Here is a 112,709-nt window from a genome sequence, read left to right on the forward strand (position 1 = left end):
GCCCTCTGCCTCCATGCGCGCTGCCTCTGCGGGGATCGGCCCGCGGATCTCGTAGCAGACGTCGCGCAGCTTGGAGGACTGGGTGAGGATCATCGTTCGGCTCCTAGGGCTCAGGGCCCGGTTCGCGGCCGGCAGCGCGGCCGCAGCCCCGCGGGCGCGAGGCTGCGGCCAGGGTATCGCCGGCGGCCGGGCCCGCAGCACGCGCGTCTCACGAGGTGCGCTGCGGGACCCCTCTCCTTTCACTCCGCTCGCAGCGGCCACGCCGCTCACGACCCTCGAGTGGTACGAAATCGTTGCCATGGCGCGCGATGGCAACGATTTCGTACCACTCGCGGTCCGCCCGCAGTCGCGTCCGCGCTCGTCCCCGCACTCGCGTCCGAGCTCGCGTCCGCGCTCCTGTCCGAGCTGGGCCCACGGCACCCCGCGGACGCGACTGGTGGTCGCCTCTTGACGCGGGCGCTCCCGCCATTTAGTTTCGTCGCGTAAGTAATCGGGTGTCGAGGTCGACTCCCCGGAACCGCCGATGCCGTCGCAGAACGCTCGCGCATCGGACGTCACCACCAGCCGCACGACGGTCCGAGCCGTCCGCACCCGCACAGCCCGCATTCGCACAGCCCACCCCCGCACAGCCCGACCCGCACAGCCCGCCCCGAACAACCCATCCGGGCCTCCCGCCCGGGCATCCCGCCTCCGCACCACCGTCGGGATCGCGGGTCCGGGCGTCGGCCGAGGGCCCCGCCCGTCGCCGCCCACGAGAGGACAACGATGTCTGCCGCATCCACAGCCGGGCCTCCGCCCGCACGACGCAAGCACCGGGACGACACCCGCCTGGCGCTGCTGTTCATCCTGCCGGCGAGCGTCGGCCTGCTGGTGTTCCTCGTGTGGCCGCTACTGACGGGCCTGTACTACTCGCTCACCGAGTACTCGATCCTCACGCCCCCGAAATGGGTGGGCCTCGAGAACTACACGAACATGCTCAGCGACCCCGTGTTCTGGAAGTCGCTGCGGGTCACCGTGCTGTACGTCGTCATCAACATCGCCGTGCAGACGGTCCTCGCGCTCCTCATCGCCGTGCTCATGCAGCGCCTCACGCAGAACACGTGGCTGCGCTCGCTCGTGCTCACCCCGTACCTGGTCTCCAACGTGGTGGCCGCGATCGTGTTCCTCTGGCTGCTGGACTCGCAGCTGGGCATCGTGAACCTGATCCTGCAGGGCATCGGCTTCGACCCGGTCTCCTTCTGGGCCAACGAGAAGTGGGTGATCCCCACGATCGCGCTGGTCAACGTGTGGCGGCACATGGGATACACGGCCCTGCTGCTGTTCGCGGGCCTGCAGTCGATCCCCGAGCAGCTCTACGAGGCGGCGCGCACCGAGGGCGCCGGCGAGTGGCAGCTGTTCCGCCGCATCACCCTGCCGCTGCTGCGGCCCATCCTCGCGCTCGTGCTGATCATGTCGATCATCGGCAGCTTCCAGGTCTTCGACACCGTCTCGGTGACCACGCAGGGCGGTCCGTCGGACGCCTCGAAGGTGCTGCAGATGTACATCTACGAGAACGCCTTCGGGCAGTACCAGTTCGGGTACGCCTCCGCGCTCTCGGTGGCGCTGCTGGTGATCCTCATGGTCATCACCTTCGCCCAGTACTTCCTGACCCGTGCCGGCCAGTCGGACCTGGACTGAGAGGACGCCCAGATGAGCACCGCCACTCCCGCCGTCGGCCCGTCGGCCGGCTCCCCCGCCGGCACCGCCGGCACCGCCGGCACCGCGCCGACCGGCGCCCCCGAGGGCCCGTCGGCACCGTCCGCCTCCGAGTCCGCGCGCCGCCGCCGGCCCCTGTCGCCCGGGCGGATCCTCGCCTGGATCGTCATGATCGTGATCCTCCTGGTGACGCTGTTCCCCTTCTACTGGATGCTGCGCACGGCGCTGTCCTCGAACACGGCGCTGGCGACCGACCCGACCAGCCTGCTGCCGGTGGACTTCTCGCTCGGCGGCTTCGAGCGCGTGTTCGGGCTGCAGGACGTGGAGACCGCGGTCTCCCAGGGCGGCTCGGGCGCGTCGATCAACTTCTGGCGCTACCTGCTGAACTCGGTGATCGTCGCGACCGTGATCACCGTGGTGCAGACCTTCAGCTGCGCGATGGCCGCCTACGCCTTCTCACGCCTGCGCTGGAGGGGCCGCGAGACCGTGTTCCTCATCTTCCTGGGCGCGATGATGATCCCGCAGATCTTCACGCTGCTGCCCAACTTCATCCTCATCAAGAACCTGCATCTGGTGGACACGCTCCTGGGCATCATGCTGCCCACCCTGTTCATCTCGCCGTTCGCGATCTTCTTCCTGCGCCAGTTCTTCAACAACATCTCGCGGGAGGTCGAGGAGGCGGCGCTCATCGACGGCGCCTCGAAGCCGCGCGTGTTCTTCACGCTGATCCTGCCGATCAGCTCCGCGCCGCTGGCGACGCTCGCGCTGCTGACGTACATGACGGCGTGGAACGAGTACTTCTGGTCGCTGATGGTCTCCTACACGGACTCCTCGCGCGTGCTCACCGTCGCGCTCGGCGTCTTCCGCGCACAGTCGCCCCAGACGGGCACGGACTGGGCGGGGCTGATGGCCGCGACGCTGGTCGCGGCGGCGCCCATGCTGATCCTCTTCGTGCTGTTCGCGAAGCGGATCGTGAACTCCATCGGCTTCAGCGGGATCAAGTGAGGGACGCACCCATGACACGCACGACACCTCGTTCCCCCGGCCGCGCGCTCAGCCGTCGGTCCCTGCTCGGCGGCACCGCCGCCCTCGGCGCCGCGGCCGCGACCGGCGCCCTCGCCGGCTGCTCGGGCGACGCCGCCGCGAGCGGCACGACGCGGCTGGACTACTGGCTGTGGGACGCCAACCAGCTGCCCGGCTACTCCCAGGCGATCGACCTCTTCATGGAGCGCAACCCCGACCTCGACGTGCGCATCACGCAGATGGGCTGGGACGACTACTGGACCAAGCTCACCGCGAGCTTCGTCGCCGGGGCCGGGCCCGACGTCTTCACCGACCATCTGGGCCGGTATCCGGAGTTCCTCACGCTCGACGTGATCGTGCCCCTGGACGACTTCGATCCGATCGCCGCGATCCCCGACGACCAGTACCAGCCGGGCCTGCAGGAGCTGTGGACCGGGCAGGACGGCAAGCGCTACGGCCTGCCCAAGGACTACGACACGATCGCGCTGATGTACGACGCGAAGACGCTGGAGGAGGCGGGCCTCTCCGCCGACGACCTCGAGGGCCTGGACTGGAACCCGCAGGACGGCGGGAGCTTCGAGAAGGTCCTCGCGCGTCTGGCGAAGGACACCAGCGGCAAGCGCGGGGACGAGAAGGGCTTCGACCCGAAGAGCGTCGCCCGCTACGCGCTCGCGGCCGACCCGGCCACCGACTACGTCGGCCAGACCACCTGGTCGCCCTTCGCCTTCTCCACCGGGTGGACGTTCACCGACGAGAAGACCTGGGGCACCCGCTTCAACTACGACGACGAGGACTTCCAGGCGACCCTGGACTGGTTCTTCGGTCTCGTGGACAAGGGCCTGCTCGCGCCCTTCGGCCTGTTCGGCGACTCCAGCCCCGCCGAGACCCAGATCCAGGGCGGCAAGGCGGCCGTCGCCCTCGCCGGCTCGTGGATGATCGGCACCTATGCGGGCCTCGAGGGCGTGGACCTGGGCATCGCTTCCCTGCCGTCCGGGCCGATCGGGCACCCGATGTCGATGTTCAACGGCCTGGGCGACTCGATCTCCTCGCAGTCGGAGCACAAGGAGGACGCCGCGCGCCTGGTGGCGTTCCTGGGCTCGGACGACGCCCAGGAGATCATCGGTTCGCGCGCCATCGTCTTCCCCGCCTCCGACGCCGGCACCGCCGCCGCCGTGAAGGCCTACGAGGACAAGGGCCTGGACGTCTCCCCGTACACGGATCGCGTGAAGAAGGGCGAGACGGGGCTCTACCCGCTGGTCGAGAACGCCGCCCAGATCATGTCGATCATGCAGCCGGCCTTCGACGACCTCTGGATGCGCAAGACCAAGGCCGACTCCTTCACCGCCTACAACGACAAGGTCAACGCCCTGTTCGAGTGAAGGGCGGGGCGCGGCGCGACTCCACGGCCCCTCGGTTCCGCGCTGGACGCACGGACTGGACGCACCGAGAGGTGAGAAGTCGTCGTCATAAGGGCGGTTTGACGACGTCTTCTCACCTCTCGCGGGCGCCTCATGCATTCCTTCGACGCCGCATCTCGCGCCGGCGACCTGTCGTCATGGCTCCATCAGGAGCCGATGGTGTGCCGCCCGAGCTCGCCGCGGCGCCGCTCTGACCTCACCGCCCGCGCTGGGCCCGAACCCGCAGCCGCCGTCGTGCGGCGGCGCGCCGCCTCTCAGGCGTCGTCGCGCCCGCCGATGAACCGGCGCAGGGCGATCACGGCGGCGCCGCGGGTCCAGTCGTCGAAGTCGGCGGGGAGGAAGCGCACGAGCACGTCGCGCTGGACGCGGGCGAGGTGGGCGCGCAGGGCGACGTCGAACTCGTCGCCCACGCGCAGGAGGTCCACGGCCTCGCCGCCCAGGATCAGGGCGTCCGGGTCGAGCACGCCGACGAGGCCGGCGCCCGCGACGGCGACCGCGTGGGCGACATCGGCGGCGACCTCGAGGGCGGCCGGATCACCGGCACGGGCCGCGCGCACGAGGGCATCGAGCCCGTGCGCCTCCGATGCCCCGGGGGCCCCGCCGGCGCCGACCCCACTGTCCGGCTCCGACACCCCGGTGACACCGCGCTCCCGCGCCGCGTCGAGGATGTGCGCGGTGCTCGCGACCTGGCGCAGCAGCACGCCGCGGCCGTCGCGGGTGATGGTGGGCAGGGTGCCGGTGAGGCCGGCGAGATGGGTGCGGCCGCGGTGGACCTCGGCGTCCTCGACGCTGCCGACGCCCACGCCCGCGCCGATGGTGATGACGGCGAAGGACCGGTGGCGTCGGCCGATGCCGAACCAGGCGTGGCCCTCGAGCAGGGCATGGAAGTCGTTGCTGACCGTCACCGGCAGGCCCAGGCGCCCCTCGAGGTCGGCGCGCAGGTGGACAGGTTCGCTCCAGCTGAGCATGGCGGAGGAGGCGACGGTGCCGTGGTCATCGACCTGCGCGCCGATGCCCACGCCGATCCCGGCCACCCGCGGATGGGCGGCGAGCAGCGGTTCGCACAGCTCGAGGGCAGTCGCGATGATCGTGGCCGGCTCGACGTCGTCGAGCTCCCTGCTGACCTCCTCGAGCGCCGTGCCGCGCACGGTGACGACGGCGGCGTAGACGCTCTGGGCGGTGATCTTCACGCCGATGAACACAGCGTGGTCCTCGTCGACGTCGAGGGGCTGCTGAGGGCGTCCCTTGGTCTGCATCTGCGGGGGCAGCTCGCGCAGCAGACCGTTCTCGAGCAGCTCGCGGGTGACGCGGGTGAGGGTCGGCCCCGAGAGCCCCAGCAGCCGCGCGAGGTCGGTGCGGGCGTGCGGGCCGTAGCGGACCAGGTGCTCGTAGACCTCGCCGGCGGTCGCGGAGCAGGGGGCGCTCGGCGGCACATGGCCCGCGGCCGCGCCTTCCGCACCCGGCGCGCCTACCGCGTCCGCCGCGCCCGGCGCGCCCGGCGCCGACTCTCCCCCGCTGTCCATGTCCTCAGGGTACGGAACGCGCCGGCCAGAAGCTGCCTGATCTCCCCGTCCCGGCCTGCTCCCCTCCGCAGCCCGTCCCGCTCACACCCCCGCGATCCTGCGGTCCGCCCACTCCGTGACCCGCCGGGCCAGCGCGAGGTCGTTCGCCGCGTCCGAGCGGCGCAGCAGCGTCGGCCGCCCGCGGTTGCCCATCGGCCCGTCGGGGCCGACGTAGGACCCGTGCGGGAGGGGCTGGGTGACGGCGAACAGGACGGATTCCGCGCCACGGGCGGCGGGCATCGCGATCGGCCGGGTGACCTCGGTGACCAGGGTGTCCAGCGCGGCGGAGCCGGTCGCGTTCTGGATGTTCGTCAGCACCCATCCGGGATGCGCGATCTGCAGGTCGACCGCCGTTCCGCGCAGGGACTCGGCGAGGTCGAGCGCCCACAGCATCGCCGTCAGCTTCGAGCGACCGTAGGAGGCGGAGATGCTCCAGCGGCCGCCCGCGAAGTCCATGTCCGTCAGGTCGATGCGTCCCGTCTTGTGGGCGTGGGAGCCGACGAGCACGATCCGCTCGCGCACGAGCGGCTGCAGCAGCGTGGTGAGGAGCCGGGGTGCGAGGGCGTTGACGGCGAGCGCCCGCTCGAACCCGTCGGCCGTCTCCTCGCGCCGTCGGAGGACAGTGCCGGCGCCGTGCACGAGCACGTCGATGCCGCGATCGCCGACGGCCTCGGCGATCGCCGAGGCGCCCTCGCGCACCGACGCCATCGACGCGAGATCGAGCCGGACGAGCCGGACGGCGTCCTCCCGGCCGGTCTCCCGGGCGATGCGCTCGCGCACGACCTCGCCCTTGGCCGGTGTCCGCACCGGCAGGACCAGGTCGGCGCCCCAGCGGGCGAGCTGCAGCGCCGCCTCCCGGCACAGTCCGTCGCTGCCGCCCGTGAGCACGACCAGCCGGCCGCTCAGGTCCGGCGCGTGCAGATGCTCCCACCCCATGACTGTTCGCATCCGCCCACGGTAGACGCACACCCCACATAGGCTGGTCACCATGCCCTCCACATCCGACGCCGACGTCACCGCCACCACCGAGACCGCCGCCGCCGACCTCACCGGCAACCCCTTCGCCGGCCCCTCGACACTTCCCTACGGCCTGCCGGACTTCGCCGCGATCCGTCCCGAGCACTTCCTGCCGGCGCTGCGCGCGGGGATCGCCGAGCAGAAGGCTCTGATCGCGCAGGTCGCGGCCGAGGCGGAGCCGCCGACGTTCGACACCGTGATCCGCCCGCTCGAGGAGGGCTCACCCCTGCTGCAGCGCGCCCTGCCGGTCCTCTTCCACCTGCTGGGGGCCGACGGCACCGAGGAGCTGCAGGCCATCGAGGCGGAGATCGTGCCCGAGCTGACCGCCCTCGAGGACTCGGTGTGGCTGGACGGGCGGATCTTCGCGCGGGTCGAGGCCCTCGAGCGCGACGCCGACGCCCAGGATCTGAGCCCCGAGGAGCGCCACGTCCTCGAGCGCACCCGTCTGCGCTTCGAGCTGCGCGGCGCCCAGCTGGATCCGGCGCAGAAGGCGCGGCTCGGCGAGGTCAACCAGGAGCTCTCGTCCCTGCAGACCCGCTTCACCCAGCAGACGAAGGCCGACCTCCACGACGCGGCCGTGCTGGTGACCGACGAGGCGGAGCTCGCGGGCCTCGACGACTCCCAGAAGGAGGCCGCGCGCCTCGCGGCCCAGGACGCAGGGAAGGACGGCTGGCTGCTCACGCTGATCCTGCCCACGATGCAGCCGCTGCTGGCCTCTCTCACCGACCGCACGGTCCGCGAGCGCCTGTACACCGCGTCGATCGGGCGCGGCACCGAGACCTGGGACCTGGCGAAGAAGATCGCCCGGCTGCGCGCGGAGAAGGCGCATCTGCTGGGCTTCGCCGACTTCGCCGAGCTCGCGGTCGCCGACCGCACCGCGAAGACCCCGTCGGCCGTCGAGGAGTTCCTCGCGCAGATCGCCGGGCCCGCGGTGCGCAACGCCGATCGCGAGGCGGGGCGCCTGGCCGCGAGGGCCGCGCGCGACGGCATCGACGAGCTCGCCCCGTGGGACTGGTCGTTCTACTCGGAGCTGATCCGCGCGGAGGAGTTCGCGGTCGACCAGGCCGAGCTGCAGCCCTACTTCGTGCTGGACCGCGTGCTCGAGGACGGCGTGTTCCGCGCCGCCCACGATGTCTACGGGCTCTCCTTCGCGCGCCGCGAGGACCTCACTCCCCCGCACCCGCTCGCCCGGATCTGGGAGGTGAGCAGGGAGGACGGCTCCGCCGTCGGCCTGTTCATCGGGGACTACTTCACCCGTCCCACCAAGCGCGGCGGCGCCTGGATGAACACGCTCGTGGACCAGTCGCGGCACGACGGCACGCTGCCGATCGTCATGAACACGATGAACGTGTCCCGGCCCGGCGAAGGCCGGCCGGCGTTCGTGACCCTCGACGAGGTCGGCACGATGTTCCACGAGTTCGGGCATGCCCTGCATGCGCTGCTCTCGGACGTGGAGAACTCGTTCGTGGCCGGCACGGCCGTCGCCCGCGACGTCGTCGAGTTCCCCAGCCAGGTCAACGAGATGTGGGCGCTGCGGGAGGGCATCGTCGAGCACTACGCCCGGCACGTGGAGACCGGCGAGGTCGTCCCGGCGGAGCTGCTCGAGAAGGTCCGCGCGGCCGAGCAGTGGAACGCCGGTTTCCGCACCCTCGAGCACGTGGCCGCGGTGACCCTGGACTGGCGCTGGCACCGCCTGAGCGAGGACTCGCACATCGGCGACCCGCACGCCTTCGAGGCCGCGCAGCTCGAGGACGCCGGGCTCGCGCATCCGCTGATCGCCCCGCGCTACCGCACCGGCTACTTCCAGCACACGTTCTCCGGCGGGTACGCCTCCGGCTACTACTCCTACCTGTGGGCCGAGGCGTACGACGCCGACGCCGTCGCCTGGTACGAGGAGCAGCTCGCCGAGGGCATCTCCCCGCGCGAGGCGGGCCGACGGTTCGCCTCCGGCATCCTCTCGATCGGCGGCTCGCGCGACCTGCCCGAGGCCTACCGGGCCTTCCGCGGCCGCGACCGCGACGCGCGCTTCCTGCTCGAGCGCCACGGGCTCGTCTGAACCGCACGCCCGAAGACCCCAGGGAGCTCTGCCATGCTCGACCCCATGACCCAGGACCAGCAGGCCGCCTCGGCCACGGAGAACCCGACCGCGCCGACGATCTTCACCGCCTACGAGATCGACAACATGCTCACGCTGAGCGACACGAGGTCGGCGGAGATCACGCGCGACCAGCTCGGCATCCCGGGCGTGCCGGGCTCCGGGCCGGCGACCGAGCACGTGACCGCGGCGGTCAATGCGGGGCTGCGGGCCCGCGGGATGCTCGTGCGCCGCGGCGGCGAATGGGTGCTGGGCCCGCAGGGCGAGCTCGTGGCGACCACCCTCACCACGGCCGACCGCTGGCTCGGGATCGCCCTCGCGCAGGACGCGGGCATGCGCGCGGCCTTCGTCGTGAAGGCGGGCGGCAGCGTCCTCATGCTCACGCAGGACGACCTGGACTCCTTCCAGGTCACGTCGCTGAGCGGGGCCGACGGGCGCTCGGCGGGCGATGTGCCGAAGGCCGTCGCCCGGGTCGCCACGACGTTCCTGCGCCGGGGCGCCGGGCACACCGTCAGCCTGCGCCGCACCGACATCGCCGACCCGGACTCGACGACGCCGCTCATGCTGCACGTCGAGGGCGACGGCTCCTGGCAGGCGGGCCACCTGCCGTTCACCGACGACGGCGTGCTCTCCGCCTCGCCGATCGCGCTCACCGAGGTCGAGTCCGCGATCGCCGATCTCTGGGAACGCGGGGAGAGCGGCGGGCGATGACCCTCACGCGCGCCTGAGCCTCACGCGCGTGAGGCCCTCACCCGCGCCGGGAGCGCATCGCCCTGCGCTGCTGCACGTGCGGATCTGAAGCCAGCGCCTGGTACTGCGCGGAGCCGACCGGCACGAGGGCGACACGGCCCTCGGCGTCGTGGTGGATGCCCCATCCGTACTTCTTGGGCAGCGGTGAGGCACGCAGGCAGGCCTGCGACCTCGCGAAGAACGCCTCACGCGCCGCGGGTCGCTCCCCCGCGTCGAGTGAGCGTCGGGCGGCGTGGACGTCGAACAGGACGTCGTCGCTGGTGAACTCGTAGGGGTGCCCGGAGATCAGGGCGAACTGGAGCGCCGCGATGGTCGGGGAGCCGTTGCCCAGGGGCGACTGCTCGGCCGTCGCGGCCGGGCAGTCCTCCGCCACTTGGATGAAGGTGTCGACGTAGTTGGTGGATCCCATGTGTCGATCATGCCCCTCGGGAGGTCGCGGCCTCTCGGACGAACGCGACAGTCCCTGCCCGCCTGCGCCCGCCTGTGCGTCGATACACGTCCTCAGCCGACGCCCGGCGCTGTGGCCTCCCGCGCCCGTCGGCGAGCGCGCACCCGCGACCAGATCCGCAGCGCGCGGTAGATGAGGTACCCGCCGGCCAGCAGCGCGATCACGGCGATCACGCCGGCGACGACGGGCAGGGCGACCGCGAGCACGCCGACCACGAGCGCGGCGACGTCCTCGGTGCCGGAGACCGCGACGTTCGAGACGGGCTCGGGCGAGGTGTTCACGACAGCGCGCGTCGCGGCCTTCGCGCCGTGGGCGCCGAGGGACGCGAGGACGCCGATGATCGCGAGCACGACCGCGTGGTTCGTGTCGGTCTCGCCGCCCAGCAGGTAGCCGATGGCGCCGCCCGCGACGGGCCGCACGACGGTGTGGACCACGTCCCAGAACGAGTCGAGGAAGGCGATCTTGTCCGCCGCGAAGTCGACGAGCAGCAGCACGGCGGTGATGACCAGGACGTCGGGCCGCTGCAGGACCTGAGGGATGTCGTCGATGCCCAGGAACCGTCCGCTCATGCCGAGCAGGAACAGCATGAGGTACGGGCGCAGGCCGCTCACCCAGCCCGACCCGAGCGTCATCATCAGCGCTTCCATGAGCGACAGCGTAGGCGACGGCCGCGTCACGGCCGGCGCCCGGGCCTACCCTGGAGACATGTCTTCGACGCCCTCACCCCGCTTCCGCCGCCCCGCTCCGCTGTTCGCGGCGCGCGCGGCGGAGATCCCGGGCGCGCCCGATCCGCAGCTCGCGACGGACCTCGGCCACGAGAGCGCCCGCGCGCTGCTGGACGGGGTGTATCGCAGCACCGACCCGGCGGTCGTCGAGCGGGTGCTGCACCTGGTGGAGACCGAGGGCCTGGACGATCTCGCCTCGCTGTGGTCCGGCTCCCCGGCGCAGACCCTGCCCGGCGCGCTGTGGCGCCTGTACGTGCTGCACACATGGGCGCGGCGCAACGCCCACGACGTGGTGCGCCGCTACCGCGAGGGGACGCACACGATCCCCGGTCTGCGCTATCTCGCGGGTGTCGCGGAGCCGCCGGACATCGACCAGGTCCGCGCCACGCTCGACGAGATCCTGCGCGGCGCCTTCACGGGCGACCTGCCGATCGCGCTGGGCCGCGCCGGGGCGGTCGCGGTGCTGTGCGCCCACGGCACCGCGCACCTGGCCGACCGCGAACAGACCTCCGAGCAGCAGCACGCGATGACGACGCAGGCGTCCCGTCTGCTCTCCACCGGCGAGGAGCTCACCGAGGCCGCGCGCATGGCGGAGGCCGGCACCCTGAGCTGACGCCGGGCTCGGCCCGCCCGACGTCGGCGTCCCCGCCTGACGCCAACCCAGGCCCCGGCCGCCCTCGGCCGCATTCCCGTATCCGGCCCGTCCGTCTCGATCCCCACATCCCTGAGACCCGTGATGCGTCGCGGGTTGCCGATGTCCTACGATGGGACGCGCGTCGGGCCGCGGTTGCCCCGGGCTCCAACATTCGCCGCTTCGAGCGGCCTTCGCGCCGTCAGGCGCACCCGGTCCGGCGCGCCTCAGCTCCGGGCGGGTGGCGTCTTCGCCCCCGCCCGCATCCGTGCCGACCCGCCCTTGCGAGGAGACGTCGTGGCGTTCCGCTTGTTCTCCCGTCGCTTCGAGAGCTCCCTGCACGACCTCTTCAACGATCTCGCGCAGGTGCTGGTCGCCGGGGCGGAGATCCACTCGCGCACCCTCGGCCAGTCCCCGCGCGACCGGGCCCGCAGCGCCCCGCGCCTGCACGAGCTGGCGAGCGACTCCTCGCAGCTCTCGCACCGGATCGCGAACCGTCTGGCGGACTCGCTGATCACCCCCTTCGAGGCCGACGCCCTCCACGACCTCGCGCTGACCATGTCCGACCTCATGTACTCCCTCGAGCGCACCGCGGAGCTCTCGGCGTCACGGGGCGCCACGGCCGTGCCCGACGTGCTGCTGGAGGCCGCGCAGCTCATCGAGCGGGGCTGCGAGCTGACGGTCGAGGCGGTCTGGAAGCTGCAGGCGGTCAAGGAGCTCGAGGGGTACGCGCAGGAGATGCGGCGCCTGCGCCGCCACGGCGACGGCCTGGCCCTGCGCGCCCGCACCGAGGTCTACGCGCGCGGCGGCGCGGCGGCGGATCTGCTGCGCGAGCGCGACCAGGTCGAGAGCGTCGAGGCGAGCCTGCGGCTGCTGGACGAGCTGGGACGCACGGCGGACCTTCTGCGCGTCAAGGCACCGTAGGCCCGCCGATGCTCTCGCCCTTCTTCGTCGCGGCGGTGTGCCTGGCCCTGGCCATGGCCTACGTGAACGGCCTGCACGACGCCTCGAACGCGGTCTCCACCACGATCGCCACGCGCGCGATGTCCGAGCGCGCGGCCCTGGTCCTCGCCGCGGTCCTCAACCTGCTGGGCTCCCTGCTGGGGCTCGGCATGTCCCTGACCGGGACCCGGTGGGCGCTGGACCTCGCGGGCCTGGAGTCCCTCACCCACGGAGACGTCCACGGCGACCCGCTGGTGCCGCCGATGCTCGTGGGCGTGGCGCTCGCCGTGATCTGCTGGTCGGTTCTCACGTGGGCGCTCGGAATCCCCTCCTCGACCTGGCAGGCGATGCTCGGCGCGGCCGCCGGCGCGGCTCTCGCGATGGGACTGCCGGTGCCCTGGCTCGCGGCGCTCGCGCTGATCGTTCTGCCCCTGGTGGTCGCGCCGGTGGTCAGCGGTGTCGCCTCCTACGGGCTCGCCCGCGGGATCCGCCGCCTGGGAGCGGAGGACCGCATCAGCATCGGGACCCTGCAGTTCCTGCAGACCCTCTCCGCCGGTGCCGTCGCTACCGCCCACGGCTTCTCCGACTCGCGGATCTCGATGGCGCTGATCGTGCTTGCGGCCTCCTACCAGGGCATCGACATGGCGGACACCCCTGCCGCGCTCTCCGCGATGGTCGCCGTCTCGCTCGCCCTCGCGCTCGGGACGCTGGTGGGCGGGCATCGCATCATCCGCACGCTCGCGCGCCGTCTGACGAACCTGGCGACGGTCCAGGGCTTCGCCGCCGAGGCGGTCGCCGCGATCGTGGTGCTCGTGGGCGCGAGCGGCACCGGCACTTCCTTCTCGACCTCGCAGTCGCTGACCTCGAGCGTGGTCGGCTCCGGCCTCGCACTGGGCCCGCGCCAGATCCGCTGGAAGCTGTTCGGCGGGATCCTGGGCATCTGGGTCGCGACGCCGATCGCGTGCCTGGGGCTGGGCGCGATGTGCACGCTGCTGGTGCACCGCCTCACCTGAGACTCCGCGTCCCCGCGCGCACCCTGCCGATGTTCGGGAGGCCTCGTTATCCTGTCCCGACCCGACGTCGCCTCACAGGAGGTCAGATGCCCTCGCCCGACGAGCGCCCCGCCGCACGATCTCGCCCCAGCTACGGCCTGCCCGGTCCGACCCCGAACGGGTCCGATGGTCCCTCGGCCGACAGTGGGCGCCCGACGTACGGCCAGTCGGCGCCCGGTGCGCCGTCCGCGGGCACGACCGGTGGCGCGTCCTCCGCAGGCACGTCCCCCGGCGCGCCGTCCGCCGATGCGAGCGGCCCGGCAGGCGCCTCGGCTCCGTCGGGTCCGACGGGCTACGTGCTCCCTCCGAAGGGTCAGCGCGGCTCCGCCGGTGGTCCGGCGGGCTCCGCGGGCGGTCCGGCTGGCCCCTCGGGTCCGGCGTACGGGCCTGCGGCGTCCGGCGGGCCGACGGGCCCTGCGGGAGCGGCCGCGCCGACGCGCCGTCGCGGGAAGCTTCCGCTCATCCTGGGCATCGTGCTCATCGTCATCGCGCTCGCCCTGGCGATCATCGGCCCGATCATCAGCGTGCGGAACGTGGTCTCGGCGATCGACGCGGACGGCAACGCCATCACCGACGGCAAGGCCGAGGTCCCGCTGGACGAGTTCGACATGATCCTCGTGTACGTGCCGAGCGACGACTCGGGGACCGCCGAGTGCACGTCGTCGAGCCCCGGGGACTCCTCCGTGCAGACGGACACCGGCGGCGGCCAGTCCGTCACCTTCCCCAACGGCACCTCCTACGAGCAGCGCTCGGGGATCCTGGCGACCTCGGACACGACGGTGACCGTCTCCTGCACCGGCACGAGCTCGGCCGACGCGATGTACGTGGGCCCGATCAACGTGTGGGGCTTCGTGGTGCCGTTCTTCGGCGGCATCGTGCTGGGGCTGTTCATCGGGCTGATCGGCCTGGTCCTCACGATCGTGGGGATCGTGCTGATGGTGCGCACGCGTCGGGCATGATGCGCATGCCGTCCTCGCAGCCCGCCTCGCCCGCGCCCGACGCCTCCGACGCGAACCGGCATCAGCCGGAGTCGTCATGGCCCGGAGGGATCCCGCCCGTCGAGCCCCGGCCGCGCTCGTCCTGGCCGGGCGCGCCCCGCCCGGACGACGCCGCAGCGCAGGGTTCCCGCGATCCGAGCGGGTCCGGGGATCCTCGCGAGGCCCATGAGTCGTCCAGCCCCACCGGCTCCCGACCCCAGGCGCCCCAGCGCACCGCCTCCCGGCATGACGCGTCCCGTTCCGCCGGCACGTCGGGCGCCTCCCGCTCCGGCGCCTCCCGGGCCAGCGACTCCCGTCGGTCCGGTGCTTCCCGCTCCGGTGCTTCCTCATCCACCGCCGACGGCGCGAACGCGTCCTCCCGCAGGATCGCACCCTCTCGCAGGGCGGCATCGCGCGAGGCCTCCCGGTCCACCGGCTCGCGGCGCGGGCCCGTGGACACGCCGCGCGCCTCGCGGGCGGTCGCGACGCTCGTGCTCGCGGTGCTCGCGGCGATCCTGGTGTGGGTGGTCGCGACCCCGATCGCCGGGCTCGACCTGCACGCCGGCGGCTGGTCCATCAGCCCCGGCGCGATCATCCCCGCGGTGCTCGTGCCCGGGATCCTCGCCTGGGTGCTGCGCATCGCCTTCGAGCCCTCGCCCCGCGGGCCGCTGATCTGGACGATCATCACGGTCGTGGTGCTCGTGCTGTCCCTGCTCGGGCCGGTGGTGATGGGCGCTTCCGGTCCCATCCTGCTGGCGCTGCTGGCGATGCACGTGCTCGCGGGCGTCGTCGTCGTGGTCGGCCTGCGCGGCCCGCGCGGGACGGTGCACGTCTCCCGCACCCCACGCACCCAGGAGAGGGCCGAACCCCTCTAGGAAGAGATGAGCCCGATGATGTCGACTCAGGATCTCTGGACCGCATGCCTGCTGATCCCCGCGCTCGTCCTCGGCATCATCGGGGCGCTGGCCTCTCGGCGCGGGCGCACGACCCTCGGCCTCTCCCTCCGCCACGGCGCCGTGACGGAGTTCCTCGCCGGCTGCGGCTTCTCGCTGCCCTTCGTGCTGGTGCTCATCGGGGTCATGGATCTCAGCGGCCTCGTGGACGGCCCCGAGTGGATCGGGGGCTGGGCGTCCGCGGCGGGGATCGCGGTGTACTTCCTGGTGCTGTTCCTGCTCGAGGAGATCGCGTTCCGCGCGCTGCTGATGACGGGGCTCGGCGTGCTGATCGGGCGCTCGGGCGCCTGGGTGATCACGGCGGCGGCGGTCGCGGGCGCCTACGCCTTCGCGCCGCACACGGGCGTGCTGCCGGTGGCGGGCGCGATCATCACGAATCTGCTCACGGGTCTTGCGCGCTGGCGGACGGGCCGCATCTGGTGGGGATTCGGCCAGCGCTGGCTGTGGAATACGGCGGTGGTCGCCCTCGGCTTCACCGACAGCGGCTTCGCCCTCCAGGACGGCCTCATGCGCCAGCCGCTCGCGGGCCCGTCGTGGCTGACGGGCGGAGGGTTCGGCCTGGAGGGCGGGGGCGTCGGCATCGCCTTCCTGGTGGTGATGATGCTCGGCGTCGCGCTGTTCGCCCGAGGACGCACGGGTCCCTGGCGGATCTCCGCCGCTCCGACGGGCTCCGCCGCGCCCACCCCCTCAGCACGCGCGTAGCCCCGCTCTCCCACGTCCCCGTCGCCCCATACTGGGGGCATGCCGGAACTGCCCGAGCTCGACGCCGCCGTCGCGCAGATCGACCGACTCCTCACGTCTCGTCGTCTGCACGGCGCGGACGTCGCCGCCATCAGCGTGCTGAAGACGGCGGACCCGCCGCTGGCCGATCTCACGGGCCGCGAGCTCACGGGAGTCGGCCGCCGCGGCAAGCACCTCCTGCTGGATCTCGAGGGGACCGTGCTGGTCATGCATCTGGCGCGCGCGGGCTGGCTGCGGCACCATGCGCAGGCTCCCGCGGGTGCGTCGGGGCCGCGCAAGGGTCCTCTCGCCGTGCGCATGGTGTGGGACGACGGCTCCGCTCTGGACGTCACCGAGCAGGGCACCCGCAAGGCCGTCGCGCTGTGGGCCACCACGGCCCCGGAGGAGCTGGAGACCCTGGCCCGCCTGGGACCGGAGGCGGATGCGCTCGACGAGGCCGCGTTCGCGGATATCTGCGCCGGCACCCACGCGCACCTGAAGACCGTGCTCACCGACCAGACCCTGATGGCCGGCGTCGGCAACGCCTGGTCCGACGAGGTCCTCCACACCGCGCGCCTCTCCCCCTTCGCCGCGGCCGACGGTCTGGACCGCGAGGCCGCCGAGCGTCTGCACGCGGCCCTGCGCGAGGTGCTGGATCGCGCCGCGGAGGGCCTTCGGGACCTGCCGCTGGACCGCATCAAGAGGGCGAAGACGTCGCTGCTGCGCGTGCACGGCAGGGCCGGGGAGGACTGCCCCGCGTGCGGGACGAGGATCGCGGAGGTCTCCTTCGCCGAGCGCTCCCTGCAGTACTGCCCCACGTGCCAGACCGGTGGTCGGCGTCTGAGCGACCGTCGGATGGACCGCCTGCTGCGGTGACCACGGCTCCTCCCGGGCACCGTCCGAATCCGTCCCGGAACCCTCCGGGGCCCTCCCGGAGCCTTCCGGGATCGTGGACAGGCCCCATCTCACGCACCGGGCCCCGGGCCGCGGAGCCCAGCCGCGCTTCCTAGAGTGGACCGATCGGACCAATCGAGGGAGAGATGATCATGGCGCAGCATGAGCGAGCAGGTCAGAAGGCCCGCCCGGAGGATCTTGTCGACGTCGCGGAGCTCCTGGACGCCTACTACGACCTGCATCCGGATGCGAGCGATCCCGATCAGGCGGTCGTGTTCGGCACCTCGGGCCATCGCGGCTCGTCGCTGGACACGGCGTTCAACGAGGACCACATCGCGGCGACGACGCAGGCGATCGTGGAGTACCGGGCCGCGCAGGGGATCCGCGGCCCGCTGTTCATCGGCCGGGACACGCACGCGCTGTCCACCCCGGCCTTCGACACCGCGCTCGAGGTGCTCGGCGGCAACGACGTCACCGTGCTCATCGACTCGCGCGATGCCTACACGCCCACCCCCGCGGTCTCGCACGCGATCCTCGTGCACAACCGCGGCAAGGGCGGGAACGACGCGACCCGGGCCGACGGCATCGTCGTCACCCCCAGCCACAACCCGCCGCGCGACGGCGGCTTCAAGTACAACCCGCCGCACGGCGGACCGGCTGGCTCGGACGCGACCGGCTGGATCGCCGACCGCGCGAACGAGCTGCTGACGAGCGGCCTGAGCGGTGTGCGCCGGATCGAGCGCCAGCAGGCCCACGCCCGCGCCGAGCGCTACGACTACCTCAAGAACTACATCGACGACCTGCCCAGCGTGGTGGACCTCGATGCGATCCGCAGCGCGGGCGTGCACATCGGCGCGGACCCGCTGGGCGGCGCCTCGGTGGACTACTGGGCGATGATCGCCGAGATGCACGACCTGAACCTCGACGTGGTGAACCCGAACGTCGACCCGCAGTGGTCGTTCATGACGCTGGACCGGGACGGCAAGATCCGCATGGACTGCTCGAGCCCGTGGGCGATGGCCTCGCTGCTCGAGGTCAAGGACCGCTACGACATCGCCACCGGCAACGACGCGGACTCCGATCGTCACGGCATCGTCACGCCCGACGGCGGCCTGATGAACCCCAACCACTACCTCGCGGTCGCGATCCGCTACCTCTTCTCCCATCGGCCGGACTGGCCGGCGGGCGCGAAGGTCGGCAAGACGATCGTCTCCTCCTCGCTCATCGACAAGGTGACGGCGTCGCTGGGACGGGACCTGTTCGAGGTGCCCGTGGGCTTCAAGTACTTCGTGCCCGGCCTGATCGACTCCTCGGTGGGCTTCGGCGGCGAGGAGAGCGCGGGCGCGTCGTTCCTGCGGCGCGACGGCAGCGTGTGGACGACGGACAAGGACGGCATCATCCTGGCGCTGCTGGCCTCGGAGATCCTCGCCGTCACCGGGAAGACCCCGAGCCAGCTGCACGGCGAGCTCGTCGAGGAGTTCGGTGCGAGCGCCTACGCCCGCATCGACGCCCCGGCGAACCGCGAGCAGAAGGCGAAGCTCAAGAGCCTCACGCCCGACGCGGTGAGCGCGACCGACCTCGCCGGCGAGACCATCACCGACAAGATGACGGTCGCGCCCGACGGCTCCGCGATCGGCGGCCTCAAGGTCTCCACCGAGAGCTCGTGGTTCGCCGCGCGGCCCTCGGGCACGGAGGACGTGTACAAGATCTACGCCGAATCCTTCCGCGGCGAGGACCACCTCGCCGAGGTCCAGGAGGCCGCGAAGCAGGTCGTCGACACCGCTCTGGAGGACTGACTCCGGGCCGACGCGGGTCGGCCGTGGGCCCGACTGCGGCCCGACGGAGCACCTGCAGCGCCCGCCCCGCGTACGTGGGGCGGGCGCTGCTCGGTGTGCGGCGGGCGCTGCTCGGTGTGGGGCCGCTCGCGCACTGGTCTCACGCGCGTGCGCGCGGGAACGGGATGCGGTTACCGTAGAGTCTTCAACTTCCGCCCTCCGCCTGCGGGGCCGGAGGTCACTGCGCATCCTGCTTCCCCCGGGGTTCCCCCGGTGCTCGGATGCGCTTCCCAGGGCGTTCCCCGCGATGAGCGCTCGTGCACACCGCCATTGCGCGATCGCCGGGAAAGAGGCAGGGTGGTAGTTGGCCAAGGAACAGTAACGAGTCGGCAAAGGGCACACGGAGCTTCCCCGCACATACCCCCCGAAACCGCCCGCCTGGTTGGCACGAACATTGCTGACCTGCAAAGACGACGCAAGCCCCAGACTTCGCCCTCGCCATGTATCGTTCCGCAGAGCAATGACCCACACCACGTGGGAACCCCATCCGAAGACGGATCGTCGACCGGCGAGCCGCACAGAGTGACGCGAGGAGAGGAGGCGCATGCGACGCACGACACCCGCACGCAGTGCACACGATGCACGGCGCCCTGTCCGCGCCATCCATCTGCGCGCCGCCTCAGTCGTCGCACTCGCCGCCCTCGGTGTGGGGGTCGCGCCTGCCGTCGCAGCGCCGCTCGAAGGCGCCGACAGTCAGAGGGCCGTCGTGACGGCTGGTACGAGCAGTGATGCCAGCGACAACGGCGACGACGGCGGCAGCGAGAACGGCAAGCAGTCTTCGGACACTCAGACAACCGATGGCTCTGAGTCCAGCGAGGACAAGTTGAACGACTCGGAAACAGACCCGCGCCCCGACAAGGGAGACGGCCAGTCGGCCTCCGACCCTGCCCCAGCCCCGACGGACACGGCGCAGTCACGAAACACCGGTGACAGTAAGACTCCCGCGGAAAGTACAGGCCCTCAGAGCGCGACGCTGGACCCATCCAGACTCGATCTCAACCGGAAGAGGACGACCGGGCTATCGCTCAAGGGGTTCACGCCGGGGACTGAGGTCTCGCTGAACACACCCGAAGGTGTGACAGCCGAGCCACAGCAAGGTTTGACCGTTGACAAGGACGGTTGCCTGCACGTCACGCTCCAGGTCGATCCATCGACCGCAGCTGGCCCCTACAAGATCGAAGCAACCGATGGAAAGGGCCAAGAGGCGAGCGACACTCTGACGGTCGTGGCCAAGCATTCGATCAAGGTGGAGACAGTCGAGGCAGGCCGTGAAGCCCACATCACGGGCTCGGGGTTCCCTACAGAGGACCAAGTGACTGTGCAGGTGAACAAGACCGACAACCCCAAAAAGCGGATCGGCGATCCGGCGGAGCCGGATGTCAAGAATGGGGCGTTCACCAGCGACATCGAGATCCCTGCAGACACTGACCCAGATGGCAAGTACATCGTCACCGCAAAGACCGCCAGCGGGAAGATCACGGAGAGCGCCCCGCTCACCGTGACGGCCGCCGACCACGACAACGACGACTCAGAGGACCACAAGCCCGACGATCCGACTGCCACGGCCCCTGATCCTGAGGCCCCTACCGCTGAGAATCCGAGTGAGTCTTCCTCGGACTCTTCGTCCTCCAGCAGCTCGTCTTCATCCAGCTCGTCGTCCACTTCAAGCAGCTCGTCCTCCACAACGACAACGTCGACCACTCCGTCGGACAGCGGCTCGCGTAGCCCCTCCACCACGTCCGAGGTCCCCCCGGCAACGAGCACGCGCGATCGCTCGAAGGAGATCGAGCTGAGCGCGCCGTCGGACGACACCAAGACCTCCGAGAAGCCGGAGAAGAAGGACACCGCCGAGAAGCCGACGAAGGACGAGGAGTCGGAGAAGGCCAAGGACGAGGACAAGAAGACCTCGGACACGCCGCAGGAGACCTCCGACCAGCCGGTGTCCGATCAGCAGAGCGACACCACCGAGGCCGCCGCGACCATGGACGACGACGACACCACCTCGAGCGGCCCCACCACCGTCACCACGGAGGACGACGGCGGCGGCCCCCTGGTGAAGCTCTTCAGCTCCATCGGCGGCGAGGACGCGAGCGGGATGAACCGCATCCGACAGGTGTTCGTGGCGACCCTGGGCGTCGCCTTCCTGACCGCCGCAGGATTCACCACCGCCTCGTGGCTGAGCCGCCGCAGCGGCACCCACAGCGCCCGCGCCGGCCTGCGCCAGCTGTTCCACCGCAGGCACTGAGCCGACCTGCCGTCGGCCCCTCCTCAGGCGGAGCGCGCCGGATCGAGCGGCGACCCCCGTCGGATCACCCGCAGCACGTGTCAGGCGCGGTGCGTCGGCGTCCGTCCCTCGCCCGTGCCCGCGCGCTTCTTCGCGCTGTCCAGGGCATCCAACTGCACGCGCAGGTAGAGCACGAGCGAGGGCATCGCTCGGATCATCCCCAGGACCGTGCGGTCGAAGGCCTTCTCCCCCTCGTACCAGGGGTCCGGGACCGCCATGTCCTCCTCGCGGGCGTTCGCGGGGACGACGGGGTCGAACTGGCGCCACAGCAGCACGTCGGGACGCGGCTGCCCTTCGGGGATCTCATCGACCTTGCGGCGCATCGTCGCCGCGTGCTCCGCGGTCATGGCGAGCACCAGGTCCCACTCGACCAGCTCGGACTGGTGCACGGTGCGCGCGGTGTGGTCGAAGGGCTCTTCGAAGCCCGCGCTCACCAGCGCCTTCACGGTGCGGTCGTCCATCGGCATGCCCTCGGAGTCCCAGCTGGTGCCAGCCGATCCCACCTCGATGCGCCCGGCCAGGCCCTCCTGGAGCAGACCCTGGCGCAGGATGACGGCCGCTGCGGGGGAACGACACATGTTCCCCGTGCACACGGTCAGGACACGGAAATCAGCCACCTCGACATTGTGACAGCACGATGACGCCTGCGCGGGCATCCGGGGATATGGCAGGGTGGGAGCGATCCTGGGGTCGAGACTCTTCCAGTTCTCGCACCCCGCGCAGGTAGGATGCCTGACGGGTGAGCGCGGGACCGCTCGTCCCGACGCTGACCCACGAACCGGAGGAGACCATGGTCGACATCATCCGTGCACGCGAGGACGACTGGTCGCTCGTCCGCGAGATCCGGCTTCGTTCGCTGAGCACCGATCCCGAGGCCTTCGGCCAGACCTGGGACCACGAGAGCACCTACGACGACTCCGCCTGGCGCGAGCGCATCGAGGCCGCCGCCTGGTTCCTCGCCGTCGAGAACGAGCAGCCCATCGCCGTGGTCGCCAGCCGCCACGAAGCGGACTCGCCCGAGAACGAGCGCGAGCTGCAGGCCATGTGGGTCACGCCCGAGGCCCGCAAGGGCGGCATCGCCCAGAAGCTCGCCCAGAGCGTCTGCTCCTGGGCCAAGGAGGACGGCGCCGACACGGTGACCCTGTACGTCGGCCCCGAGAACACCGGCGCCCGCAAGACCTACGAGGCGCTCGGATTCGCCGACACCGGCGACCGCTGGGAGGTCGTCGAGGACGATCCCCGCTCCTCCTGGATCAAGATGTCGCGCAGCGTGTGACACCCGCGCCACAGCCCTCGGGCCCGCAGCAGGCACGCCTGCAGCCGCACTGGTCGGCGCGGATCGAGAACGTCAAGAACGCTGCGGTCAGCCGCGTTCTCGACACCGTGGGCTGGGTGCTGCGGATCAAGCCGTTCACCGGCTTCGGCACCACCGGCCGCGTGCGGATCATCGCGCGCGTGCTGTGGGCCCGGCCGTCGGCCCCCTCCGACTACCACGACCAGCCCGTGTGGGACATGCGCTCGATGGCGGTGCGCGGCTGGCGCAGCTTCATCTCGCAGGTCGCGCCGCACCAGGACGTGCGCATCCACCTCGACGGGCGCGAGTACGCGGTGCGCTCGGACCGCTCGGGACTCGTGGACGTCGAGCTCGACTCGGACCTGCCGCCCGGCGTGCACATCGCCCGCATCGCGACCACGACCGAGAACACCGTGACCGCCGAGGTCCACGTCCACTCCCCCGACGAGGCGTTCGGCGTGGTCAGCGACATCGACGACACCGTGGTGGTCACCTGGCTCCCGCGGCCGTTGCTCGCCTTCTGGAACGCGTTCGTGATCCCGCAGACCTCCCGCCGCGCCGTCTCCGGCATGGCGATGCTCTACCAGCGCATCGCGCGCTGCCGCACCTCCGCCCCGTTCGTGTACCTCTCCACCGGCGCCTGGAACGTGTTCCCCGTGCTCCAGCGCTTCCTCTACAAGAACGGCTACCCCGACGGCCCGCTGCTGCTCACCGACTGGGGGCCCACGAACACCGGCTTCTTCCGCTCCGGCCGCGCCCACAAGGAGCGCACCCTGGAGACACTGGTCGAGCAGTTCCCCCGCGCCCGCTGGCTGCTGATCGGTGACGACGGGCAGCACGACCCGGCGATCTACGCGGCCTTCGCCCGCGCGCACCCCGAGAACGTCGCCGCCGTCGCGATCCGCGAGCTCACCGAGCCCGAGCAGGTGCTCTCCAGCGGCCTGCGCGCCCGTCGCCACCCCGACCTGCCCGCCGACTCCCCCGTCGTCTGGGTCCAGGGGCCCGACGGCAACGCCCTGCTCCACGGCCTGCGCCGCGAGGGCATCGTGCCGTGAGAGGCCCGCGCCCCCGCGTCGCACCCACCGACCGCCAGCCGCGCCCGCTGGCCCGAATCCGCCGGGCAGAACCCGACCATGACCAGGATCTATGACGGGATCCAGCCGTTTTCGTCATAGAACCTGGCCACGAACCGCCAGCCGACCATCGGCCTGCCAACGGCTGACCGCCAGCCGACCGACGCACTCCCGAACCGCATCCCGCAGGAGCTCCAGACCACCGTGTCCACCGCCGCCGCCACGCCCGCACCCGCCCCTCGCCCGGCACCGCCCGTGATCCGCGAGGCGACCCTTGCCGACGTCGAGGACATCGTCCGCGTCGTCAATCTCGCTTACCGCACCCAGGGCGGCTGGACCACCGAGGAGCACCTCGTCGGCGGCGCCCGCACCGACGCCGAGGACGTGCGCGCGGCGATCGCCGACGACACGCACCTGCTCCTGGTCGCCGAGCGCGACGGCGCGATCATCGGCTGCTGCTACACCGATCGCCAGGAGGACAGCGCCGAGCTGGGGCTGTTCGCCGTCGACCCGACGGTGCAGGCAGGCGGCGTGGGCGGCGCACTCATGGAGGAGCAGGCGCGCCGCCGGGCCGACGAGGGCCTCGCCTCCCTGCACCTGCGGGTCCTCGAGTCCCGCCCGGAGCTGCAGGCCTGGTACGCCCGGCACGGCTTCGTCGAGACCGGCGAGGTGGTGCCCTTCGCGGGCGACGCCGCCGATCTCAAGGTGCCGGGGCTGGGCATGGCGGTGATGGTGCGGGCGCTCGCTTGAGCGCGGCGGGCACGGTCGCCTCGAAGCGCCCTCGGTTACGTTCCGAGTCTCACGAAGGAGAATCGGAGTCTGCCCGGAAAGTTCGGTCCAGAGCCCGCCGTGAACGACGGCGTCCAGTGGCACCGCAGGATGCACGAGGCGATGTGCAGGGTCGGCGGATCACGTCTGGCGCAGTTCGGGGACCATGACCTCCTCAACGGAGAATCGTCGCGAGAGTCCCTGCTCGTGGTGATAACGCAGGAACGTGTCAAGTGCCGTGCGGTTCGCGGCGACACCGTAGGCGAACGGGTCGTTGCCCAGCACGTCGACGTCACGGTCGGCGAGGCTGTTCGCCCAGGGAAGCAACTCGGTCGCGAAGTTGACGACCCTGCCGAGGGTCTGGCGTCGCAGCGCCTGATTCTTGGACGCTGTGCAGGCGCCGTACACGAGGCGCGCGATGCCGGGCCGCTCTTCGACGAGCTCGCGGCGGATCACGAGGACGTGGGCGGGCGGGAAGATTCCTGTGCGCCGGTAGTAGTCCTCTTCGACCCCGCGGTAATCGGGGAACAGTCGCGTAATGCTCGGAGAGCGTTCCAGGAAGGCGCGGGGCACGTTGCCCGAGACGAGGGCGTCGAGCTGCCCTTCCTCGAGCATGCGGCCGAGGTCGGCACCCTGAGGGGCGGATTGCACGTCCACGCCCGCGGCGTGCCGCGCCGGCACGTAGTCGGCAGGTACCAGGGGCCTGTCAAGACCGCCGGTCGTCCAGTGCATGGTCTCGGGCCGGACGCCGTGCTCGTCGTGCAGGATCCCCTTCGCCCAGACACCGGCGTCGTGACCATACATGACGAACTCGCCGACCCGTTTCCCGGTCAGGTCTTCGGGGCGTGTGATGCCTGCGTCGGTGTTGATGAAGACCGCCGACTGTCGGAACAGACGCGCCGGGAAGATGGGCAGTGCCAGGAAGGGGTGCTCCTCGGTGTCGAGGGTCCGCAGAAAGTAGGTGAGGCCGAGCTCGGCGACGTCGAACTCCCGTCGCACGATGGCGCCTTCGAAAATCTCCGTTGCGAGTGTCGAGGTGGTGTACTGCACCGGACGGCCGTCGACTGTCACGCTCCCATCGATGAGGCCGCGGAGCTGGTCGTAAGGCATCGACCCGAAACGCAGCCGGCGGCTCATCGCCGAATCCCCGCCCGGAGTTGTTCCCCGGTGTGAGGGGCGATCGCCGCGATGTGCGCCACCCGCTCCAAGTAGATAAGCACCAGCTCGTTCCAGTGACCTAGGACGATGCGCAGGCCGGAGTGGCGATCGAGGACCCCGCTGAGCACAAGTCGCAGGAATTGCACGCCGGCGTCGTAATGCCAGCCGATGCCATGGGTCGCGAGACCGTTCGACACCGATGGGGAGAAGCCGTCGTAATAGGCGTCGCGCACCGCGGGCGGCGGCGACTGCGGGTGCAGGTGCAGGTGCAGCGGCACGTTCAACTCTTCTGCCGTCGCCCACAGCGGATCGAGGTTCGGGTCGTCGAGACCTGTGCTGTCGGTTCGGCCGTAGAGCATCGCACCGTCGAGCCCGCGAGTGCGCACTGCCCGCTCAAGCTCGGCAGCGGCTGCGTCAGGGCAGGCGGTGGCGAGCGACGCGAGGCCCTGGAAATGATCGGGGTCGACGTGCACGATCTCGGCAATCCTGTCGTTCACGAGGGGCTGCAGGGCAAGCGCTTCAGCGGGCGGAAGGTTCTGGGGTCCTGGCGTCGTGAGCGAGAGCACTTGCACGTCCACCCCCCGTCGCGGCCATCCGGTCGCGCCGCTCGTCCCCGACGTCGAGCAGCAAACGGGCGCTCTTGCCCTGGGTCGCGGGACCATAGGCGAGGTCGCGATGAAGGGGGTCGAGGCGCGTCCAAGCGTCGAGCACTTCCGGGACGACCAGGTGCTCCTCAAGCGCAATGATGCGCAGTGCGCCGTCCATCAGGTGTCCAGAAGGGACGGCGCGAAGATGTCCTCGCTCGTCAGGAGTGTCTGGGACAGGCCCTGCTCGTGGTGATAGCGGAGGAACGTGTCGATGGCCCTGCGGTTGCGCTCGACGCCGTAGGGCCACCAGTCCTCGCCCAAGAGAGCACGGTTCTCGGCGAACAGCTCGCTGAACCACGGGGTGATCACGCCCATGTGCTGCTTGGTCGCCTGGTCGCGATACCACGATTGCACCTGCTCCTTGGCGGTCGCGTAGGCGTCATAGATCGCGCGAGCGACTTCGGGGTGCTCGGCGACGACCTCGCGACGGATCGCGACGACATGCATCATCGGGTGAATGCCGGTGCGCGTGAAGTACTCCCGTTCGACCTGCGGGTACTCGGGCCACAGTCGCCGGATGCCGGTCTTGTCGCCGTTCAGGAGCGCCTGCGGCACGTCGACTGACAGCAGTGCGTCGATCTGCCCGGATTCGAGCATTGCGGCAAGGGTTGCTCCATCGGGCGCGTGGGTGACGTCGACCCCCGCGGGCACGGGCTGTGGGATCCAGTCGAAGGCCCCCATCGGGAAGTCGGTGCCGCCGACGATCCAACGGATCTGGTCGGGCGTGACGCCGTACTCCTCCGCGAGGATCCCCTTCATCCACACGCCTGGGTCACTGCCCCACAGCGCGAACTCCCCCACAGTTCGACCGGCGAGTTCTTCGGGGCGCTCGATGCCGCTGCGCTCGGAGACGTACAGCGCCTCGTGCCGGAAATTGCGGTTGGGGAAGATCGGCAGCGCGACGAACGGCGAGGCGGCGGCGTCCCAGCTGCGCAGGAAATAGGTGAGGCCGTACTCGGCCACGTCGAGCTCACCCTGCGCCATCTGCTGGAAGGTATCGGAGATCAGTGGCGACGAGACGAATGTTGCCTCGACCCCCTCGATTCCGATCGCACCGTCGAACAGCGCGCGGGTGTGCTCGTAGCGGTAGCCGCCGATCGTCAGGGGTAGGCAGGTCATGAGAGTCCTCGCATCCACTCGGATCGTTTCCGTGAACGATCGTTCACCAAAAACGATCCACCCGACGTCGCGTTGTGTCAAGATGAACCTCTGTTCACCGAAGGAGGACGCCATGCCCCGCATCACCGAGGCCCGTCGCACCGAGAAGCGAGCCGCGATCGTTGCCGCTGCGCGCAGATGCTTTTCTCGCGACGGCTTCCGTCAGACCTCGATGCCGGACATCGCCGCCGAGGCCGGCGTCTCGACCGGCGCGCCCTACCGCTATTTCGCGGGCAAGGACGAGCTCATCCTTGAAATCGCCGGCGACGCGTTCCGATTCATCTTCGAACCGCTGGAGCGAGCGGTCGAGCACGGCGACGCGCTCACCGTCTCAGAGCTCATCCGGGCCGCCGTCGCGCGCGCCGGCGAGAGCGCCGTTGTCGACCCGGCCGGACAGCCGGTGTCGATCGACGACCTTCTCCGATGCGCGGTGCAGGCCTGGGGTGAGCTACTGCGCAACGAGCGTCTGCGCGTCCATGCCCAGCATGGCTTCGATGCGATGCGCCGCAGCATGGCAACGTCATTACATCGGGGACAGGAGGCAGGCATCGTGCGCGAGGACCTCGACATCGATAGGACGACGCGCGTGGTGATGGCGCTCCTGCACGGCTACGTCCTCCAACGCACCGCTTTCGACCTCCAGGACCCCCACGGCTTCCTCGACGACGCCGACTTCGTGATCACAACAGTCGGATTGACATGACGGATCGACCCGCCATCACCGACCCGGAGCCGGTGTGAGCAGATGGGCGATCGAGCCCCCGGTGTGGTGGAGAGAGCCGCCTCCGGCGTTCGCGGGTGTGATGAGCGGTTCTGACGGACGGACGTTCAGCTCGCGGCGGGGCTTCCCCGCAATCGTTGGGCACCGGGCCACTGAGGGCCTCGCGACACTGCACCTGCGGGTCCTCGAGTCCCGCACGGAACTGCAAGACTGGTACGCCCGGCACGACTTCGTCGAGACCGGCGAGGTGGTGCCCTTCGCGGGCGACGCGGCGAACCTCAAGGTGCCGGGGCTGGGCATGGCGGTGATGGTGCGGGCGCTCGCCTAGGCTTGACCCCATGAGCAACGAGGCCTTCGCGCCCTCCCCCGACCGCTACGAGAGCACCGANCTAGGCTTGACCCCATGAGCAACGAGGCCTTCGCGCCCTCCCCCGACCGCTACGAGAGCACCGACTACCGCCGGGTCGGCGACTCCGGCCTACGCCTGCCGCCGATCTCGTTGGGCTTCTGGCAGAACTTCGGCGAGGACCGCGACCCCGGCACGCTGACCTCGATCGTGCGCCGCGCCTTCGACATGGGCATCACCCACTTCGACCTGGCCAACAACTACGGCCCGCCTCCCGGCAGCGCCGAGTCCCACCTGGGCCGGATCCTCGCCCGCGACTTCGGCCGCCACCGCGACGAGCTGGTGATCTCCACGAAGGCCGGCTACCTCATGTGGGACGGCCCCTACGGCGACGGCGGCTCGCGCAAGTACCTGCTGAGCTCGCTCGACCAGTCCCTGGACCGCCTGGGCCTGGAGTACGTCGACATCTTCTACCACCACCGCGAGGACCCCGAGACCCCGCTCGAGGAGACCATGGGCGCGCTCGCCCACGCCGTCCACACGGGCAAGGCCCTGTACGCCGGGATCTCGAACTACTCGCCCGAGCACACCCGCGAGGCCGCCCGCATCCTCGATGGCCACGGGGTGCCGCTGCTCATCCACCAGCCCTCGTACTCGATGTTCAACCGCCATGTCGAGGACGGTCTGCTGGAGACCGCCTCGGATCTGGGCATCGGCCTGGCCGTCTTCTCACCGCTGCAGCAGGGGCTGCTGACCAGCAAGTACCTGAGGGGCGTCCCGCAGGGCTCGCGCGCCGCCGGCGCCTCCCCGTTCCTCTCCGCCACCCAGACGGAGGACGAGACGTACCAGGAGCGCGTGCGGGGGCTCGCGAAGATCGCCGAGTCCCGCGGGCAGAGCCTCGCGCAGATGGCGCTCGCCTGGGTGCTGCGCCACCGCGAGGTCGCGACCGCGCTCGTGGGCGCCTCCTCGACCACCCAGCTCGAGCAGAACGTCGAGGCCGCCCGCAGTGCCGAGTTCACCGACTCGGAGCTCGCCGCGATCGACGAGTTCGCGGTCGACGGCACCGGGCGGAAGTGAGCACGCTCAGGAAGTGAGTACCCTCAGCGAGAGGAGAGAAGATGTCGTCAAACCGCTCTTATGACGACGACTTCTCACCTCTCGGTGGGCCGTGACCCGTCGGATCTGTGGGTGAGGCCACCGCGACAGGGGCGCTCGGCGACCGCGGTGGGATGATCGGGAAATGCGCATTTCCCCCGTCCGCTGGCTCATCGCGGGGGCCACGCTCGCTCTTTTCCTGCTGGTCTTCTACCTCTCGGGCTGGGTGGGGCCGACGGAGTCGCTCGACATCCGCGTGCTCACCTCGCTGTGGACGAACGGCACGCCGCGGCTGCTGTGGATCGTCTCGGTGCCGTGGCTCATCCTGTGCAGCATCGTCGTGATCGCGATCGGCATCCGCCGAGATCGCGCCATGGACGGTCTGCGCGCCTTCGCCCTGCTGGCGATCTGCAACGTGCTCGGTCAGGTGCTGAAGAAGATCGTGCTGCACCGCGACTCGATCGTGCTCACCGTGGACAACACCTACCCCAGCGGCCACATGATCGCCTTCGCCTCGGTCGCGCTCGCCCTGCGCATCGTGCTGCCGCGGCGCATGCGCAGGCCCTTCACCGTGATCGCCGCGCTCGTGCTGTGCGTGGTCGCCTTCGAGCTCGTCCACTACGGCTGGCACCGCCCCAGCGACGTGGTCGGATCGCTGCTGCTGGTCACCGCCGTCGGCGTGCTCGGCGGCGGGTCGAGGGATCAGGGCGATGCCGAGAACGCGGGCGGGGGACGCGATCGTCCCGAGCCGATCCTCCCGCCCGGCGCCTGAGAACCCGAGACGACAGGCGGCCAGTGACGGGCACGGCCGACACCCCACGGCGTCAGATCCGCGCAGGGGACGATTCCGTGCCGTTCACCCCTCGAACACCGCACGGAATCCTCCCGAACGCGGGTTCGATGATGCGGGCGGGCCTGGCGCCTGAGCATGGCGAGCGGCTACCGGGGCGGGCTCGCCGGCCGAGCCGCCGAGCCGCCGGGCCGCCTGCCTCAGAAGATCGCGTAGACGGCGAGCACGAAGGCGAAGCCGACCACGGACTCGATGCCCTGCTGGACGGTCCAGGTCTTCAGGGTGGTCTTCACGTCCATGCCCATGAGGCGCCCGACGAGCCAGAAGCCGGAGTCGTTCACGTGCCCGGCGAAGACGGAGCCCGCGGCGGCCGCGAGCGTGATCGCGGCGGTGTCGATCGCGCCGTAGCCGCCGGCCATCACGGCCGGGGACAGCAGACCCGCGGTGGTCACCAGAGCGACCGTCGCCGAGCCCTGTGCCAGGCGCAGGGCGAGGGCGATGACGTAGGCGGCGAAGATGACGGGCATGCCCCAGGAGTCGAGCGTCGAGGCGAGCGCGTCGCCGATCCCGGAGGCGCGCAGCACGCCGCCGAACATGCCGCCGGCGCCGGTGATGAGGATGACCGAGGCGACCTGGCCCAGCGTGGAGTCCACGAGCTTCTCGAGCGCCGAGCCGTCCTGGCCGCGGAACTTCCCGAGCACGAGCATGGCCACCAGGACGGTGATCAGCAGGGCGACGGGCGATTCGCCGATCAGGCGCAGGGCCTGCACCCAGCTCGCGTCGGCGTCCACGACCTTCGCGGTGCCCAGGGCGTCCAGTCCGGTGTTCAGCAGGATCAGCACGAGCGGGAGCGCGACGACCGCGAGCACGGTGGACGCCTTCGGAGGCACGGCCGGCTGGTCATCGTCGGTGCCGAACAGGTCGGGGACGAGCAGCGGCGTGCGCTTGTTGACGAAGGTCGCCCACAGGTAGCCGGAGACGTACCAGACCGGGAAGGCGATGATCAGGCCGACCAGCAGCACCATGCCCAGGTTCGCGCCGAAGAAGTCGCTCGCGGCGACCGGGCCGGGGTGCGGCGGCACGAACACGTGCATGACCGAGAACGCCGCCGCCGAGCTCAGTCCGTACAGCAGCAGGTTCTTCCCGCCGATGCGCCGGGCGACCGCGAAGATGATCGGCAGCATGACCACCAGGCCGGCGTCGAAGAAGATCGGGAAGCCCAGCACCAGGGAGGTCAGGCCCAGGGCGAAGGCGGCGCGCTTCTCGCCGAAGACGGCGACCATCTTCTCGGCGATCACCTTGGCGCCGCCGCTGGACTCGATGAGGCGTCCGAGCACGGCGCCGAAGCCGATGAGCAGGGCGACGGATCCGAGAGTGGACCCGAAGCCGTCGACGAGCGTCTCGATGATCGCGCCGGAGGGGATGCCCGTGGCCAGGGCCGTCAGCAGCGAGACGATGACCAGCACCAGGAAGGCGTGCAGCCTCACCTTGATGACCAGGAACAGGATCAGCGCGACGGCGACCGCGGCGATGCCGAGGAGGGGGCCGGCGCCCAGGGTCTGGGTCCAGTTGTCCATGGGGATTCTCCGTTGAATGCGGGTGGGAAGCAGAGTGGTCCGGGTGGGGCGGCGATGCCTGCGCGCCCACGGCAACCGGCGGCGACCGCCGAACACACGACCGCAAAGGTACTACTTTATGCGCGCTAAGGTAGCACCATTGAAGCGGGCGCTGGGACCCCGGATCATCGTTCGATCCGCCGACGCCCTCCGCCCGCGCGGCGCCCGCGCAGCCCTCGCAGTCCCCGCAGTCCTCGCAGTCCTCGCAGTCCTCGACGATGAAGGAGTCGCCATGCCCACGTCGGCCATGCACGAGGGGGTCCTGGACGATCTGGGCCGGCGCATCACCGATGGCCGCCTCCCCGAGGGCTCCGTGCACACGCTCTCCGGCATCGAGAAGGACTGCCGCGCCTCGCGGACCGTGGCACGGGAGGCCGTGCGCGTGCTCGAGTCCCTCGGCATGGTCGCCTCTCGTCGGCGCGTGGGCATCACGGTGCAGCCCCGCGGGGCCTGGGACGCCTTCTCCCCGCGCCTGATCGACTGGCAGCTGGCCGGCCCGTTCCGCCAGCGCCAGCTCGAGGCGCTCGCCGAGCTGCGCGTGGCTGCCGAGCCGATGGCCGCCCATCTCGCCGCACGCCGCGCCGACTCCCGCCAGTGCGCGGAGCTGCGACGCCTGGCCGATCGGCTCGTGGACCTGGGAGGACGGGGCCTGGGCGATTCCGAGGACTACCTCGAGGCCGACGTCGCCTTCCACGACCTGCTTCTGGCAGCCTCCGGGAACCCGCAGCTGACCTCTCTCGCTCGCCCGGTGCGCGCGGTGCTCGAGGGCCGCAACCGCCTGGGGCTCACTCCCCCGCTGCCCGTCGAGGGCACGCTCGAGGAGCACATGCGGGTCGCGCTCGCGATCGCCGACGGGGACGCGGAGGCCGCCGAGAGCTGCTCCCGGTCGCACATGCGCACGGTGTGGGGCGAGGTGCGCCGGACGGACGACTGAGCGTCGCGACGCTCCCACCTGCAGATGTTCGCTGGGAAGAGCGTGTGCGAGATGCCACCGCCCCCTTCGAGGCGCACGGGCCGCGATGCCATCATCGGGGCGTGCTCACCACGGAACAGGACTCGCAGACCCTGACCGCGGACCTCACGCGCGACGCGACCCGAGCGCGCCCTCTCGACGCGGACCGTCGGCAGATGATCCTCCGCGCCCTGGTGGCCGTCATCTCGACCGGGATGTTCCTCGTCCTCTACCGGCTCTCGGGGTCGTACCGGCCCGCGGAGCAGCTGGACCTCGGCATCTTCTGGATGCTGGAGACGCACGGCAACCCCACGCTGCTGCGTGCCGTCTCCGTGCCCACGCTGATGCTGAGCAGCGCGGTCGTGCTCCTGATCGCCGCAGGCCGGGGCAGGGCGATGCGGGGCGTGCGCGCTCTTATGATCCTGGCCGCCTGCAACGTGCTGGGCCAGGTGCTCAAGGGCTTCGTGTTCGGGCGCGATGCGATCGCGACGGATCAGGGCAACTCGTTCCCCAGCGGACACATGATCGCCTTCGGGTCGGTGGCAATGGCCCTGTGGATCGTGGTCCCCGGCGCGATGCGCGGCGTCGTCGCGATCGTCGCTGCCCTCGTGCTCGCCGCGGCCGCCTTCGAACTCGTGCACTACGGCTGGCACCGTCCCAGCGACGTGGCCGGATCGCTCCTCCTCGTCACGGCCGTCGGAGCGGTCGGCGGCGGCGCGAGCTGCGGCCGCGAGTCCTGCCGGCGCTCGTCGCTCACAGCACGGAGGCGAGGAACCCCTGCAGACGATCCGACTGCGGGTGGTCGATGACCTGCTCGGGGCTGCCCTGCTCGAGGATCTGCCCGTCGGCCATGAAGACGACCTGGTCGGCGACCTCGCGGGCGAAGCCCATCTCGTGGGTGACCACGACCATGGTCATGCCGCCCTCTGCGAGCTCCTTGAGGACAGTGAGCACCTCGGCGACGAGCTCGGGGTCCAGGGCCGACGTGGGCTCGTCGAAGAGCATCAGCTCGGGCTCCATCGCCAGCGCACGGGCGATCGCCACCCGCTGCTGCTGGCCGCCGGAGAGCTCCGAGGGGTAGTGCTCGGCGCGATCGGCCAGCCCCACGCGCTCGAGGAGCGCGAGCGCGTCCTTCTCGGCCTGCGCCTTGGGGCGGCCGAGCACGTGCACGGGCGCCTCCATGACGTTCTGCAGGGCCGTCATGTGCGGGAACAGATCGAAGCGCTGGAAGACCATGCCGATGCGGGCGCGCTGGCGGGCGATCTCCTTCGGGGAGAGCTTCTGCCAGCGGCCGTCGGGCAGGGGCTCCTCGGCGTATCCCTGGGTGACGCCGGCGATGCGCACGCGGCCCGCCGTGGGCTCCTCGAGCTGGTTGATGCAGCGCAGCAGCGTGGACTTGCCCGAGCCCGAGGGGCCGATCAGCACGGCCACCTCGCCCTCGGCCACGCGCAGGTCGCAGTCCTTGAGCACGTGCAGCTCGCCGAAGGCCTTGTGCACGCCCTCGAGCGCGATGAGGGCGGGGCCCTCGGCCGGGGCCGCGGGGTCCGACGGGGCAGCGTCCGACGGGGCAACGTCCGACGGGGCAGCGGGCGCCGCCTGGTCGTCCGGTGCGTTCGCCCGATGGGTGTTCCGGGGGTCCTGGCTCATCACAGCTCCACCTCCGGGAGGGAGTTCTTGGGGGTCGTCGAGGCGCTGTTCACGGCCCGCTGGCGGGCGCGGCGGCCGCGCTTCGTCGGTCCGGCGCCGCCGGGGCGGTCATCGAAGCCGCGGCCGAAGTAGCGCTCGAGGTAGTACTGGCCCACCATCAGCACGCTCGTGATCGCGAGGTACCAGATCGCGGCGACGACCAGCAGCGGGATCGGCGCGTACAGCTTGTTGGCGATCGCGTTGGTCGCGAAGGTGAGGTCCAGGGTGAAGGGCACCGCGAGCACCAGCGAGGTGGTCTTGAGCATGCCGATGGTCTCGTTGCCCAGCGGCGGCACGATCACGCGCATGGCCTGCGGAATGATGATCCGCCGCAGGATCTGGCCGTTGCCCATGCCCAGCGCCTTGGATGCCTCGCTCTGGCCCTTGTCCACGGAGTTCAGGCCCGAGCGGATGATCTCGGCGAGATAGGCGCCCTCGTTGAGCCCGAGGCCGACGACGGCCGCCCAGAACGCCGGGAAGTAGTCGCGCGTGGAGAAGGAGAACCACTCGGGGCCGAAGGGGACGCCCACGGTGATCTTCGGGACGATCACCGTGAACAGGCCCCAGAACACCAGCTGGGTGTACACCGGGGTGCCGCGGAAGACGAAGATGTATGCCCAGGAGACGCCGCGCAGCACGGGGTTCTCGCTGCGTCGCATGATCGCCGCGGTGAGCGCGACGATCGTTCCCAGCACCATCGAGAGCACCGTGATCAGCAGGGTCCAGCCCACGCCCTGGACGACCTTCACGTCCAGGATGTAGGTGGCGACCGTGCCCCAGTCGAAGACGGGGTTGGTGACAAGGAAGTTCGCGAGGGCGAGCACCAGCAGCACCACGATGACGGCGCTGATCCAGGTGCCCGGGCGCGGGCTGCGCTTGGCGCGGATGCGGCCCGGGATCGGGTCGGCGGGCGCGGGCGAGGGCTGTGTCGTGCTCACTGCGGGTCCACTTCCGAGGTCTTGATCATGCCGGCGGCGTTGCCCCAGGCATCGAGGATGTCGTGCATGGCGCCGGAGTCGATGAGGTGCTGGACCGCGCCGCGGATCGCCTTCGCGAGCTCCGGCTGGTCCTTGGAGACGACGATCCCGTACAGGGCCGCGTCCTCGATGTCGCCCACCTGCTCGAGGGTCCCGCGGGACTTCTCGATCGCGTAGGCGACCACCGGGGAGTCGCCGATCAGGACGTCGGCCTTCCCGCCCGCGGCGGCAGTCGCGGCGTCGGCGTTGCCCACGTAGGGCTGGTCGATGACGCCCTGGCCGCCGTCCTTCCGGCAGGCGGCGTCGCGCTCGGCGACGACGTCGTCCATGTAGGTGCCGACCTGGTGGGCGACGCGCGCGCCGCACAGGTCGGGCGGGGTGATGCCGTAGGGGTTGCCCGTCTTCACCGCATAGGACATGCCGGCGGAGAAGTAGGAGACCATCGAGACCTGCTTGAGCCGGTCGGGGTCGATGGTGAAGCTCGAGATCCCCACGTCGTACTTCGAGCCGATCGAGGGGATGATCTGCGCGAACACCGCGGACTCGGTGCGCGTCTCCAGTCCCAGCACCTTGCCGACGCCGCTGAGGATGTCCATGTCGATGCCCACGGCCCCGCCGTCCGAGCCCACGAACTCGCCGGGCGCGTAGTTCAGGGCCGCGCCGTTGACGAGAGTGCCGCGCTCGCGGACGTCCTTCGGGACGAGGCCCGCGAGGTCGTCCTGCTTCGTGATGCCCGAGAGGTCGATCGTCGGGATCGCGTTGGTCTCGGCGTCCAGGCGCTCGGAGGCGTGGGTGCAGCCGCCGAGGGCCGGCACCGTGATCGCGGTGCCGAGAGCGAGGGGCAGCGCGCGCAGCAGGGTGCGTCTGCGGGGCCGGGATGACGGGAACACGAGTGGAAGTTTATGCAGAGGTATGCATGACGACAAATCCGTGGGGTGTGGGGCACACGGGGCGCGGGCACGCAGCCGTGCGCCGCCCCTCTCAGATCGGCCGGAGGACGACCGTGCGCGGAGGCTCTCTCAGCACATCGACCGCCTCGCTCATCCCGTGCTCGGCCGCGTCGCGCATGTGCGCCTCGAAGGCGGCGGCGCTCTCCCATTCCTGCATCGCGTAGAACGCCCCGGGACTCGCAGGGTCCGCGTATTCGCGCGAACTGATCATGCCGGGCTTGCGCGACGTCTGGATGGCGTCCGACAACCGACGACGCGCCTCGCTCTCGTATCCGGGCTCCGCCTGGATGCTGATCAGCACCATCACACCGCCATCAGGACTGCTCATGATCCCTCCCGCATATCCGGCGACCATGCTGCCCGCAGTCGCGCTGCGAGCGCACGCCTCCTTCGTCCCTCGTTCTCACATTCCCGGCACTCCCCCGCCGCCGGTGGGCACGGGCTCGCCCTGCTCCTCCTCGGCGTCGGGATCGGCCATCGCGCCCTCGAACTGCGAGCGGTACAGCCGCGCGTAGGCGCCGTTCGCCTCGAGCAGCTCGTCGTGGGTGCCCTGCTCGACGATGTCGCCGGCCTCCATCACCAGGATGAGGTCCGCGTCGCGGATCGTGGAGAGGCGGTGGGCGATCACGAAGGAGGTGCGACCCGAGCGCAGCCGGTTCATCGCGTTCTGCACGAGCAGCTCGGTGCGGGTGTCCACGCTCGAGGTGGCCTCGTCCAGGATCAGCAGGCTGGGCCGGGCGAGGAACGCGCGGGCGATGGTCAGCAGCTGCTTCTCCCCCGCGCTCACGTTCGACGCGTCGGAGTCCAGGACGGTCTCGTAGCCGTCGGGCAGATGGCAGACGAAGTCGTCGACGTGGGTGGCCTTCGCGGCCTCGATGACCTCCTCGTCGCTCGCGTCCAGGCGCCCGTAGCGGATGTTCTCCATGATCGTGCCGTTGAACAGCCAGGTGTCCTGGAGGACCATGCCGGTGCGCTCGCGCAGCTGGGTGCGGGTGAGGTCGCGGATGTCGATGCCGTCGATCGTGATGCGGCCGCCGTCGATCTCGTAGAAGCGCATCACGAGGTTCACGAGCGTGGTCTTGCCCGCGCCCGTCGGCCCCACGATCGCGACCGTGTGCCCGGGCTCGGCGACCAGGGAGAGGTCGCGGATGAGCTCGCGCTCGGGCGTGTACGAGAAGCGCACATGGTCGAACTCGACGCGGCCCTCGCGGATCCGCGAGGCGGCGTCCAGCGACGTCGGGTCCGGGTTGCCGGCCGCGTCGCGGGCCGAGTCGGGCGTCTGCTCCTCGGCGTCGAGCAGCTCGAAGACGCGCTCGGCGCTGGCTACGCCGGACTGCAGCATCGTAGCCATCGAGGCGACCTGGGAGAGGGGCTGCGTGAACTGGCGCGAGTACTGGATGAACGCCTGCACGCTGCCCAGCGACATGTCGCCGCCGATCACCTTGAGGCCGCCCACGATCGCGATCGCGACGTAGGTGAGGTTCCCGGCGAACATCATCAGCGGGCCGATGAGGGAGGAGACGAACTGGGCGCCGAAGGACGCCTTGTACATCTCGCCGTTGCGCTCCTCGAAACTGCGGGACGCCTCCCGGCGGCGACCGAAGACGTTCACGAGCTCGTGGCCGCTGAAGGCCTCCTCGACCTCGGCGTTGACCTTGCCGGTCGCATCCCACTGCTGCTGGAACAGCTTCTGCGAGCGCTTGCCCACGATGCCCGTGATCACCGCGGCCAGCGGGATCACGCACAGCGCGATGAGGGTCAGCTGCCACGACAGGGTCAGCATCATGACGATCACGCCGAGCACCGTCAGCAGCGCGTTGACCAGGCCGGTCAGCGTGTTGATGAGTGTGTTCTGGATGTTGTCGATGTCGTTGGTGACGCGCGAGAGGATCTCGCCGCGGCGCTGGCGGTCGAAGTAGGACAGAGGCAGCCGGTGCAGCTTCTCCTCGACCTCCCGGCGCAGGCGGTAGACCATCCGGAAGATGATGCGGTTGAGCATCACGCCCTGCAGCCACTGGAACAGGCTCGCGACCACGTAGATCCCGACCACGAACCACAGCACCTGGTGCAGGGCCGCGAAGTCGATGCCCTGTCCGGGCGTGAGGTCCATGCCCGCGAGCAGGTCGGCGTAGGTGTCGTTGCCCTGCGCGCGCAGGCCCTCGATGATCTGCGCCTTGGTGGCGCCCGCCGGCAGCTGCTTGGAGATCGCGCCGGAGAAGACGATGTCGGTCGCGCGGCCCAGGATCTTCGGGCCGACGACGGCCAGGCCCACGCCGATCACGCCGAGGGCGATGCCCAGGATCGCGTACATCTTCTCGGGGCCGATGGTGCGGATCAGCCGCAGCGCCGAGGGCCAGAAGTTCCGCGCGCTCTGACCGGGCCGCAGCCCGCGCTCGGCGCTCTTCTCGGCCTCGATCTCGGCGGCCTCGCCGGCCTCGTCGCCCGCGGGCTTCGTGGTGGCGGGCGCGGCGTTCGCGCCGTCGGCTCGAGCCTCGCCGTCGGCCCGGCCCGTGCGGTCCGCCGAGTCGTCGCCGTCGGCCGGCGTCGGGTTCTTCGTCGTGTCGTCGGCGTTCATGCGACCACCTCCTCGGCGCCCTGGGAGCGGACGATCTCCTGATAGGTCTCGTTGGTCTCGAGCAGCTCGGCGTGGGTGCCGGAGCCGACGACCCTCCCGTGCTCGAGCACGAGGATGAGATCGGCCGAGGTGATCGTGGTGACGCGCTGGGCGACGATCACCTTGAGCGCGTCACGGGTCTCCGGGGCGAGCGCCGCGCGCAGGCGGGCGTCCGTGGTGAGGTCGAGGGCGCTGAAGGAGTCGTCGAACAGATAGATCTCCGGCCTCGCGACCAGGGCGCGGGCGATGCACAGCCGCTGGCGCTGACCACCGGAGACGTTCGTGCCGCCCTGGGCGATCGGCGAGTCCAGCCCGTCGGGCATCGCGGCGACGAAGTCGCGTCCCTGGGCGACGGTGAGCGCGTGCCAGAGCTCCTCGTCGGTCGCGTCGGGCCGGCCGAAGCGGAGGTTCGTCGCGACCGTCCCGGAGAAGAGGTAGGGGCGCTGCGGCACCAGGCCGATGCGGTCCCACAGCACCTGCGGATCCAGCTCGCGCACGTCGATCCCGTCGACCTTCACGCTGCCGGAGGTCGCGTCCATCAGGCGCGGCACCAGGCTGAGCAGGGTCGTCTTGCCCGAGCCGGTGCCGCCGATGATCGCGACGGTCTGGCCCGCGCGGGCGGTGAAGTCGATGTCCGTGAGCACGTTGTTCTCGGCGCCCGGGTAGGTGAAGGAGACGTTCTCGAAGGCGAGGTCGCCGCGGCCGCGCACCTCGGTGATGCCGCGCTCGGGCACGGTCACGGAGGTCTCTGTGGTCAGCACGGCGTCGATGCGCTCGGCGGAGACCATGGCGCGCGGGATCATCATCGTCATGAAGGTCGCCATCATCACCGCGATGAGGATCTGGATCAGGTAGGCGATGAACGCGGTGATCGAACCGACCTGCATCGTCCCCGACTCCACGCGCGGCGCCGCGAACCAGAGCACGAGCACGCTGGAGACCTGCAGCAGGAACATGATGATCGGGTTGATGAGGATCATCAGCAGGCCCACGCGGCGGTTGGTGTCCGTGAGGGCCTCGTTGGCGCCCTCGTAGCGCTCGCGCTCGAAGTCCTCGCGGGTGAACGCGCGCAGCACGCGGATGCCGGTGATCTGCTCGCGCAGCACCTTGTTGATCGCGTCGATCCGCTCCTGCATCACCCGGAACAGGGGCGCGGCGCGGGCGATCAGGAAGCCGACGGAGACCAGCATGAGCGGCACCATCACCGCGATCAGCCAGGCCAGCCCCGCCTCCTCGCGCAGCGCCAGGATGATGCCGCCGATGCCCGTGATGGGCGCCTGCACCAGGAACTGCATCGAGAAGAAGACGAGCATCTGGACCTGCTGCACGTCGTTCGTGGAACGGGTGATCAGCGAGGCCGCGCCGAACTCGTTCATCTCGTGCGCCGAGTAGGTGGCGACCTGGTCGAAGACGCGGCTGCGCAGGTCGCGGCCGATGCTCATGGCGGCGCGCGCGGCCGCGTAGTTCGCGACCACCACGGCGACGATGTTCGCGAAGGTCACCGCGAGCATCCAGCCGCCCAGGCGCCAGATCGTGGGGATGTCGCCCTGGGCGACGCCGTCATCGATGATGTCGGCGTTCAGCGTGGGCAGGTAGAGGTTGGCCAGCACGCCGAGCAGCTGGAAGATCACGACGACGATGATCAGGGTCCAGTACCGGCGGGCGGCCGCGAGCACGAGTCGCAGCAGAGTCACAGGGGTCCTTGGGCAGATGCGGTGCGGTCCGGGGGCGCACGGACTGCGCGGTGAAGCCTACGTCGGCCCGTGCGCACGGTCCATGGGATTCGGGCGGAACCGGGCCGATTCCGCCGAGGGTGGAACGGGTGGCGCCCTCACCGCCCACGGACGTCGAGTCTCCCCCGCGACGCCCTCCGCGCACATCCGCCGATCGGCTGATCCTCGCGCGCCCGGACCGGATTCCCGGCCGTCCAGGCCGGACCTCTACCCTGGCGTGCGTGAGCAGACGGATGCAGCAGATCATCATCATCGTGGCGGCCATCGCCCTGGTGATCCCCTTCGGCGCGGTGGGCCTCGCGCAGGTCTTCGGCCGCAGCAACGGGAAGACCGACGCCGCCTCCGCCACGGCGAGCCCGACGGCCGAGGACACGCGCCCCGCCGTCGACCCGTCGTCCCAGCCGAAGGCGTCCCCCACGACCGGCCCGAAGCTGCCGACGTCGGCGATGACCGACCAGTCGGACGACGGCGCCACCTCGGTCGGCACCTATCTGCTCGAGTCCTACGCGTACATGATGGCCACGGGCGACACCGACGGCTGGATGCAGGTGGTCGACTCGAACTGCGAGGTCTGCACGTCGTTCCTCTCCAACGCCACCCAGCTCCATGAGCAGGACGGGTACCAGGTGGGCGGCGCGTTCACCGTGAAGTCCGCGAGCTTCGACGGCGCCGGCGATCCGCCCACCAGCGGCACGCTCACCCTCGAGGTCACCCAGAAGGACGCCACGATCGTCGACGACCCGAACAAGCAGGCCCAGGACGTCGACGGGTTCAGCGGCGAGATGCAGATGAAGCTGAACTGGGACGGCAAGCAGTGGAAGGTCGGCGACATGTCGATCACCGGGGCCGACGGGGCCAGCGGGACGGGCGCGTCCGACGCAGGCGGCGCGGCGGGCTGAGGCCGCGCGGCCGACGGGCGCGCCACGGCCAGCCCAGCCCGCGTGGCTGTCAGCGCGCGTGCGGGAAGCCGGGGAGCTGGCGCGCCGCATCCCCGCGATTGCCGGTGAGCTCGCGCGCGGGCTCGGCCGCAGCCGCCCTCGCCAGCTCGCGCTGACCGCTCGCCCCTGCGGCGCGCGCGATCTGCGCGGTGACCTGCTCGGGCGGGGTCGACCCCGTGCCGGCGAACCAGACCCAGCGGCCGTCGATCGAGCGCGGCGGAGGATCCTGCAGCGGTGCCAGCACCGCGCGATGGCGGCGCGCCTGCTTCGGCGACGGACCCACGAAGTGGATGCCGCGACGGGTCCAGGCGGACCGGCGCACGGTCGACTGCGGGAAGCCGCCGGTCCCGGTCTCGGCCGCATACCGCCGGGCGCCCGTCACGGGGACCACGCTGCCCGGGATGATCTGGTCCGAGGGGATCACGTACGGGCGCAGTCCCGGCGCGCAGCTGCCGACCACGATCCCCCGTTCGCACACCACCAGCCTCTCCCCGCTGATGAACAGCAGGATCAGGCCGAAGATGATCGCGAAGGCGACGGCGGGCGCCACGGCGAGCACGGCGCTCTCGCCGGGATTGATGAGGGTGAGGCCTGAGAACACCAACCAGACCAGCACGAACAGTCCGACCACGAGCGGACCGGGACGATCCGCGTGGACCGCGAGCACCTCACCGACCTCGTCACGGTGCCGGCGTGCGGCGCGACGGGCGCTCATGCGTTCTCGGCCTCGAAGAGGAACAGGTCGGTGCGGTAGGGCATGCCGACCTCGCTGCCGGGGGCGTGGCCGAGGTGCTCGTGCAGGTACCAGTCGAGGTTCGCGAGCACCTTCTCGCGCCGCTCGGGCGGCACGGTGATGACGTAGCTGCGGGTGCGCGCGAGGTCGATGAGCTCGTGCGTGGTGCGCGGGTCCTCCCAATGGCGCACGATCCGCTCGCGCAGCGCGAAGTGCGGGGTGATCGGCGGCGAGAAATCATCGCGGTACACATCCCCCGCGTGCATGATGCGCGAATAGCGGTGCACCCAGGGGATCTGCACGTCGAGCGAGTTCCACAGCAGGGCCAGCACGCCGCCCGGCCGCAGGATCCGCGCGATCTCGGCGCCCGCGGCCTCGGTGTCGAACCAGTGCCAGGCCTGCGCGACGCTCACCAGGTCGGCGCTCGCATCCGGGAGGCCGGTGTCCTCGGCGGAGGCCTGGAGGGTGCGCAGAGAGCCGACGGGTACGGCGGGGTCGTCGGGGTCGTCGGGGTCGTCGGGGTCGTCGGCCGACGAGGACATGGACTCGTACCCTTGCTCGGCGGTCTCGAGCATGGAACGGCTGGGGTCGACGGCGATCACGTCGAGGCCGCGGCGCGCGAGCTGCAGGGAGAGCTTGCCGGTCCCGGCGCCGAGGTCGACCAAGATGTGGGCGGGAGTCGCGCCCGAGGGGGCGCCCGCTGACGCACCAGTGGGGGCGCCTGCCGGCGCACCGGGCTCTCCGGCCTCATCGGCCGGGCCGCCCGCGCCGGCCTCACCGTCGTGCGACGGCAGTGCCGAGATGATCCCGTCGAGCACCCCGGGCGGGTATCCGGGGCGCAGGCGGTCGTAGTCACCGCCCTGCCCTTGGAACGCCGCGCCCAGCTGCCGGTGGCGCTCACGGGTGCTGAAGCGCGGAGTGTCCCGCGAGGAGACCGGAGGGACGGCAGGATCGCTCATGGGCCCATCGTCCCAGACGCCCTCCCCGCACCGAGAGATGAGAAGACGTCGTCATTCCGGCCTTTTGGCAGCAACTTCTCACCTCTCGCGGGCGGCCCGCCCGCTCAGCGGTTCAGGAAGTGCAGCGTGGTCGCGATCGCGAAGGTGAGGGTGGAGGCGAAGCCGCACACCAGCTCGAGCATGACGCCGATGCCGAAGGCCTTGATGGCGATCCAGCTGGACTCCCAGGCGAGCCTCATGTCGCGGCGGCGGTACCACTCGGAGCCGTAGAGGCCCAGGATGAATCCGATCGGCAGCCCCAGGAACGGGATCACGAAGATGCCGACGATGCCTGCGGCGATGCCCACGAGGATCGGCCAAGTGGGCACATCGTTGTCCTTGAGCCGCTTGCCCGTCATCACGTAGCTGCAGGTCATGCCCAGGGCGCAGAAGATCGCGATGATCGCGAAGGCCAGCCAGGTCCAGCCGCCCAGCACGATCGCCCACACCAGCGAGCCGATGAGGATCGTGATCGAGCCGGGGATGATGGGCAGCACGATGCCCGTCAGCCCCACGACGTACGCGAGGCCGACGACGATCGTGACGATGATCTGGACGGTCAGTGAGTCCACGGGGCCTCCGAAGGGGCAGGTCGAGCGGGGTCAGGCGGGCGCACCTGATGCCACGAGCCATCGGCCCCGGGCATCCGGAACCAGCTCAGGGCAGGCGCACGACCTGGCCGGCCCAGGAGAAGCCGCCGCCGAAGCCGACCAGCAGAGCGGTCGCGCCGGCGGGGATCCTCCCTGCCTTGCGCATGCGCGAGATCGCGAGCGGGATGGTCGCCGCGGAGGTGTTGCCGGAGGTCACGATGTCGTCGGCCACGATGGCGTCCTCGCGCAGATCGAGGGCCGCGGCGAGCGGCTCGATCATGCGCAGGTTCGCCTGGTGGGGCACGAACACGTCGATGTCGGCCATGGTCAGGCCGGCGGTCTCGACGATCTTCTGCGAGAGCTTCGGCGCCTCGCGCAGCGCCCATCCGAGCACCTGCCGGCCCTGCTGGGAGAAGCAGCCGCTGGGCGGGCCGATGGTGACCGCGTCGGCGAGGTCGGTGACGGTCCCCCACTGCACGGGCGAGATCGTCGGCTCGTCGTCCGGGACCAGGACCATGGCGCCCGCGCCGTCGGCCGTGAGGATGCAGGTGGTGCGGTCGGAGTAGTCCGTGACGGCGGAGAGCTTCTCGGCGCCGATCACGAGCGTCGCGGTGGAGGCGCCCGCGCGGATCGACATGTCCGCCACGGCGAGCGCGTGCTCGAAGCCGGAGCAGGCGGCGCCCACGTCGAAGGCGGCGGGGTTGGACAGGCCCAGCAGCTGCGCGACCCGGCCGGCGGCGCTCGGCGAGCGCTCCTGGTTGGAGCAGGTCGCGACGATCACCTGAGTGACCTGTGCGGGATCGATGCCGGCATCGGCCAGGGCGTTGCGACCGGCCTCGGCGGCGAGGTCGGCGACGTCCTGGTCGTCGGCGGCGATGCGGCGGGACTCGATGCCCGTGCGCTGGCGGATCCACTCATCGCTCGTCTCGACCATCTGCTCGAGGTCGTGATTAGTCATGATGCGCTCGGGCCGGTAGTGACCGGTGCCGACGATCCGCGAGCCGGCCGGGGGCGTGGTGGGCATGGGGGTCCTTCCTGCAAAGGCTGGTCTGCCGGGAGTCTAGGCCGCGGCGGACCGCTCACGCGCCGTGACGCCCGCATCTGTGAGAGCACGCGCATCCACCATCTCGTTGCCCGCCAGGCGCCCCGAGAGCCCTCGATGGTCGCCGACGAGCGCGAAGACCAGCACGACCAGCATGTACAGGCCGATCGCGAAGCTCAGGGCGCCGGCCGCGAAAGGCACGCCCGCAGCGGACAGCAGCAGCGCGAGCGCGCGCCCCACCGTCCACACGCCGCCCACGGTGCTCGCCCGCAGCAGGCGGGCCCGGACGCCGCCGGCCCCACTCGTCCACGCCGGCGCGATGCCCACCGCTCGCTGCCCGATGGAGGCGCCGCTGCGCCCCAGGGCGGGCAGCACGAAGACCACGGCGAAGGTGAGCACGAGGAGCAGGGCCCGCCCCGGTTCGCCGAGCTCGCGGACCTGCCCCGCGTCGGACGCGAAGACGAGCTCGACCACGGCGCGTGCGAGGTCCAGGAGGAAGCCGACGAGGCCGACGGCGATCAGATCGACAGCCATGCCCAGCAGACGGCGCAGACCCGAGACTCGAGGTGGGCGCTGGGCCGTCAGCTGCTCGGGGCTCGGCATCCACCAGTGCATCAGCAGCGGGGCGGCCAGCGCGCCGACGAGGGCGCCCGCGGTGTTCAGGAGGAGGTCGTCGATGTCGGCGATCCGGTAGCTGCAGTCGTAGACGCCCCACAGCCCGGTGTACTGGGTGGCCTCGATCGCGAGGGAGACGAGGGCGCCGAGAGCGGTGGCCGCGAGCACTCCGCGCCGGAGCATGCCGCGCACGGCGAGCCCGAGCGGGACGAACAGCACGACGTTCAGTGCGGCCTGCAGGACCGCCCAGCTGGTGACGGCGTCGCGAAGCCCCAGTCCTCTGCCCTCGCGCACGATGTCCGCGACGAACTGGAAGGGCGTCAGCTGCAGCAGCCGGCCGCCGCCGTCACCGCAGGCCCGGGCCGGATCGGGCAGGGGCAGCAGCGTGTAGGCGACCAGGGCGACGCCGTAGACGCTCACCGCCGCCGCGCCGAGCAGGCGCAGCACGCTGAGCCGCCCGTACCTGCGGTACTGCAGGACGAGGATCGGTACGAGCAGCGCCACGAAGAGCACGCCGCCGCCGATCACGGAGAAGGGGATCTGCCAGGTCCAATCGCTCACGTCGCAGGACACTACGGGGGCCGAGTCCAGCGCGGCATCCGTCTGGGAGCGCTCCCCGACCGGCCGCCGTCCGCCCGCGAGCGGACCGACGGAGCCATCAGGTCAGGCCGGGGACGGATCCGACGGCGGGCGCGGCGGCGGAGTGTGCTGCCGGGCAGCGCCGCCGCCTGGGCCACCAGCGCCGCCCTCCCGTTGGCGAGTGGCACAAAACGGTCGCCAAGAGCGACCATGGCGGCCGTTTCGTACCAGTCGAGCGAGGAGACGCGGTCGCTCCCCCGCCCGGTGCCCGCGCCGGCCGCTCAGGCGGTGATGCTCGCGGTCGAGGAGCCCGAGGGGCTGCGGCGCACGTGGATCTGCTCGGAGATCTGGGTCTTGAGGTCGCCGACGTGGCTGACGATGCCGATGGTGCGGCCGTGCTGGGCGAGGTGGCCGATCTCGGCGACGACGGTCTCGAGGGTCTGCGGGTCGAGTGAGCCGAAGCCCTCGTCGATGAACAGGGTCTCCATGCGCACGCCGCCGGCCTCGCCGGTGACGATGTCCGCCAGTCCCAGGGCGAGGGCGAGGGAGACGAAGAAGGTCTCGCCGCCCGAGAGGGTCTCGGGCACGCGCGCCCGGTCGGTGCGCCGGTCCATGACCAGCAGGTCGAGGCCGGTCTTGCGGGCGCCGCGGGCGCCGTCGTCGCGCAGCAGCTCGAGGTCGGTGCCGGAGAAGCGGGCGAGCCGCGCGTTGGCGGCGTCCACGACGTCCTCGAACCGCCGCATGAGCACGAAGGTCGACAGCGGGATGCGGCGGCCGTCGGCGGAGCGTGCGGTGGCGAGGTCGGCGACGCGCACCACCACGCCGGCGCGCTCGCTGACGCCCCTGACCTCGCGCATCGCCCGCTCGAGCGCCTCGAGGGCAGAGGCCGAGCGCTCGGCGACGGCACCGAGGCGGGCCGCGACGGCGGAGGCCTCGCGCAGGGCGCTCTGCGTCGCGACCAGCTGTTCGCCGGCGGTGGAGGCGGCGACGCGGGCGGCCTCGAGCGCCTCGTCGCTCGGGTCGGCCTCGGACACGCCGTCCTCGGCGAGGCCGTCGGCATGGCGCGACTCCTCGACGGCGCGCTGCTGGAGGGAGGCGGTGAGGGTGCGGCGCTCGGCGTCCGCCAGCACCGCCTCGCGCACGGCGGCGTCATCGGCGAGGGCATCGCCGTCGGCGAAGGCATCGCCGTCGGCGAGGGCATCGTCATCGGTCGGGGCGTCGTCGTCGCGCGGTGCGCCCACAGCCGACGTGTCGTCCTCCGTCCGCTCTGGTGCTGTCCGTTCCGCCTGCTCGCGCAGTGCAGCCCGCGCGTTCTCGCGGGCGGTCTCGGTCTCCTCGGCGAGGCTCTCGGCGCGTGCCGCCTCCTCGGTGGAGGTGCGCAGGGCCTCGCGCAGGGCGGTCGCGGCGCGGGCGCGGGCGGCGTGGTGGCTGCGGCGCGCGGCGATAGATTCGGCGTCTCCCCGGGCCTCCGCCACGCGTGCGCGGTCCTTCTCGAGGGCGGCCGACGCCTCCTTCTGCGCGGTGCGCTCCCGCTCGAGGGCGAGGGCCTGCTGGGAGCGCTCGGTGGTGAGCTGCGAGGTCGCCTCGTCGTGGGCGGTGATCGCGGTCTCCGCCTCGGAGGCCTCGGTCTGTGCGGCCGTGGCCTTCGCTGTGGCCTCGCGGGCGGCCGTGTGCGCGGCCTCGGCGGCGTCGGTGTCGAGGCCGCCGGCGCGCTCGCGCAGGGTCTCGAGCTCGCCCTCGATGACGGCCTTCCTCTGCGCGGCGTCGTGGTAGGTGCGTTCGGCCTGCTGGCGCTGGGCCTCGGCCTGCTCGACCTGCTCGGCGTCGACAGCGTCGTGCGTGGGCGTGGCGGGATGCGGGTGGTCGGGGGATCCGCAGACGGGGCACGGGGCGTCCTCGCCGAGATCGACGGCGAGCTCAGCGGCGATGCCCGCGAAGCGGCGTCGACGCAGGTCGGCCTCGGTCTCGGAGGCGAGGCGCGCGGCCTCGCGGGTGCTCGCCGCGAGGGTCTCGGCCTGGGCCAGCGCGGTCTGCTGCCGCGCGGCCGCGCGGGCGGCCTGCAGGCGTTCGGCGGCGGTCTTCTCGGCGAGGCGCGCGTCGGCGAGGCCGGAGGCTCGGGTGCGGGCGTCGTCCCGGGCGGCGAGCAGCTCCTGCTTCGCGGTGGGACGGGCCGCGATGGTCTCGTCGAGGGCGGCGAGGTCGCGGGCGGCCCGGTCGCTGCGCTCGGCGCGGTCGGCGAGCTGGGTGCCGCGGCTCTCGAGGCCCTCCTCGAGGGAGGCGAGGTCGGAGAGGGCTCCGGCGCGCGCGGTGTCCTCCTCGGCAGAGGCCGCGAGTGCAGCGGGGGCGTCCTCCCCGGACAGGAGGTCGGCGATCTCGGGATGCTGGGTCCGGGTGGTCTCGGCGAGATCCGTGAGGTCCCGCTCCGCCCGGGCGGCGGTGCTCGCCGCCTGTTCGCGGCGGCGCAGCAGCTCGGCGACGGGGCGGGCGGCCTCGTCGCGGGCGAGGCGGGCGCGGGCCGAGCGGATCTGCGGCGCGGCGACGTCGAGGCGCGCTCCCAGAGCGTCGAGCTCACGGCGGCGGTCGATGCGTGCGCGCGCGAGGGCCGTCTGCTCGGCGCGGGCGCGGGCCGAGGCCTCGGAGGCGGCCTGGGCGTCCTGGTCCTGCGCGGCGTCGGAGGCGGCCTGCCTGCTCGCTTCGAGGTGCTCGCGGGCGGCGGGGCCGAGCTCGTCCAGGCGCAGCGCCTCGGCATGGCCCTCGAGCGCGTCGAGCGGCTCACCCTCCACGCCGACGGCCTCGACGAAGCGGGCGAGGGAGCGGCCCAGGGATTCCTTCGCGGCGTCGACCTCGCGCTTGGCCTCCTTGCGCATCTCCTCGAGCTGCTTCTCGACGTCCTGGTAGATCTCGGTGCCGAACACGCGCTGCAGCACCTGCTGGCGCTCGGCGGTGCCGGCGCCCAGGAAGCGCGCGAACTCGTTCTGGGGCAGCAGGACGGTCTGGGTGAACTGCTCTCGGCTGAGGCCGACGGCGCGCTGGATCTCGCGGCCCACCTCGTCCAGGCGGGTCGCGAGGGGCTCCGCCGCGCCGGCCGGGGAGGATGCTGCGCCCGCCGTGCCCGACGGGGTGTCCGTCCCGTCGACCGCTCCCCCGGTGACCTCCGCGATCACGCCGGGCAGCAGCTCGGGCGAGCCGAGCCGCCACAGCAGTGCCTTGGCCTGCTGCTTCGTGGTGCCGGTGCCGCGCTTCTTGGCGCGCTCGTACTCGGGCTCCCGGTGGACGCGGAAGATGCCGGCGCCGGTCTCGAAGACGAGGCCGACCACGCTCGCGGAGTCGGCGGAGGCGAACTGGGAGCGGATCCTGTCGCTGCTCGCGCCGCTGCCGGCGACGCTCCCGTAGAGGGCGTAGACGATCGCGTCGAGGATCGTGGACTTGCCGGAGCCCGTCGGCCCCTCGAGGAGGAACATGCCGCTCGCGCCGAGCGCGGCGAAGTCGATGTCGACGGCTCCCGCGAAGGGGCCTATCCCGCGCAGGTGCAGGTGGTGGAGCTTCACGAGGCCTCCTGATCGCGGGAGCGCACTGCCGTGTACGCCTCGTCCATGACCTCGTGCTCGCGCGCGCTCGGCTCGCCGCCCGTGACGTAGCTCAGGAACTCGTCCATGACCTCGAGGGGATCGGCCTCGCGTCGCACCTCGGGTGCCGCCTCGCCGGCCTCGCGCCCCTCGGGTTCGTAGGAGGTGAGCAGCAGGTGCGGGAAGGCGGCGCGCAGGCGCTCCTGCAGGTGGGCGGGACGGGCGGTGTCGGTGACGGTGGCCTTCAACCAGTCCTCGCCGTGCGCGCCCGCCTGCGCGAGCAGCGACTCGAGGTCGCCGCGCAGGGCGGTGAGGCGGCGGGGCACGGGCGTCCCGATGCGCTCGACCTCGATCTCCCCGGGTGCTCCGAGCTCGACGAGGAGCACGGACTTGCGGTGGTCCTTCTCGGAGAAGGAGAAGGCGAGCGGGGACCCCGAGTAGCGGGCCGGGGAGCCGACGGACCGCGTGAGGTCCTGGCATCCGTGCAGGTGGCCGAGGGCCACGTAGTCGAACCCGGCGAGCACGGGCGCCGGGACGGAGTCGACGCCGCCCACCGAGAGGTCCCGCTCGGACTCGCTGGGCTCGCCGCCGCTGACGAAGGTGTGGGCGAGCACGATCGTGCGGGCGCCGGGATGCTCGGCCGCGCGCTCGCGCACCCGGTCCAGGGCGGCGCGGGTGACGGCCTCGTGGCTGCGGCCCAGCGGCTCCTCGCCCTCGGCGACGAGCCGGTGGCGGGCCGAGTCCGGCTCGAGATAGGGCAGGCCGAAGAACAGCACCTCGCCGTGCTCGTCCTCGACGCTCACAGGATGGTCGAGCCCGGGGGTGTCGGTGAGCAGGTGGATTCCCGCGCGCATGAGGTCGCGGCCGAAGCCCAGGCGGTCCGCGGAATCGTGGTTGCCGGGAGTCAGCACCACGGTCGCGGTCTCCGCGAGCCGCGCGAGGGTGCGCCCGAGCAGGCGGATCGCGGGGATCGGGGGCACGGCGCGGTCGTACACGTCGCCGGGGATCACGACCACGTCGACCTCGCGCTCGCGCACCAGGTCCACGAGCCAGTCGTGGAAGGCGACCTGGTGTTCGTGCAGGTCCTCGCCGTGCAGGGTGCGCCCCAGGTGCCAGTCCGAGGTGTGCAGGATCAACATGCCGACGACCCTATGCGGGGACGGGGACATCCGAGCCGGCGACGCCCCGGCCGCGTCCGGTGCGGATCACCCTCCGGCGCGGCTCGTCGTCCGGTCCGGCTCGTCGTCCGGTCCGGCGCGTCGTCCGGCGCGGCGCGTTTTGAGGCGCTCGGAGACCGGCGCGAGGATGGCTGCATGACGTTCACCCGACGCGCCCTGCTCTCCGCCGCCGCGATCACACCGGGGGCCCTCGCAGCCTCCGCGGCCCGCGCCGATACCGGGGCAGACGCCGAGCGACGAGGCGCACAGCGGGACCTCCGCCGCGCCCTCGCGGACCTCGAGACCGCCCATGACGCCCGGATCGGGGTGAGCGCCCGCGTCGTCGGCGACTCCCCTGCTCTCACCCACCGCGGCCACGAGCGCTTCGCCCTCGCCTCCACGGGCAAGGTCCTCACCTCCGCGCTCGTCCTGCGCGAGGCCACCGAGGAGCGGCTGCAGCAGATCATCCGCTTCACCGCCGCGGATCTCGAGGAGTACTCCCCCGTCACGAGCGAGCACGTGGACGAGGGGATGCGCCTCCTCGAGCTCATCGACGCCGCGCTCACCCGCAGCGACAACACGGCCCAGAACCTGCTGTTCACGGAGCTCGGAGGACCGCGCGCCGTGCAGCGCAGACTCCGGCGCCTCGGCGACGGCGTCACCCGGACCGACCGCACCGAGCCCGAGCTGAACACCGCGATCCCGGGCGATGCCCGCGATACGACCACACCCGCCCAGATGGCAACCGACCTCGAGCGCGCGACGCTCGGCCACGGCCTCGGACGCAATGCCCTCGGACGCGACCGCTCGGCGCAGCTGCTCGCGATGATGCGTGCGAACACCACGGGGGACGCGGCGATCCGCGCGGGCGTCCCGTCGACCTGGACCGTCGCCGACAAGACCGGCGCCGGCGGCTACGGCACCAGCAACGACATCGCCGTGATCACCCGTCCGCACGCGGCGCCTCTCGTGCTCGCCGTGTACACGACGGGCCGCACCGAGGACGCCGAGCTGCCGACGGACCTGATCGCCCAGGTCACCCGGCACGTCGTGGACGCCCTGGGCTGAGCACGCCCCGTCGTGCGCGACGCGCCGGACTGCCGGAGCATCGTGGACGCACCCACGGGGCGAGGACCCGTTCGAGGCGCTCATCCCCCGCCTCGCCGCGGCGTACGGGGATCCCGCCCTGCTCACCTTCCGTCTCGACGACCTCGGGCCGGCCGATGACGTCGGCCGGCGCCGCCCGTCGGCCCGTCAGCCCCGATAGGTCGACTCGTCGAGCCCGGACATGGTCGGGTCGTGGTCGAGGTGCCCGACGGCGTCCATCGAGCTCATCCAGTGGTAGAAGTTGTCGCCGCGCTCGCGCAGGCGCTCGTAGAGGTCGGCGAGCATCGCCCGGCGCGGCTGCTCGAGCAGCGGGTCCTCGAAGCGGTTGGAGAGCTCGTCGGGGTCCGACTGCAGGTCGTAGAACTCGTTGCGCGACTCGGGGTTCACCACCAGCTTGTAGCGGGGCCCGCGCAGCATGCGCTGGGCGATCGGGAAGTGGTGGCCGTGGAACTCGCACAGCACGTTCTCGTCCCACTCCGGATGCTCACCGCGCACGATCGGCAGCAGGGAGCGGGAGTCCACGGCGGGATCCGTCGGCCGGCCCGCGAGGTCCAGAAAGGTCGCCGGCAGGTCCATCAGGCTCACGAACTCCTTCCGCACCTGCGCCGGGCAGCCGGGGACACGCAGGATGCCGCCCGTGCGGTAGATGTCGTCGTACATCGCCGGGCCCTTGTCGTGCAGGCGGTGGGAGCCGGTGAACTCGCCGTGGTCGGAGCTGAAGGCGACCGCGGTGGTGTCCGCGAGGCCGAGCTCGTCGAGGGCGGCGAGGATCCTGCCGAACTCGCGATCGATCATCGTCACGTAGCCCCAGTAGACGGCGATGAGCTTGCGCGACTGCTCCTCGGTCAGGGTGTCGAAGGCCCAGTGCTGGGAGTAGTTGCGCTGGACCGGGGGCTTGTCGGCGAAGTCCTCGGCGACCGAGCGGGGCAGCTCGACGTCATCCGGGTCGTACATGTCGAAGTACTCGTCGGGGACCACGTAGGGCAGGTGGGGCCCGGAGAAGCTCGAGACCACGAAGAAGGGCGCCTCGCCGCTGCGCGCCCCCTGCGCGTACCGGGTGAGCATCTCGATGGTGCGGTCGGCCAGGTAGTGCTCGAAGGTCGCCTCCACGGGCTGGTGCAGGCGCGCGGCCATGAGGTTCCCGACCTCGCCGTTGGGGAAGGTGCCGCGGATGCGGTCGCTGATCTCGTACGGAGGATGACCGTGCTCCTCGAGCCAGGCCAGGTAGTCGGGGTGGTCCACGGCGTTGTGCCAGCCCGGGTAGTGCTCGGCCTCGAAGCCGAAGTCGGCGGCCGTGCGCTCCTCCCCCACGTGCCACTTGCCGACCAGACCGCACTCGTAGCCGTTCGCCCGCAGGTCCTCGGGGACCGTCCACTGGTCCTCGGGCAGGTCCTCGATGTAGCCGACGTTGCGCTCGTGGTTGGCCAGCAGCTTGTGCCGGAAGGGGGCCGCGCCCGTGAACAGGGACGCGCGCGCCGGCGTGCAGATCGCCGTGGGGGTGAACCAGTTCTCGAAGCGCGTGCCCTGGGCCGCGAGGGCATCCAGGTGCGGTGTGCGGCAGATCGGGCTCCCGTAGCAGCCCAGGGTGTCGACCCGGTGCTGATCGGTCATGAGCATGAGGATGCTGCGGCGGGTGGGTGCGTCGGGGGCAGCGGTGCCGGTGGCGGACGGATCAGGCGTGGGGGCGCCGGTGGCGGAGGTGGCGGAGGTGGCGGAGCCGGAGGTCATGATCGGAATCCTTCCATCGAGGATGTGGAACGTGCGGTGGGACGAAGAACGAGGCCGAGAGCCGCCCCGCACCCCAGACCCGTCCCGGATCCGACCGCGAGAGGTGCGAAATCGTTGCCATGGACGCTCTTGGCAACCGTTTCGTACCGCTCGCGGTCCGACGGAGCGCGCCGGAGCGGAAAGCTCGTGGGCGCGTGGGTCGCGGAGGTGGGACGGTCGGGCAGGCGCGGGGCGCGGCGCAGGTCGGTCAGCCGCGGGCGGCGGGGGCGGCGGGGGCGTCGGCGATGTCGTCCATCTGCTCGAGCTCGAGGTTCTTGGTCTCGGGCACGAGCTTGAGGACGAACAGGATGGAGGCGAGGGCGATCAGCGCGTACACCGCGTACGTCGTCCCGATCGACCACGCCGCCAGCACCGGGAAGGTGAGCGTGACCGCGAAGTTCGAGGCCCACTCGACGCCGCCCGCGACGGAGGTCGCGGCGCCGCGCATGCGGTTGGGGAACATCTCGCCGATCAGCACCCACATGATCGGGCCCCAGGTCCCCGCATAGGCGCCGACGTACAGGCACAGGGCGAGCAGCGCCAGGATGCCGAGCACCGGCGAGGACGCGAGATCGGGGGCGGTGCCGCCGCCGTCCTGCGCGACCTGCGGAGCGGTGAGCATGATGATCGCGGTGACCACGAGCGCGGCGAACATCGAGATCGATCCCCACAGCAGCAGCGGTCGCCTGCCCACCCGGTCCACGAGCAGCATGCCCAGGATGATCGCGACGACCTTCACCGCGGTGAGGACCAGGGTCTGCTTCAGCGCGTCCTGCTCGCCGAAGCCGATGGTCGAGAAGATCGTGGTGGCGTAGTAGAAGATCGCGTTGATGCCGACCAGCTGCTGCAGCGCGGCGAGGCCGATGCCCACCCAGACGATGCGCTGCAGCCGGGACGTGCCGGGGACGAGCAGGGCGCGGAAGCCGCTGCCACGTCGGCCCGAGCCGCGGCTGGAGTCGTGGTCGGTGAGGGAGCGGGTGATCTCCTCGACGCGCTGGTCCACGCCCTCCTCGCCGACGGTGCGCGCGAGCACAGCGCGGGCCTGGTCGGTGCGCCCGTGGGCGATGAGGAAGCGGGGCGACTCGGGGATCAGCAGCGAGGCGACCAGGTAGATCACGCCGCCGAGCGCGACCGAGAGGAACGCCCACTGCCAGACCTCGAGATGGAGGCCGAGCAGGCCCAGTCGGGAGGTCGACAGCGGCGCGTCGCCCTGCGGAGCGGGCGCGGCGGCGAGCATCGCATCGCCCAGCAGGCCGCATACGAACAGGCCGATGATCAGCATGAACTGGCGCAGGGAGACGAGCATGCCGCGCATGGAGGCGGGAGACGTCTCGGAGACGTAGGCGGGGGCGATGGTCATCGCGGCGCCCATCGCCATACCGGAGAAGATCCGCCAGAACAGGAACATCGCCATCGAGTCGCCCACGAAGGCAGTGCCCACGGAGGAGACGATGAACAGGATCGCGGCCACGATCATGATGGCCCGTCGGCCGATGCGATCCGAGAGCCGCCCCGCGAGGAACGCGCCCAGCACCGCGGTCAGCACGCCGAACGCGACGGCGAAGCCCAGCATCCCCGTGCTCGCGCCGGTGTGGAAGGCGAGCGCGTTCTTGATGACGTTCAGGGACATCGCGTCCCAGCCGAACATGAGGCCGGAGATCGAGGCGGCCAGCGCCGCTCCGAGCGCGCGGCGCCGTGCGGCGCGCGGGACGACGGGCGTCGCCTCGGGGACGGGGACGTCCGGGCCGGGCCCGGCGGAGGTCGTGGACGGGTCGGGGTGTGTCATGCGATCAGGTCCTTTCCTGGTCGGCGGGTGGCGATGCGGGTGCGGGGGGAGAAGGTCTGGCATGCGGCGAGCTGCGGGGACGGGTGCGGACGGACACGACGACGTGCGCTGCGCCGACGCGCCGGTCGCGGCGGTGGTTCAGGTGCGGGGGTGGAGGATGACGAGGGCGGCGCCGGTGGCGCCAGCGAAGGCGTCGAGCCGTCCGCGCTCGAGCGGGATCAGGGGGAACCGCTCCCCCACGCCCTCGGCGACGAGCGGGCGGACCGCCTCGAGGAGGCGGTCGTCGGCGTCGAGGAGGTCGCCGGTGAGGATGACTTCGTCGGGGTCGACGATGGTGGTGGCCAGCACGATCGCCCGAGCGAGCGCACGGGCGACGCGATCCAGCACGCCGCGCAGCTGCGGGGCGTCCTCCGCGAGGGCCTCGCGCAGCGCGGACGGGGAGCGCAGCACCACGCCGTGGCTGCGCAGAGCGGCGAGCACCGCCGGTGTCGAGGCGACGGTCTCGAGGCACCCGGAGCGTCCGCAGCGGCACGCCATGCCGGGGATCTCGACGGGCAGATGGCCGATCTCGCCGGCCATGCCGTCGGCACCGAGGTCGAGGACACCGTCGCGCACGACGGCCCCGCCGACGCCCTGGTAGCAGCGCACGTGCAGGGTGGTGCGGTGGCCGTCGCCCGCGGCGAGATGCTCGGCGAAGGCGGCGCAGCGGGTCGTGTTGTCGACGTGGACAGGCACGCCGTAGCGCGCCTCCAGCGCCTCGACGAGACCGTGCCAGGGCGCGCGTTCAGGACGCGTGAGCGCGGCCGGGCCCGAGATTCCGAGGCCGACGCCGCGCAGGGCGGCCGTGCGGGCCGGGGAGACGGCCGACGGGAGTGCCTCCGCGGTGCCGTCGGCCCTGCCCGGACCGTCGGCATCCTCGGCATCGTCGGCACCTTCCGCGCCGTCGAGACCTGCGAGCATGCGCAGCACGAGCTGCTGACGGCGGGCGGCGCCGAGGCTCTCCTCGTGGGTCTGCTCCCGACTCGCCAGGACCTCGCCGAGGGTGTTCAGGCGGACCACGCGGACCGCGCCGTGGGCGAGGTCGATGCCGATCGCCCGCACAGCGGTTCGGTCGATCGCGACGCGCTCGGTGGGGCGTCCGCGTCCCGGCTGCTCCTCGTGGCCGACGACCTCGACGGCGCCCTCCTCGACCAGGCGGGTGAGCACGGCGGAGACGGTCGAGCGGCTCAGGCCCGTCGACTCCGCGATGCGGGCGCGGGTGAGCGTCCCGCCGCCGCGGAAGGCATCGATGACTTCGGCCTCGCGCGGATGGGCGGGAGTCGGCAGCGACCCCGTCGTGGACATGCCCCCACGCTAGGGGCGGCGAATTCCTCCATCTCGCCGGTGCAGAATCACCAGCCAGATGAGACGCGGCTCACATGTTGACGCAGGGTGCGCTTCAGGCCGCAGCGCAGGGTGCGGCTCGCAGCGCAAGGTCCGGCTCGCAGCGCAAGGTCCGGCTCGCAGCGCCAGGTGCGCCTCGCAGCGCACCGAAAGGTGAGTTGTCGTCGTCAAAACGCCCCTTTGACAGCGACAACTCACCTTTCGATGCGCAGAGGCGACGACAACTCACCTCTCGATGCTCGAGACGGCGAGGCGCAGTGCTCAGCGAGCGGTGGCCGCGGCCAGACCATCCCCGGGCGCACCGGGACCGTCGGCCGGGAGGTGGCGTCGCGAGGAGACGAGGATCCCGACCCAGCACACGACGCCCAGGGCCACGATGACCGCGAGCACGATCTGCACGTCGACCAGATGGGCGATCGCGGCGATCACCGCGGGGGCGAGGAAGCCCGCATAGGCGGCGGCGTAGAAGACGCCGGTGAGCCCGGCGAGATCGCGCGCCCCGGCGATGCGCTGCACCTCCAGCAGGGAGGAGACCAGCGCGATACCCATACCCACACCGATCACCGCGTTCGCGCCCAGGCCGATCGCGACCGACTGCGTGCGGATCGCGAGGGCGACGATCGCGATGCCCAGCAGCATGATCCCGACCGCGGCGACGAGACCGCGGGCCGATTCGAGGGAGTGGACCCTCTGGGCGAGCGGCTGGATGGCACTGGAGACGCCGAGCGCGATCACCGTGGCGGCGGTCGCGCACACCAGCCCCCAGCTGCCGGTCGCGCCGGCCAGCTGTGTGGGCAGGTAGCCGTAGCCGATCGCGGCGGACCCGAAGATCCACGGCGCCGCCAGCAGCACGACGCGCGTGAACCGCCGGTGCCCGGCGCTCGGCACCGCGAGCTGGCGCCACCAGGGCCCGGCGACTCCGCCGGGGACGCGACCCTCGGGCAGCCGCGCGACGATGACCAGGAAGGGCACGGTCAGCGCGAGGTGCACGAGGAAGGGCAGCACCTCGGGCAGCGGCCCCCACTGGGCGACGAGCCCTGCCAGCAGGGCGCCCGCCGCGGAGCCGGTCGTGAAGGCGAGGGAGGCGCGGCGCGCGCCGGCGTCGGCGGCGGCTCCGGGGTCGAAGCGCCCCTGGGAGAGCTCCTTGATCCAGGCGTTGCCCACGGCCATCGCGACGCCGACGGAGATCCCCGAGAAGAGGCGTCCGACGCCGAGGAACACGGCGCTGGTGGGACCGAGGGCGAGCAGGACGCTGCCCATCAGCGCGGCGAGCACGCCCACGAGCATGAGCGGGCGTCGGCCGCGGCGGTCCGAGAGGGACCCGGCGATCAGCAGCGCGGGCGCGAGCCCGAGCACGTAGACGCCCAGGAAAATGTTCACCAGGAGCGAGGAGAGGTGCTCGCGGTCCTCGTACATGAGCAGCAGCGGACTGAACTGGTTGCCCGCCCAGGAGCTCACGAACACCGCTCCCCAAGCGGCGATCCAGGGCTTCACGCCGCCGCGCCGAGTGCGGGGCTCCAGGACCTCCGACTCCGGCTCCGACGCGTCGGACGGGGCCGACAGGGCCGACGGGGCCGACGGGGCGTCGAGGGTCGCCACCGCCCCCACCGCGTCGGCCGTTCGCCGTGCGGCCGGAGCCTCTCGCACCGCGCCGGTCTCCGTCTCCGTCTCCGTGACGCTCACAGGGCGCCTCGATGGGAGGCGACGTGCTCGTGCAGGGTGCTCGCGTAGGCGGCGGCATCGCGCTCGGCGAGTGCCCGGGCGAGCGCGCGGTGGTCCTCGAGGGAGGCCTGCAGCTGCTCGGGCTGGACACGCATGAGCTGGTGGCGCAGGCGCTGCTGGCGATCGCGCAGGGTCGAGGTGAACATGACGGCGACGGCGTTGCCCGAGCCCTCGATGACGGCCGAGTGGAAGCGCGAGTCCGCGTCGATGAAGGCCGGGACGTCCTGGGCAGCGATCGCCCGGGACTGCTCCTCCAGCAGCGCCTCGAGCCCGGGGGCGAGGACTGCGGCCGCGCCGTCGGCGATGACGCGGGCTGCGGCGGCGGACTCGATGGCCTCGCGCATCTCGAGGACGTCGCGTGCCTCGTGCGGGGACATGGGGCGCACGACGGCGCCGCGCCGGTGCTCGAGGCTCAGCAGACCCTCGGCGGCCAGGCGCAGGAACGCCTCGTGCATGGGGGTGCGGGAGAGCTCGAGCTGCTGGCGCAGCGCGTTCTCGCTGATGCTCTCCCCGCCGGCCAGGTCGCCGCGGATGATGGCGCTCTTGACGTGCTCGTATGCGCGCTCCGCCGCAGCCTGTGCGGGCGATGCGCTCTCGTCGTGCTCGGTGTTCACGGCATCAGGCTAAACCCTTGCATGCAAGCTTGCACGCAAGGTGCAGACGGCTCGTGATGCGCGGAACGCACGGGCGGCCCGACTCGCGTAGCGTGGGTCACATGACGAGCGATCCGCGGACCGACGGGGCCTCGAGCCCCGCCTCCGCTTCTTCTGCCACTTCTTCTGCCCCTTCTGCGTCTTCTCCGTCGGCCGACGCCCTCGTAGTCGACGTGATCGTGATCGGCGGCGGGCCCGTCGGCGAGAACGTCGCCCAGTACGCGATCGAGGGCACGGGCCTGACCGCGGCGATCGTCGAGGGCGAGCGCATGGGCGGCGAGTGCTCGTACTGGGCGTGCATGCCCTCGAAGGCACTGCTGCGACCGCTCGACGTGCGCGCCGCGGCCGCCCACCTGCCGGGCATCACCACACCGGAGATCGACATCGACGAACTGCTCGCGCGGCGCGACGACTGGGTCTCCCACTACGACGACGCCGGCCAGGTGCAGTGGGCCGAGGGCGCCGGGCTCACCGTGGTGCGCGGCCACGGGGTGCTCAGCGGCGAGCGCGAGGTGACCGTGCGAGCGGCCGACGGTCCGCCGCGCGTGCTGCGCGCCCGGCGCGCGGTCGTGCTCGCGACCGGCAGCGAGCCGGTGATCCCCGCGCCGTACGCAACCCTCGCGCCGTGGACATCACGCGATGCGACCGGCGTGAAGGAGGTGCCGGGACGACTGCTCATCGTCGGCGGCGGCGTGGTCGCGTGCGAGGCCGCGACGTGGATGCGCGCGCTGGGCAGCGAGGTCACGATGCTCGTGCGCGGGGACCTGCTGCTCCCATCGGCCGAGCCCGAGGCGTCCGAGCATGTGCGCACCGGGCTCGAGGCGATCGGGGTCCGCGTGGTCACCGGAGCCTCGGCCGACGATGCCTCGCGCGATGGTGTCGCGCGGGAGGCCGACGGGGAGAGCGGGATCGGCCGTCTGCACGGCGGCGAGGTGCGGGTGCACGTCGCAGGTGCGGCGGGACGCGCCACGGACGGCGACAGCAACGGCGACAGCGGCAGCAACGGGGCCGGCGCCGGCACCGACGCAGACACCGGCACCGACACCGGCACCGGCACCGACACTGGCACCGACGGCGACGTCTTCACGGCCGACGAGATCCTCGTGGCGACCGGGCGTCGTCCACGACTTCAGGACGTGGGGCTCGATGCCGTCGGCCTCTCCTTCGAGGACGTCACGGGCGATGCGCTGCCGGACTGGCTGCGCGCCGTCGGCGATGCGAGCGGCGAGGCCCCGCTGACGCACTGGGGAAAGTACCGGGGGCGGGTGATCGGCGAGGAGATACGCGATGCCGCCCTTGCCGACGTCGAGCCCACACCCCCGCCGGAGCCGGTCGCCGAGGGCCGCGCGGTGCCGCAGGTCGTGTTCACCGATCCGCAGGTGGCGAGCGTCGGCCTCACCGAGCGGGCGGCGCGGGATGCGGGCTTCGACGTGGTCGTCGCCCAGGTGCCGTTCGAGGGGTCGGCCGGCAGCGCGCTGCTGCGCGATGACGCCTCCGGGGTCGCGAAGATCGTCGTGGACGCGGTGACGCACCGGCTGCTCGGCGCGACCTTCGCGGGCCCGGACGCCGCGGAGATCGTGCACGCGGCGACGGTCGCGATCGTGGGCGAGATCCCGGTCGACGTGCTGCGCCACGCGGTGCCGAGCTACCCGGCGGCCTCCGAGCTGTGGCTGCGCCTGCTCGAGGAACTGCCGCGCGAGTACCGGCACGCGGCGCCGCGCGTGTGATCGAACGGCGCTCTGGCGGGGCCGGCATCCTGGCTTCGGACCGGACCGGGCGATCCCGCCGTCACTGACTCCGCGCTTCGACCAGGTTCTCCGCCCTCGTGCGCCTCCCCATCGCAAAAGCATGGCTCCCGCCAGCACGTGATCCCGGATCGTTCCCGAAGGCGAGGCGCGAAGCCCCTGGCCAGCATCACCGTCTGTCGCTCTGCTCTCTCGTGCATGTCGTTGGTATTGCACGTCGTTGCACCCTGGCCTACGCTGGACGCAGCGCGGGGCAGTAGCCTCGTGAAGTGAGCTCGGCAGCCTTCCGGACGGTGGGTGAGCCGAGCTTCGCGTCTATAGGGACCGCACCTCGTCGATGAGTGGGGCTGCAAGCCGCCGCCACGGGCTACCCGCCGTGTAACACCAGACAATGGCGTCTGCGATCCACAACAGCGGCTCGCTCCGCTTCTCGAGGAAGTCGTATCGCACCTGCGAGTTGTGCAGGAGCGGATAGAGCACCTTCTTGTCCGCCTCGACGGCGGCGTCGTCGCGCTCGAAGACGATTCGGGTCGCACCGTGCTCGGCGCTGAGCCGCACGGTCTCTCCGAGACAGATCCTGCGTGCTTCGATCTGCGACATGCCGGGCGGAATCGTCACAATGGTGCACCGCGCGGACGAGGAATCGGTGAGCGCGCGAAGGATGGTGCGACGCCGCCCATCGCTCTCTTTGGTGAAGTGCAGGTGCGACTGCCCCTTCAGCAAGAGCCCTTTGACGAGCACACGCTCCGCCTGGACGTCCTCGACACGCACCCCTGCCACGGCGAAGTGATACCCGCGCCTCTTGCTCTCATCGACGAACAGGTGCATGACGTCCGATCCTCACCGTTTCTCCCCCGCTCCTGCGGACGTGAGGGGGTCGATGTCCGCCCCTTCCGCGTCATCCCCTCTCGCTGCAGAGCCGAATATGCGCACGTCGCCGCCGGCACCCGCGATCTCGACGAATACGTCTTGGCGGGCCGCTGGAGAACCCCGCGCCCCACCGCCCTCGAACGTCAGCACGCTCGCACCGATCCCGCCCACGAGCAGACCGATCAACCCACCGATGTAGAGCACCGAGAGGATCCCCCAGCCGCGCCAGATGATCATGCGTTCCCGCCCCTCGCCGCGAGGTGACCCGGCCCTGCGCCCCGGTCGGCGAGGCCTCGCGACGTGATGACCCTAGCCAGGGCCGCACGCGACCACCAGGGATCGCCACGGATGTGGACAGAACGGACGTCGGATTGCGGCCTGCGGTGATCCCGCTCAGTACCCGACGCGGCCGTCGATCGCCTCGCGCACGAGGTCGAGGTGCCCCAGGAGTCGCGCGTACTCCTCGATGAGGTGGGTGAGGATCCAGCGCAGGTTGACCTGCTCGCCGTGGCGCAGTCCGCGCACCGGAGCGTCCAGGTCCGTCCAGCTCGCCGCGCCCGTGCGCGTCACCTCGGTCTCGCGGCGGTAGCGCTCCACGTCCGCGAGCGCGGTGGCCGGGTCGATGTCGTCGAAGTCCCCGTCGGGGCTGTCCTGGGTGCAGTAGTAGTCGGGGAGGTGGTCACCGAGGGTGACCTCGCGCAGCCAATACGCCTCGACCTCGGTGAGGTGGCGGACGAGCCCGATCGGGCTCAGCGTGGACGGCGGGAGGGGCCGTTCGCACAGCTGCGCGGTGTCGAGCCCGTCGATCTTGAGCAGGAGGGTTTCGCGGTAGAAGTCGATCCAGTGGTCCAGGGTCTCCCGCTCCCCCGCGAGCATCGGCCCGAAGCGCCTCGTGTCGTCCATGGTCCGCAGTCTGCGGGCTCGGGACCGCCCGCGGCCAGGGAATTGTCGTGCCCGGCGGCCCGTGCGCGCCGTCGAGATCAAGGCCGGCGGCGCTCAGGCCCGGGGAGCCCACCGCCCTCGAGGCGTGCACCGGGCTTCCCGCCTCAGAGCTCGAGGCGGTAGATGAGCGTCGGCAGTCCCGACGGGACGACGTCCTCGCGCGCGAAGGTGAAGCCGAGTCTCTCGGCGAGCCCGATCGAGGCCGCGTTCTCGGGATGGATGTTCGCGATGAGATGCTTCGCGATCCGCTGGTCCCGTGCCCTGCGGATCCAGGCCCGGCTCCCCTCGCTCGCGAACCCGCGTCCCTGGGCGTCCGCGCGCAGCACGTATCCGAGTTCGACCTCGTTCCATTGCGGCCAGAAATGCAGTCCGATCCGGCCGATGAAGCGGCCCGACGCCCTGTCCCGCACGGCGCTCTGCCCGTAGCCGCGCTCTGTCCACTCCGCAGCGAAGGCCTCGACCTGCTGGGGGATGACCTGCGCAGTCAGCCGCTCTCCGCCCACATATCGCGCGACCTCGGGATCCGTGTAGAGCTCGGCCACCTCATTCGTGTCCGAGGGAGTCAGCGGGGACAGGTCGAGCCGTTCCGTGCTGAACATGCCGTCATCGATCATCAGCCCAGTGTGCCCGAGCGTCCCACCGGCCGACCGCGCGGCTACCCGGCCCTCCCCGCCCGAAAACGATCGGAGGACCCCGGGGGCCATAGATACATGCCATACTTAGCTCCATGCCCGACCTACCCACATCCGACACCGCGCAACCCCGATGGCCCGCCACCTGGGTGCGCGCGCTCCTCCCGCTCGCGATCCTGGTGAGCCTCGAGGAGCGTCCGCTCCACGGCTATGCGATCGCGCAGAGCGTCGGCGCGCTGGGATTCGGCATCCCCAAGGGCGGGTCGCTCTATCCGGCTCTCGCGCGGCTCGAGGAGGCCGGGACGATCCACGCCCAGTGGGTGCCCGGCCCCTCCGGTCCGGCGCGCCGCGAGTACACGCTCACCGCGTCCGGTCACGACCGTCTCGCCGCAGAGCGCTCCCAGCTCACGGCATTGACGGCCGCGCTGATCCCGGAGTCCACCCGCCGCACCCGGACGTCGGCCGATCCTGCGCCGCCCCGGACGATCGAGAGCCCCGCCCCGCACCCGAGCACGATCGGAGGTCCCGACGATGACGGCCGCTGACCACGACGGATCGCGCTCCCGCACCCCCGTGACCGAGCGCCCGACGGGCCCCGAGCTCGGCCGCGTGGTCCAGGCGTTCCGGTCCGCCCGAGGCGTCGACGCCGATGCGGACTGGGCAGAGCTCGCGTTCGTGCGCATGGTCTTCGAGGACGTGCGCATCGATGTCGCCGAGAAGCAGCTCGTGGACGCGGCCGCCACCGTGCGCGAGGCCCAGGAATCCCCCAAGACCCTTTTCGAAGCACCCTCCGAGTGGGCGGACCAGCAGGTGGAGGACCTGCGCGGGGCGGGGCTCGACGTCTTCGAGGACCCCCTGATCATGGGCCCGCGCGAGAGCGTGGTGGCCGCGCTGGGCATCGCCTCCGGGCTCAGCGCCCTGTTCTTCCTGAGCCAGCTCCTGGACCTGCTGTTCGGCGGCGACGGGCCGGCCGATCTCACGATCGGCTTCGCGCTCATGCCGCTGCTGCTGGCCGTGCTGATCGTCGTGCTGATCGGGGTCTTCAAGCGCGCCGTCGCCCGGTTCCGCTTCCCGGTCGTGATCGCGCTGTGCGCCGCGGTCGTCGTGCTGGGCGCCGGCGGCGCCGCGAGCATCCTCGTGCCGCTCGGGCAGGAGGGCACGGACATCCGTCTGGCATGGGGCTGGAGCATCCTGCTGGTGCCCGTGTATGCCGCCCTGGCCTGGATGGTCGCGAAGCTCTGGCGGGCGCCGGCCGACGGCTCAGCCGGCGAGGAGGCACTGACCCCGCAGCAGGTCCTCGACGCCGCGCATCTGGACGACGACGCCTGGACGAGCCGTGCCCGCGCCGCGCTGCGCCGCCGGGACGACCTCACCGATGCGCGCGTCGACACCGCGATCACCGAGGCGCACGCCCACGCCGCGGAGACCGGATCGACGCTGCTCGAGGAGTTCGGCACCCCGGAGGGGTACGCGCTGAAGATCCCGAAGGACCCCCGCACCGTCGCCCGCCGCATGACCGTCTTCTACGCCGTGCTCGCGCTGCTCTGGCTCGCTCTCGCGCTGGCGAACGCCGCCGATGCGAGGTGGGTGCTGAGCTGGGCCATCGCGGCGCCCGCACTGCTGGTCATCGTCTGCGGCGCCCAGGCCGTCGGGCATGCGAGAACCTGGCGCCGGTCCGTCCGCGGCGACTGAGCGCGCCCGGCCCGCGGCCTCGTCGGCCCCGCTGCGCTCGCCCGACGCCTCGAGGCCGACGGCGCGGCGACCGTGCACCGGTGAGCCCGCGACGGGTCCGGTGCACGGTCGGCCCGTCGGCCCGTCAACCGCTGAGGCTCACGCCTCCGGGATCGGCCTGCCGAACTGCTCGAGCGTCATCGAGGCCGGCTCGGGGCCTCCGCGCACACCCTTCTCGAGGGCGTCGATCCGTGTCAGCTCCTCGTCGGAGAGCTCCACGTCGAAAACATCGAAGTTCTCGGCGATGCGCGCGGGCCGCACCGACTTGGGGATCACCTGACGGCCCTCCTGGAGGTGCCAGCGCAGGATGATCTGGGCGGGCGTCTTCCCGTGACCCTGCGCGATCTCGGCGATGACGGGATCCTGCAGCGGGCTCGCGTGCTCGGTCGCGTAGTCGATGACGCCGCCGATCGGCGACCAGGCCTGGGCGAGGATCCCGCGCTCGGCGCCCTTCGCGATGACATCGCGCTGCTGGAAGTAGGGGTGCATCTCGATCTGGTTGACCGCGGGCGCCACGGTGGTGGCGTCGGCCAGGCGCTCGAGGTCCTCGACCATGAAGTTGCTGACGCCGATCGCACGGACCCTCCCATCGGCCAGGAGCTCCTCGAGCGCCGTATAGGCGCCGATCGTGCGGTCGAAGTCCGTGGTCAGCGGCTGGTGGAGGATCAGCAGGTCGAGGGTGTCCAGGCCGAGCTTCCCGGTCGCCTTCTCGAAGGCGTGCAGGGTCTCGTCGTGCCCGTAGTCGGAGATCCAGATCTTCGTCTCCACGAACACGTCGTCGCGTGCCAGGTCCGAGTCGGCGAGCGCCTCGCCCACGCCGCGCTCGTTGCCGTAGGCAGCAGCGGTGTCGATGTGCCGGTAGCCGGTCCGCAGCGCCTCGGCGACCACGGTCCGCGTCTCGTCCGGCGGGGTCTGGTAGACGCCGAAGCCCAGCGCGGGGATGACGACGCCGTTGTTCAGGGTGATGTCCGGAGTGCTCATGGGCCGACGCTATGCCTGCGACAGTTTCCGCGCCAGGTACCGTCAGGGACCCCCGTCTCGGCCAGTGCCTACCCTTGCCCCATGACCTTCGTGAACGCAGGCACTCTGGGCACCGTCGCCGGGGCGCGCGACGAGCTCGTCTCCCGACTGACGCAGTGCAACGACAGGCTCCGCGAGCTCGGCTGCCTCGCCTACGAGGTCGGCACGAACGACGAGGAGCCCGACACCGTGTTCGTCGTCGAGATCTGGGAGAGCGCTCGGGCGCACCGGGACTCGCTGACGGACCCGGAGGTCTCGGCGGCGATCACCGCGGCGCGGCCGCTGCTGAGCGGCACGTTCGGCGGTTTCCGCTTCGACGTGGCCGGGTCGCCGCTGCGCTCCGGCGGAGCCTGACGAGTCACCGGCGCTCGCGTCGCTCACTCCCCAGCGTCGCTCACTCCCCCGCACCGGACTCCGAATGCCCCGGCTCCCGCGCCTCGCGGGCGGTCGCGACGTCGTCGACGACGACCACGATGTGGCGCAGGCTCGTCAGCAGCGACCCGTAGAGGGGCCAGCTCGTGCTGCGCAGGCCCTCACGGCCCGTGAGCTCGTCGGCCAGGGCGTCGATCCTGTCCAGGATCGGGGCGACGTCCGCATCCGGGTCCGCGACGGACCTCCCGGTGTCGCCGACGAGATCGGCCCAGTCCTCCCGGAACTTCTGGTCCCACGGCCGCTCCGCGCTGCTCGCCTCGCGCAGGGTGCGGGCCATGTGCCGCAGATGGGAGATGCCCTCGTCGATCCTGGTGAGGATCTGCTCGTATCCGCTCCGTTCCTCGGGCGGGGCCTCCCCACCCCCTTTCGGCGAGCGCTGAGAGCGCAGGCGATTGCGCGGATTGGCGCGTCTGCTCTCGTGCGCCGATCGCACCGTCGACCACGCGGAGGCGAGGTCGCTGCTCATCGACTCGGTCTCCTCGAGCCATTCCTGAGCGCGATCGGTCTCCCACGAGGTGCGGAACTCGTCGGCCATCGAGAGGAGCACCTCGCCCATCCGACGGTTCACGCTGTCCACGTATCGCGCCGCCTGCCGGTCGCGCAGCGGCGGGATCAGCAGCAGGTTCACCACGATCCCCACCAGCGCGCCCAGCGCGACCTCGAGGATTCGATCGGTCAGCAGGCCCACGTCGCCCGCCGATCCGGCCCCGAGCACGAAGATCACGGTGGTCGCGATCGCGATGCCCTCCTCCCGGATCCATCGGATCCGGGCGAGGGCGAGCGCCACCAGGAGCGCGATCGCGAGGGTCCATACCGACGTCCCGAGCGTCATGCCCACCACGAAGGACAGCGCCACTCCGAGCCATGACGCCACCGTGGACTGCGCGCCCCGCCGGAAGGACTCGAAGACCGTCGGATACACCGTGAGCAGCGCGACCCAGGGCGCGAGGAACGGCATCGTCGAATGCAGGACCGCCGAGGCCAGCCACCAGGCGAACGCGGCCGCGAGCACGGACTTCACGATCTGGAGGAGATCGGTGACGGTCTCGGGGCGCAGACCCCGAGCGCGAGGCATCTCGCGCGGTCGGAACGGGTGCATCCCGGACACGCTACGCATCCGGGCGCGCCCATGCGAGGACTCCTGGTCACGCACTCCGCCCATCCCGCACCGCCCACCGCAGCGCAGACGTCCGCGCCGGGCCCGTGCAGGGGTTCGACCCGTTGTCCGTCGCCCGCGGGGGCGGCTGCCGTGGGAAGCTTGCGTGCACCCGACGACGCGCGAGGAGTTCGACGATGAGCAGCTATGCAGTCCTGCTGCGCGCCGTCAACGTGGGCGGCACCGGGAAGCTGCCGATGGCGGAGCTGCGGGAGATGTGCACCGCTCTCGGCTTCGCCGACGTGCGCACCTATATCGCCAGCGGCAACGTCGTGCTGCGCTCGGAGGATGCGGCCGATGCGGTGCGCGGCGCGCTCGAGGCCCGGCTCGAGCAGTACGCGGGACGCCCCGTACCGGTGATCGTGCGCACCACCGAGCAGATGCGCGCGGTGCTCGCGGCGAACCCGTTCCCCGACGCTCCCGGGAACCGTGCGATGGTGATCTTCCTGGACGCGCCTCCCCCGGCCGACGCCCTCGAGGGGGCGCGCAGCGCGGCCGACGAGCAGATGGCGCTCGGCGCGCAGGAGATCTACGTGCACTATCCCTCCGGCATGGGCACGTCCCGACTGCGGATCCCCGCCGCCGAGCACGGCACCGCGCGGAACATCAACACAGTGACGAAGCTCGTGGCGATGCTCGACGAGTTCGACGAGCGCGCCGGCCTCGACGAGCAGGCCTAGGCGCGCACCATGGATCCTTCCCGCCTCTCCCGCGCGGTCACCGCTGCGATCGAGATCGCCCGCGCGCAGGGACTCGATGCCCTCGAGGCACGGGTCCTCAGCAATTCGAACAAGGCGGTGCTCCTCCTGCTGCCGAGCGCGGTCGTGGCTCGCGTCGGCCCGGCGGACCAGCCAGTCGCGGCGTACGAGCTGGATCTCGCGGTGCGTCTGGCAGACGCGGGTGCTCCTGTGGTCGCCCCGGATCCGCGCATGGAGCCGGTCGCCCGTCTGCGCGACGGCCTCGAGGTCTCCCTGTGGAGCTGGGTGGATCCTGCCGGCAGTCCCGATCGAGCGCCGACGGCTCCCGCCGCCCTCGCCGAGGCCCTCGCGCACCTGCACGCGGCGATGCGAAGCATCGACGTCCCGGTGCCGCGCTTCGCCGATCGCGTCCGCAGCGCGCTCGATCTTCTCGACGACCCCGAGCGCTCCCCACGGCTCCGCCCTCCGGATCGGGAGCTGCTGCGCTGGACGCTCGTGGAGCTGCGCGACGCCGTGAGGTCCACGGGCCGCGAGCAGCTCCTGCACGGCGAGCCGCACCCGGGCAACATCCTCGATGCGCCACGCGGTCCGCTGTTCATCGATCTCGAGACATGCTGCCGAGGACCGGTCGAGTTCGACCTCGCGCATCTCCCGCTCGAGGCGGCCGAGCACTATCGGTCAGCGGCGAGCACCGATCACGGCGGCCCCGCGTTGCCCGACGCGGCTCTGCTCTCCCAGTGCCGACGGCTCACGCTGGCCCTCGCCACGACCTGGCGGTTCGACGTCGAGGACGCGTTCCCCGACGGCGCACGCGTCGGCGAGGAATGGCTCGCCGGGCTGCGGACGGCGGCAGGCTCGGGCACCTACGAGGAGAGGCAGAACCGTTGAGTACCGAGAGCGCGAGTGACTGGCGGACCGACCGCGTGGGCGCTGCATTGCGCGGCACGAATCCCACCGTCCTCACCCGCATGCCCGGAGGTTTCGCAGCCATCGGGGACGTGCAGTTCCTCCCCGGCTATTGCGTGCTGATCACCGATCGACCCGGCGTGGACCGCCTGTCACTGCTGCCGCGTGACGAGCGAGCAGCGTTCCTGACCAGCATGGACATCCTCGGAGAGGCTGTCGAGACGGTGTGCTCCGGGCGCGATGCCGCGTTCCGCCGCGTGAACCTCGAGATCCTCGGCAATACCGACGCGTTCCTGCACGCGCATGTGTGGCCGCGGTTCGACTGGGAGGGTGAGGAACTCGCGCGGATGCCTGTGTGGGCCCACCCGCGCGCACGCTGGTCGGATCCCGCCACCGCGCTCTCTCCCGAGCACGACGAGCTCCGTGACGAGATCACCGCGGCGATCGACGCGGCCCACTGACCTGCCAGCTGACGCCCACCACGACCGAGACGGCGCGGGCCCGACCGATCGTCTGTTCGTCATCGGCCTCCCCCGAATAACCGGATGCCGCCTCCGTCCTGCGGATGAGAACCTCGGACCATGCACGCCACTGGCTCCCCCGAAGACCACGATGCGGCTCTGCGCCTCATCGTCGAGATGCAGCGCAGCGCGGCGACGGCGTGCGCGTATCTCGGCCGCGACGAGGCGGGGGTCCGCGAGGATCTCGAGAACCTCGACCAGGACTGGCACGAGACGCTGCGCGTGAGCCGGGGCCCCGATGGACGGGTCGACGGGGCCGTCCTCATCGAGTGGGACACGGAGCTGGATCGCTCGTGGGTCCACGGACCGTGGACGCGGCAGGGGCGATGGGAGCAGCAGGCTCCCGGACTGCTGGACTCCGTGATCGCCCAGGCCCCCGTCACCCGTCACGAGATGTACGCCGCGGTGGAGAACGTGCAGATGGCGTGGCTCGCCGAGCGCTGCGGATGGTCTGCCGGCGAGGCGAACTTCGAGTACACGGCGTCGCTCGACGGTGGCCCGTCGGCTCTGCGCACCGCGCACGATGCCGTCCGAGCAGCGCGGCCCGAGGATCTCCCGCGCCTCGCCGAGCTCCACGAGGCGGAGTTCCCCGGCACCTATGCGTCCACGTCGGACCTCCTCGAGCACGGCGGCTCGTACTCGACGTTCGTGCACGCCGAAGGCGGACGCGTTCTCGGATACCTCAGCGGTCAGATGCAGGGGACCGACACCCTGTACGTCGACTTCCTCGCGGTTGCCCCCGAGGCCCGACGGCGCGGCGTCGCCCGCGGCCTGTTGGATGCGGCGGCGCTTCGCATGGGTGCGCGCACGATCACGCTGACCGTCGACGAGCACCGTCCGGACGCGCAACGCGCCTACGAGGCTCTCGGGTTCTCACGCACCGCGGCGACCCGTCCGTACCGACGAGGCGGCCCGGCTGATCGGGCCGAGGCTGCTCCCGCCGGCGGTGACGCGCCTCAGACGTAGGCCATCCTCGCGACGAGGCGGGAGTCGATGTCGGGCGGCCAGGTGAAGGCGGTCGAGACGATCCTCTGGTGCGCGAGCCCGTGCATCGCGACCCACAGCGCGATCGCATCGGCCTCCGGATCCGTGCTCTGCGAGCTGCCGTCGGCGACGCATGCCGCCAGGAGCGCCTGGAGCAGCTCGAGCGTCGCGATGCCCAGGGCGGCCACCTCGTCGCGCGGGACGGCGTCATCGGCCATGTCCTGCGCCGCGTTCCAGACTCCGCCGTACATGACGAGGTACCGGTGGGGACGCACGCGGGCGAAGTCGAGGTAGGCCTCGCAGAGTGCCAGGAGCCGGTCACGGCTGGCCGATCCCGCCTCCTCGACGACCCGGCGCAGCTCGGCGTCGATCTCGGCGAAGGCGCGGGTCAGTGCGGCGAGCAGGATCTGCTGGCGGTTCTCGAAGTGCCCGTAGATCGACGGGGCGGAGATGCCGACCCGGCGGGCGACGGCCCGCAGCGTCACCGCGCCCGCATCACCCGTCTCGTCGAGCAGCGCGAGCGCCGCATCGCTGATCTCGCCCTTGAGGCGCTCCCCCTCGCCGCGCGGATTGCGCCTGCGTGCGGGCGGCGCACCCCCATCGTTCGTCGACGTGCTCATACCCTGACCTTACATGCGTTCACCGAAGATGTCGGAGGGTCTTGCGCTCGTCGTGTAAACGGCCGTAAGGTTACGACCGTTCGGCCACATTCGCCTCGCCGGCTCCCTTCGAGCCGACCACCGTGGACAGAGGAAACGCCATGACCATCACCCGACGCCCCCTCCGCCTCAGCCTCGTCGCCGCTGCCGCCACGACCCTGTTCGCCGTCGCCACCGCGTGCGGCTCCCCCTCGCCCGACGCTCGTCCGGCCGCCGACGAGGCCGACAGCTCCGCCGCCGAGGCCTCGGACGCCTCGGACGGCTCGGACAGCTCGGACGGCTCCGACGCCTCTGATGCCGGCGGATCGACCGGAGCCCCCGCCGACGTCACCACGAGCACCGCCGGCGAGGCCACGTGCGGGGGCGAGGGCATCGACACCTCCGCCTCGGTGACGAGCGCGCACGACCTCCTCGTCGACGCCCCCCGCCGACACCGTCTGGAAGACCCTCACCGACGTCGAGACGTGGTCCGACTGGCAGAGCGCCGTCACCAGCATCGAGCGTCTGGACTCCGGTCCGCTCGCGAAGGGCTCGCAGTTCCGCTGGACGACGCCGGTGCCGGAATCCGACATCTCCGCCGCGGACACCCTGCACATCACCTCCACCGTGCGGCAGATCGACCCCGGTCACTGCGTGCTCTGGGAGGGCCCGGCCGTCGGCGACACGCTCACGATCGACAAGGGCACCCATCTCTGGACGGTCACGGAGACCGACGGCGGGACGCTCGTGCACACCGAGGAGTCGTGGGACGCCGAGGTGCTGGACTCCCTCGAGGGAGAGGATGCCCAGGCCGCCGCGCAGATGCTCGGCGGGGGGCTCGTCAGCTGGCTCGACGACCTGCGCACCACGGCGGAGGCGGCACGATGAACCGCACCGGCCGCGCCCTCCCCCGCACCGCCCTCATCTCCGCCGCCGCCAGCGCGCTGCTCGTGGCCGGAGGGTTCGCGATGATCGCGGTGCTCCCCGTCGCCCTCACTGCGCTGAGCGTCCTGCTCGATGCCCGGCTGCGCCCGCTGCGCCTCTGGACCGGCCTGCTCGTCGTCGCCTACGGCTCGGGGCTGGCACTGCACCTGGTCGGCCCGGATCCGGCCCCGAGCCTGACCAAGGACCTGCATCCGCTGCACGCCGCCGTGATCGTCCTCGCGGCCCTCGCCGTGGTGGTCCGCGCACTCCTGATGCGTCGGGAGGCACGACGTGCGGCTCGCGCCGATGCGCCCGAGGACACGGACGCGGACACGCACAGGGACGCGTGAGGGCGCGACCCCACGCTCCTCGCGCGCCGCTCAGGCTTCCCAGCGCACCTGCACGTCCCCCGCGGTGACGCCGTCGAGGACGATCTCGTCCTCGCTCGCACCGAGCGCCCACTCCCCCGGCGCCTCGATGCGCGGGTGGCTGTGGATCCAGAGCTCCGCACGCTCCAGGACGAGCTCGGCGCGGGTGTTCGGCGGCACGCGCACGTCGAGCCGACCGGCCTCACGATCCAGGTCGACGTCGACGGGCCCGCGGATCGTCGGCACGACCCCGCGGATCCGTGCCAGTGGGCCGGGATGCGGGGCGATGCGCACCCGCGCGGCTCCCGGCTCGATCACCCGGACGCCGAGGACCCAGCGCGCGATGACGTTCACCGGCGAGGTCCCCCAGGCGTGCGAGAAGGACATGTTGGGCTTCTGCGACGGGTCCCAGGCCTCGGGGACGATGCTCGCGCCCAGGTGGTCGATCTGGTGCAGCCAGCTCTCGGTGGTCCGTGCCGTCATCAGTGCGATCGCCTCGCGGGAGCGTCCGGCGGCGAACAGGGCGTCCAGCAGGAACTGCGCCCCGTAGACGCTCATGCGCATGCCGCCGGAGGCGAGGAACGCACCGAGGGCGGGCAGCTGCGCGGCCGGTGCGAGGCCGAGGGCGACGGGGATCGCGGTCGCGTGCTGGGAACGGTGCTCGCTGCCCTCCCCGTCGACATAGGCGGGGCCGTCTGCGAGCATCCGGTCGTTCAGCGCGGTGGTCGCAGCGGCGGCCGATTCGGCATAGCTCTGCGCGACGCGCGCGTCCCCAGTCGCCTCCCCGATCCGGGCGAGGGCGCGGAAGGCCGCGGCCTGGAAGGCGTTGAGCACCGTGTTGACCTCGGTGAACTCGAAGCCGTCGCGCGAGGTCGCGGGCCAGTCGACGAGATCGGCATCCCATTCGCTCGCGCTGCCCGGGTCCTTGCGGACCAGACCGCCGTCGAGGAGGTGCTGGTAGCCGCCCTGCTCGAGGAAGTGGAGGTCCTCGCGCAGGCGCCGGTCATCGCCCGTGGCGAGATAGTCCTCCCAGGCCATGAGCGGCGGCATCAGGTGGTACTCGGCCGGCCAGGTGGGGCGGCGGGCGAGGAAGGCCAGCGAGGCGCGGGCGAGCGCGAACGACGGCTCGACGGCGTACTGGGAGCGCTGGTTGACCAGGGCGTCCCCCTCGTAGGGGAGGCGCTCGCGGGACTGGGTGTCCACGTACAGGTCCTGGCTGGTCGCCTCGATCGAGTACCGGCACATCTCCCACACCCGGTCCAGGTCCGGGTCCGACGAGGTGAAGGCTCCGCCGCCCACGGCGGGCGATCGCAGCACCACCGGGCGCAGGGCGCGGGAGAGGTCGAGGCCGGAGCCGGCGTCGGCCTCGAGCTCGACGTGGCGGAAGGCGCGCATCCCCCAGTGCTCGATGGTCTGCGGGCCGTCGCGCAGGGTCCATGTCTCCTCGTACACGTTGCTCGTGCGCAGTCGGGAGCGCACCGTGCCGTCGGCCTCGAGCTCCTCGCCGAGCCGCACCCGGATCCGCGTGCCCGCGCGGCCGACCACCTCGAGGCGGATCCCACCGACGATCTCGCGGCCGAGGTCCGCCCGCCAGATCTCGCCGCCGCCCGCCCGTGCCGACGCGCCGGTCGGGGATCCGGCCGGCGCGGCTCCGGCGGGCGCGGGCCCCTTCACCCGGTGGGAGCGCACGGTCTCGCCCAGGTGGTGGCGGATGCTCACGGTCGTCGGCGTCGGCGGCGGCAGCTCGACCTCGCTGCGCAGGGCCATGTCCCACCCGGAGTCGTCGAAGCCGGGGCTCTGCCAGCCGCGGGGCTCGTGCCGCGCGTCCCAGTCCTCGCGCGGGGCCCGGAACCAGCCGCCGCCGATGTCGCCGAGCCCCGGCAGCATCATCGCCCCGCTGAACGCCCGCCAGCGCGTGGAGGTCGGCACCTCGAGGCGGGTGCCGTCGGCCAGGACGACCACCACGCGGGCGCTGAACGCCCGCCCCTGCTCCGCCCAGCACAGGGCCGCGAGGGCGTTGCGGCCGGGCCGCAGCACGCCGGTGAGGTCGTGCGTGTGGTACATCGCCTCCTCGAAGCCCGAGCGCACGCTGCCGTAGCCCACGACCTGCGCATTCGCCCACAGCTTGTACACGTGCTGGCGGCCTCCGCGGGGACCGTGGGGCGTCGGACCGCCCTCCGGGGACAGGCCCGCGGCCTCGACGAAGGCGGCGCGGACGGGCTGTGCGGGCAGGTCGAACTCGGTGCGCAGCAGCACCCACGGGATGTCCTCCGCGGTCCACTCGTCCATCGCCACCGGACCCCAGATGGCGTCACCGCCCCAGGCGTCCGCCGCGGTGACGAAGCACTGGGCGCTCGACCAGTCGCCGGGGGCGTCGGTGTCCACGGCGACCCGCCACCAGTACGGGGTGGAGGCATCGAGGTCGGGTCCCTCGTAGGGCACGGCCACCGAGCTCTCCGAGGTCACCCAGCCGGTGTCCCAGAGCGGGATGCCGAAGCCGCGCGGCGAGCGGGCGACCTGGATGCGGTGCAGCCTCTGCATGGAGTCACCGAGCTGCGGGACCACCCAGGAGAAGCGGGCACCGCGCACGGGGATGCCGACGGGCAGGTGCTGGAGGTCGACCCGCAGCTCCTCCGGACGCGGTCTGGCGCGGGAGGACAGGTGACGAGGTGACATGCCGGGAGGACCTCCGCGCGTGGAGTCGGACGCGACCGTCCGATCCTATCGAGCCGAGGCGCCCGTCGGCGGGCCGACGGGCCGACGGGTCCGCGGGCCGACGGGTCCGCGGCGGGAGCGGCCTACGGCCGGGACACGAGCCCCTGCTCGACCATGAAGTCGAAGGCGACGTCCGCCGGCAGCTCGCCTCCCTCGTCGACCCGCAGGTTCAGCGAGCGCAGGGCGTCGTCGGTGAGCTCGGGCGTCACCGCCTCGTAGACGTCCTCCAGCTGAGGGTGCTTCTTCAGCGTCTCGGTGCGCAGCACCGGGGCCACGTTGTAGGCGGGGAAGTAGTGGCGGTCGTCCTCGAGGATCGTCAGGTCCAGGCTCTGGATGCGGCCGTCGGTCGTGAAGACCTCGCCGAAGTTGCAGCTGCCCCGGTCGGTCGCGGTGTACACGGCGCCGGTGTCGTAGAGGCTGATGTTGCCGGCAGGGACGCCGTCGTCCTTCCCGCGCGGGATGTCGTAGGCCTTCAGCAGCGGCACGAGGCCGTCCGCCCGGGAGTTGAACTCCGACTCCACGCAGATGGTCCGGTCCTCCACGGGGAGGTCCTCGAGCTGGCTGAGCTTGGTGATGCCGCCCAGCTCCTCGACGGCCTCGCTGCGCACCGCGAGGGCGTAGGTGTTGTTCAGCGGCGCGGGAGGCAGCCAGGTGAGCCCGTTGTCCAGATCCGCGTCGTGCACGGCCTGCCACTGCTTCTTCTTGTCGGGGATGCCCTTGGTCTCCCCCAGGTAGGTCAGCCACGCGGTGCCCGTGTACTCCCAGGTCATGTCGGCCCCGCCGTTGGTCATCAGCTCGCGCACGGGGACGCTGCCGGGGACGTTCGTGAGGTCGTCGACCTCGAAGCCGGCGGCGCGGGCGGCGATCACGCCGATCTTGCCGAGGATCAGCTGCTCGGTGAAGTTCTTGCCGGTGACGGTGATGCGCGCGCCCTGGGGCAGATCGTCGATGCGCTTGATCTTCCCGGGGGCGACGTCCGGCGTGTAGGCGGTCGCGGGGCGCAGCCCGCAGCCGGCGAGCGGCAGCAGACCGAGCGCCGCGAGGACCCCCAGCCGTCGGCGGCTGACGCGGCGACTGCCGAGGGAGCCGCCGCCGCGGGCGGAACCGGCGTGGGAGGGGCCGTCGGGAAGATCCGCGGACCCGAGGGCCGGTCGGTCGACCGGCCGGTGGCCGGGCCGGTGGCCGGGTCGGCCGGTGGGCGTGGTCTCGTGCATGCTCACAGTCCCTTCGGTCGGGCGACGTGCTCGACGACGCGGCCGGCCCAGTCCACGATCAGCGCGAGCACCGCGACCAGCAGCGCGCCGGAGATCAGGACCTTGAACAGGTACAGGTTGATGCCGGTCGTGATCAGCAGGCCCAGTCCGCCGCCGTTGACGAAGGCGGCGAGCGAGGCCGTGCCCACGAGCAGGACGAGCGCCGTGCGCACGCCCGAGAGCATGACCGGCACCGCGAGCGGCAGCTCGACGCGCAGGAGCACGGAGAAGGCGGTCATGCCCATCCCGCGCCCCGCCTCGACCAGGCGCTGGTCGACGCCGCGCACGCCGATCATGGTGTTCCGCAGCACCGGCAGGATCGCGTAGAGCACCAGGGCGATGATCGAGGCCTGGAACCCGTTGGGCACGAAGGCGGCGAGCAGGACGATGAGGCCGACGGCCGGCGCGGCCTGTCCGAAGTTCGCCACGGCCAGCACGGGCTCGGCGATCTTCCGGAAGGGACCGCGGGTCAGCAGGATCCCCAGCGGCACGCCGATCACGAGCACGATCACGGTCGCCACCAGGGTGAGAGCGAGGTGCTGGCCGGTGAGCTCGAGGATCGTCGAGGGGTTCAGGGTGTTGCGCTCGGTCGCGCTCAGCGGCGCGAGCAGCAGCCATGCGCCGTAGACCACGAGGATCGCGAGCAGCACCAGGATCTGCACGATGAGAGGGCGCCACGGGCGCGCAGCGGGCGCCCGGCGCGCGCCGGGCGCCTCGGTCGTCGGCTCGGTCTCGGCGCCGGTCGCTGCATCGTCCGTCGCCGGGGCGGCGGTGTCGGTCGCTGTGCGCTCAGTCATCGCGGGCCGATCCCTGCGGGGCGGTGACGGCCGCGCCCTCGTCGTCGATGACGACGTCGACGGCGCCCGTGTTGGTGCCCACCGGGGCCTCGCTCGAGCGCTCGGCGGCGCTCTGACGAGCCATGGTGATCGCGTCCATGATCGTCTCCACGTCCACGACCCCCTCGAAGACGCCGCCGCGGCCCGTGACCAGGGTGGCGCCGGCGCTCGAGACGAGCATCGTGTCCAGGGCATCGTTGAGGGTCGCGCCCGAGCCGACGACGGGCAGCGCCGGGTCGAGCTCGGTGGGCAGGCGCGTCATGCGGGAGAGGTCGCGGCGCGAGGGCCAGGCCAGGGGGCGTCCGCGTTCGTCGACCACGACCGCGTGGTTGTGGCCCGCCTCCTCGGCGCGGCGCAGGGCCTCGGCGGCGTTGCCGCCGGCGTGCGCGACGACCGCGTCGGCCGCCTCGACCTCGCGCACGCGGCGCAGGCCCAGCTGCTTGAGGGCGGCGCCCGAGCCGATGAAGTTCTCGACGAACTCGTCGGCCGGCTCGGCGAGGATCCGCTCGGGGGTGTCGTACTGGACGATCTGCGCGCCCTCACGGAAGACCACGATCCAGTCGCCGAGCTTCACGGCCTCGTCGAAGTCGTGGGTGACGATGACCATCGTCTTGCGCACTTCCTGCTGGATGCGGATCAGCTCGTCCTGCAGGCGCTGGCGGGTGATCGGGTCGACGGCCCCGAAGGGCTCGTCCATCAGCAGCACGGGCGGGTCGGCGGCGAGCGCCCGGGCGACGCCCACGCGCTGCTGCTGTCCGCCGGAGAGCTCCTTGGGGAAGCGCGAGCGGTAGACGTCCGGATCGAGGCCGACGAGCTCGAGCAGCTCCTCGACGCGCTCGGCGATGCGGGCCTTGTCCCAGCCCAGCATCTTGGGCACGAGCGCGATGTTCTGGGCGACGGTCATGTGCGGGAACAGGCCGCCGGCCTGGATGACGTAGCCGATGCGGCGGCGCAGCTCGTCGCCGTTGATCGTGGTGACGTCCTCGCCGCCCAGCACGATGCGCCCCTCGGTGGGCTCGATGAGGCGGTTGATCATCTTCAGCGTGGTCGTCTTGCCGCAGCCGGAGGGGCCGACGAGCATGACGACCTGGCCCTCGGGGATCTCGAGGGTGACGCCGTCGACGGCCGGGCGCTCCTGCCCGGGGTACCGCTTGGTGACGGCGTCCAGGAAGATCGAGCGGCCCGAGGCCTCGCCGGAGGCGGAGTCCGCGGCGGTGGTCTGGGTGCGGGGGTCTGAGTCGGTCACCGGATGCCCTTCGAGGTCGTGAGCCTGCCGAGGCCCAGCAGCAGGAGGTCGAGGATGAGGGCCAGGAGGATGACGCCGACGGTGCCGGTCACCACCGATTCGATCGCCCCGGCGCCGCCGAGGCGCGAGAGGCCCTGGAAGATGAAGCCGCCGAGTCCCGGGCCGAGCACGTAGGCGGCGACCGCCGCGACGCCCATGACCATCTGGGCGGAGACGCGCACTCCGCTGAGGATCACGGGCCAGGCCAGCGGCAGCTCGATGCGGAAGAAGATGCCCAGGCGGCTCATGCCCAGGCCGCGCGCCGATTCGACGAGCGCCGGATCCACCCCGGCGAGACCCACGATGGCATTGCGCAGGATGGGCAGGGCCGCGAAGAAGACGACCACGATGACGGCGGGCTTCACCCCGAAGCCGAAGGGCGCGACCATCAGGCCGATGAGGGCGAAGGACGGGATGGTGAGCCCCACGGCGCTCACGGCGTTGGCGGCGGCGCGGCCGAGCTCCGATCGGTGGACGAACGCGGCGATCGCGACCGCGAGGACCGTCGCGAGCACGACGGACTGGGCGACGAGGCTGAAGTGCTGGGCGGCGGCGAACAGGATCTCGCTCGAGCGGGAGCTGAGGAATTCGCCGAAGTCCACGGAATCGCCTGCGCTCTCGTCGGGGGTCGGGGTCGATGGGCCGGTCGGGGCTGCTCGTGGGCGGTCCCGGTGCGAATCCCCGGTCAGCCGCACGGATCCCTCCGGCTCTGGCGGCGGCGCGGACCGGCGATCGCATCGATCGGCACGCGCTGCGATGCCTCGTCGACCGTAGGGTGCCGCGCGCCCCACCTCAAACCGCGGAGGCCGACGAAACCTCTCATACCAGGAGGAAGCGGCGCGACAGCGCGCGCCGTCGGGCGGCACCTCTGCGTGGCGTCGCGGGCGGTCAGCGCCGCTTTTCGCCGACGAGCGCCGCGTGAACGGTCACGATCCCGTCACGATCGGGCCCTGCTCGCCCCGCGCTGTAGGTTCGAGGGCGTGCACCCCTCCGACATCCGCCACCTGCTCTCCGTCTCCGCGCCGGCCCTCGCTCCCGACGCGACGTTCGCGATCGTCGCCGTGTCCCATCCGGATGAGGGCGCCGACCGCAGCGTCGGCCAGCTCTGGCGCATCGAGCTCGACGGCGCCCGGCGCCGCCACGGAGCGCCGCGACAGGAGACCGGTGCGCGCCGGCGCCTGACCCGCGGGATCTCCGACTCCGCGCCGCACCTCTCCCCCGACGGCTCCGTCCTGGCCTTCCTGCGGCCCGACGCGCGCGGTCGCGCGCAGATCCATCTCCTGGACCCCCGCGGCGGCGAGCCGATGCAGGTCACGGACGCCCCGCTGGGCGTCGGACAGTTCGTCTTCTCGCCCGACGGCTCCCGCCTCGCGTTCCTCGCGCGGGTCCCGGAGCCCGGCCGCTGCGGCACCGTCGAGGGGATCGGCCCCGATGCGGAGCCCGCACGCCGCGTGGACAGCGTGCGCTGGCTCGCCAACGGCGTGGGCTGGAGCATCGATCGGCCCCGCCAGGTGCACGTCCTCGACCTGCCTCCCCTGGACGACGAGCCCGAGTACCCGCAGGCGCCGCGGGTCGAGAGCGGCACCGCCGAAGGCGACGCCGGGGCTCGCGGGTCCGACGGGGACGCCCGCACGTCCCGCGCGGCCCGGCAGATCACCGAGGGGACGGACGACCACACGGCGCTCGCCTTCGCCGCCGACGGCACGCGCGTGCTCGCGGTGCGCGACCGCCTCGAGTCCGACGAGCGCGATCTGCGCTCGGTGCTCGTCGCGATCGCTGCCGAGGCCCCGTCGGCCACATCGATCCTGCTCGAGGAGACGGACGGCCTCTCGATCGACCAGCTCGTCGCACTCCCCGGCGGCGCCCTCGCCCTGCTCGCCTCCGAGCCCGTCGACGGCCGGGATGCGATCGCGCCGGACCGCGCCCTCTGGCTGCTGGACCCGCCGAGCGGCTCCGCGCCCGCCCGCCCGCGCCGGATCACCGACCCCGACCAGCTCGAGCTGACCACGGCCGGACCGCTCGTCGCGGCGGGCGATCGGGTGCTGGTCCACGAGCTGACGCGCGGACGCATCCATCTGCACCTGGTCTCCCGCGACGGCTCCACGCAGGAGGTGCTCGGCGGGGACCTCGAGGCGCACGGCGCCGCGGCCGTCTCCCCGCTCGGGCAGGCCGGCGAGGTCGTGGTCCTCGCCGCCGTCTCGACCCCCTCCAGTGCGGGCGAGCTCGTGCAGGTGCGGGTCCCGGCGCCGGGCGAATCCGTCGGGGACGCGGCGCGGGCCCTGCCATCGGCCCCTCGCGTGCTCACCGACCTCGGAGCCGACCTGCGCTCCACCGCGCTCGTCGTCCCGCGCGAGCTCGAGGTGACCGGCCGCGATGGTTACCCGGTCCACGGCTGGCTCGCACTGCCCGAGGGCGAGGGCCCCTTCCCCGTGATCCTCATGATCCACGGCGGCCCGTTCTCCCACTACGGCGTCGGCGTGTTCGACGAGGTGCAGGTGCTCGCGGGCGCCGGGTTCGCCGTCGCCTACTGCAATCCGCGCGGCTCCGCCGGGTACGGGCGTGCGCACGGCCGCGCGATCAGGCACCGGATGGGCACCGACGACTTCGCCGACGTCCTCGACTTCCTCGAGGGCGCGATCGCGGCCGACGCCGAGGACCGTCCGGGCCGGCTCGATGCCTCGCGCCTGGGGATCATGGGCGGCTCCTACGGCGGCTTCCTCACCGCGTGGACCATCGCCCACGACCATCGCTTCGCGGCGGCGATCGTGGAGCGCGGCTTCCTGGACCCTGCGAGCTTCCAGGGCACGAGCGACATCGGCTCGTACTTCGGCGACGAGTACGTGGGCACGGACCCGGCCGACATCGCCCGGCAGAGCCCGTTCGCGCACGTCGGCGACGTGCGCACGCCCACCTTCGTCATCCACTCCGAGCAGGATCTGCGCTGCCCGCTCGAGCAGGGCACCCGCTATTTCTCCGCGCTGCGCCGCCACGGGGTGCTGTCCTCGATGCTGGTGTTCCCCGGGGAGGACCACGAGCTCACGCGCTCCGGCCGTCCCCGGCACCGCCTGCAGCGCTTCGCCGCGATCCAGGAGTGGTGGGAGCAGGCATTCGGCGGCCAGGCGTGAGCGCCCGCCCGGCAGCCGGTCGTGAGCGGAGGCTCAGCGGCCGCTCGTGAGCGCCTCCCGGGCCAGCGCCGCGAGCCGCAGCGCCTGGGGAGATCGGCGAGGATGCCGTCGGGGAGGGAGAAGGGTGCGGGCATGTGGTCTCCTCGGTCCGCGGGGCCGAGGGGCGACGGATCGGCGGGCTCGGCCGTCGTCGGGCGGGGTCCAGTTCGCCCGGATCAGTGCGCCCGCGCGTCGCGGGTGCCACACTGGTGGCGCGCGGGAGGTGATCGCCTTCTCTTTCCGCGCCCGGGGTGGGGACCGCGATGCGGGAAAGGATTAGCATCGATCCGGCCCTCGATACCGTCGTGGAGGACAGCCTCCGGGGACGCGGTCGAAGCTCACGTCGCCTCGGTATGTCCGCCCGCCGAGATCCTCGCGCCCGCCAACCCCCAGGCGTGCCCGCCGCCGACACGTCTCCATCCCGTCCATCGAGGAGAAAGATGTTCGAGTTCCCCTTCGGCAGCCGCCGGACCGTTCCTGCCAAGGACGGCGCGAGCTGGCCTCACGTCATCATCATCGGCGGTGGCTTCGCCGGCGCCAACGCCGTGCTGGGCCTGCGCGACACCCGTGTGCGCGTCACCCTCATCGACCGCAACGTCTACAAGACGTTCCAGCCGCTGCTGTACCAGGTCGCGACCGCGGGCCTGAACCCGGGCGACGTCACCATGTTCCTGCGCGGCCTCTCGCTGAACGTGCCGAACATGCGCTACCGCCAGGGCGAGGTCGTGGGCGTCGACCCGGAGCAGAAGGTGGTCCGCCTCGAGAACGGCACGAACAGCCCCGACGAGCTGTCCTACGACTACCTGGTCCTCGCCAACGGCGCCACCACCACGTACTTCGGCACCCCCGGCGCCGAGGAGCACGCGATGCCGATGTACACGCGCTCCCAGGCCATCGCAATCCGCGACCGCGTGTTCTCCGAGCTCGAGCGCACGAGCCGCGTCGAGGACACCGACCGCGTGCACGTGTCGATCGTCGGCGGCGGGCCGACGGGCGTGGAGATCGCCGGCGCCCTCGCGGACTTCCGCATGCAGGAGCTGGACATCCTCTACCCGGAGATGGACCCGGGCACCCTCCAGATCACGCTCCTGCAGCGCGGCGGCGAGCTCATCAAGGAGTTCCGCGAGGAGTTCCGCGAGTACGCGGCCGAGGAGCTCGAGGCCCGCGGCGTCGAGCTGCGACTGGGCCACGGCGTGAAGTCCGTGGGCTACGACTTCGTCGAGCTGGACGACGGCTCGATCCTCGAGTCGGACATCACCGTGTGGGCCGCGGGCGTCGCCATCGCCGAGACCGTCAAGGCCTGGGGTCTGCCCCAGGACAAGCGCGGCCGCCTCGACGTCGACGAGAACCTGCAGGTCAAGGGCTTCCCCGGCGTGTACGCGGCCGGCGACATCGCCGGCGGCGAGAACGCCCTCCCCCAGCTCGCGCAGCCCGCCATCCAGTCCGGCCGCGCCGTCGCCCGCATGATCGACGCCGACGTCCGCGCCCAGGGCAAGGGCAAGAAGCCCTTCCACTACGTGGACCTGGGCACCATGGCCACGATCGGCCGCCGCGCCGCGATCACCGAGCTGCCCGACCTCCCGATCGCCGGCTCGATCGGCCTCTCCGGCACGGTGGGCTGGTTCGCCTGGCTGGGCGTGCACGTCACCAAGCTGCTGGGGCACCGCAACCAGCGCGCGGTCTCGATGAACCTGCTGAGCCTGTACGCCGGCACCCGCGCCACCCACCAGCCGAACCCTGTGATCGGCGAGGTCGACTCGGTCGCCGCCGCCACGACCTTCCGTGAAGAGGCCCAGAACCGCCTGTTCGGCCCCGACAAGCAGCACAGCTGACCCCGGTCCGGCCGCCTGCCTGACTGATACCGACGGTTGCCCGGGCGCTGCTGACTGCCCGGGCGCGGCTGATTGCCCGGCGAGGCCGACCGCCTGACCGACGCGCCTGGCCGCTGCCAGCGCGGTCGCGCCGTCTGTCTCGGCGTCCCTGATCTGCGAAGCCCGGGGCCCCGGTCGCGGTATCGAGCGGGGGCGTGCACTACGCGTAGTCAGAGGTCGGGCGACGTGCTCTATTCGTCGTGACCCGACCTCCTACGACGCGAAGTGCACGGGAGCTCTGGAGACCCGCGAGATCAGCGCCAACGTCGCGTCGCGTCCCCGATCTCCGGCCGCACCCTGACCTCATGTCCCATGCACCCACGCGCGGTCACGCCCTCCGGGCCACCGCGTGTTCTCACATCCGCCGCGATGCCGTGACACTGCCACTGTGACGCCATCGCACCGGGACCCTCCGCAGCGCTCCGCGTACCGGCCTGCCCTGACGCTTCGACCTCACCGCAGAGATCTGCGCTTGCGGTGCAGGCGATGGGCGACGATGGACTTCAGGAGCTCCCGGGTCCGTTCCCACTCCTCCATGACGTCCTCCCAGGTCAGCCGCAGGACCACGTAACCCAGCGCGATCAGCAGCTGATCCCGGCGCCGATCCTCCGCATACGCCTCCGGGTCCGTGTGGTACCTGGCGCTGTCGCACTCGATGATCAGGCGCTCACCCACACGGATGTCGGTGCTGCCCACGCCGTCGACGAACCACTGCGGCTCGACCCGGACTCCCAGGCGCTGCAGGTACCTGCGCACGCGGGTCTCGGTGCCCGACTGCGCACGCGGGTCGATGATGCCGATGCTCCCGCGCAGCTTCACGGGCAGGCCCGCGAGCACCTCGCCGATGTCATCCGCGCTCAGCAGCCCCTGGTTCGCCACGGATTCGAGAGCGATCGCCGCATCCTCCGCCCCGCGGCAGCGCGCAAGGTGGCCCAATGCGATGCGGATCGGCATGATCGGTTCGAAGTCGGGCCAACGATGCTGGTACTGGTGCGCCACGACATCGCGATCAGAGGTACGCGGCTTCTGACCACGCAGGGTCGCCACATGCAGCTTCTCGTCGCGCACCACCCAGACCCCGTGCAATTCCAGAGCGTCGCCGCAGGTGAGGCGGGCCCCGATCTTCAAGGCACGGGCAACGTTCTCGGGAGTCTCCGGCGTTCCGTACCACCCCCGACCGAGCTGGGTGAGCGCCCCCTGCGCGATCTGTCGCGCGATCACCCGTCGGGAGTACCCGCTGTCCTCGCGCACGGACGACGGGATCACGTGCAATTCCTTCTTGTGCTCCGATTCCATGTCGCGGAGCCTCTGCCGCGCACAGGGCCTGCACCAGTCCTGGGCGCCGATTGTGGATGACGGCGTGCGCCCCCGCGTTGTGGAGGACTCGCGGTGCACGCCTTGCTGACGTTCCGGCGGGGCCCCGACAGGCACGGTGCCCCGGCTGCGGCGGGTCTCCAGCGGGGGCGTGCACTACGCGTAGTCAGAGATCGGGTGACGTGCTCTATTCGTCGTGACCCGACCTCCTGCTACGCGAAGTGCACGGGTCGGCCGAAGACCCGCGCGAAGACCCGTGCGAAGACCCCCGTAACGGTGCCACGAGTCCGGGCGGACGAGCACTCAGTGCGCTCGTCCACCCGCGCCCGCGCTCTCAGTCGACCCCAGCGAGGCGGAAGCCGACGCCTCCGGCGCGGGCCGACGACCTGCCGATCGGACGGCCCGAGCTCTCCGCCTCCTCCTGCAGGCGCCGGGTGATGTTGGCCGTGGCGACGGCCGCCTCCGCGGCCTCCGCCCCCTTGTCCTCGATCGAGCCGGGGAGGCCCGCACGGTCGAGCGCCTGCTGCTCGGTGTCGCAGGTCAGCAGCCCGAATCCGACCGGGATCCCTGTGCGCAGGGTGACGTCGGTGAGGCCCTGGGTCGCGGCCTGGCACACGTATTCGAAGTGCGGCGTGCCGCCGCGGATCACGGTGCCGAGCGCGACGACCGCGTCCGCGGTGGCCGCGGCGTGGAGGGCGGCGACCGGCAGTTCGAACGAGCCCGGGACGCGCACCAGGTCCACGGAGCTGACCCGTGCCTTCTCGAGCGCCCGGGCAGCTCCGTCGATCAGTCCGTTCATGATCTGCTCGTGCCAGCTGGCGGCGACGATCACGACCCTCAGGTCGCTGCCGTCCGTGTTCAGCTGGGGTGCTCCTTCTCCGCTCATGACTGGGTGGTCCTTCCAGTAGTGGTGGTGAGTGCTGCTGTGGTCGTGGTCGTGGTCGCGGCGGTGGTGGCAGTCGTGGCCGTGGTCGAGGCCGCGCCCGAGGTGGTTGTCGCGGCGGTCGCGGCGCCGGCCGGGTCCAGAGGGATGAGGTGTCCCATCGCCTCGGCCTTGGTGCGCAGGTAGCGGGCGTTGTGCTCGGTGCGGCCGACGAGCAGCCGGGTCGTGCGCACCACGTCGATCCCGTGCCGCGCGAGCTCGTAGGCCTTCTGCGGGTTGTTGGTGAGCAGGTCGACGCGGTCGAGGCCGAGGTCGCGCAGGATCTCGGCCGCCGCGCCGTACTCGCGCAGGTCGCCCTCGAAGCCCCGCTCGATGTTCGCGGTGAGGGTGTCGAATCCGTGGTCCTGCAGGTCGTAGGCGGCGATCTTCTCGAGCAGGCCGATGCCGCGGCCCTCGTGCCCGCGCAGGTAGACGACGGCGCCGCCGTGCTCCGCCACCCGGCGCAGCGACTCCTCGAGCTGCGGCCCGCACTCGCAGCGCAGCGAACCGAGCGCCTCCCCCGTCAGGCACTCCGAATGCACGCGGACGAGCGCCGAGGACGACTCGACCGGCACGACGGCGGCGTCGGCGGTGGAGGCCGATCCCGATGTCGCGTCGAGCTCCGCCCCCGAGGCGACGGTGTGCCCGGGGGCATCCGCCACGAGAGCGACGTGGTCGGCGCCGGTGCGCAGATCGCGATAACCGTGGATCCGGAACGCGCCATGGCGCGTCGGGAGGTCGGCGCTGCCCGTGTGCTCGACGCGAGCCGGTCGTTGCGCCGGCTCGTCGGCCAGGTGCTCGACCAGGTCGGCGATCGTGAGCAGCACGAGTCCGTCGTCGGCCGCGAGAGCGCTCGCCTCCTCCAGGCGCATGACCTCGCCGTCGTCGCGGACCAGCTCGCCGATCGCGCCGACGGGCGGGAGACCTGCGGCGCGGCAGAGGTCGACCGCGGCCTCGGTGTGGCCGGGCCGCTCGCCGACCCCGCCCGGGACCGCGCGCAGAGGGATCACGTGGCCGGGGCGGATCAGGTCGCTCGGCACCGCGCGGGGATCGGCGAGGGCGCGCAGGGTCGTGGCGCGGTCGCTGGCGGAGATCCCAGTGGTCACCCCGCGTGCGGCGTCGACGCTCACGGTGTAGGCGGTGCGCAGGGAGTCCTCGGTGCGCGGGACCATCAGCGGCAGCTCGAGGCGGTCGGCGATGTCGCCGGGCATCGGGGCGCACAGATACCCGGAGGTGCGGCGGACCATCCAGCCCACCCAGCGCGGGGTCGCGAGCTCGGCCGAGATGATCGCGTCGACCTCGTTCTCGCGGTCCGCGGAGTCCGCGACGAGCACGGGCCGACCCGCGCGCAGCTCCTCGAGGGCTGCGGCGATGCGCTCGGCCCGCGTCCCGGGGAGCAGGTCGCCGGCTGCCCCTGGCCTCAGCGCGCTCATCGCTGCGCCGCCTCGAGCTCGGCCCCGACGGCGCCGGTCTGCTGCAGGCGCGCGACGTAGCGGGCCAGGACGTCGACCTCGATGTTCACCAGGCCTCCCTCCGCGAGCGCGCCCAGTGTCGTGGCCTCGAGCGTCGCGGGGATGAGGGAGACCCCGAAGGTGTCCTCCCCCGCCGAGGTGACGGTGAGCGAGACGCCGGAGACGGTGATCGATCCCTTCTCGGCGATCAGCGGCGCGAGCGAGGGGTCGATCTCGAAGACGAGGTCGACCCAGCGTCCGCCGTCGCGGCGGCTGCGCAGGGAGGCCACGCCGTCCACGTGACCCTGGACGATGTGTCCGCCGAGGCGGGCGTCGGCCCGCAGCGCGCGCTCGAGGTTCACGCGCGATCCCGGAGCGGCATCGCGCAGGGCGGTGCGGCGCAGGGTCTCGGGGACCGCGTCGACCGCGAAGCCGCCGTCGCCGGCGAGGTCGACGATGGTGAGGCACACGCCGTCCACGGCGATCGAGTCGCCCGGGCGCGCGTCGGAGGCGGCGAGCGGGCCGCGCACATGCAGCCGCGCCTCGCCGCCGGGTTGTGGGGTGAGGGACTCGAGAGTACCGATCTCCTCGACGATGCCGGTGAACATGGCGTCTCCTTCCGGGAGCGGACGACGGGACGTCCGATGGGTCGGTGGGCCGGTGGGCCGGTGGGCCGGTGGGCCGGTGGGTCGGTGATGTGGTGGTGCGGTGCGGCGGTGGGTCAGTGAGGTGGTGGCCTGGTGGCCTAGTGGACCGGGACGGACACGTTCAGGGCGAGGGGTCGCCGCGTCGGGCGATGAGCAGCACGTCCTCGTCGAGGCGGTGCACCTCGCTCGTGCGCCAGCGCGGGGCGTCGGCGAGGGTCGCGACGTCGAGCGCGCCGATCGCGGACCTGCCCGGATCGCCCAGGTGCAGGGGTGCGAGGTAGGCATGGATCTCGTCGACCAGGCCGGCGCGCAGGAATGCCGTCGCGAGCTGCGGGCCTCCCTCGAGGACGGCCCGGCGGACGCCGCGCTCGGCGAGCGCGGCGAGGACCTCGTGCGGATCCCGGGTGCGCAGGTGCACGAAGCGGCCGTCGTCCCCGCGGACCCTGGCGTCCGAAGGCACGTCCCGGAGGCCGACGACCACGCGCAGCGGCTGGTGGCCCGCAGCCGCGGTCGCGGCGGCATCGCCGCCCGACGTCGGGCCGGGGGCGGGCGCGGCCTGCGGGGTCGCTGCGGGGCGGGCGGTGAGCGAGGGGTCGTCGGCCAGCAGGGTGCCGGTGCCCACGAGGATCGCGTCCACCTGGGCCCGGACCGAGTGGGCGTGGGCGCGGGAGGCCTCGCCGGTGATCCAGTGGCTGGTGCCGTCGCCCGCGGCGACCTTTCCGTCGAGACTGGTCGCCGTCTTCAGCACGAGGTGCACGGGCGACGGCCCGCTCTCGGCGCGGTGCGCGTCCTCCGGCGCCGAGGCCGGCGTCGGGGAATCCGCCGCGGCGGTGGTCCGCGCGAACCATCCGGCGACGAGCTCGCGGGACTGCTGCGCGCGCACTCCGCCGACCACGTCGACGCCCGCCGCGGCGAGTGCGCCCGCGCCGCCGCCGGAGGCCGCGCCGGGATCCTCCAGGGCGAACACGAGGCGAGAGATCCCCGCCTCGCGCAGCGCCTCGGCGCAGGGTCCGGTGCGTCCGGTGTGGGCGCAGGGCTCGAGGGTGACCACGGCCGTCGCGCCGCGGGTCGCGCTCCCCCTCGAGCGGGCATCGGCGAGCGCCGCGACCTCGGCGTGGGGTGTGCCGGCGCCGCGATGCCAGCCCTCGCCGAGGGCCGTCCCGTCGGGCGCGAGCAGGACGCAGCCCACGCGGGGGTTCGCGTCATCGGCGGGGCCGCGGGCGGCAAGAGCGAGGGCGCGGTCCATCGCGGCGAGCTCGTCGGGCGTCGCGGCGGCGGCATGCGCGGTTCGCGCCCCGGCGTGCGCGTCAGGCGTCGCGGCGACGGCGCGCGGGGGCGTGCGGTGCTCGTGCACGGAAGCCTCCGGATCGGCGGTGGTCCGGGGCGATGGCACGGCGGCAGAAGCGTCACCGGGGCGGACGACGGCGCACCGACGCCGCGCACAGCGACGCCACATCTCCTCCCATCCGGACTTTTACCGTCGGTCCTGGAGTTCCACCAGGTCAACCGGCTCCCGAGGGAGCCGGGTCGCGGACTGTCACCGCCGGTTCAGAGTTTCACTGACCCCGGAGAATGTGGTTCATTCGCGAGCGAGAGTAGCACCGCGATCCGAGTGCTCGGGAAGTCGGTGTCGCGGTGTGAACGCTGCCCCGCCCTCAGGCACCGCGCGCAGGGAACTCCACCCTCATGCCGTGCACGCGGTATCCCGCGACGACGTCGTCCCAGGCGATCTCGGGAGGACGCACGAGGCGAGGCGCGGCCGCGAGCAGGTGCTCCAGCAGCACCGCCGACTCGGTGATCGCGAGGTGCTCGCCGGGGCAGCGATGGGGCCCGGCGCCGAAGCTGAGCCCGGCCGGCGAGACCCCGCGCGGCAGCGGTCGGCGGGGCCTGATCTCGAGGGGATCCTCCCCCATGACCTGCGCGTCCGCATTGGCGTCCCGGACGTGGACGTCGATCAGGTCGCCGGGCCGGACGTCGGCCGTCGCGGGGCATCCGGGCACGTCGAAGGGCTCCCGGGCGCGGCGGTAGAGGTGCCCGACCACAGGTTCGAGGCGGATGATCTCGCGGAGGATCGCGGCCTTCTCCTCGCGGTCGCCGTGGAGGAACTCCGCGCGCAGCGTCTCGTCGTCCAGAAGGTGCCAGCACGCCATCACGAGGAACTCGCGGGTGGTGATCATCCCGGCGCTCGCGTAGGTGACGCATTCGACGAGGATGTCGGTGCCGCGCGCGCCCTGGTCGAGCAGGTGGCTGATGACGTCGTCGGCAGGGTGTCGGCGTCGGCGGCGGATCGCCGGGCGCACGTCGCGCAGGTGGAAGGCGGCGAGGGGACCCAGTCCGCGGGCGGCGGCGAGGGCCCATTGGGGCAGGGTGCGGCCCCAGCGCGGGCGGGTGAGGTCGACGCCCGGCTGCCGCTGCAGGCGCACGAGCCTGTGCGACATGGCCTCCAGGGGCGAGGCGGTGAGGCCGACGATCTCGCGGCTCACCGCCACCGAGTAGAGCAGTGCGAGCTGACCGAGGTCGCAGCCTCCCTCGCGGACCGCCTCGCCGACGAGGCGGACGGCCTCGCGCTCCATGGTCGCCGCGCTCGAGCGCTCGATGTGCTGCGGGGAGAAGAAGCGGCCGAGGGCGCGGCGCTGGGCGTCGTGGCCGGGCCCGTCGGACAGCAGGATCGGGTGGCGGCGCAGTCGGCCGCTCGGGATCGCCTCGGCGGTGAACCCCGCCTGGGTCGTGCCTCCACGGCGCCGGAGCACCTCGCGCGCCGCCCCGTGGGGACGGATCCGCCAGACGCGCGGGATGCGGGCGGCACCCGTCCGGTCGGCACCAGCCAGGTCGACGCCCGTCCGCTCGACGCCCGTCCGCTCGAGGCCCGTCCGGTCGATGCCGGCCCCGCCGACGCCAGCCAGACCGACGCTCCCCGAGCGCCCCGCTTCCGGCTCCGCCCCGGGGACGCGCGAGCCCCGGAACAGGGACCGCAGGCCGACGGGGCCCGCGCCGGGGATGTCGCTGTGCAGCGGGCAGCCGCGCTCCTCGGGCCGGTCCGAGCGTCGGGCGCCGGGGCCACGGGGACCGGCCCCGCGGGTGGGCTCGCTGCCGGTGGGGTCACTGCCGGTGGGGCCGCGGCTCACCGCGCCCTCCCTTCGAGCTCCTCGATCACGGTGCCGAGCACGCGGGCGGCGGGCGCGGGGATCGCGTCCCCGGCCTCCGCCATGACATCGCGCGCCTGCGCCACCTCACGCGCCACGAGCGCCTGGACGTGCGCCTCGGCGCCGCAGTCCGCGAGCACGGTCCGCACGTGGCGTCCGTCGGGGGTGCAGAGGTCCGCGCGTCCCAGGGCCGCGTCGACGAGCGGCCAGTCCGGCGTGCCGCGGGCGAAGTCGGTGATCGCGGTCTGCTTGCCCTCGCGCAGGTCGGAGCTGGGGTCCTTGCCGTGCTCGGCGGCGGCCCCGAACACGGAGAGGGCGTCGTCCTGATGCTGGAACGCGATGCCGAGGTGCCGCCCGGCGCTCGTGAGCGCCTCGCGCGCGGGATCGGGGGCGCCGGCCAGGACGCAGGCCGCACGCAGCGGCAGCTCGAAGCTGTAGGTCGCCGTCTTCGTGCGGGTCATCTCGGCGATCACGTCCGCGTCGGGGGCGATCACGCCGTCGCTGAGCGAGACGTCGAGGAACTCGCCGACGGCGGACTCGGCGACGGCGTCGCCGAGCGCGTCCAGCAGCGCGAGGCGCTCGGCGCGGGGCAGGTCCGCGCGGGCGAACACCTGGTGGGCCAGCGCGAGCATCTGGTCGCCGACGAGGACGGCGGTGCTGCGGGCCCAGTGGCTGCGGGTCCGGTGGCCGCGTTCCTCGTCCGTTCCCGCAGTGGCCGAGCCCGGGGCGAGCAGGGCGCCGACCAGGTTCGCGCGGCCGCGCCGGGTGAGGTCGTTGTCGATGACATCGTCGTGGAGGAGGAAGGCGAAGTGGAGCACCTCGAGCGCCGCGGCGAGACGCACCGCCTCGGCCCGTTCGGCGACGGGGCGGCCCGTGCGCGAGGGGAGAGCCGCGCTCAGGGCGTCGAACGTCTCCATCAGCAGACGCGGGCGCAGCAGTTTCCCTCCCTGCAGCTGCTCGGCGGCGAGCTCCCAGAGCTGCAGGACCTCGGACCCGTGGCGGCGTGCGCGCCGCGCGCCCTCGTCCATCAGGCGTGCCGTCGCGCGGCGGACGTCCTCGCTCACCGACATGACGCCGGGGTCGTGCGGCGCGGCATCGACGCGGTCCTCGAGGGCATCGATCTCCTCCATCGCCTCGCTGCTCATCTCCACCATCGTCCCCCTGTCTGCACGGTATCCGCACCGCGCGCACCCGCGGATCCCAGCGGCGCCGCGGAGTGACTCAGCATCTCACCTTCCCCGGAAAGATTCCAGCCGTGGAAGCAGAAATCGTCGGCCGGCAGTAGGGTGGCCGCCATGACCGAGCCCGGCACGAGCGACACCGCCGCACCCGAGTCCCCCGCGAGCGCCCGCGGCCGTCGTCCCTGGCGCGTCCACGACCTCGCGGCGAGCGATCCCGATGGGGAGCTCGCCGACCGTTCTGGGCTCGACGAGTCCGCCGAGCATGAGATCGACGAGCTGATGGCGGCGCTCGTCGCCCTGCGCCGGGCCGAGGAGGAGCTCTCCACCGCGTCGCGGGCCTTCATGGACCTCGGCGCGACGGACATGCGCGCGCTGCACTACCTCATCGCCGCCGCCCACACGGGGGAGCTGGCGACGCCGGGGGTCCTCGGCGAGCACCTGGGCATCTCCTCGGGCGCGACGACGAAGCTGCTGGACCGGCTCGCGCGCGGAGGGCACATCACGCGCGGGCACCACCCCGCGGACCGTCGGGCGGTGACGATCGCCGTCTCCCCCTCCACCCGCCGTGCGGCGATGGACTCGATGGGGCGGCAGCAGGCGGGGCGCGTGCGCGCCGCCGCCCGTCTGAGCTCGGCCGAGCGCGGGGCCGTCACCCGTTTCCTGCTCGACATGGCCCGGGAGCTGTCCCCCACCGGCCTGGACTGGGCAGAGGGCGCGACGAGGAGTGCGGGGGCGCCGCATGCACGGTGAGTACCTGATCCTGCTGGGGCTGTGCCTGCTGGTGACTCTGCCGCTCGAGTTCGTGATCGGCGCGCGCGTGCACCGCAGTCCGCGTCGGCTGCTCGCGGCCCTGCTCCCCACCGTGATCATCTTCCTGGTCTGGGACTACGTCGGCATCCACCGCCATCACTGGTGGTACGACCCGGCGAAGATCTCCGGGATCACCCTGCCCGGCGGCATGCCGCTCGAGGAGCTGCTGTTCTTCCTGGTGATCCCGATCTGCGCGCTGCTCACCCTCGAGGCCGTGGAGATCCTGCTCGGCCGGATCCGCCGTCGGGCCCGCCCCGCCGATGAGGAGCGGAGGGCACGGAATGCCTGAGTACACGATCCTCACCGTGTTCGCGCTGGTCGCCGTGCCCGCGCTCGAGCTGCTGTGGCTGCGCACGGGCCTCTTCCGCCGCCCCGCCTACTGGATCTCGATGGCCATCGTGCTGGGCTTCCAGATCCTCGTGGACGGCTGGCTCACGAAGCTCTCCGCCCCGATCGTGCTCTACGACGACGCGATGACCCTGGGCATCCGCTTCCCCTTCGACATCCCCGTCGAGGACTTCGGCTTCGGCGCCGCGATGGTCACGGTGACCATGCTGCTGTGGGTGCGCGCGGGATCGAAGAGCGTGAAGGATGCGGAGGGGTCGGAGGGTCCGGCAGCACCGGTGGTCGACGAAGGGCCGACGGCTTCTGCCGACGGGCGCGAGCGGGCGCGCCGATGAGCGCGCGTCCCGGCCGTGATCGCCGCGCGGTCCTCCATCGCGGGCCGACGGGGCGCGAGAGAGCGCTGCTCAGTCCCGGCGGCGCGCCGACGGCCGGTCACGACGACGCGCCGACGGCGGACGTCGTGGTGATCGGCGGCGGGATCGCCGGCATCTCCGCGGCCACCCTCCTCGCCGAGCGCGGCGTGCGCGTGCACCTGCTGGAGGCCCGTGAGACCTGGGGCGGGCGGGCGCGCTCCTGGGACCTGGGCGAGGGGCGCTCGATGAGCCGCGGCTTCCACGCCTTCTTCCGCCAGTACTACACGCTGCGCCGACTGCTCGCGCGCACCTCCCCCGATCTCGGGATGCTGCGGGACATCGGCGACTATCCGCTGCAGCTCGCCGACGGTCCGCGCGACACCTTCCGCGGCATCCCCCGCACCCCGCCGTGGAGCGTCGCGGCCTTCGCCCTGCGCAGCGACAGCTTCCCGCTGCGGGAGCTCGCGCGGGTCGACGTGCCCCGCGCCCTCGACCTGCTGCGCGTCGACTTCCCCGGCACCTTCCGCGCGCTGGACGGGAAGAGCGCGCAGGACGTCCTCGATGACCTGCGCTTCCCGCACGACGCCCGCCATCTCGCGCTCGAGGTCTTCGCCCGCTCCTTCTTCGCCGACCCGAGCGTTTTCTCCGGCGGGGAGCTGGTGGGCATGTTCCACGCGTACTTCATGGGGTCCGCGGAGGGACTGATCTTCGACGTCCCCGTCGACGCCTACTCCCCCACCCTCTGGGATCCGCTGGTCGAGCGGCTGCGGGGGCTCGGGGCCGACGCGCGCACCGGCGTCGCCGTCCACGGGATCGAGAGCATGCACAGGGCCGATAGCACGCATCGGTTCGAGAGCATGCACGGGGCCGACGGGCCCGTGACGCCGGGCGCCCGCGACCTGCTGGTCTCGACGTCCGAGGGAGAGCTGCACACCGACGCCGTCGTGCTCGCCGCCGATCCCCGCTCCGCGCGAGACCTGCTCGGGGGCACCGCGTCCCCCGTGCCGGGATGGGACGGCTGGCTCGCGCGGGTCGCAGCCCAGCGCAACGCCCCGGCGTTCGCGGTGCTGCGGCTGTGGCTGGACCGCCCGGCCGCGCCCGAGGCCCCCGCGTTCCTGGGGACCAGCGGCTTCGGTCCGCTGGACAACGTCTCGGTGCTCGACCGCTTCGAGCGGACTGCCGGCGACTGGGCGCGTCGCCACGGCGGGAGCGTGGTCGAGCTGCACGCCTACGCGCTCGAGGGATCCCGCACGCCGGCCGACGACGAGCGCCTGCGCGCCGAGCTCCTGCGGCAGCTGCACCGCCTGCACCCCGAGCTCGCGGACGCCCGCATCCTCCACGAGCAGTGGCTGATCGAGGACGACTGCCCGCTGGTCGGCATCGAGCCGTGGGACGAGAGACCCGGCGTCGGCAGCCCGGATGCTCGCCTCGTCGTCGCCGGCGACTGGCTGCGCACCCGCGAGCCGGTCGCCCTCATGGAGCGCGCCGCCCTCACGGGCGTGCAGGCGGCGAACAGCCTGCTCGCCCGCTGGGGCGTGCGCGGCGAGGACTGGTGGACCGTTCCGATGACCGGCGTGCTGCGCAGACCTCACCGGGGCGGACGCGGGCCGCTGCGTCGGCGCTAGATCGCGGGCGGGGAATCGGGCGCGCGCAGCGGCTCCGGCAGGGGCGTGCTGCTCGTGTCCCCGCGCAGGCGCTTGAGCACGTTCTCGGCGCTGATCAGGCACATCGGCACCCCGATGCCCGGCACGGTGGTGCCTCCGGCATAGAGCAGGCCCTCGACCCTGCGGCTGCGGTTGCTGCCGCGCAGGAACGCGGACTGGCGCAGGGTGTGGGCGGGGCCGAGGGCGCTGCCGCGCCAGGAGTGGAAGGCATCGGTGAAGTCCCCGGGACCGACGGTGCGGCGCACCACGACGCGCTCGGCGAGGTCGGGCACGTGCGCCCAGTCGGCGATCTGCGCGATCGCCCGGTCCACGGCCCGCTCGACCTCTGCGTCGCCCGCGCCGTCGATGCCGCCGCGGCCGATGCCCCGGCCGTCGGCCGTCTCCGGGGCGACCGGGATCAGCACGAACAGGTTCTCGTCCCCGGCGGGCGCGACCGACGGGTCGGTGCGCGAGGGTGTGCACACGTAGATGCTCGCGGGGTCCGGGGCCCGGGTCGCCCCCTCGACGCTGCTCGTGGTGATCTGCGCGAAGTTGCGGTCCCAGTCGTCCGTGAACAGGAGCGTGTGGTGCAGCAGCTCGGGCACGCGCCCGCGCACGCCGAGCATCGCGAGCACGGCGCCCGGGCCGGAGGTCCGCGACCTCCAGCTGCGCTCGGGATACGTCTGCAGCGTGCGCGGCAGCAGGGAGGTCTCCGTGTGGTGGAGGTCCGCCGCGGAGACCACGACGTCCGCGTCTATCGCCTCGGTCCCGCCGCTGCCGTCTGCGGGCCGGGCGTCGACTCCGGTCACCCGCGTCCGCCCCAGCTCCGTGGTGCGGATACGCGTCACCTCGACGCCGGTGCGGATCTCGGCGCCGGCATCCTCGGCCAGTCCCCGCAGCACCTCGATGAACCGGGTGAAGCCGCCGCGCGGGTAGCGCACGCCGTCCTCGAGGTCCATGGCGCTCATCAGGTGGTAGAGGCTCGGGGCGGTGCGGGGCGTGGCGCCGAGGAAGACGGCGGGGTAGCCGAGGACCTGGCGCAGACGGGTGTCGGCCACGGTGCGCGCGGCGAGGTCGTGGAGCGATTCGCCCAGCAGGCGGACGAGGGATCCGGCGCGCGGCGCGAGGCGCAGCAGGGTGCGCGCGGGGACGGCCGAGAACGTGGTGTACAGGAAGGAGGAGGTCGCCATCTCGTAGGCGTCGCGCGCGGAGTCCAGGTGGGCGCGCAGGGCGTCGCCGGCGCCGGTCTCCTCGGCCTCGAAGGCGGCGGCGGAGCGCTCGCGGTCGCCGAAGAGGTCCAGCGGGTGCGCGTACTCCTCGCCCAGGACGCGGTAGGCGGGGTCGAGGTCCACGAGGTCCAGGTGGTCCTCGATCCGCTCGCCGAGCAGCGCGAAGTAGTGCTCGAAACACTCGCGCATGAGCCACCAGGAGGGGCCGGTGTCGAAGGTGAAGCCGCCCTCGCGCCAGGTGCCCGCCCGCCCGCCGGCCTCCTGCCCGCGCTCGAGCACGATGACCCGATGCCCTTCGGTCGCGAGCAGTGCGGCCGTGGCGAGCCCCGCGATGCCGCCGCCGATGATCACGACGCGTCGGGCGTCGGCCCGAGGGGCAGGGGCCGAGGCCTTCTCCGAAGCCGGGGCCGCCCCCGCGCGCGCGGCCGGGGCCGGCTCGGGGTCCGCGGCCGCGCCCGCAGCCGGGCCCGCGGAGACCCTGCGCCCCGGGAGGGCGGCGCGTGCGGCGATGAGCGCCTTCTGCGCGGTGGGGACCCGCACGCGCCGTGCGCGCAGGACCTCGGCGGGAGTGCGCCGCAGGCGCGTCGAGAGCGCGGCGAACAGATCGTGGGCGGACTGCACGGCCGCCCTGCTCGAGACGGGCAGGTGGGCGATCGCGCCCTGGGCGCGCGCGAGGTCCTGATCGATGTCGTCGAGCAGGTCGAGCTTCTGGCGCTCGGTGGGCCCGTGCAGGTCGATGCCGGGGAAGTAGGTGCGCCCGCGCCCGTCGGCGTCGTCGCGCAGGTCCCGCAGGAAGTTCACCTTCTGGAAGGCGGCCCCCAGGCTGCGCGCGCCCTCGACGAGCGACGGGCTGGGCTCCACGGGGTGGTCGGCGCCGTCGGTCGCGAAGACGCGCAGGCACATCAGCCCGACCACCTCGGCGGAGCCGTCGACGTAGCGGTCGAAGCTCGCGTCGGTGTGGGAGGTCACCTCGAGATCGGCCCGCATGGAGGCGAAGAAGGGACGGGTGAGGTCGGTGTCGATCCCGCAGGCGCGGGAGGTGGAGGCGAAGGCGTGGATGACGAGATCGGTGCTGAAGCCCGCCGCCATGGCGGCCTCGGTGCGCTCCTCGTAGTCGTCCAGGGCAGCCGCGATCAGGCGTGCGCCGGCGCCGCTGCCGGCCGCGGCGCCGTCGACGATCTCGTCGGCGATCCGCACGAGGGCGTAGATGCTGCGCACGCGGGTGCGCACGGGCTCTCGCAGCAGGCGCGTGGCCAGTCCGAAGCTCGAGGAGTAGCGGCCGATGACGCGCTCGGCGGCGGCCTCGGCGGTGCGGCGGAAGTCGTCGGCCGCCTGCTGCTGGAGGCTGTGCTTCATCAGCGCCTCCGCCCTTCGTCGCCCGCGCGGGCGATCAGCTGTTGTCGACGTCGTGGTTCATGCGCCGCAGGAAGTCGATGACCACGGCCCGCTCCTGCGGGCTCAGGGACGACGCCACCTCGTGCATGCGCGCGTGGGTGTCCTCCAGTGTGCGCCGCACCTGCTGCTCCCCGCGAGGGGTGGGGGCGACGGCGGTCGAGCGGCGGTCGTCGGTATGAGGCGTCCGCTCGGCGAAGCCGTGGCGCACCAGCCTGTCGACGAGGGCGCTCGCCGAGGCCTCGCGCACCTCGAGCCTGGCCGCGAGGTCCCTCTGCCGCAGCACCGTCCCTGCGCCGCGGGCGGCGAGCAGATGGCGCATGGCCAGCAGGTCCTTCTCGCCCATCTGCATGTGCTCGCGGATCCGGGACCGCATGCGGTGGCCGGACTCCTGGTAGACGCGCAGCTCCTCGAGCAGCTCGGTCGCCGTGGGCGAGGCCTCGTGGGAGGGCGGGTACCAGAAGCCGTCGGCCGATGCGGAGTCCACGACCGGCCACCTCCTGACTCTCGCCGATGTCGCTGAGCACATTGTGCCCGACCGCGCGGGGTCGAATGGACACTCCCGACCTCTTTCCGTAGCCTGCCTAAGTATTCGACACTCTAACGGAGGTCTTGTGGACACGCACATCGAGAACCCCTTCCATGCCGCCCTCCGGCCGGACACGGAGGATTCACCCCGCGGCCGCCGCGCACTCCCCCTGCCCTACGACGCCGTGCTGCTGGCATCCTTCGGCGGCCCCGAGGGCCAGGAGGACGTGATGCCGTTCCTGCGCAACGTCACCCGCGGCCGCGGGATCCCCGACGAGCGGCTCGCCGAGGTCGGCGCGCACTACCGCGCGCTCGGCGGGCGCTCCCCGATCAACGCGCAGAACCGCCGGCTGCTCGCGGCGCTGCGGACCGAGCTCGACGAGCGGGGCATCGCGGTGCCCGTGCACTGGGGCAACCGGAACTGGACCCCGACCATGCGCGAGGCCGTCGAGCGGATGCGGGAGGAGGGGCATCGGCGCGTGCTGGCGATCGCGACCAGTGCCTACTCGTCGTACTCCTCGTGCCGGCAGTACCGCGAGGACGTGGCCGGAGCGCTCGTCGAGACCGGCATGCTGGGCCGGATGCGGATCGACAAGGTGCGGCCGTACTTCGACCATCCGGGGTTCCTGGATCCCTTCGTCGAGCACCTGACGGAGGCCCTGGCGTCCCTGGAGCGCCGCGGCACGCCCCGCGAGCGCGTGCAGGTGCTGTTCACGACGCACTCGATCCCGCTCGCCATGGCCACGGCATCCGGGCCCGCCGAGGAGGGGCACGGGACGACGGGCGGCTGGTACGTCGCCCAGCACGAGGCCGCCTGCCGGTACGTCATGGCGAGGGCCGAGGGGACCGACGGCACGGCGGACGGGACCGGCATCGCGGCCGACGGGGACGCCCCGGGCTCTGCCCTGCCGACTTCCCCCGTCCCGTGGCGGCTCGTCTTCCAGTCGCGCTCCGGCCCGCCGCAGGTGCCGTGGCTCGAGCCGGACGTCAACGACGCCATCCGGGAGATCGCCCGCTCGGGCGCTGCGGACGCCGTGGTGCTCGTGCCCATCGGCTTCGTCAGCGACCACGTCGAGGTGATCTGGGACCTCGACACCGAGGCCGCGCAGACCGCGGAGGAGGAAGGGCTCGCGTGCCTCCGCCTGCCGACGCCCGGCACCGATGCGCGCTTCGTCGCCGCCCTCGCGGACCTCGTCGAGGAGCGGATGCGTGAGGATGCGCCGCGACGGTGCGCGACGGACTTCGGGGGCACGGCGGACGTGTGCGGGACCGCCTGCTGCCTCTCCGGGAGCGCCAGGTCCGGGCCGCGCCCGACCACCTCGGCCCTGGACTCCGCCGACGACGCGCGGACAGCGCTCGGCCCCGAGGGTCTCTCCCGGGCACTCGAGGGCACGGGCACGCGGGCATGAGCGACACCCGCCGCGAGTCTCGGGCCCGGCGCGTCCTGGTCACCGGCGCCACCGGCTACGTGGGCAGCAGGCTCGTGCCCTGCCTGCTCGACGAGGGGCTGACGGTGCGCGTGGCAGGCCGCAGCGGCGAGCGCCTGCGCGCACGGCCGTGGTCGGACGAGGTCGAGATCGCGGTGACGGACCTCGATGACCGTGCCGCTGTGCGCCGTGCCCTCGCGGACGTCGACGCGGTCGTGTTCCTCGTGCACGCGATGGGCGGGGGTCGCGGCTACCAGGAGCGCGAGGCGCGGATGGCGCGGATCATGGCCGAGGAGGCGCAGCGCGCCGGCGTCGGCCGGATCGTCTATCTCTCCGGGCTGCATCCGCGCTCCCAGGAGCTCAGCGAGCACATGGCCTCACGGGAGCGGGTCGCGCGGATCCTGCGCGAGGGCGAGGTCCCCACGCTGGTGCTGGAGGCGGCGACCGTGATCGGCGCGGGATCGGCGAGCTTCGAGATCATCCGCCATCTGGCCGAGCGGCTGCCGGTGATGCCCGCCCCGAGCTGGGTGCACAACCGCATCGAACCGGTCGCGATCACCGACGTGCTGCACCATCTCACCCGTGCGGTCGCCGTCCCCGAACCCGTGGCGGGGACGTACGGCCTGGGCAGCGGCGAGCGCGATCTGCGCTTCGCCGACCTGCTCGAGGAGTACGCGCAGGAGGCCGGTCTGCCGCGCCGACGCGTGTTCGCGCTGCCTCTGCCGGCGCCGCTGCTGTCGGGACTGTGGATCGGCCTGGTCACCCCGGTGCCCCTCGCGATCGCGGTGCCGCTCGCGCAGTCGATGCGCCACGAGGCGATCACGCACCGTCCCCTCGCCGAGGAGGTCCTGGGGTCCCCGCCCGGCGGGCCGCTCCCCTACCGCCGGGCGGTGCGGGCCGCCCTGGAGGCGCAGAAGTCGGGCGATCTCGCCTCGAGCTGGGACGACGACGCGGCGGCCGCGCGCGGGCCCGAGGCGCCGCTGCCGGAGGACCCCGACTGGGCGGGGCACACGGTGTTCACCGACGTGCGTGAGCGGCGGGCCGAGGGCGTCGAGCCGGCCGCGATATGGCAGCTCATCGAGGGAATCGGCGGCGCGTCCGGCTGGTACTCCACTCCCCTGCTGTGGTCGCTGCGCGGGCTGGCGGACAGGGTCGTCGGCGGCCCCGGGCTGCGCCGCGGCCGACGGGACCCGTGGCACCTGCGCGCGGGCGACGCGGTGGACTGGTGGCGCGTGGAGAAGGTCGAGCCGGGACGGCTGCTCACCCTGCGCGCGGAGATGCGGATGACCGGGCGGGCCTGGCTGCAGCTGGGCGTCGAGGGGACCGACGGGGGCGACGGGGGCAACGGGGACGACGGGGCCGTGTACCGGCAGCGGGCGGTCTACTTCCCCGACGGGCTGCTGGGACGGCTCTACTGGTGGGGCATCTCGCCGTTCCACGCCCTGGTGTTCCCTTCGATGGCGCGCAACATCATCGCGGCCGCGAGGCGGCAGGCATCGGAGCGGGGCGCGCAGGACGCGGAGGCATCGGGGCCCACGGGCGGCAGATCCGCGCTCAGGCGCCGAGCAGGCCGACGACGAGGTATCCGGCGCAGAGGACACCGATGACGAGCACGGCCGCGGTGCCCGCGAGCATCGGCAGACCGCCGCGGGCGAGGATCCCCTGGCCGCGCAGGCTGTGGTGGGCGCGCCGGTATCCGGTGGCGGCGAGCGCGTAGGCGAGGACGGCGAGGCCCGCGCCGATCACGCCGACGACCACGGCGAGGATCCCCATCGCGCCTACAGTGAAGCGCATGCCCACCAGGCTCGCGACCCCGAAGGCGAGGCAGGTCCGGCGCCAGGCGAGCAGCGTGCGCTCGGGCTGGAGGCCCTTGTCGAAGACGGCGTCGGGCTCGGCGGGCGGGCGCGCTGTCGGCCCGCCGGGTGCCGCCGACCCGCCGGGCGCTGCCGGCCCGCCGGGCGCTGCCGGCCCGTCGGGCCCGTCGGCCGGATCGGGACTCACGCGTACAGACCGATCGTGACCAGGGCGGCCGCTACCACGACCCCCACCACGAGGATCCCGCCGACGGCGAGACCCGGCAGCGGGGTGCCGGCGCGCAGCGACTTCTCGGTCGCCTTCCATCCCAGCCACGCCTGGACGGCGGCGAGGGTGCCGAGCACCAGGAACACGATCGAGGCGGCGGCCCGCCAGCCCACGGCCTCGGGCAGGGCGAGCGCCTCGAGGGCGAAGGCCCCGGCATACATCGCGAGCGCCGTGCGCAGCCAGGCCAGGAAGGTGCGCTCGTTGGCGAGGCTGAAGCGGGGGTCGGGCTCGTCCCCGTCGCGGTAGACGGAGGCGGGGAAGCGGCGGGGGGCGGTCATGCGGTGGCCTTTCCGGGGGCGGTGCGGTCAGGGGCGGTGTCGTCAGCGTCGGCAGCGGCGGTGAGGGCGACGGTGCGGAAGCCGGCGTTGCCCATCGAGGAGTCGGGGGTGTTCTGGGAGCGGGCGGAGTTGCGGTAGCGGTTGCAGTAGGAGATGTGGCAGAGGTAGCTGCCGCCGCGCAGGATCCGCGCCTGCCCCTCCTCGGGTCCGGTGGGGTTGTGCACGGCGCCGTCGGCGGCCGGCGTGATCCCGGGCCGACGGTACGTCGCGGGATGGAAGAAGTCCTCGCACCATTCCCACACGTTGCCGACGCTCTGGAAGAGCCCGTACCCGTTGGGGGCGTAGGCGCGCACGGGGGCGGTGGTGAGGAAGCCGTCCTCGCGCGTGTTCGTGCGCGGGAAGTCGCCCTGCCAGATGTTCGCGCGCCAGCCGCCGCGCTCGGCGTCGCCGCCGGTGTCCGGCTCCTCGTCGCCCCACGGGTACTTGGCGCCCTCCAGGCCGCCGCGAGAGGCGTACTCCCATTCGGCCTCGGTGGGCAGGCGCCGACCCGCCCACGCGCAGTACGCCTGGGCGTCGTTCCAGCTCACGTGCACCACCGGGTGGTCCTCGAGCCCGTCGATGCTCGAGCGCCTGCCGCCCGGGTGCCGCCAGTCGGCGCCCTGGACGCCGGCCCACCAGGGGGTCCCGGAGGCGGGCCCCATGACGTCGGCGTCGTCGGCCGCGATCGCGAGGTGGAAGACCGCGGAGTACCCGAAGGCCTCGGCCTCGGTGCGGTGCCCGGTCGCCTCGACGAAGCGGGCGAAGTCGGCGTTCGTCACCGTGGTCGCGTCGATGTCGAGTGCGCTGATCGCGACGAGGTGGCGCGGCACCTCGCCGTCGGCCCGGTTCCTGTCCCCGGACGAGTCGCCCATGGTGAAGGTGCCGGCGGGGAGGTGGGCCTGGGCGATGGTGTGGCGCGAGGCGGAGTCATGCGCCGGGCCGGCCGGCCCTGCATACGGACGGTGCGGGGTCGCGGACTCCGGCGCGCTCGCGAGCTCGAGGCTTTCGCGCTCCGGCATGCCGCAGCCGCATCCGCATCCCGTGTGCTCGCTCATCGAGCTCCTCTCTCCGTGGCTCGTGCCGTGTTCATCCGCCCCCGATCTTCTCAGGTCCGGAGAGGACCGAGAGGCGCCGGCTCACGCCTCGTGCGCGCCGCGCCGCCGCGACCCACCGCAGATCTTCGTGTGGGCCACATCACGTCACTCCGGGGTCCCGCCCACCCGTCTCCGCTGACCTGCCCATTTCCCCGTTCTCCGCCTCCGCGGGAGGGCGCTCGCGTCTCACGCGCGATCACCGGCATCGGACCTCAAACCTTTGAGGATTCCCCTCAAACGATTGAGTCCTGAGCGTCGGTGCCGAGTCGCCGACAGCTCGAGCGACCTGCCCTTGAACGTGCTCGAAGGAGAGCCATGTCCACCTCCGCAGAACTCGCGTCCCCGCCCCTCGAAGCACCCTCCCGGCCCTTCGGGGCACGGGACCGGGTCGGCTACATGTTCGGCGACCTCGGGAACGACTTCACGTTCCTCCTCGCGTCGTCGTACCTGATGATCTACTTCACGAACGTCGCGGGCCTCTCCGCGGCCCACGTCGGTCTGCTCTTCCTCATCGCACGGTTCATCGATGCCTTCACCGACATCGGTTGGGGTCGATTCCTGGATCGCCACACTCCTGGACGCAACGGCCGGTTCCGCCCGTGGATCGGCAGGATGGCGATCCCCGTCGCCATCGCGAGCTCTCTGATGTACGTCCCGTTCACGAGCGGGTGGGACTACGGGCTGAAGCTCGCCTACGCGGGGGTGACCTATCTGCTGTGGGGCTCGGTCTTCTACACCACCACGAACATCGCCTACGGCTCCATGGCCTCCGTGCTCACGATCGTGCCCGTGGAGCGGGCCTCCCTCTCCGTGTTCCGAGGCATCGGGGCCAACAGTGCCGGGCTCCTCGTCTCACTGGTGCCGCCGCTGTTCATCTACGCGATGGTCGACGGCTCGTCCGAGCTCCAGCCGGGACGGCTCTTCGCGGTGGCCGTCGTCTTCTCCCTGCTGGCCGCGCTCTGGTACGTCCTGTGCTGGGCGAACACCGCCGAGCGGGTCGCCGCGCCGACACAGGGCATCGAGAAGCCCGGCCTGCTCGCGCTCTTCCGCTCCCTCGCCAGCAGCCGGCCCCTGCTCTCGCTGATCGCGGCCAACATCCTGATCATGCTGGCCTCGCTCCTGGTCGGCACCATGGCCGCCTACCTGTGGCTCTACCACTTCAATGACGGGACCCTCTCCGGTCCGGCGCAGCTCACGTCGTTCCTCCCGGGCCTCTTGCTCTCGGTCGTCGCAGCACGGCTCGCCGCCCGATTCGGCAAGAAGGTGGTCGTGACCTTCGCGCTCCTCGGCGCGGGCGTCCTCTACGTCCTCCTGTCCCTGCTGCACATCTCCGATCCGTGGGTCTTCATCGGCCTGATGTTCGTCGCGGGCTTCGGCCTGGGCTTCTACAACCTTCTGATCTGGGCTCTCATCGGGGACATCATCGATGCCGAGGAGGTCCGCAGCGGGCACCGCGACGACGGCACCGTGTACGCCGTGAACACGTGGGCGCGCAAGGTGGGCCAGGCCGTCGCCGGCGGCCTGGGTGGGTTCGCCCTGTCCGCGGTCGGATTCCGCTCCTCGTCGTCCGCCCAGTCGACCTCCACGATCGACGGCATCTACATGGTCTCGACCCTCGTCCCCGGCCTCCTGTACATCGCGGCCGCGCTGATACTGCTGGCGCTCTACCCGCTCGGCCGGCGGAAGGTCCAGGAGAACGTCTCCGTGCTCGCCGAGCGTCGCGCCGCGAACGACGAGGTGATCTGATGGCACGCCCGACCCTGAAGGATGTCGCCCGGAGGGCGGGAGTATCGGTCTCCACGGTGTCCTACGCCCTCAACGACACCTCCCGCGTGCAGCTGTCCGCGGAGACTCGCGGCCGCGTGCGGCGCATCGCCAAGGAGCTCGGATACACGCCGAACCTCTTCGCGCGCTCCCTGCAGGCGAGGTCCAGCAGGACGATCGGCGTCGTGGTGAGCAAGCCCCTGACCAACCCCCGCTACGCGGCGATCGTCCATGGCACGGGCACTGCGCTGATGGATCGGGGCCTGCGCATGACGGTCCTCCCCCGGCCGGACGTCAGCGGGTATCTGGACGACTGCCGAAGCGGCTTCCTCGAGGGCATCATCTTCGTGGGCCACGACGACGTCACGGTCCCCCAGGAGCTCGTCGACGCCGCGGGCGAAGGCCTCGCCCCGATGGTCGCCATCGACTGCGGCGCCTCGGACGCCGACACCCCCTTCTCGACCGTGGACTTCGACTACGAGCTCGGCACCGCATCGATGATCGAGCACCTGGCCGGGCGTGGGATCACCACCGTGCTCCATGTGCGGCCGGAGGTCTCGTCGAGGGCGGAGCGGCTGAGGCAGATGGCGCTCATGCGCGTCCTGGGATCGCACGACCGCATCTCCCTGCAGGTCGTGAGCACCGGGCTGAAGGACGCAGATCTCGCTGAGCTCGACGCCGCGGGCCAGCACGGTGACTACCTGCATCACCAGGCGGCGCGACTGACGGCAGCGCTCGAGGACGTCGATGAGCGGGCCGCGCGGGTCGCAGTGCTCTGCTCGTGGGGCGCGGACGTCGAGGTCGCGCTCAGCGTCGTCCAGCGCGTCGCTCCAGGGGCCACGGTGGCCGCCCTCGCCGGGGGCTGGCCGAGGGTCGAGGTCTGGCCCGGGCTCACCTACTCACGGCTCCCACTCGAGGAGGCGGGCGAGACCGCGGCCCGTCTGCTGACCCAGGAGCTGACGCCCGACGCGCACCACGAGCACGTGCTCCTCCCGCCGGAGGCGCTGTCCTCGTCCTGAACCCTTCTCGCCCGCGGGACCGGGGCGCCCCACCTCGCGCCGCCCGTCCCCTCAGACCATTCCGCACGACACCCCGCAAGGAGCAGCACCCCATGACCCGCCCGAACATCGTCTTCATCATGAGCGACGACCACGCCGCGCACGCGATCTCCGCGTACGGCAGCCGCGTGAACTCGACCCCGAACCTGGATCGCATCGCCCAGGAGGGCATGCGCATGGAAGCCGTGTTCTGCACGAACTCGATCTGCAGTCCCTCGCGGGCGTCGATCCTCACCGGCACCTACAGCCACGTCAACGGCGTCTCCTCCATCTGGACGGAGATGGACTACCGGGTGCCCACCTTCATCGACGCTCTCCACGACGACGGCTACGCGACCGCGATGTTCGGCAAGTGGCACCTGGGCGAGCACGGCGTCTCCCGCCCGCGCGGCTTCGACGCATGGAAGGTGTTCCCCGGCCAGGGCGACTACGTGGACCCCGTGATGATCGACGAGGACGGCGAGTCGACCGTCCCCGGGTACGCCACCGACATCGTCACCGACCTCGCCATCGACTGGGTCGACGAGCGGGCGCAGGACGAGCCGTTCTGCATGATGGTCCACCACAAGGCGCCCCATCGCCCGTGGGTGCCCGACGAGAAGCACCGCCACCTCTACGCCGACGGGTCGATCCCCGAGCCCGAGACCTTCTTCGACGACCTCGAGTCCCGCTCCAAGGCGGCGCGCGGCGTGCACATGACGATCGCCGACGACATGGGCGCCGACGACCTCAAGACCGAGGTCCCCGAGCACCTGCGCGGCGTGGAGAACCGCGAGGAGCGCATGCGCTGGAAGTACCAGATCTACATGCGCGACTACCTGCAGTGCATCCAGTCGATCGAGGACAACGTGGGCAGGCTCCTGGATCACCTCGAGGAGCAGGGCCTGGCCGAGAACACCCTCGTCGTCTACACGTCCGACCAGGGGTTCTTCCTGGGCGACCACGGCTGGTTCGACAAGCGCCTGATGTTCGACCAGTCGCTGCAGATGGCGATGCTGATCCGCTGGCCCGAGCAGATCCAGGCGGGCTCCCGCTGCGACTCGATCATCACCAACGTCGACTTCGCCGCCACCTTCCTCGAGGTGTGCGGGCTGGATGCCGCCTCCGCCCTGCCCACGTCGCAGGGGCGCAGCTTCCTGCCGCTGCTGCGCGGCGAGCACGTCGAGGACTGGCCGGACGCCATGTACTACCGCTACTGGGAGCACGACGACCCGATCCACCACGCCCCCGCCCACTACGGGATCCGCACCGACCGCTTCAAGTACATCCACTACTACGGGGCCGGCCTCGGGGTGCCCGGAGCCTCGGATCGGATCTTCGAGCCCGAGTGGGAGCTCTACGACCTGCAGTCGGACCCGACGGAGGTCCGCAACGTCGTCGACGACGCGGAGTACGCCGGGGTGCGGGCGCAGATGGAGGCGAAGCTCGCCGAGTACCAGCAGCGCTACGCCGACGAGCCCTACCGCGGCGAGGACACCCCGCGCCCGGAATGGGGACCCTACGACGAGGAGGTCTTCGCCCGCGTGGCGCAGTACGTCGCCGAGATCGACGCGACCAGCCGGTAAGCACAGCCCGCTGACAGCGCGAGGGCCGGATCCGGGGATCGGATCCGGCCCTCGCTGCTCTGCGGGCCGGCGACGACCCGGCCCACCAGCGGCGGGGCGTCGCATGCTCAGCGCGCGGCGAGCGCCTCCCCCACGCGCCGCAGCTGCGCCACGCTCACCAGTCCTGCGACGGTCATGTCGTACAGGCTCATGCCCGCCGGCACGTTGACGGCCTCGGTGTGGACGACGCCCGGGACCTCGCGCGCGAGGGCCTCGCGGGCGCGGGAGCGGGAGGCGAGCTCGAGCAGCGGGAGCTCGAGCAGATCGGCGCCGGGCAGGTCGTCGCGCGAGGGCATGGCGATCGCCATCTCCGCCGCGCGCTCGGCGTGCGCTCGGACCAGCAGATGTTCGTGCGTCACCTCGCCCTCGGCGGGCAGGCCCAGGCGCTCGTACTGGCTTCGCGGAGCGTCCGCGGCACGCATCGCCTCGACGAGACGACCGGCCATCCGCAGCTCCAGCTCGTCGTCGATGATCGGCGCGAGCTGGTCGGGATCGGCCTCGAGGTCGAACAGGAGGGTGCCGTGCTGCCAGGGGTTCATCCAGCCGCCCAGCGCGTCCATGCGCATGGTGCGCAGGCCCTTGGTGAACGCGAAGGGCTCGGCCGGCTCCCATGCGGTGAGCTCGTCGACGCCGAAGCGGGAGCGCATGTGCGTGGGCATCAGCGTGAACTCCTCGAGCGGGGCGTTGTCGCTGCCCGCGCTCGAGCGCATGTACACATACCGGCCATCGGTGATGTTCACGTGCCCCCCGTGGACGCCGAACAGCGCACTGCGCTCACGGGCCACGGGATGCGCGAGGTCCTGTCCCTGCATGTCGGGCGTCGGCTCGATGCCGAAGAAGCGCAGCATCGTGGGGGCGATGTCGATGGTCTGGGCGAGATCGCCGCGGCGCTCGTCGGCCGCACCGGCGCGCGGGTCCCACAGGAACATCGGCAGATGCACGAGCTCGTTGAACCAGGGCTGCACGGACTTCGCCCACCAGCCGTGCTCGCCGAGAAGGAAGCCGTGGTCGGTGTTGACGATGAGCATCGTGTCCTCCCACAGGCCGTGGGAGTCCATGGCGTCCAGCACCCGCCCCAGCGAGCGGTCGCACATCGAGACCAGCGCCGCGTACTCGCGGCGGGCATGCTCGACCTGCGCCTCGGGCTCGGTGACCTTCTGATATCCCGGCCAGTCGAAGGCGGGGCCGTCGTACTGGTGGGGGTAGAGATCCTTGAAGGCCTGGTGGCTGAAGAAGGGCTCGTGCGGGTCGAACAGCTCGATCTGCAGCATCCAGTCTTCGGCCGCCGCATTGGTGTCGATGAAGTGGATGCCCGCATCGACCGTGCGGGTCTGGGAGTGCTCGGCCTCGGTCGCCATGTAGGTGCGGTTCACGCTGTCCTGGGCGACCATGCGCTCGTGCAGCGGGGCGTCGGGGGCGCTCTGCGCGACCACGCCCTTCCACGGATCCCCTTCCTGGCCGCGGAAGAACTCCCAGGTCGAGTACCGGGTGTGGTACGTGGCGCCGCCGTCCTCCCAGTAGTGCGGGTGGTCGGAGGCGAGGTGAGTGTGGACGCCGTGGTCCTTGAGGATCTGCGGCATCGAGTCGTCGAAGGGCTCGAGCGGACCCCAGGAGCGGTGCAGGAAGTTGTACCGGCCGGTGTGCATCTCCCGTCGGGCGGGCATGCACGGCATCGAGCCCGCGTAGAAGTTCTCGAAGGTCACGGCGCGCTCGGCGAGGCGGGCGAAGTTCGGAGCCTGCACGATCGTGTCGCGGTACTGCTCGAGCATGTGCCGGTTCAGGCTGTCGAACATCAGGATGATGGCCTTCATCGGGCGGGCTCCTCGGTGGTCTGCGGGTCGTCGGACTGCACTGCGGGCCTCCTCGGCGAGAGCGAGGGCGCATCCTGGATCTGATCGCGCAGCGCCGCGATCCGCGCGATGTGCGCGTCCTTCGCCTCCGCTCCGGCACGGTGGGACCACTCCCCGACCGCGTCTGCCAGCTCCTCGTCGAAGGGCAGCTCCGGGGTGCGCTCGAGGCGCCTGTCGCGGAACCGGTAGCGCGCGACCTCCTGGGTGCGCGCCGCGAGCTCCGTGTCCAGGAGACCGATCAGGTCCTCCCGCGACATGAAGCCGGCGAAGGCCAGACGCGCCTGGAGATCCGGTTCCTCGAAGCGCGTGGGCGGGCTGTACGGGCCGGTGAGCCATTCGAGGAAGACGGTCGACCCCTCCTCGGTGAGGCGGTAGCGCTTCGCGTCCGTCGCACCGGGACGCGGCTCGACGTCGTGCACGACCCACCCGCGCTGCTCCATGCCTGCGAGCGAGCGGTAGACCTGGCTCATCTGCGTGTTGGCGCGCAGGAATCGGCCGTGGGTGTCCATGTACTTCTTGAGGTCGTAGCCGGTCGCGGGCTTCATGGCCAGCACACCGAGCAGCAGGTGCTCGAGCTTCAACGCGTCCTCCTTCGGAGCTGCAGCTGTGGCTTCCCCACCATTACACACGTGGAATGGATTGCGCAACGGAGCATTTCCGAAGGATCCATTGACGGAACCGTTCCAGTTGTGTCATCGTCTGCGCAGCAGGGCATTCGCATTGTGTCATGCCCGACGCGGAAGCCCCCGTCGGCCCGGACCGCTCGTCGGCGAGCAGTCACGCCCCGCACCTGACGACGACGACAGGAGTCACCATGACCCATCCCGCACAGGGCACGGCTGCACCCGCACTCGAACCCACCGGACCCGCCCCCTCCACGAAGGTGCCCCACCGCTGGCGGAACCTCATCACGATCACCGGCGCCGAGGTCGTGGACAACACCGAGGCCGGCCTGCTGAACACTCTCTTCCCCTCGATCGCCGCCGCGCTGCGCCTCGACAACGGCCACCTGGGCATCCTCAGCGCCCTGGGCAAGTTCGCGGCGATCCCGTTCGGTCCGATGTGGGTCTGGATCGCCACGCGGATCGGCCGCAAGCAGGCGCTCGTCCTCAACAACGTCATCGGCGGACTGCTCGGCATCGCCGCCGGCATGTCCCCGGGCTTCATCACCCTGCTGCTGTTCAACACGCTCCTGGCAGGCACCGTGAGCTCGGGACAGCCCCTGACGAACGCGATCATCGCCGATTCGTTCGACGAGAGGTCCCGGGCGCGGGCCACCGGCTACTACTACGGCGTCCTCACCGCCGTCTCGTCGTTCATCGGCCCCGTCCTCGCCCTGTTCTCCGGACACCCTGACGGGTGGCGCTGGGGCATGTGGATCATCGGCGGGATCTGCCTGCTGTCTTCCCTGCTGATCACCGCTTTCTACCGCGAGCCGGGCATCGGTGCGGCGGAGGCCCAGCTCGCGGATCTCGATGAGTCGCGCCGAGCGTCCAAGGTGACCATCCGCGGCGTCCTCGCGCTCTTCCGCATCCCCACTTTCTCGATCATGATGCTCTCGCGCCTGCTCTCGGGACACCTCCTGATCACCGTCTTCGGCATCCAGTTCCTCGTCACCGAGCGAGGGTTCTCGAATGCCACCGCCGCGACGGTCCTCGTGCCGTTCGGACTGGGATACGTGATCGCCACCTTCCTCAGCGGCTACGCCGTCGAGCTCCTCGACAGGGTCCTGCCCGACCACGGTCGCGTGGTCTTCATCCAGGCGGCTCAGTTCCTCTTCGCGATCACCGCACTGCTCGGCACTCAGTTCGAATGGGGCTCGATCGGGGTGTATGCGATCTTCTGGGCGCTGTTCGGGGCGACGCAGGGCATGAACCCGCCGGTGAACCGCCCGATCGTCATGTCCGTGGTGCTGCCGGAGCTGCGCGGCCAGGCCTTCGCGATCTTCCTGTCGTTCTTCCAGACGATCGCCTGGGCGCTGTTCTCACTCTCCGCCGGGTACCTCGCCGAGGCACTGGGCATCCAGGGCGTGTTCTTCTGGGTGCTGTTCGTGCTCATGGCCGTCAACGGAGTCATCCTCGGCGCCCTCTATTTCACCTACCCCCGGGACGCCCGCAGGGTCACCGACGAGCTCGAGGCGCGCCGTCGCAGCGCCGTGCCCTCCGCCTGAAAGGACCTCGGATGACACACGAGAAGACGCAGTCCCCGCCCCGCAGACCCAACATCCTGTGGATCACGACCCACGACATCAATCCCCACCTGGGCTGCTACGCCGGCGCCTACCCCGGCGCGGAGCACGCGGTGACCCCGCACCTCGACGATCTCGCGTCCGAGGGACTCCGCTTCGACAATGCGTTCGCCTCGGCGCCGATCTGCGCGCCCTCCCGCTCGGCGATCATCACGGGCTGCCATCCTGCGTCCATCGGGACGATCCACATGCGCTCGAAGGCCGTCCCGCCGGCCGGTGTCCGCATGTTCACCGAGCACTTCCGCGAGGCCGGCTACTACGTCACCAACAACTCCTTCACGGACTTCCAGATGGCGACGCCGTCGAGCGCCTTCGACGAGTGCAGCGACACCGCGCACTGGCGAGACCGTCCGGACCCTGACCAGCCGTTCTTCGCGACCT

At 72.0% G+C, this 112,709-nt stretch carries 102 protein-coding genes, 1 pseudogene and 1 riboswitch (2 of these 104 only partly in view); of the genes and pseudogenes, 48 read left to right on the top strand and 55 right to left on the bottom strand.

Annotated elements, in window-relative coordinates; all coding sequences use genetic code 11:
- Positions 1–93 carry the start of a pyridoxal phosphate-dependent aminotransferase gene (locus tag FHG10_RS05830; RefSeq protein WP_152352368.1) on the bottom strand. Its footprint begins 1,119 nt before the window's first position, so the window shows 93 of its 1,212 coding nt (coding positions 1–93); it begins with the start codon at positions 91–93; its stop codon lies beyond the left edge, outside the window.
- 672 nt (positions 94–765) lie between these two features.
- Between FHG10_RS05830 and FHG10_RS05835 the strand changes: the two genes are divergently transcribed.
- Genes FHG10_RS05835 through FHG10_RS05845 form a run of 3 tightly spaced genes read left to right on the top strand, consistent with a single transcriptional unit; the run spans position 766 to position 4,097 of the window.
- Positions 766–1,677 (top strand): carbohydrate ABC transporter permease, encoded by a 912-nt coding sequence (locus FHG10_RS05835; RefSeq protein ID WP_152352369.1) that lies wholly within the window; start codon positions 766–768, stop codon positions 1,675–1,677.
- Between the two features lie 12 nt (positions 1,678–1,689).
- Positions 1,690–2,700, top strand: coding sequence for a carbohydrate ABC transporter permease (locus tag FHG10_RS05840; RefSeq protein WP_152352370.1), 1,011 nt, complete (start codon positions 1,690–1,692; stop codon positions 2,698–2,700).
- Between the two features lie 11 nt (positions 2,701–2,711).
- Positions 2,712–4,097 (top strand): ABC transporter substrate-binding protein, encoded by a 1,386-nt coding sequence (locus FHG10_RS05845; protein WP_152352371.1) that lies wholly within the window; start codon positions 2,712–2,714, stop codon positions 4,095–4,097.
- A gap of 293 nt (positions 4,098–4,390) precedes the next feature.
- Here the strand turns inward: FHG10_RS05845 and FHG10_RS05850 are convergent, their stop codons facing one another.
- Positions 4,391–5,659 carry an ROK family transcriptional regulator gene (locus FHG10_RS05850; protein WP_152352372.1) on the bottom strand — a complete coding sequence of 423 codons (1,269 nt, stop codon included), beginning with the start codon at positions 5,657–5,659 and terminating at the stop codon, positions 4,391–4,393.
- Between the two features lie 81 nt (positions 5,660–5,740).
- Positions 5,741–6,646, bottom strand: coding sequence for an SDR family NAD(P)-dependent oxidoreductase (locus FHG10_RS05855; protein ID WP_152352373.1), 906 nt, complete (start codon positions 6,644–6,646; stop codon positions 5,741–5,743).
- Positions 6,647–6,686: 40 nt separating this feature from the next.
- Between FHG10_RS05855 and FHG10_RS05860 the strand changes: the two genes are divergently transcribed.
- Positions 6,687–8,771 carry a M3 family metallopeptidase gene (locus tag FHG10_RS05860; RefSeq protein WP_152352374.1) on the top strand — a complete coding sequence of 695 codons (2,085 nt, stop codon included), beginning with the start codon at positions 6,687–6,689 and terminating at the stop codon, positions 8,769–8,771.
- A 33-nt stretch (positions 8,772–8,804) separates the two neighbouring features.
- Positions 8,805–9,521, top strand: coding sequence for a hypothetical protein (locus FHG10_RS05865; RefSeq protein ID WP_227488062.1), 717 nt, complete (start codon positions 8,805–8,807; stop codon positions 9,519–9,521).
- A 37-nt stretch (positions 9,522–9,558) separates the two neighbouring features.
- Here the strand turns inward: FHG10_RS05865 and FHG10_RS05870 are convergent, their stop codons facing one another.
- Both FHG10_RS05870 and FHG10_RS05875 read right to left on the bottom strand, forming a co-directional pair.
- Positions 9,559–9,969, bottom strand: coding sequence for a DUF6157 family protein (locus FHG10_RS05870; protein WP_152352375.1), 411 nt, complete (start codon positions 9,967–9,969; stop codon positions 9,559–9,561).
- A 92-nt stretch (positions 9,970–10,061) separates the two neighbouring features.
- Positions 10,062–10,655, bottom strand: a complete 594-nt coding sequence (locus FHG10_RS05875) for a DUF4126 domain-containing protein (RefSeq protein ID WP_152352376.1) — start codon at positions 10,653–10,655, stop codon at positions 10,062–10,064.
- 58 nt (positions 10,656–10,713) lie between these two features.
- Here FHG10_RS05875 and FHG10_RS05880 point away from each other — a divergent pair, with 58 nt between their 5' ends.
- The 9 genes from FHG10_RS05880 (at position 10,714) to FHG10_RS05920 (ending at position 20,982) form a co-directional block, all read left to right on the top strand.
- Positions 10,714–11,346 (top strand): hypothetical protein, encoded by a 633-nt coding sequence (locus FHG10_RS05880; RefSeq protein ID WP_152352377.1) that lies wholly within the window; start codon positions 10,714–10,716, stop codon positions 11,344–11,346.
- A 315-nt stretch (positions 11,347–11,661) separates the two neighbouring features.
- Positions 11,662–12,288 carry a DUF47 domain-containing protein gene (locus FHG10_RS05885; protein WP_152352378.1) on the top strand — a complete coding sequence of 209 codons (627 nt, stop codon included), beginning with the start codon at positions 11,662–11,664 and terminating at the stop codon, positions 12,286–12,288.
- Positions 12,289–12,296: 8 nt separating this feature from the next.
- Entirely contained in the window at positions 12,297–13,319 is a 1,023-nt protein-coding gene (locus FHG10_RS05890; RefSeq protein WP_152352379.1) for an inorganic phosphate transporter, read from the top strand.
- 512 nt (positions 13,320–13,831) lie between these two features.
- Complete coding sequence (locus FHG10_RS05895; RefSeq protein WP_152352380.1) at positions 13,832–14,317, top strand: hypothetical protein; 486 nt, start codon at positions 13,832–13,834, stop codon at positions 14,315–14,317.
- Positions 14,318–14,787: 470 nt separating this feature from the next.
- A complete protein-coding gene (locus FHG10_RS05900; RefSeq protein ID WP_152352381.1) occupies positions 14,788–15,210 on the top strand; it encodes a DUF6069 family protein in 423 nt (140 codons plus the stop codon).
- A gap of 18 nt (positions 15,211–15,228) precedes the next feature.
- Positions 15,229–15,990, top strand: a complete 762-nt coding sequence (locus FHG10_RS05905; protein ID WP_193636206.1) for a CPBP family glutamic-type intramembrane protease — start codon at positions 15,229–15,231, stop codon at positions 15,988–15,990.
- 39 nt (positions 15,991–16,029) lie between these two features.
- Positions 16,030–16,884 (top strand): Fpg/Nei family DNA glycosylase, encoded by an 855-nt coding sequence (locus FHG10_RS05910; RefSeq protein WP_152352383.1) that lies wholly within the window; start codon positions 16,030–16,032, stop codon positions 16,882–16,884.
- Between the two features lie 170 nt (positions 16,885–17,054).
- On the top strand, positions 17,055–18,698 hold the full coding sequence (gene pgm, locus FHG10_RS05915; protein ID WP_152352384.1) for a phosphoglucomutase (alpha-D-glucose-1,6-bisphosphate-dependent): 1,644 nt from the start codon (positions 17,055–17,057) through the stop codon (positions 18,696–18,698).
- 583 nt (positions 18,699–19,281) lie between these two features.
- A complete protein-coding gene (locus FHG10_RS05920) occupies positions 19,282–20,982 on the top strand; it encodes a hypothetical protein (RefSeq protein WP_152352385.1) in 1,701 nt (566 codons plus the stop codon).
- An 80-nt stretch (positions 20,983–21,062) separates the two neighbouring features.
- Here FHG10_RS05920 and FHG10_RS05925 read toward each other — a convergent pair whose 3' ends face one another.
- A complete protein-coding gene (locus tag FHG10_RS05925; RefSeq protein WP_152352386.1) occupies positions 21,063–21,638 on the bottom strand; it encodes an arsenate reductase/protein-tyrosine-phosphatase family protein in 576 nt (191 codons plus the stop codon).
- Between the two features lie 122 nt (positions 21,639–21,760).
- On the opposite strand from FHG10_RS05925, the gene FHG10_RS05930 reads away from it, so the two are divergent.
- The 3 genes from FHG10_RS05930 to FHG10_RS05940 all read left to right on the top strand — a co-directional run bounded on the left by FHG10_RS05930 (position 21,761) and on the right by FHG10_RS05940 (position 24,138).
- Positions 21,761–22,297, top strand: a complete 537-nt coding sequence (locus FHG10_RS05930; protein WP_227488063.1) for a GNAT family N-acetyltransferase — start codon at positions 21,761–21,763, stop codon at positions 22,295–22,297.
- Positions 22,294–23,370 (top strand): App1 family protein, encoded by a 1,077-nt coding sequence (locus FHG10_RS05935; RefSeq protein ID WP_152352387.1) that lies wholly within the window; start codon positions 22,294–22,296, stop codon positions 23,368–23,370. Before FHG10_RS05930 ends, FHG10_RS05935 begins: the two co-directional genes overlap by 4 nt.
- A 222-nt stretch (positions 23,371–23,592) precedes the next feature.
- Positions 23,593–24,138, top strand: coding sequence for a GNAT family N-acetyltransferase (locus FHG10_RS05940; RefSeq protein ID WP_227488064.1), 546 nt, complete (start codon positions 23,593–23,595; stop codon positions 24,136–24,138).
- A 159-nt stretch (positions 24,139–24,297) separates the two neighbouring features.
- Here the strand turns inward: FHG10_RS05940 and FHG10_RS05945 are convergent, their stop codons facing one another.
- Genes FHG10_RS05945 through FHG10_RS05955 form a run of 4 tightly spaced genes read right to left on the bottom strand, consistent with a single transcriptional unit; the run spans position 24,298 to position 27,194 of the window.
- A complete protein-coding gene (locus FHG10_RS05945; protein ID WP_227488065.1) occupies positions 24,298–25,293 on the bottom strand; it encodes a type 2 periplasmic-binding domain-containing protein in 996 nt (331 codons plus the stop codon).
- Positions 25,290–25,892 (bottom strand): amidohydrolase family protein, encoded by a 603-nt coding sequence (locus FHG10_RS05950; RefSeq protein WP_227488066.1) that lies wholly within the window; start codon positions 25,890–25,892, stop codon positions 25,290–25,292. The genes FHG10_RS05945 and FHG10_RS05950 overlap by 4 nt, the downstream gene beginning before the upstream one ends.
- Positions 25,834–26,079, bottom strand: a complete 246-nt coding sequence (locus tag FHG10_RS17910; RefSeq protein WP_193636226.1) for a hypothetical protein — start codon at positions 26,077–26,079, stop codon at positions 25,834–25,836. Before FHG10_RS17910 ends, FHG10_RS05950 begins: the two co-directional genes overlap by 59 nt.
- Positions 26,079–27,194 carry an ABC transporter substrate-binding protein gene (locus tag FHG10_RS05955; RefSeq protein ID WP_227488067.1) on the bottom strand — a complete coding sequence of 372 codons (1,116 nt, stop codon included), beginning with the start codon at positions 27,192–27,194 and terminating at the stop codon, positions 26,079–26,081. The genes FHG10_RS17910 and FHG10_RS05955 overlap by 1 nt, the downstream gene beginning before the upstream one ends.
- Here FHG10_RS05955 and FHG10_RS05960 point away from each other — a divergent pair.
- The 4 genes from FHG10_RS05960 (at position 27,193) to FHG10_RS05975 (ending at position 30,053) form a co-directional block, all read left to right on the top strand.
- Entirely contained in the window at positions 27,193–27,822 is a 630-nt protein-coding gene (locus tag FHG10_RS05960) for a TetR/AcrR family transcriptional regulator (protein WP_152352389.1), read from the top strand. The two genes, FHG10_RS05955 and FHG10_RS05960, sit on opposite strands and share 2 nt — an antisense overlap.
- Positions 27,823–27,922: 100 nt before the next feature.
- Complete coding sequence (locus tag FHG10_RS05965) at positions 27,923–28,168, top strand: hypothetical protein (protein ID WP_152352390.1); 246 nt, start codon at positions 27,923–27,925, stop codon at positions 28,166–28,168.
- A 75-nt stretch (positions 28,169–28,243) separates the two neighbouring features.
- On the top strand, positions 28,244–29,263 hold the full coding sequence (locus FHG10_RS05970; RefSeq protein ID WP_152352391.1) for an aldo/keto reductase: 1,020 nt from the start codon (positions 28,244–28,246) through the stop codon (positions 29,261–29,263).
- 163 nt (positions 29,264–29,426) lie between these two features.
- Positions 29,427–30,053, top strand: a complete 627-nt coding sequence (locus tag FHG10_RS05975) for a phosphatase PAP2 family protein (protein ID WP_152352392.1) — start codon at positions 29,427–29,429, stop codon at positions 30,051–30,053.
- Between the two features lie 218 nt (positions 30,054–30,271).
- On the opposite strand, the gene FHG10_RS05980 is transcribed toward FHG10_RS05975, so the two are convergent.
- Positions 30,272–31,648 (bottom strand): GntP family permease, encoded by a 1,377-nt coding sequence (locus FHG10_RS05980; protein ID WP_152352393.1) that lies wholly within the window; start codon positions 31,646–31,648, stop codon positions 30,272–30,274.
- Between the two features lie 271 nt (positions 31,649–31,919).
- On the opposite strand from FHG10_RS05980, the gene FHG10_RS05985 reads away from it, so the two are divergent.
- Both FHG10_RS05985 and FHG10_RS05990 read left to right on the top strand, forming a co-directional pair.
- Positions 31,920–32,621 carry a FadR/GntR family transcriptional regulator gene (locus FHG10_RS05985; RefSeq protein WP_152352394.1) on the top strand — a complete coding sequence of 234 codons (702 nt, stop codon included), beginning with the start codon at positions 31,920–31,922 and terminating at the stop codon, positions 32,619–32,621.
- A 101-nt stretch (positions 32,622–32,722) separates the two neighbouring features.
- Positions 32,723–33,448, top strand: coding sequence for a phosphatase PAP2 family protein (locus FHG10_RS05990; protein WP_152352395.1), 726 nt, complete (start codon positions 32,723–32,725; stop codon positions 33,446–33,448).
- Here the strand turns inward: FHG10_RS05990 and FHG10_RS05995 are convergent.
- The 6 genes from FHG10_RS05995 to FHG10_RS06020 form a co-directional block, all read right to left on the bottom strand.
- Positions 33,393–34,286, bottom strand: a complete 894-nt coding sequence (locus tag FHG10_RS05995; RefSeq protein WP_152352396.1) for an amino acid ABC transporter ATP-binding protein — start codon at positions 34,284–34,286, stop codon at positions 33,393–33,395. The two genes, FHG10_RS05990 and FHG10_RS05995, sit on opposite strands and share 56 nt — an antisense overlap.
- Positions 34,286–35,263, bottom strand: a complete 978-nt coding sequence (locus FHG10_RS06000; RefSeq protein WP_152352397.1) for an amino acid ABC transporter permease — start codon at positions 35,261–35,263, stop codon at positions 34,286–34,288. Before FHG10_RS06000 ends, FHG10_RS05995 begins: the two co-directional genes overlap by 1 nt.
- A complete protein-coding gene (locus tag FHG10_RS06005; RefSeq protein ID WP_152352398.1) occupies positions 35,260–36,192 on the bottom strand; it encodes a transporter substrate-binding domain-containing protein in 933 nt (310 codons plus the stop codon). The genes FHG10_RS06000 and FHG10_RS06005 overlap by 4 nt, the downstream gene beginning before the upstream one ends.
- Before the next feature lie 91 nt (positions 36,193–36,283).
- A complete protein-coding gene (locus FHG10_RS06010) occupies positions 36,284–36,580 on the bottom strand; it encodes a putative quinol monooxygenase (RefSeq protein ID WP_152352399.1) in 297 nt (98 codons plus the stop codon).
- A gap of 75 nt (positions 36,581–36,655) precedes the next feature.
- Positions 36,656–38,827 (bottom strand): ABC transporter ATP-binding protein, encoded by a 2,172-nt coding sequence (locus FHG10_RS06015; RefSeq protein WP_152352400.1) that lies wholly within the window; start codon positions 38,825–38,827, stop codon positions 36,656–36,658.
- Positions 38,824–40,560: an ABC transporter ATP-binding protein gene (locus tag FHG10_RS06020; RefSeq protein WP_152352401.1), complete on the bottom strand. Its 1,737-nt coding sequence runs from the start codon at positions 40,558–40,560 to the stop codon at positions 38,824–38,826. The genes FHG10_RS06015 and FHG10_RS06020 overlap by 4 nt, the downstream gene beginning before the upstream one ends.
- Positions 40,561–40,820: 260 nt before the next feature.
- Here FHG10_RS06020 and FHG10_RS06025 point away from each other — a divergent pair, with 260 nt between their 5' ends.
- A complete protein-coding gene (locus FHG10_RS06025) occupies positions 40,821–41,498 on the top strand; it encodes a DUF6318 family protein (protein WP_152352402.1) in 678 nt (225 codons plus the stop codon).
- Positions 41,499–41,547: 49 nt separating this feature from the next.
- On the opposite strand, the gene FHG10_RS06030 is transcribed toward FHG10_RS06025, so the two are convergent.
- The 7 genes from FHG10_RS06030 to FHG10_RS06060 all read right to left on the bottom strand — a co-directional run bounded on the left by FHG10_RS06030 (position 41,548) and on the right by FHG10_RS06060 (position 50,799).
- The gene (locus FHG10_RS06030) at positions 41,548–42,252 is read right to left on the bottom strand and encodes a hypothetical protein (protein ID WP_152352403.1); all 705 of its coding nucleotides are present in this window, start codon (positions 42,250–42,252) and stop codon (positions 41,548–41,550) included.
- Positions 42,249–43,229, bottom strand: coding sequence for a class I SAM-dependent methyltransferase (locus FHG10_RS06035; RefSeq protein ID WP_152352404.1), 981 nt, complete (start codon positions 43,227–43,229; stop codon positions 42,249–42,251). Before FHG10_RS06035 ends, FHG10_RS06030 begins: the two co-directional genes overlap by 4 nt.
- A gap of 104 nt (positions 43,230–43,333) precedes the next feature.
- A complete protein-coding gene (locus FHG10_RS06040; protein ID WP_152352405.1) occupies positions 43,334–43,840 on the bottom strand; it encodes a DUF456 domain-containing protein in 507 nt (168 codons plus the stop codon).
- Between the two features lie 85 nt (positions 43,841–43,925).
- Complete coding sequence (locus FHG10_RS06045) at positions 43,926–44,882, bottom strand: beta-ketoacyl-ACP synthase III (RefSeq protein ID WP_152352406.1); 957 nt, start codon at positions 44,880–44,882, stop codon at positions 43,926–43,928.
- A 36-nt stretch (positions 44,883–44,918) separates the two neighbouring features.
- A complete protein-coding gene (locus FHG10_RS06050) occupies positions 44,919–46,076 on the bottom strand; it encodes a VanZ family protein (protein WP_152352407.1) in 1,158 nt (385 codons plus the stop codon).
- 299 nt (positions 46,077–46,375) lie between these two features.
- Positions 46,376–49,642: an AAA family ATPase gene (locus FHG10_RS06055; protein ID WP_152352408.1), complete on the bottom strand. Its 3,267-nt coding sequence runs from the start codon at positions 49,640–49,642 to the stop codon at positions 46,376–46,378.
- Positions 49,639–50,799, bottom strand: a complete 1,161-nt coding sequence (locus FHG10_RS06060; protein WP_152352409.1) for an exonuclease SbcCD subunit D — start codon at positions 50,797–50,799, stop codon at positions 49,639–49,641. Before FHG10_RS06060 ends, FHG10_RS06055 begins: the two co-directional genes overlap by 4 nt.
- A 174-nt stretch (positions 50,800–50,973) precedes the next feature.
- Between FHG10_RS06060 and bla the strand changes: the two genes are divergently transcribed.
- Positions 50,974–51,885 (top strand): class A beta-lactamase, encoded by a 912-nt coding sequence (gene bla, locus FHG10_RS06065; protein ID WP_152352410.1) that lies wholly within the window; start codon positions 50,974–50,976, stop codon positions 51,883–51,885.
- A gap of 186 nt (positions 51,886–52,071) precedes the next feature.
- Here bla and FHG10_RS06075 read toward each other — a convergent pair whose 3' ends face one another.
- From FHG10_RS06075 to FHG10_RS06095, 5 genes are all read right to left on the bottom strand, one after another.
- Positions 52,072–53,652, bottom strand: a complete 1,581-nt coding sequence (locus FHG10_RS06075; protein ID WP_152352411.1) for a sulfatase-like hydrolase/transferase — start codon at positions 53,650–53,652, stop codon at positions 52,072–52,074.
- Positions 53,653–53,899: 247 nt separating this feature from the next.
- The gene (locus tag FHG10_RS06080; protein WP_193636208.1) at positions 53,900–55,477 is read right to left on the bottom strand and encodes a sugar porter family MFS transporter; all 1,578 of its coding nucleotides are present in this window, start codon (positions 55,475–55,477) and stop codon (positions 53,900–53,902) included.
- Between the two features lie 138 nt (positions 55,478–55,615).
- A complete protein-coding gene (locus tag FHG10_RS06085) occupies positions 55,616–56,821 on the bottom strand; it encodes an ROK family transcriptional regulator (protein WP_152352413.1) in 1,206 nt (401 codons plus the stop codon).
- Between the two features lie 300 nt (positions 56,822–57,121).
- Positions 57,122–58,459, bottom strand: coding sequence for an MFS transporter (locus FHG10_RS06090; RefSeq protein WP_227488068.1), 1,338 nt, complete (start codon positions 58,457–58,459; stop codon positions 57,122–57,124).
- Positions 58,460–58,539: 80 nt separating this feature from the next.
- Positions 58,540–59,196, bottom strand: a complete 657-nt coding sequence (locus FHG10_RS06095; RefSeq protein ID WP_152352414.1) for a GntR family transcriptional regulator — start codon at positions 59,194–59,196, stop codon at positions 58,540–58,542.
- Positions 59,197–59,297: 101 nt separating this feature from the next.
- Between FHG10_RS06095 and FHG10_RS06100 the strand changes: the two genes are divergently transcribed.
- Positions 59,298–60,962, top strand: a complete 1,665-nt coding sequence (locus FHG10_RS06100) for a dihydrolipoyl dehydrogenase family protein (protein WP_152352415.1) — start codon at positions 59,298–59,300, stop codon at positions 60,960–60,962.
- A 333-nt stretch (positions 60,963–61,295) separates the two neighbouring features.
- Here FHG10_RS06100 and FHG10_RS06105 read toward each other — a convergent pair whose 3' ends face one another.
- From FHG10_RS06105 to FHG10_RS06120, 4 genes are all read right to left on the bottom strand, one after another.
- Entirely contained in the window at positions 61,296–61,808 is a 513-nt protein-coding gene (locus FHG10_RS06105; RefSeq protein ID WP_152352416.1) for a hypothetical protein, read from the bottom strand.
- A 12-nt stretch (positions 61,809–61,820) separates the two neighbouring features.
- On the bottom strand, positions 61,821–62,087 hold the full coding sequence (locus FHG10_RS06110; protein WP_152352417.1) for a hypothetical protein: 267 nt from the start codon (positions 62,085–62,087) through the stop codon (positions 61,821–61,823).
- A 156-nt stretch (positions 62,088–62,243) separates the two neighbouring features.
- Positions 62,244–62,753, bottom strand: coding sequence for a DinB family protein (locus tag FHG10_RS06115; protein WP_152352418.1), 510 nt, complete (start codon positions 62,751–62,753; stop codon positions 62,244–62,246).
- Positions 62,754–62,896: 143 nt separating this feature from the next.
- On the bottom strand, positions 62,897–63,406 hold the full coding sequence (locus FHG10_RS06120) for a GNAT family N-acetyltransferase (protein ID WP_193636209.1): 510 nt from the start codon (positions 63,404–63,406) through the stop codon (positions 62,897–62,899).
- A 113-nt stretch (positions 63,407–63,519) separates the two neighbouring features.
- Here FHG10_RS06120 and FHG10_RS06125 point away from each other — a divergent pair, with 113 nt between their 5' ends.
- Positions 63,520–63,969 carry a PadR family transcriptional regulator gene (locus FHG10_RS06125; protein ID WP_152352420.1) on the top strand — a complete coding sequence of 150 codons (450 nt, stop codon included), beginning with the start codon at positions 63,520–63,522 and terminating at the stop codon, positions 63,967–63,969.
- Complete coding sequence (locus tag FHG10_RS06130) at positions 63,956–65,116, top strand: hypothetical protein (RefSeq protein WP_152352421.1); 1,161 nt, start codon at positions 63,956–63,958, stop codon at positions 65,114–65,116. Before FHG10_RS06125 ends, FHG10_RS06130 begins: the two co-directional genes overlap by 14 nt.
- Before the next feature lie 138 nt (positions 65,117–65,254).
- Here FHG10_RS06130 and FHG10_RS06135 read toward each other — a convergent pair whose 3' ends face one another.
- The gene (locus tag FHG10_RS06135; protein ID WP_152352422.1) at positions 65,255–66,136 is read right to left on the bottom strand and encodes an aldo/keto reductase; all 882 of its coding nucleotides are present in this window, start codon (positions 66,134–66,136) and stop codon (positions 65,255–65,257) included.
- Between the two features lie 81 nt (positions 66,137–66,217).
- Here FHG10_RS06135 and FHG10_RS06140 point away from each other — a divergent pair, with 81 nt between their 5' ends.
- On the top strand, positions 66,218–66,529 hold the full coding sequence (locus tag FHG10_RS06140) for a putative quinol monooxygenase (protein WP_152352423.1): 312 nt from the start codon (positions 66,218–66,220) through the stop codon (positions 66,527–66,529).
- Positions 66,530–66,569: 40 nt separating this feature from the next.
- Here FHG10_RS06140 and FHG10_RS06145 read toward each other — a convergent pair whose 3' ends face one another.
- Entirely contained in the window at positions 66,570–67,706 is a 1,137-nt protein-coding gene (locus tag FHG10_RS06145) for an FUSC family protein (RefSeq protein ID WP_227488069.1), read from the bottom strand.
- 194 nt (positions 67,707–67,900) lie between these two features.
- On the opposite strand from FHG10_RS06145, the gene FHG10_RS06150 reads away from it, so the two are divergent.
- From FHG10_RS06150 to FHG10_RS06165, 4 genes are all read left to right on the top strand, one after another.
- On the top strand, positions 67,901–68,443 hold the full coding sequence (locus FHG10_RS06150) for a DUF1697 domain-containing protein (RefSeq protein WP_152352424.1): 543 nt from the start codon (positions 67,901–67,903) through the stop codon (positions 68,441–68,443).
- Positions 68,444–68,452: 9 nt separating this feature from the next.
- Positions 68,453–69,349: a phosphotransferase gene (locus FHG10_RS06155; RefSeq protein WP_152352425.1), complete on the top strand. Its 897-nt coding sequence runs from the start codon at positions 68,453–68,455 to the stop codon at positions 69,347–69,349.
- Positions 69,346–69,828, top strand: coding sequence for a diadenosine tetraphosphate hydrolase (locus FHG10_RS06160; RefSeq protein ID WP_152352426.1), 483 nt, complete (start codon positions 69,346–69,348; stop codon positions 69,826–69,828). Before FHG10_RS06155 ends, FHG10_RS06160 begins: the two co-directional genes overlap by 4 nt.
- A gap of 120 nt (positions 69,829–69,948) precedes the next feature.
- The gene (locus FHG10_RS06165; RefSeq protein WP_152352427.1) at positions 69,949–70,854 is read left to right on the top strand and encodes a GNAT family N-acetyltransferase; all 906 of its coding nucleotides are present in this window, start codon (positions 69,949–69,951) and stop codon (positions 70,852–70,854) included.
- Here the strand turns inward: FHG10_RS06165 and FHG10_RS06170 are convergent.
- Entirely contained in the window at positions 70,845–71,492 is a 648-nt protein-coding gene (locus tag FHG10_RS06170) for a TetR/AcrR family transcriptional regulator (RefSeq protein WP_152352428.1), read from the bottom strand. The genes FHG10_RS06165 and FHG10_RS06170 overlap by 10 nt on opposite strands.
- 510 nt (positions 71,493–72,002) lie before the next feature.
- Here FHG10_RS06170 and FHG10_RS06180 point away from each other — a divergent pair.
- Both FHG10_RS06180 and FHG10_RS06185 read left to right on the top strand, forming a co-directional pair.
- Positions 72,003–72,398 (top strand): annotated as a pseudogene (locus FHG10_RS06180) (SRPBCC family protein); the annotation flags it as partial.
- On the top strand, positions 72,395–72,784 hold the full coding sequence (locus FHG10_RS06185; protein ID WP_152352431.1) for a hypothetical protein: 390 nt from the start codon (positions 72,395–72,397) through the stop codon (positions 72,782–72,784). The pseudogene FHG10_RS06180 and the gene FHG10_RS06185, both read left to right, overlap by 4 nt.
- 30 nt (positions 72,785–72,814) lie before the next feature.
- Here FHG10_RS06185 and FHG10_RS06190 read toward each other — a convergent pair whose 3' ends face one another.
- The 5 genes from FHG10_RS06190 to FHG10_RS06210 all read right to left on the bottom strand — a co-directional run bounded on the left by FHG10_RS06190 (position 72,815) and on the right by FHG10_RS06210 (position 79,493).
- Positions 72,815–75,478 carry a family 78 glycoside hydrolase catalytic domain gene (locus tag FHG10_RS06190; RefSeq protein ID WP_152352432.1) on the bottom strand — a complete coding sequence of 888 codons (2,664 nt, stop codon included), beginning with the start codon at positions 75,476–75,478 and terminating at the stop codon, positions 72,815–72,817.
- Between the two features lie 122 nt (positions 75,479–75,600).
- Positions 75,601–76,731 carry a glycine betaine ABC transporter substrate-binding protein gene (locus FHG10_RS06195; RefSeq protein ID WP_152352433.1) on the bottom strand — a complete coding sequence of 377 codons (1,131 nt, stop codon included), beginning with the start codon at positions 76,729–76,731 and terminating at the stop codon, positions 75,601–75,603.
- 2 nt (positions 76,732–76,733) lie between these two features.
- Positions 76,734–77,567 (bottom strand): ABC transporter permease, encoded by an 834-nt coding sequence (locus FHG10_RS06200; protein ID WP_152352434.1) that lies wholly within the window; start codon positions 77,565–77,567, stop codon positions 76,734–76,736.
- The gene (locus FHG10_RS06205; RefSeq protein WP_152352435.1) at positions 77,560–78,852 is read right to left on the bottom strand and encodes an ABC transporter ATP-binding protein; all 1,293 of its coding nucleotides are present in this window, start codon (positions 78,850–78,852) and stop codon (positions 77,560–77,562) included. Before FHG10_RS06205 ends, FHG10_RS06200 begins: the two co-directional genes overlap by 8 nt.
- Complete coding sequence (locus FHG10_RS06210; protein WP_152352436.1) at positions 78,849–79,493, bottom strand: ABC transporter permease; 645 nt, start codon at positions 79,491–79,493, stop codon at positions 78,849–78,851. The genes FHG10_RS06205 and FHG10_RS06210 overlap by 4 nt, the downstream gene beginning before the upstream one ends.
- Before the next feature lie 378 nt (positions 79,494–79,871).
- Between FHG10_RS06210 and FHG10_RS06215 the strand changes: the two genes are divergently transcribed.
- Together FHG10_RS06215 and FHG10_RS06220 are read left to right on the top strand one after the other, a co-directional pair.
- Positions 79,872–82,016 carry a S9 family peptidase gene (locus FHG10_RS06215; protein WP_152352437.1) on the top strand — a complete coding sequence of 715 codons (2,145 nt, stop codon included), beginning with the start codon at positions 79,872–79,874 and terminating at the stop codon, positions 82,014–82,016.
- 479 nt (positions 82,017–82,495) lie between these two features.
- On the top strand, positions 82,496–83,887 hold the full coding sequence (locus FHG10_RS06220; RefSeq protein ID WP_152352438.1) for an NAD(P)/FAD-dependent oxidoreductase: 1,392 nt from the start codon (positions 82,496–82,498) through the stop codon (positions 83,885–83,887).
- A gap of 492 nt (positions 83,888–84,379) precedes the next feature.
- Here FHG10_RS06220 and FHG10_RS06225 read toward each other — a convergent pair whose 3' ends face one another.
- From FHG10_RS06225 to FHG10_RS06255, 7 genes are all read right to left on the bottom strand, one after another.
- Entirely contained in the window at positions 84,380–85,222 is an 843-nt protein-coding gene (locus FHG10_RS06225; RefSeq protein ID WP_152352439.1) for a DUF559 domain-containing protein, read from the bottom strand.
- Between the two features lie 352 nt (positions 85,223–85,574).
- The gene (gene ribH / locus FHG10_RS06230) at positions 85,575–86,126 is read right to left on the bottom strand and encodes a 6,7-dimethyl-8-ribityllumazine synthase (RefSeq protein ID WP_152352440.1); all 552 of its coding nucleotides are present in this window, start codon (positions 86,124–86,126) and stop codon (positions 85,575–85,577) included.
- The gene (gene ribB / locus FHG10_RS06235; protein ID WP_152352441.1) at positions 86,123–87,595 is read right to left on the bottom strand and encodes a 3,4-dihydroxy-2-butanone-4-phosphate synthase; all 1,473 of its coding nucleotides are present in this window, start codon (positions 87,593–87,595) and stop codon (positions 86,123–86,125) included. Before ribB ends, ribH begins: the two co-directional genes overlap by 4 nt.
- Positions 87,592–88,221 (bottom strand): riboflavin synthase, encoded by a 630-nt coding sequence (locus FHG10_RS06240; RefSeq protein WP_152352442.1) that lies wholly within the window; start codon positions 88,219–88,221, stop codon positions 87,592–87,594. The genes ribB and FHG10_RS06240 overlap by 4 nt, the downstream gene beginning before the upstream one ends.
- 160 nt (positions 88,222–88,381) lie before the next feature.
- Positions 88,382–89,614, bottom strand: a complete 1,233-nt coding sequence (locus FHG10_RS06245) for a bifunctional diaminohydroxyphosphoribosylaminopyrimidine deaminase/5-amino-6-(5-phosphoribosylamino)uracil reductase RibD (protein ID WP_319803203.1) — start codon at positions 89,612–89,614, stop codon at positions 88,382–88,384.
- Positions 89,615–89,710: 96 nt separating this feature from the next.
- Positions 89,711–89,838, bottom strand: a riboswitch (FMN riboswitch).
- A gap of 77 nt (positions 89,839–89,915) precedes the next feature.
- Complete coding sequence (locus tag FHG10_RS06250; protein WP_227488070.1) at positions 89,916–91,385, bottom strand: cytochrome P450; 1,470 nt, start codon at positions 91,383–91,385, stop codon at positions 89,916–89,918.
- Positions 91,382–92,548 carry a polyprenyl synthetase family protein gene (locus FHG10_RS06255; RefSeq protein ID WP_193636210.1) on the bottom strand — a complete coding sequence of 389 codons (1,167 nt, stop codon included), beginning with the start codon at positions 92,546–92,548 and terminating at the stop codon, positions 91,382–91,384. Before FHG10_RS06255 ends, FHG10_RS06250 begins: the two co-directional genes overlap by 4 nt.
- A gap of 150 nt (positions 92,549–92,698) precedes the next feature.
- Here FHG10_RS06255 and FHG10_RS06260 point away from each other — a divergent pair, with 150 nt between their 5' ends.
- From FHG10_RS06260 to FHG10_RS06275, 4 genes are read left to right on the top strand one after another with little or no spacing between them, the layout of a single operon-like run.
- Positions 92,699–93,334 carry a MarR family winged helix-turn-helix transcriptional regulator gene (locus FHG10_RS06260; protein ID WP_152352444.1) on the top strand — a complete coding sequence of 212 codons (636 nt, stop codon included), beginning with the start codon at positions 92,699–92,701 and terminating at the stop codon, positions 93,332–93,334.
- Positions 93,324–93,683, top strand: coding sequence for a lycopene cyclase domain-containing protein (locus tag FHG10_RS06265; RefSeq protein WP_152352445.1), 360 nt, complete (start codon positions 93,324–93,326; stop codon positions 93,681–93,683). Before FHG10_RS06260 ends, FHG10_RS06265 begins: the two co-directional genes overlap by 11 nt.
- Positions 93,676–94,074 (top strand): lycopene cyclase domain-containing protein, encoded by a 399-nt coding sequence (locus FHG10_RS06270; RefSeq protein WP_152352446.1) that lies wholly within the window; start codon positions 93,676–93,678, stop codon positions 94,072–94,074. Before FHG10_RS06265 ends, FHG10_RS06270 begins: the two co-directional genes overlap by 8 nt.
- A complete protein-coding gene (locus tag FHG10_RS06275) occupies positions 94,071–95,717 on the top strand; it encodes an FAD-dependent oxidoreductase (RefSeq protein WP_152352447.1) in 1,647 nt (548 codons plus the stop codon). The genes FHG10_RS06270 and FHG10_RS06275 overlap by 4 nt, the downstream gene beginning before the upstream one ends.
- Here the strand turns inward: FHG10_RS06275 and crtI are convergent.
- Positions 95,714–98,320, bottom strand: coding sequence for a phytoene desaturase family protein (crtI, locus tag FHG10_RS18455; RefSeq protein WP_152352448.1), 2,607 nt, complete (start codon positions 98,318–98,320; stop codon positions 95,714–95,716). The two genes, FHG10_RS06275 and crtI, sit on opposite strands and share 4 nt — an antisense overlap.
- Positions 98,321–98,354: 34 nt before the next feature.
- Positions 98,355–98,843, bottom strand: a complete 489-nt coding sequence (locus FHG10_RS06285) for a MarR family winged helix-turn-helix transcriptional regulator (RefSeq protein ID WP_227488071.1) — start codon at positions 98,841–98,843, stop codon at positions 98,355–98,357.
- 127 nt (positions 98,844–98,970) lie between these two features.
- Here FHG10_RS06285 and FHG10_RS06290 point away from each other — a divergent pair, with 127 nt between their 5' ends.
- Positions 98,971–100,293, top strand: coding sequence for a ferrochelatase (locus tag FHG10_RS06290; protein WP_406565151.1), 1,323 nt, complete (start codon positions 98,971–98,973; stop codon positions 100,291–100,293).
- Entirely contained in the window at positions 100,290–101,918 is a 1,629-nt protein-coding gene (locus FHG10_RS06295) for an SDR family oxidoreductase (RefSeq protein WP_152352450.1), read from the top strand. The genes FHG10_RS06290 and FHG10_RS06295 overlap by 4 nt, the downstream gene beginning before the upstream one ends.
- Here FHG10_RS06295 and FHG10_RS06300 read toward each other — a convergent pair.
- From FHG10_RS06300 to FHG10_RS06310, 3 genes are read right to left on the bottom strand one after another with little or no spacing between them, the layout of a single operon-like run.
- Complete coding sequence (locus FHG10_RS06300) at positions 101,866–102,312, bottom strand: DUF202 domain-containing protein (RefSeq protein ID WP_193636227.1); 447 nt, start codon at positions 102,310–102,312, stop codon at positions 101,866–101,868. The genes FHG10_RS06295 and FHG10_RS06300 overlap by 53 nt on opposite strands.
- Entirely contained in the window at positions 102,309–102,671 is a 363-nt protein-coding gene (locus FHG10_RS06305; RefSeq protein WP_152352452.1) for a YidH family protein, read from the bottom strand. Before FHG10_RS06305 ends, FHG10_RS06300 begins: the two co-directional genes overlap by 4 nt.
- Positions 102,668–103,765: a formylglycine-generating enzyme family protein gene (locus tag FHG10_RS06310; RefSeq protein WP_227488072.1), complete on the bottom strand. Its 1,098-nt coding sequence runs from the start codon at positions 103,763–103,765 to the stop codon at positions 102,668–102,670. Before FHG10_RS06310 ends, FHG10_RS06305 begins: the two co-directional genes overlap by 4 nt.
- Before the next feature lie 354 nt (positions 103,766–104,119).
- Between FHG10_RS06310 and FHG10_RS06315 the strand changes: the two genes are divergently transcribed.
- The 3 genes from FHG10_RS06315 to FHG10_RS06325 all read left to right on the top strand — a co-directional run bounded on the left by FHG10_RS06315 (position 104,120) and on the right by FHG10_RS06325 (position 108,191).
- Positions 104,120–105,550 carry an MFS transporter gene (locus FHG10_RS06315; RefSeq protein ID WP_152352453.1) on the top strand — a complete coding sequence of 477 codons (1,431 nt, stop codon included), beginning with the start codon at positions 104,120–104,122 and terminating at the stop codon, positions 105,548–105,550.
- Positions 105,550–106,587: a LacI family DNA-binding transcriptional regulator gene (locus FHG10_RS06320; protein WP_152352454.1), complete on the top strand. Its 1,038-nt coding sequence runs from the start codon at positions 105,550–105,552 to the stop codon at positions 106,585–106,587. The genes FHG10_RS06315 and FHG10_RS06320 overlap by 1 nt, the downstream gene beginning before the upstream one ends.
- Before the next feature lie 92 nt (positions 106,588–106,679).
- Entirely contained in the window at positions 106,680–108,191 is a 1,512-nt protein-coding gene (locus FHG10_RS06325) for a sulfatase family protein (protein ID WP_152352455.1), read from the top strand.
- 107 nt (positions 108,192–108,298) lie between these two features.
- Here FHG10_RS06325 and FHG10_RS06330 read toward each other — a convergent pair whose 3' ends face one another.
- Positions 108,299–110,041 carry a sulfatase gene (locus tag FHG10_RS06330; protein WP_152352456.1) on the bottom strand — a complete coding sequence of 581 codons (1,743 nt, stop codon included), beginning with the start codon at positions 110,039–110,041 and terminating at the stop codon, positions 108,299–108,301.
- Positions 110,038–110,661, bottom strand: coding sequence for a PadR family transcriptional regulator (locus tag FHG10_RS06335; protein ID WP_152352457.1), 624 nt, complete (start codon positions 110,659–110,661; stop codon positions 110,038–110,040). Before FHG10_RS06335 ends, FHG10_RS06330 begins: the two co-directional genes overlap by 4 nt.
- A 233-nt stretch (positions 110,662–110,894) precedes the next feature.
- On the opposite strand from FHG10_RS06335, the gene FHG10_RS06340 reads away from it, so the two are divergent.
- Both FHG10_RS06340 and FHG10_RS06345 read left to right on the top strand, forming a co-directional pair.
- Positions 110,895–112,250 (top strand): MFS transporter, encoded by a 1,356-nt coding sequence (locus FHG10_RS06340; protein ID WP_152352458.1) that lies wholly within the window; start codon positions 110,895–110,897, stop codon positions 112,248–112,250.
- Between the two features lie 11 nt (positions 112,251–112,261).
- Positions 112,262–112,709, top strand: partial view of a sulfatase family protein gene (locus tag FHG10_RS06345; protein WP_152352459.1) — the start only. Its footprint extends 1,253 nt past the window's final position; 448 of the gene's 1,701 nt are visible here — the first part of the coding sequence; the start codon lies at positions 112,262–112,264; the stop codon falls past the right edge of the window.

Origin of the sequence: Brachybacterium subflavum, assembly GCF_009299795.1 — a bacterium.
GTDB classification, from domain to species: Bacteria; Actinomycetota; Actinomycetes; order Actinomycetales; family Dermabacteraceae; genus Brachybacterium; species Brachybacterium subflavum.

Bases quoted from the DNA above. Each gene is read 5' to 3' on its own strand.
- FHG10_RS06030 (WP_152352403.1), bottom strand. From the start codon at position 42,252: ATGAGCGCCCGTCGCGCCGCACGCCGGCACCGTGACGAGGTCGGTGAG.
- FHG10_RS06145 (WP_227488069.1), bottom strand. From the start codon at position 67,706: ATGCACCCGTTCCGACCGCGCGAGATGCCTCGCGCTCGGGGTCTGCGC.
- FHG10_RS06240 (WP_152352442.1), bottom strand. From the start codon at position 88,221: ATGTTCACCGGCATCGTCGAGGAGATCGGTACTCTCGAGTCCCTCACC.
- FHG10_RS05910 (WP_152352383.1), top strand. From the start codon at position 16,030: ATGCCGGAACTGCCCGAGCTCGACGCCGCCGTCGCGCAGATCGACCGA.
- FHG10_RS05850 (WP_152352372.1), bottom strand. From the start codon at position 5,659: ATGGACAGCGGGGGAGAGTCGGCGCCGGGCGCGCCGGGCGCGGCGGAC.
- FHG10_RS06045 (WP_152352406.1), bottom strand. From the start codon at position 44,882: ATGCCCACCACGCCCCCGGCCGGCTCGCGGATCGTCGGCACCGGTCAC.
- FHG10_RS05970 (WP_152352391.1), top strand. From the start codon at position 28,244: ATGAGCAACGAGGCCTTCGCGCCCTCCCCCGACCGCTACGAGAGCACC.
- FHG10_RS06340 (WP_152352458.1), top strand. From the start codon at position 110,895: ATGACCCATCCCGCACAGGGCACGGCTGCACCCGCACTCGAACCCACC.
- FHG10_RS06075 (WP_152352411.1), bottom strand. From the start codon at position 53,652: ATGACCTCCGGCTCCGCCACCTCCGCCACCTCCGCCACCGGCGCCCCC.
- FHG10_RS05880 (WP_152352377.1), top strand. From the start codon at position 10,714: ATGTCTTCGACGCCCTCACCCCGCTTCCGCCGCCCCGCTCCGCTGTTC.
- FHG10_RS06130 (WP_152352421.1), top strand. From the start codon at position 63,956: ATGACGGCCGCTGACCACGACGGATCGCGCTCCCGCACCCCCGTGACC.
- FHG10_RS06315 (WP_152352453.1), top strand. From the start codon at position 104,120: ATGTCCACCTCCGCAGAACTCGCGTCCCCGCCCCTCGAAGCACCCTCC.
- FHG10_RS06150 (WP_152352424.1), top strand. From the start codon at position 67,901: ATGAGCAGCTATGCAGTCCTGCTGCGCGCCGTCAACGTGGGCGGCACC.
- FHG10_RS05865 (WP_227488062.1), top strand. From the start codon at position 8,805: ATGCTCGACCCCATGACCCAGGACCAGCAGGCCGCCTCGGCCACGGAG.
- FHG10_RS06295 (WP_152352450.1), top strand. From the start codon at position 100,290: ATGAGCGACACCCGCCGCGAGTCTCGGGCCCGGCGCGTCCTGGTCACC.
- FHG10_RS05840 (WP_152352370.1), top strand. From the start codon at position 1,690: ATGAGCACCGCCACTCCCGCCGTCGGCCCGTCGGCCGGCTCCCCCGCC.
- FHG10_RS05835 (WP_152352369.1), top strand. From the start codon at position 766: ATGTCTGCCGCATCCACAGCCGGGCCTCCGCCCGCACGACGCAAGCAC.
- FHG10_RS05965 (WP_152352390.1), top strand. From the start codon at position 27,923: ATGAGCGGTTCTGACGGACGGACGTTCAGCTCGCGGCGGGGCTTCCCC.
- FHG10_RS06255 (WP_193636210.1), bottom strand. From the start codon at position 92,548: ATGAGCAGCGAGGCGATGGAGGAGATCGATGCCCTCGAGGACCGCGTC.
- FHG10_RS05890 (WP_152352379.1), top strand. From the start codon at position 12,297: ATGCTCTCGCCCTTCTTCGTCGCGGCGGTGTGCCTGGCCCTGGCCATG.
- FHG10_RS06320 (WP_152352454.1), top strand. From the start codon at position 105,550: ATGGCACGCCCGACCCTGAAGGATGTCGCCCGGAGGGCGGGAGTATCG.
- FHG10_RS06125 (WP_152352420.1), top strand. From the start codon at position 63,520: ATGCCCGACCTACCCACATCCGACACCGCGCAACCCCGATGGCCCGCC.
- FHG10_RS05920 (WP_152352385.1), top strand. From the start codon at position 19,282: ATGCGACGCACGACACCCGCACGCAGTGCACACGATGCACGGCGCCCT.
- FHG10_RS06275 (WP_152352447.1), top strand. From the start codon at position 94,071: ATGAGCGCGCGTCCCGGCCGTGATCGCCGCGCGGTCCTCCATCGCGGG.
- crtI (WP_152352448.1), bottom strand. From the start codon at position 98,320: ATGAAGCACAGCCTCCAGCAGCAGGCGGCCGACGACTTCCGCCGCACC.
- FHG10_RS06105 (WP_152352416.1), bottom strand. From the start codon at position 61,808: ATGCACCTGTTCGTCGATGAGAGCAAGAGGCGCGGGTATCACTTCGCC.
- FHG10_RS06225 (WP_152352439.1), bottom strand. From the start codon at position 85,222: ATGGAATCGGAGCACAAGAAGGAATTGCACGTGATCCCGTCGTCCGTG.
- FHG10_RS06265 (WP_152352445.1), top strand. From the start codon at position 93,324: ATGCACGGTGAGTACCTGATCCTGCTGGGGCTGTGCCTGCTGGTGACT.
- FHG10_RS06010 (WP_152352399.1), bottom strand. From the start codon at position 36,580: ATGAGCAGTCCTGATGGCGGTGTGATGGTGCTGATCAGCATCCAGGCG.
- FHG10_RS06100 (WP_152352415.1), top strand. From the start codon at position 59,298: ATGACGAGCGATCCGCGGACCGACGGGGCCTCGAGCCCCGCCTCCGCT.
- bla (WP_152352410.1), top strand. From the start codon at position 50,974: ATGACGTTCACCCGACGCGCCCTGCTCTCCGCCGCCGCGATCACACCG.
- FHG10_RS05845 (WP_152352371.1), top strand. From the start codon at position 2,712: ATGACACGCACGACACCTCGTTCCCCCGGCCGCGCGCTCAGCCGTCGG.
- FHG10_RS06110 (WP_152352417.1), bottom strand. From the start codon at position 62,087: ATGATCATCTGGCGCGGCTGGGGGATCCTCTCGGTGCTCTACATCGGT.
- FHG10_RS05945 (WP_227488065.1), bottom strand. From the start codon at position 25,293: ATGAGCCGCCGGCTGCGTTTCGGGTCGATGCCTTACGACCAGCTCCGC.
- FHG10_RS06165 (WP_152352427.1), top strand. From the start codon at position 69,949: ATGCACGCCACTGGCTCCCCCGAAGACCACGATGCGGCTCTGCGCCTC.
- FHG10_RS17910 (WP_193636226.1), bottom strand. From the start codon at position 26,079: ATGGACGGCGCACTGCGCATCATTGCGCTTGAGGAGCACCTGGTCGTC.
- FHG10_RS06135 (WP_152352422.1), bottom strand. From the start codon at position 66,136: ATGAGCACTCCGGACATCACCCTGAACAACGGCGTCGTCATCCCCGCG.
- FHG10_RS06015 (WP_152352400.1), bottom strand. From the start codon at position 38,827: ATGAACGCCGACGACACGACGAAGAACCCGACGCCGGCCGACGGCGAC.
- FHG10_RS06170 (WP_152352428.1), bottom strand. From the start codon at position 71,492: ATGAGCACGTCGACGAACGATGGGGGTGCGCCGCCCGCACGCAGGCGC.
- FHG10_RS06270 (WP_152352446.1), top strand. From the start codon at position 93,676: ATGCCTGAGTACACGATCCTCACCGTGTTCGCGCTGGTCGCCGTGCCC.
- FHG10_RS06190 (WP_152352432.1), bottom strand. From the start codon at position 75,478: ATGTCACCTCGTCACCTGTCCTCCCGCGCCAGACCGCGTCCGGAGGAG.
- FHG10_RS06155 (WP_152352425.1), top strand. From the start codon at position 68,453: ATGGATCCTTCCCGCCTCTCCCGCGCGGTCACCGCTGCGATCGAGATC.
- FHG10_RS05995 (WP_152352396.1), bottom strand. From the start codon at position 34,286: ATGAGCCAGGACCCCCGGAACACCCATCGGGCGAACGCACCGGACGAC.
- FHG10_RS06115 (WP_152352418.1), bottom strand. From the start codon at position 62,753: ATGGACGACACGAGGCGCTTCGGGCCGATGCTCGCGGGGGAGCGGGAG.
- FHG10_RS05955 (WP_227488067.1), bottom strand. From the start codon at position 27,194: ATGGCGTCCTCCTTCGGTGAACAGAGGTTCATCTTGACACAACGCGAC.
- FHG10_RS05855 (WP_152352373.1), bottom strand. From the start codon at position 6,646: ATGCGAACAGTCATGGGGTGGGAGCATCTGCACGCGCCGGACCTGAGC.
- FHG10_RS06325 (WP_152352455.1), top strand. From the start codon at position 106,680: ATGACCCGCCCGAACATCGTCTTCATCATGAGCGACGACCACGCCGCG.
- FHG10_RS05985 (WP_152352394.1), top strand. From the start codon at position 31,920: ATGCCCACGTCGGCCATGCACGAGGGGGTCCTGGACGATCTGGGCCGG.
- pgm (WP_152352384.1), top strand. From the start codon at position 17,055: ATGGCGCAGCATGAGCGAGCAGGTCAGAAGGCCCGCCCGGAGGATCTT.
- FHG10_RS06330 (WP_152352456.1), bottom strand. From the start codon at position 110,041: ATGAAGGCCATCATCCTGATGTTCGACAGCCTGAACCGGCACATGCTC.
- FHG10_RS05860 (WP_152352374.1), top strand. From the start codon at position 6,687: ATGCCCTCCACATCCGACGCCGACGTCACCGCCACCACCGAGACCGCC.
- FHG10_RS06185 (WP_152352431.1), top strand. From the start codon at position 72,395: ATGAACCGCACCGGCCGCGCCCTCCCCCGCACCGCCCTCATCTCCGCC.
- FHG10_RS06260 (WP_152352444.1), top strand. From the start codon at position 92,699: ATGACCGAGCCCGGCACGAGCGACACCGCCGCACCCGAGTCCCCCGCG.
- FHG10_RS06080 (WP_193636208.1), bottom strand. From the start codon at position 55,477: ATGACACACCCCGACCCGTCCACGACCTCCGCCGGGCCCGGCCCGGAC.
- FHG10_RS05870 (WP_152352375.1), bottom strand. From the start codon at position 9,969: ATGGGATCCACCAACTACGTCGACACCTTCATCCAAGTGGCGGAGGAC.
- ribH (WP_152352440.1), bottom strand. From the start codon at position 86,126: ATGAGCGGAGAAGGAGCACCCCAGCTGAACACGGACGGCAGCGACCTG.
- FHG10_RS05905 (WP_193636206.1), top strand. From the start codon at position 15,229: ATGTCGACTCAGGATCTCTGGACCGCATGCCTGCTGATCCCCGCGCTC.
- FHG10_RS06305 (WP_152352452.1), bottom strand. From the start codon at position 102,671: ATGACCGCCCCCCGCCGCTTCCCCGCCTCCGTCTACCGCGACGGGGAC.
- ribB (WP_152352441.1), bottom strand. From the start codon at position 87,595: ATGAGCGCGCTGAGGCCAGGGGCAGCCGGCGACCTGCTCCCCGGGACG.
- FHG10_RS06310 (WP_227488072.1), bottom strand. From the start codon at position 103,765: ATGAGCGAGCACACGGGATGCGGATGCGGCTGCGGCATGCCGGAGCGC.
- FHG10_RS05980 (WP_152352393.1), bottom strand. From the start codon at position 31,648: ATGGACAACTGGACCCAGACCCTGGGCGCCGGCCCCCTCCTCGGCATC.
- FHG10_RS06035 (WP_152352404.1), bottom strand. From the start codon at position 43,229: ATGAGCGATCCTGCCGTCCCTCCGGTCTCCTCGCGGGACACTCCGCGC.
- FHG10_RS06220 (WP_152352438.1), top strand. From the start codon at position 82,496: ATGTTCGAGTTCCCCTTCGGCAGCCGCCGGACCGTTCCTGCCAAGGAC.
- FHG10_RS05975 (WP_152352392.1), top strand. From the start codon at position 29,427: ATGCGCATTTCCCCCGTCCGCTGGCTCATCGCGGGGGCCACGCTCGCT.
- FHG10_RS05875 (WP_152352376.1), bottom strand. From the start codon at position 10,655: ATGGAAGCGCTGATGATGACGCTCGGGTCGGGCTGGGTGAGCGGCCTG.
- FHG10_RS06120 (WP_193636209.1), bottom strand. From the start codon at position 63,406: ATGATCGATGACGGCATGTTCAGCACGGAACGGCTCGACCTGTCCCCG.
- FHG10_RS05960 (WP_152352389.1), top strand. From the start codon at position 27,193: ATGCCCCGCATCACCGAGGCCCGTCGCACCGAGAAGCGAGCCGCGATC.
- FHG10_RS06200 (WP_152352434.1), bottom strand. From the start codon at position 77,567: ATGACTGAGCGCACAGCGACCGACACCGCCGCCCCGGCGACGGACGAT.
- FHG10_RS06195 (WP_152352433.1), bottom strand. From the start codon at position 76,731: ATGCACGAGACCACGCCCACCGGCCGACCCGGCCACCGGCCCGGCCAC.
- FHG10_RS06085 (WP_152352413.1), bottom strand. From the start codon at position 56,821: ATGTCCACGACGGGGTCGCTGCCGACTCCCGCCCATCCGCGCGAGGCC.
- FHG10_RS06060 (WP_152352409.1), bottom strand. From the start codon at position 50,799: ATGTTGATCCTGCACACCTCGGACTGGCACCTGGGGCGCACCCTGCAC.
- FHG10_RS06140 (WP_152352423.1), top strand. From the start codon at position 66,218: ATGACCTTCGTGAACGCAGGCACTCTGGGCACCGTCGCCGGGGCGCGC.